This window comes from Streptomyces eurocidicus (assembly GCF_002891295.1).
In the GTDB taxonomy this organism is placed as follows: Bacteria; Actinomycetota; Actinomycetes; order Streptomycetales; family Streptomycetaceae; genus Streptomyces; species Streptomyces eurocidicus.
Map to the genome: position 1 here is coordinate 1 of NZ_LGUI01000001.1, position 115343 is coordinate 115343.

Genomic DNA, 115343 nt, shown 5'->3' on the forward strand with positions numbered 1-115343 from the left:
CCCGTCACCCCGCCGGCCCCCCTCCCCCGTCATGAAACGTCGCATGGTCGTCACAGGGCGAGACCCCCGAATCAGCTGCGTCAGCAAGGGCGTTGAGAAGCGAACAACGTCGCGTACGGCTCATGACACAAGACTTCCGTGCCCACCCCACCCACCGCTTCACCCGCAGTGGTGAATCACCTCTCGACCGCAGGACGTAACCACCCGTGCCCCGGTGTCGTCCGCAGGGCCCGGGCGGTGCCCGACCGCTCCTCCTCAGGCGGGCACCCTCCTACCGTCTCGGGGCGGACCCTGAGACGCCCGCGGCCCGCCGCCCCGCCGGCATGGACGGAATGATCGCGTCCGCAGATAGTGGGGAATGGACAGCCTCGCGCCCTCCCGCTTCGCCCGGAGACCGTTTACCTCAACACCGCGGCCACCGGCCTGCTGCCCGCCCCGGCCGTCGCCGCCTTGAGCGAGGCGGTCGGCGTCCTGGCCGCCGGGGCGCCGGGGAACGTGGACTTCTCGGCCACCGTGGACGCGGCCCGGTCCGCCTACGCCCGGCTGGTCGGCGTGCCCGCCGCCCGGGTCGCCGCCGGCGGCTCCGTCGCCGTGTACTGCGGGCTCATCGCCCAGTCCCTGCCGACCGGAGCCGAAGTGCTCGTCGCGGAGGGCGACTTCGCCTCGCTCGTCAACCCCTTCCACACCCGCCCCGGCCTCCGGGTGCGTACGGTCCCGCTGGAGCGGCTCGCCGAGGAGGTCCGGCCGGACACCGCCCTCGTCGCGGTGAGCGCCGTCCAGTCGGCCGACGGCCGGATCGCCGGCCTCGGCGCGATCGGCGCGGCCGCCCGCGCGTACGGCGCCCGTACGCTCGTCGACGTCAGCCAGGCGGCGGGCTGGTTCCCGCTGGACGCCGCCGCCCACGACTTCACCGTGGGCGTGGGCTACAAATGGCTGATGGGCCCGCGCGGCGTCGCCTTCCTCACCGTCCCCGAGGACCTGGGCGGCCTCACGCCCGTGTTCGCGGGCTGGGTCACGGGCGAGGACCCCTGGCTGACCTGCTACGGGAAGGTGGAGCCGCTCGCCGGGACGGCCCGCCGCTTCGACGAGAACGTGGCCGTCCTCTCGTACGTGGGCGCCCTGCCCGGGCTCGCCCTGATCGAGGAGCTGGGCGTCGAGCGCATCGGCGCGCACGACCGGGCGCTCGCCGACCGCTTCCGCGCCGGGGTGGTGGAGCTCGGCTTCACGCCCGTCCCGGCCGAGGGTTCCGCGATCGTCGCCGTCCCCGGGGTCCGGGGCGCCGCCGAGCGGTCGGCGGCGGCGGGGGTGCAGGTCAGCGCGCGGGCGGGCAAGCTTCGCGCCGCCTTCCACCTCTACAACTCCACCGCCGACGTCGATCGGCTGCTGGAGGTGCTCGCGCGGCGGTGAGTGGGTAGGACGGGAGGACCTCCGCCCACGGGTAGCCCCCGAAGCCCCGTGCGGAGCTCTGTCCTTCCTCCCCCCGCCTCCGAGGAGAGCACATGCGCCGTGCGCGCGACGAGCAGGACCAGTCCGCGGCCCTCGACCGGATCCTCCAGCTCGGGCTGGGCTTCGCCGTGTCGAAAGTCCTGTTCAGCGCGGTACGGCTCGGCCTCTTCACCGAGCTGGCCACCCGGCCGCTGCCGTACGAGGAGCTGCGCGACCGGCTCGGCCTGCACCCCCGCGCGGCCCGCGACTTCCTCGACACGCTGGTGGCGCTCGACCTGCTGGAGCGCGGCCCGGAGGGGTACGGCAACACCCCCGTCACCGCCCGTTACCTGGTCCGCGACCGCGCCACCTACCTGGGCGGCTTCCTGGAGATGACCGACCTCCGGCTCTACGGCTTCTGGGGCACCCTCCTCGACGGGCTGCGCACCGGGGAGCCGCAGAACGAGATCCGGCACGGCGGCGACTTCTTCGAGACCCTGTACCAGGACCCCGTCCGCCGCTCGGAGTTCCTCCGGGCGATGACGGGCCTGTCGATGCGCTCGGCACACGCCCTCGCCGACACCGTCGACTGGTCCGCGCACCGCGTCGTCGCCGACGTCGGCTGCGCCGAGGGCGGCACCCTCGGCCAGATCCTGCTGCGCCACCCGCACCTACGGGGCACCGGCTACGACCTGGAGTCCGTGCGCGACGACTTCGAACACCGCGCCGAGCGCTTCGGGCTCACGGACCGGCTCACGTTCACCGCGGGCGACTTCTTCACGGACCCGCTGCCCCGCGCCGACGCCCTGCTCCTCGGCCACATCCTGCACGACTGGGACCTGCCCACGAAGCGGATGCTGCTGCGCAAGGCGTACGAGGCACTGCCCCCGGGCGGCGTCGTCATCGTCTACGAGACCCTCATCGACGACGACCGCCGCACGAATCTGACCGGGCTGCTGATGAGCCTCAACATGCTGGTCGAGACGACGGGCGGCTTCGACTACACGGGGGCGGAGTGCCGGAGGTGGATGGCGGAGGCGGGCTTCACGTCGAGTGGGGTGCGGCATTTGGCGGGGCCGGAGTCGATGGTGGTGGGGCGTAAGTAGGACGGGTGCGGCCGGGGGCGCCCTGCGGGCGGCTTTTTTCCCTACCCCGCCCCTTCCCGAACCGGGGCTCCGCCCCGGACCCCGGTCCTCAAGCGCCGGACGGGCTGAAAATCAGCCCGTCCGGCGCTTGAGGCCACCGCGCGTCAGTGCGGAACCGGGGGCCCGGGGCCCTCCCCGGTTACGGGAAGGGCCGGGTCCCTCCCGGACGCTTCCCGGGTGATCGGCACCCCTGGGGTCACGCCCGTCCCGGCGCATACAGTGCCGTCATGAGCGACAGTGGTGTGCTGCACATCAAGGGGCGGGTGCTCGTCGGCGCGGACCCCGAGGGCGGGGTGCGCGACGAGCTGTGGGCCGTCGACGGCAGGATCACGTTCGAGCGGCCGGCCGGGGCGCGGGAGGTCACCACCATCGAGGGCTGGGCGCTGCCCGGTCTGGTGGACGCGCACTGCCACGTGGGCCTGGACGCGCACGGCCCCGTCGACGAATCGACCAGCGAGAAGCAGGCGTTGACCGACCGGGACGCGGGCACCCTGCTGATCCGCGACGCCGGCTCCCCCTCGGACACCCGGTGGATCGACGACCGCGAGGACCTGCCCCGGATCATCCGGGCGGGCCGTCACATCGCCCGTACCCGCCGCTACATCCGCAACTACGGGCACGAGATCGAGCCCGAGGACCTCGTCGCGTACGTGGCGCGCGAGGCGCGGCGCGGAGACGGCTGGGTCAAGCTCGTCGGCGACTGGATCGACCGGGAGACCGGCGACCTGTCGTCCTGCTGGCCGCGCGGCGAGGTCGAGGCCGCCATCGCCGAGGCGCACCGGCTGGGCGCGCGGGTCACCGCGCACTGCTTCGCCGAGGAGTCGCTGGCGCCGCTGGTGGAGGCGGGCATCGACTGCGTCGAGCACGCGACGGGGCTGACGGAGGAGACGATCCCGCTGTTCGCCGAGCGGGGCGTGGCGATCGTGCCGACGCTGGTCAACATCGCGACGTTCCCCCGGCTCGCGGAGGGCGGCGAGCGGAAGTTCCCCCGCTGGGCGGACCATATGCGCCGGCTGCACGCGCGGCGGTACGAGACGGTGCGCGCCGCCTACGACGCGGGGATCCCCGTCTTCGTCGGCACGGACGCGGGCGGCTCGCTGGCCCACGGCCTGGTCGCGCAGGAGGTCGCGGAGCTGGTGAAGGCGGGCATCCCGGCCACGGCCGCCCTGGCGGCGACGGCCTGGGACGCCCGCGCGTGGCTGGGCCGCCCCGGCCTGGAGGAGGGCGCCCCGGCGGACCTGGTCGTCTACGGGTCGGATCCCCGGGCGGACGTACGGGTGCTGGCGGCGCCGCGGCGGGTGATCCTGCGGGGGCGGGTGGTGCGGTAGGGGTGTGCCGCCGGGGCTGGGCGGGTGGGGGTGCCCTGCGGGCGGCTTTGTCCCCTACCCGCCCCTTCCCGTAACCGGGGGCTTCGCCCCCGGGCCCCCTTTTTCCGCGCTGACGCGCGGTGTCCTCAAACGCCGGACGGGCTGATTTCAGCCCGTCTGGGGGCACCTCCTGGGGGCACCCCCAGCGGTAGCTGGGGGAGGTAGCTGGGGGAGCTTGAGGACCGGGGCCCGGGGCGGAGCCCCCCGCGCGGCGGAGCCGCACATCGGATACTGCGGGAAGGGGCGGGGCCGGGGAAAAGCCCCGCGCAGCGGCCCGCGTCGTTGACCCGCGCACCATGCCTCCCTAACGTGTGCCCATGCCCGGACCCGGCACAGTCCTCCTCACCGGCGCCGCCGGCAACATCGGCACGATGATGCGCACACGGCTGCCCGGCTACGGCCACCGGCTGCGGCTCTTCGACGCCCGGCCGGTCGAGGGCGCGCCGGAGGCCGTCACCGCCGAGCTCGCCGACGGCCCGGCGCTGCGGGCGGCCCTGGAGGGCGTCGACGCGGTCGTGCACCTCGCGGGGATCTCCCTGGAGGCGCCCTTCGAAGACGTCCTGCGGGCCAACGTCGAGGGCACGTACCACCTCTACGAGGCCGTACGGGCTGCGGGCGTGCGGCGCGTCGTCCACGCCTCCAGCAACCACGCCGTCGGCTTCACCCCGCTGCCCGCCGCGGGCGAGCCGCTCCTGGCCGTCGGCACCCCGCACCGCCCTGACACCTTCTACGGGCTCTCCAAGTGCTTCGGCGAGGACCTGGCGTCCCTCTACCGGGACCGGTACGGCATCGAGACGGTCTCCCTTCGTATCGGCTCCTGCTTCCCCGAGCCCCGGTCCGTCCGCATGCTGTCCCTGTGGCTGAGCCCTGACGACTGCGCGCGGCTGCTGCACGCCGCGCTCACCGCCGAGGACGTCGGCCACACCGTCGCCTACGGCAGCTCCGCCAACACCAGGCTGGTGTGGGACCTGTCCACGGCCCGCGCGCTCGGTTACGCGCCGCAGGACGACTCCGAGGCGTACGCGCCCGCTCTCCTCGCGGCGGCGAGGGAGGCGGAGGCCGGTGCCCCGGACGGCGGGTCCCCGGGGCGCCGCCCGCCCGTGCACAGCCTCCTGGGCGGGGAGTTCTGCTCCGACGACCCGCCCCGCCTGCGCCCTCGGGACTGAGCCCGCGAAGGGCGGGAGACGACCACGGGACCGAGCCTTCGGCGGGCGGGAGACGTCCACGGGAAGGCCCGGAAACAGGCCGGAATCCGGTCTTCGGTAATGGAACCGCAAAGACCGGCCACTCGTTACCCGGGGCATGACCGCTATGACACCCGGCTCGAACATCCCTCTCTCCGTCGCGCGCGTGACGGTGGACGTCACCGCCCCGGTGCGGCTCGACGTGTCGGGCCTGCTGCTCACCGCCGACGGCAAGGTGCGCTCCGACGACGACTTCGTCTTCTACAACCAGCCGTCCGGCCCGGGCGTGACGCACCGTGCCGCGTCCGGCGGCACCCCCGACTCCATCACCGTGGACACCGCCGCCGTCCCGGCCGACATCGACAAGATCGTGGTGACCGCCAGCCCGGACGCCGCCGGCGCGACCTTCGCGGGCACCGAGCCCACGGCCACGGTGCGCGCCGCCGACGACGGCTCCGTCCTCGCCACGTTCACCCCGCCCCGGCTGGGCACGGAGACGGCCCTGGTCGTCGTGGAGGTCTACCGCCGCGCGGGCGCGTGGAAGGTGCGCGCGGTCGGCCAGGGCTACGCCGACGGCCTGGCGGGCATCGCCACCGACTTCGGCGTGAGCGTGGAGGAGCCCGCGGCGGCCCCGGCGCCCGCCGCCCCGTCCCGCCCGCGCAGCCCCGGCGGCCCGCCGCCCCGCGTTCGCCCCGGCGGCGCCGCCGCTCCCCGGCTCCCCGGCCCCGCAAGCCGCGGCCCCCGGCAGCGGGAAGGTCAACCTCGACAAGGGCCGGGTCAGCCTCCAGAAGAACCAGACGGTCTCCCTCGTCAAGGGCGGCAAGCCGTTCACGCGGTCCGTGAAGATGGGCCTGGGCTGGGAGCCGGCGTGGGGCAGCCGCGCCATCGACCTGGACGCCTCCGTCATCGCCTACGGCCCCGACCGCAACATGATCGACGCCTGCTACTTCGGCAAGCTCCAGATCCTGAACGGCGCCATCCAGCACTCCGGCGACAACCTCACCGGCGAGGGCTCGGGCGACGACGAGACCATCACCGTCCACATGGACGGCCTGCCGCCGGAGGTCACCGGCCTGGTCTTCACCGTCAGCTCCTTCAACGGCCAGAAGTTCAACCAGGTCGCCAAGTCCTACTGCCGCCTGCTCGACGCCCGCACCGACGAGGAGCTGGTGCGGTTCGACCTCACGGGCTCGGAGCCCAAGACCGGCGTGCTCATGGCGAAGTTCATCCGGCAGTACTCCGGCGAGTGGGAGATGACGGCCCTCGGCGAGTTCGTGAAGTCACGCACCGTGCGCGACCTGGTCAAGCCCGCCGCGCAGGCGCTCTGACCCACTCGCCCGGTCGGCCAGCCCGGCCAGCCGGGCCAGCCGGGCGTAGGAGTCCAGCAGCCCCGCCCGGTCGTACGAAGAGGTGGTGACCAGCACCTCGTCCGCGCCGCTGCGCTCGATCAGTCCTTCGAGCGCGGCGGCCACCTCGTCCTCCGTGCCGTGGACATGGCCGCGCAGCCCCTCCTCGTACAGGCTCCGCTCCCGCTCGGTCATCGCCAGGGACGCGATCTCCTCGGCGGGCGCCAGCGGCGGGAAGACGCCGTGCGTGCGGGAGTGCGCGAGCGACCACGCCTCCGGCATCAGCAGCCGGTGGGCGGCCTCGGTGGTCGCGGCGACGGCGACGTTCCCCGCGAGCACCACATAGGGCCGGTCCCACCACACCGAGGGCCGGAAGGCCGCCCGGTAGCGCGCGACGGCGGCGAGCGTCCGCTCCTCGCCGTGCAGCCCGCCGATGACCAGGGCCGCCCCGGCCGCGGCGGCGAGGTCCGCGCCCGCCTCGTTGGCGAGGACGAACGCGGGCACCCGCAGGCCCTCAGCCGGGCGGGCGTGGACCTGCGGATGGGCGCGGGGGCCGTCGGTGAAGTAGGCGGCCAGCTCGGCGAGCTGCCCGCCGAAGTCCTCCATCGCCCTCTTCTCCGTGCCCAGCGCCCGCCGGATGCCGTCGGTGAAGCCCACCGAGCGGCCCAGGCCCATGTCTATCCGGCCCGGGAACAGCGACTCCAGCACCCCGAACTGCTCGGCGACCACCAGCGTCCGGTGGTTGGGCAGCATCACCCCGCCCGTGCCGACCCGGATCCGGGACGTGGCGGCGGCCACGGCCGCCGCCAGCACCGTCGGGGCCGAGCCGGCCACGCCGGGGACGCTGTGGTGCTCCGAGACCCAGAAGCGGTGGTAGCCCAGCGCCTCGGCCCGCCGCGCGAACCGCACGGAGTCGCGCAGTGCCTCGCCGGGGTCCCGCCCCTGCCGGGTGCGGGAGCGGTCCAGGACCGAGAAACGGGTGGTGCGCAGGGCTGCGGTGGTCACCTTCCCTTCAACACCGCGGACCGCCCGTGATTCCCCCGGACGGCCCCGGCCCCCTGGTCAGCGCCCCTGGCGGCGCCACGGGCCGGTGATCGCGAGCATGATGCCGGGCTCCTGGATGTTGGCGAACAGCGTCCGGCCGTCCGGCGAGAACGTGACCCCGGTGAACTCGCTGTACTCCGGCTTCTGGGGCGTGCCGTTGTTCAGCTCGTTGCGCGCGAGGGGGTACGTACGGCCGTCGTCGAGCGCCCCGAAGAGGTGCTGGATCCCCTCGCCGTCCTCGGCGATGACCAGGCCGCCGTAGGGGGAGACGGTGATGTTGTCCGGGCCGTCGAAGGCGCCGTCCCGCTCGGGGTGCCTGTTGACGCCGAGGAGGACCTTCAGGGTGAGGGTGCGGCGCCTGGGGCTGTAGAACCACACCTGCCCGTCGTGCCGGACCGGGCTCTCCTCACGGGCGAAGGAGCACACGACGTACACCCCGCCGTCCCCCCACCACATGCCTTCCAGCTTGCGGGCGCGGGTGACCTCGCCGTCCTTGAACTGCTTGCGCACCGAGGTCGTCCGGGCGTCGCGGTCGGGCACGGTCACCCAGTCGACGCCGTAGACCGTGCCGGTGGCGGTGGCGCGCGAGAGGTCGTCGACGAAGCGGCCGCCGGAGTCGAAGCACTTGAACGCCTGGAGCGCGCCCGCTGTGTCGGACAGCGTGCGGAGCCTGCCGCGGCCGTGCCGGAAGCCGGCCGGCGGGGTCCAGCGGTAGAAGAGCCCGTTGGGGCCGGAGGCGTCCTCGGTCAGATAGAGCCGGCCGCGGTCCGGGTCGACGACGACGGCCTCGTGCGCGTACCGGCCGAGGGCCTTGAGCGGCCGGGGCGAGCGGTTGGCGCGGCGGTCCTGCGGGTCGACCTCGAACACATAGCCGTGGTCCTTGGCCATGCCGTTCTTGCCGGCCTTGTCCTCGGTCTCCTCGCACGTGAGCCAGGTGCCCCAGGGGGTACGGCCGCCCGCGCAGTTGGTGGACGTACCGGCGATCCCGACCCACTCCGTGACGTGGTCGCCGTGCTTGGACACCTCGACGACGGTGCAGCCGCCCGCGGCCGCCGGGTCGTAGACCAGCCCCTCGGCGAGCGGGACCGGGTGCGGCCACTTGGCGCGGGCGCCGCCCAGCTCGTGGTTGTTGACGAGCAGGGTCGCCCCGCGGCCGCCCTCGAAGGTGGCGGTGCCGTCGTGGTTGGACGGCGTGTACTCGCCCGACTCCAGCTTGGTGACACCCGTCCGGGTGATCACCCGGTAGGAGAAACCACGCGGCAGGGCGAGCAGCCCCTTCGGGTCCTTGACGAGCGGTCCGTACCCGAGCGCGGCCGCCCGCGCCGACGCCGCCTCGGCGCCGGCCGCTCCCTCCGCGGCGCCGGCGCCGTCCCCGGTGGCGAGCGCGCCGGGCGCGCTGGCCAGGACGCCGACACTGCCTGCCAGAACCACCCCGGCCCCGGTGGCGGCGGATCGCTTCGCGAAGTCTCTTCGGCTGAGGGTCATCTCGTCTCCAGGGTTCGCCGGAACGTCACGCGCCGCCGGGCGCTCGTGGAGCACACCGGGGACGGCGCTTAGGTTCCCGTTCCCCTCCGACTAACGGATGAACACCACCCGACGTCCGGGCGGCGGTACGGGACGCCTTGGCGGCGGGCGGGCGGGTACGGCGGCGGGCCGCACGCGGGGGGCTGCGCCCCCAGGGCCCTTTCCGCGCTGACGCGCGGTGTCCTCACGCTCCCCCAGCTACCGCTGGGAGGTGCCCCCAGACGGGCTGATTCTGCCTGGACCGGGTGGAAATTCAGCCCGGCCGGCGCTTGAGGCCACCGCGCGTCAGCGCGGAAAGGGGGCCCGGGGCGCCAGCCCCGGTTCCGGGAAGGGGCGGGTAGGGGAAAAAGCCCCCGCCGGACCGCCACGGACCGCGGCCGAAGCACCCACCCGCCCTACCCGACCCCCAAGCCAAAGCCCGCCAGGCCGCCCGTCAGGGCAAAGCCGCCCGTCAGGGCAAAACCCGTCAGCCCCGAGACCGCGCCTTGAACGCCGCCTTACGAGCTTCCTTGGCCACCTTCTTGTCCGGGTGCAGCCGCCCCATCGCCTCCAGCACCTCACCCGTCGCCGGGTGATCCACCCGCCACGCCGTGTCGAAGAAGCCGCCGTGCCGGCCGACCAGGTCCGCCACCAGCACCCGCAGCTCCTCCGAGTCGCCGTCGGCCGCGAGCTGCGCGGCGATCGTGTCGACGGTCAGCCAGAAGACCATGGCCTCGTCGGGCTCGGGGACGTCCGCCGCGCCGTGCTCGGCGAGCCAGACCCGGGCGAGACCGCCCAGCTCACGGTCGTCGATGACCTCGCGCAGGGCCGGCTCGGCCTCGCCGCCGACCAGGGACAGGGTCTGCTGGCAGAAGAGCCGGCGGCGCGGCGCGTCCTCGTCGGCGCCGCGCGCGGCGGCGAGCAGCTCACGGGCGGCGGCCGGCGGCTCGCGGCGAGCCAGCCACAGCGCGGTCTCGGCGCGGGCCGCCTGCTCCGGGTGGCCCGGGAGCGCGGCGAGCAGGACGTCGGCGCTCTCGTCGGCGAGGTCGCCGACGGCGGGGGCGTCGATCCCGGCGTCGAGCATCCGCGAGCGGACGGCGAAGAGCCCCAGCGGGGTGAGGGTGACCAGGCCGTAGCGGCTGACGTCCTCGTCCTCCGGGCCCTCCGCGGCGACCGCGTCGACGGACTCACGGATGTGGCCCTCGCCGTCGACCTCCTCGATGAGGGCCTCGTCCACCGGCTGGTACTCCACGACGCCGGTCGGGGCGAGCATCCGGAACTGGTCGTCCAGGCGCATCATCGCGTCGGAGACCTCTTCGAGGACGTCGTCCGTGGGCTCGTCCATGTCATCCGGGACGATCATGGAGGCGGCGAGGGCCGGCAGCGGCACGGGCCGGTCCGCGGCGCCCTCGTCGAGCACGGTCAGCAGATAGAGGTTACCGAGCACGCCGTCGAGGAAGTCGGCCTCCTCCTCGGGGTTCCAGTCCAGCGCGTCGAGGTCGACGTCGCCGCCCTCGGAGATCTGTTCGACGATGTCGCCGAGGTCGGGCGCGGCGGCGTCGGCCAGGACGTTCTCCAGGCCGCCGAGCCAGAGTTCGAGGATGTCGGCGGGGCTGCCGGAGGTGAGCGTGGTCAGCTCCTCGCCCGCCGTGGCGACCCCGGCCGGGGTGTCGTCGCCGGCGTCCACGGCCTCCGCGTCCTCGGCGTCCTCCGGGTTCTCGGTGAACTCGACCAGGCCGGTGTCCAGGGCGTGCTGCCACGCCTCCGCGGCGTACGCGGGCCCGTCCTCGTCGCCGGCGAGGCCCAGGAGCTCGGTGGCGGTGCCCAGCTGCCCGGCGAGCAGCTCGCCGCCCGCGCCGACCGGGGTGCCCTCGCCCGCCCAGCGGGCCAGCTTCGCGGCGCGGACGAACAGGGGCGCGGACAGCGCGTCCCGTGCGAGCTCCGCGTCGGAGGGGAGCCGCACCGGCGGCATGGTCGGGCGGTCTCCGGACATCAGGGGTGTCTCTCCTCGTCGTGACGGCCGCGCCGACTGCGCGGCCCGTGCGGGGCCCAAGCCTAGACGGATTTCGGAAGGCCCCGTCCGGTTCACCGACCCGTCGGCCGCCATATGCCCGTGGAGCCTTGACAACTGCCCTGACCACGCAAGACATTGACGCGCGTAGATCATGTGCAGTTCGCGCCACCTCCCACGAGCCCCCTTTGGAGGCAGTCATGCCCGCTCCCCGCAACCCCCGCGGCCCCCTGCGCAGACCCCCGGCCGTCGGCTCCGCCGTCGCCCTCGCGCTCGCGGCCGGGCTGCTCGCCGTGCCCCAGGCCGCGAGCGCGGCCGGTGCCGAGGAGGCCCCGGCCGGTACCAAGGCCCGGATCCACGACATCCAGGGCACCACGCGGCTCTCCCCGCTCGACGGAAAGCAGGTGACGCAGGTTCCGGGCGTCGTCACGGCCGTACGCTCGTTCGGCTCGGCGCGCGGCTTCTGGTTCCAGGACCCGAACCCCGACCGCGACCCCGCCACCAGCGAGGGGATCTTCGTCTTCACCGGTTCGGCCACGCCCTCGGTGGCGGTCGGCGACTCCGTCCTCGTCGCGGGCACGGTGAGCGAGTACTACCCGGGCGGCGAGAAGGCCGGGCTGCAGTCCGTCACCCAGCTGACCCGGGCCACGTGGGAGGTGCGCTCCCACGGCAACGCCCTGCCGGCCGCGTACCGGCTGCGCCCGTCGGCCCTCCCCGCGCGCTACGCGCCGGACGCGGCCGGCGGCTCCATCGAGAAGCTGCCGCTCCGGCCCGGCGCCTACGCCCTGGACCGCTACGAGTCCCTGGAGGGCATGCGGGTCTCCGTCCAGGACGCCCCCGTCGTCGGCGCGACCAGCGCGCACAAGGACCTGTGGGTGACCGCCGAGCCCCGCACCGACCGCACCGCGCGCGGCGGCTCGCTCTACGGCTCGTACCGCGAGCAGGGCTCCGGCCGGGTGAAGGTGGTCTCGCTGATCCCCTTCGCCCAGCGCCCCTTCCCCGTCGCGAACGTCGGCGACGAGCTGACCGGCACCACCGCCGGCCCGCTGGACTACGACAACTTCGGCGGCTACACCCTCCAGGCGACCGAGCTGGGCACGCTCAAGGACCGGGGGCTGAAGCGCGAGACGACGCGCAGGCAGAAGGACGGCGAGCTGGCCGTCGCCACATACAACGTCGAGAACCTGTCCCCGAAGACGCCGCAGGCGAAGTTCGACCGGCTGGCGGCGGCGCTGGTGACCAACCTCGCCTCGCCCGACATCGTCGCCCTCGAAGAGGTCCAGGACGACAACGGCACCACGGACGACGGCACCGTGGACGCGGGGCAGACGCTGCGGAAGCTGACGGACGCCATCGCGGCGGCGGGCGGCCCGGCGTACCAGTGGCGGCAGATCAACCCGGTCAACGACCAGGACGGCGGTCAGCCGGGCGGCAACATCCGCACCGCCTTCCTCTTCAACCCCGCGCGTGTCTCCTTCACCGATATCGCCGGTGGCGACTCCACCACGCCCGTGAAGGTCGTCCGCCAGGGCGGCAAGGCCGCGCTGTCCGCCTCGCCGGGCCGGATCGAGCCCGGCGACGCCGCGTGGGCCAACAGCCGCAAGCCGCTGGCCGGCCAGTTCACCTTCCGGGGCGAGCGGGTCTTCGTGGTCGCCAACCACTTCAACTCCAAGGGCGGCGACCAGGGCCTCGACAGCCGCTTCCAGGCCCCGGCCCGCCCGTCGGAGACCCAGCGGACGCAGCAGGCGAAGCTCGTCAACGCCTTCGTCAAGCAGCTGCTGGCCACGGACCGGCGCGCGAACGTCATCGTCGCGGGCGACCTCAACGACTTCCAGTTCTCCCCCGCGCTCAAGGCCCTCACCGCCGGCGGCGCCCTCACCGACCTGGTCGACAAGCTCCCGAGGAACGAGCGCTACGGCTACGTCTACCAGGGCAACTCCCAGGTGCTCGACCACATCCTGACCAGCCGTCGCATGCGGTCGGTGGACTACGACATCGTGCACGTCAACGCGGAGTTCGCGGACCAGGCGAGCGACCACGACCCGCAGGTGCTGCGCTGGAAGCCGTAGCATCGCTGAACGGTCCACATAAGATCATTTAACTGGACCTATACGGTCGGGCGGGCCCAGAATCCGGTGCGGAATCCTTTCCGCACCGTCCCTCTGGAGTGTGACCCGTGCTCACCAGCCCTCCCGCCGGCCCCTTCGGCCGTACCGTCTGCGCGATGGTGACCCCCTTCACCTCGGACGGAAGCCTCGACCTCGACGGCGCGCGGCGCCTCGCCGACCACCTGGTCGGCGAGGGCCGCTGCGACGGCCTGGTGCTGAACGGCACCACCGGGGAGTCGCCGACGACCACGGACGAGGAGAAGAGCGCGCTGGTCCGGGCCGTCGTCGAGGCCGTGGGCGACCGGGCGCGGATCACGGCGGGCGTCGGCTCGGCGGACACCCGCGGCACGGTCGCCCTGGCCCGCGCGGCGGAGGCCGCGGGCGCGCACGGCGTGCTGGTGGTGACGCCGTACTACAGCAGGCCGCCGCAGGAGGACGTCGCGGAGCACTTCCGGACGGTCGCGGACGCGGTCGGGGTGCCGGTGATGCTCTACGACATCCCCGGCCGCACGGGCACCCGGATCGAGCCGGACACCATGCTCCGGCTGGCGGAGCACCCCCGGATCGCCGGCGTCAAGGACTGCGCGTACGACCTGCTGGGCAGCGCCAAGGTGATCGCGGCGACCGGCCTGGCCTACTACTCCGGCTGCGAGGAGCTGAACCTCCCGCTGCGGGCGGTGGGGGCCGTCGGCTGCGTCAGCACGGTGGCCAACGTCGCGGGCCCGGCCGTCGCCGCCGCGCTGGACGCCTACGATCGCGGGGCGAACGCCGAGGCGACGCGCCTCCACCAGCGGACGCTGCCGCTGGTGGAGCTGATGATGGCCGCGGGCCTGCCCGGCACGGTCACGGCCAAGGCGCTGCTGAACGCGCTGGGCCTGCCGTCCGGCCCGGTCCGGGCGCCGCTGCGCGCGGCGTCCCCGGACCGGACGAAGGCCCTGCTGGAGGCGTACGAGAGCACACGTTCCAGCCCGTCCGGGGGCACCTCCTGGGGGCACCCCCAGCGATAGCTGGGGGAGGTAGCCGGGGGAGATCGAGGACCGGGGTCCGGGGCGGAGCCCCCCGCGCGGCGAAGCCGCACATCGGATACTGCGGGAAGGGGCGGGACCGGGGAAAATCCCGCCCCCACGCACATCAGTTGTGGCTGTGCAGCACCTCGTTGAGCCCGCCCCACGTGCTCTTGTACGGGCGGGCCTCCACGGCGCCGGTCGTGGAGTTGCGGCGGAAGAGGATGTTGTCCGCGCCGGACAGCTCCAGCGCCTTGACGACCTCGCCGTCCGGCAGCGTCACCCGGGTGCCCGCGGTGACGTACAGGCCGGCCTCGACGACGCACTCGTCGCCGAGCGCGATGCCGATGCCCGACTCGGCGCCGAGCAGGCAGCGCTCGCCGATGGAGATGATCTGCTTGCCGCCGCCGGAGAGCGTGCCCATCGTGGACGCGCCGCCGCCGATGTCGGTGCCGTCGCCGACGACGACGCCCGCGCTGATGCGGCCCTCGACCATGGACGTGCCGAGGGTGCCGGCGTTGAAGTTGACGAAGCCCTCGTGCATGACGGTGGTGCCGGAGCCGAGGTGCGCGCCCAGGCGCACACGGTCGGCGTCGGCGATGCGGACGCCGGACGGGGCCACGTAGTCCGTCATGCGCGGGAACTTGTCGATGCTGGTCACCGCCAGGTGCAGGCCCTCGGCCCGCGCGTTCAGGCGGACCTTCTCGACCTGGTCGACGGCGACGGGGCCGAGCGAGGTCCAGGCGACGTTGGCGAGCAGGCCGAAGATGCCGTCGAGGTTCTGGCCGTGCGGCTTGACCTGACGGCCGGAGAGCAGGTGCAGACGCAGGTAGGCGTCGTGCGCGTCGAGGGGCTTGTCCTCGAGCGAGGCGATGACCGTGCGGACGGCGACGACCTCGACACCACGGCGCGGGTCCGGGCCGACGGCCTTGAGGGCGCCCTCGCCCAGCAGCTCGGCGGCGCGCTCGGCGGTCAGCCGCTCGGTGCCGGCCGGGCCGGGGGCTTCGGCGAGCTCGGGGGCGGGGAACCAGGTGTCGAGGACGGTGCCGTCCTCGGTGATCGTGGCAAGGCCGGCGGCGACGGCGCCGGAGGTACGGGAAACAACAGCATCGGTCATGTCCGGAAACCTAACCGGACCTGCGGCCTCAAGGCGAACTCGGAAGGGCCCGGCCCGGCGGCCGCCCGAGGCCCCGGCCCGGCCCCGCACCGCCCCGGGGCCGGGGCCCGCTCCCCGGCCGCCAGGGCGCCCGTCCCGGCCCGCGGAGCGCGCGGCGGGGACGGCCCCGGGCTCAGCCGGTCAGGGAGGTCTTGGGGGCCAGGACGCAGAACTCGTTGCCCTCGGGATCCTCCAGGACCACCCAGGTCACGTCCGGGCTCTGCCCGACGTCCGCCCGCCGGGCGCCCAGCGCGAGGATCCTCTCCACCTCGGCGTCGCGGTCGTCCGGGTTGAGGTCGATGTGCAACCGGTTCTTGATCGCCTTGTCCTCCTTCACGGGCACGAAGGTCAGACCCGGCGTCGCCGATGTGTCGGCGCCGATGGTGATCTCCAGGTCGTCGGCGTAGAGGACCTGCCAGTCCAGGACCTCGCACCAGAAGCGGGCCTGCGAGCGCAGATCGTGGGCATCGATCACGATGCTGTAGAGCGAAGAAGCCATGAGAGCCAGTCTGGGGGAGCGACGGGCACCGTGACCAGCTTTTTCCCGCCGCCCGGGGCCGGGCCGCGCACCAGGACGCTCATGGGCCGGCCGCCCGGCGGACCGGTGCGGGGGCGGTACGCGCGGGCCCGCGCGGCCCCGTCGGACATCACCGGCGCCCACGGCCGCCGCCTCACACAGCAGCAGCCCGCCGCCTGACACCTGTCAGGAAGCGGGCTGCGCGAGATGCGGCGGACCTCAGACGTTGAAGCCCAGCGCCCGGAGCTGCTCACGGCCATCGTCCGTGATCTTGTCCGGGCCCCACGGCGGCATCCAGACCCAGTTGATCCGGAGCTCGTTGACGATGCCCTCGGTGGCCGACTTCGCCTGGTCCTCGATGACGTCGGTCAGCGGGCAGGCCGCGGACGTGAGCGTCATGTCGAGGGTGGCGATGTTGGCGTCGTCGACGTGGATGCCGTAGATCAGGCCGAGGTTGACGACGTCGATGCCCAGCTCGGGGTCGACCACGTCGTACAGCGCCTCGCGCACCTCCTCCTCGGAGGCCGGCTTCGTCGTCACGGCGGCCGCCTCGGCGGTCGTCGTCTCCAGTTCGTCGCTCATGCGGTCTTCCCTTCGGACAGCGCCTGCGCTGTCGCGTCCTTCCACGCCATCCAGCTGAGCAGCGCGCACTTCACCCGGGCGGGGTACTTGGAGACGCCGGCGAACGCCACCGCGTCCTCCAGCACCTCCTCCATCTCGTCGTCCGGCTCGACCTTGCCCTTGGACTGCATCAGCTCCAGGAAGGTCTCCTGGATCCGGCGCGCCTCGGCAAGCTCCTTGCCGACCAGCAGGTCATTGAGCACGGAGGCGCTGGCCTGGCTGATGGAGCAGCCCTGTCCCTCGTACGAGACGTCTTCGATCGTCTCGCCGGAGAGCCGCACGCGCAGCGTGATCTCGTCACCGCACGTCGGGTTGACGTGGTGCACCTCGGCGTCGCCGGTCCGCAAGCCCCGCCCGTGGGGGTGCTTGTAGTGGTCCAGGATGACGTCCTGGTACATCGAATCAAGCTTCACAGTCAGCCTCGTCCGTCAGCAGAGGGTCTGAATCAACCGAAAAAGTTCCGTACGTGCTCCAGGCCCTCGACGAGGGCGTCGACCTCGCCGGGAGTGGAGTACAGATAGAACGACGCTCGCGTGGTCGCGGGAATTCCGTACCGCAGGCAGACCGGCCGCGCGCAGTGGTGGCCGACCCGGACCGCGATGCCCTGCTCGTCGAGGACCTGGCCCACGTCGTGCGGGTGGATGTCACCGAGCGTGAAGGAGATGGTGGCGCCGCGGTCCTCGGCCGTGGTGGGGCCGATGATCCGCAGGTCCGGGACCTCCTGGAGCCTGCGCACCGCGTATTCGGTGATCGCGTGCTCGTGGCGGGCGATGTTCTCCATGCCGATCGCCGAGAGGTAGTCCACCGCGGCGCCGAGGCCGACGGCCTGGGCGATCGGGGGCGTACCCGCCTCGAACTTGTGCGGCGCCGGGGCGTAGGTGGAGGAGTGCATCGAGACGGTCTCGATCATCTCGCCGCCGCCGAGGAAGGGCGGCAGGTCCTCCAGGAGCTCCTGGCGGCCCCACAGGACGCCGATACCCGTCGGGCCGCACATCTTGTGGCCGGTGAAGGCCACGAAGTCGGCCTGGAGGGCCTGGACGTCCAGCACCATGTGCGGGGCGGCCTGGGAGGCGTCGATGACGACGAGCGCGCCGACCTCCTGGGCCCGGCGGACGATCGCCTCGACCGGGTTGATCGTGCCCATGATGTTGGATACCAGCACAAACGAGACGACCTTGGTCTTCTCGGTGATGATCTCCTCGATGTTGGACAGGTCGAGCCGGCCGTCGTCGGTGAGGCCGAACCACTTCAGCTTCGCGCCGGTGCGCTGCGAGAGCAGCTGCCACGGGACGATGTTGGAGTGGTGCTCCATCTCCGTGATGACGATCTCGGTGTCGTGGTCCACGCGGTAGGGCTCGTCGGCCCAGCCCAGCATGTTCGCGACGAGGTTCAGCGACTCCGAGGCGTTCTTGGTGAAGATCACCTCGTCGCGGCTGGGCGCGTTGACGAACGCGGCGACCTTGTCGCGCGCGCCCTCGTACAGCGCCGTGGCCTCCTCGGCGATGGTGTACACGCCGCGGTGGACGTTGGCGTTGTGGCGCTCGTAGTACGTGTTGAGCGCGTCGAGCACCTGGCGCGGCTTCTGCGAGGTGGCAGCGCTGTCCAGATACACGATCCGCTTGCCGTCGTGGACCGTGCGGTCCAGGATCGGGAAGTCCTTACGGATCGCCTCGGTGTCGAGGAGGCCCGGCAGTATCGTCACGCGGTTACGCCACCCTTCGTGCTGTACGCCTCGTAGCCCTCGTTCTCCAGCTTGTCGGCGAGCTCGGCGCCGCCGGACTCGACGATGCGGCCACCGGAGAAGACGTGGACGAAGTCGGGCTTGATGTAGCGCAGGATGCGCGTGTAGTGGGTGATCAGCAGGGTGCCGACCTCGCCCGTCTCACGGACGCGGTTGACGCCCTCGGAGACCTGGCGCAGGGCGTCGACGTCGAGGCCGGAGTCGGTCTCGTCGAGGATCGCGATCTTCGGCTTGAGGAGCTCCAGCTGGAGGATCTCGTGGCGCTTCTTCTCACCGCCGGAGAAGCCCTCGTTGACGTTGCGCTCGGCGAAGGCGGGGTCCATGTTGAGGCGCTCCATGGCCTCCTTGACCTCCTTCACCCAGGTGCGCAGCTTGGGGGCCTCGCCACGGATGGCGGTGGCGGAGGTGCGCAGGAAGTTGGAGACCGAGACGCCGGGCACCTCGACGGGGTACTGCATGGCGAGGAAGACGCCGGCGCGGGCACGCTCGTCGACGGACATCTCCAGGACGTCCTCGCCGTCGAGGGTGACGGTGCCGCCGGTGATCGTGTACTTGGGGTGACCGGCCAGGGAGTACGCCAGGGTCGACTTGCCGGAGCCGTTGGGGCCCATGATGGCGTGGGTCTCGCCCTGCTTCACGGTCAGGTCGACGCCGCGCAGGATCTCGCGGGGGCCGTTCTCGGCCTCGACGGAGACGTGCAGGTCGTGGATCTCAAGCGTTGCCATGGGGAACTCAGGACTCCTGGGTGACGGAGACGAGCACGTCGTCCCCTTCGATCTTGACGGGGTATACGGGGACGGGGCGCGTGGCGGGCAGGCCGGAGGGCTTGCCGGTGCGCAGGTCGAAGCTGGAGCCGTGCAGCCAGCACTCGATCGCGCAGTCCTCCACCTCGCCCTCGGACAGCGAGACGTTGGCGTGGGAGCAGATGTCGTTTATCGCGTACACCTCGCCCTCGGTGCGGACGAGCGCGACCGGCGTGCCGTCGAGCTCGACCCGCTTGGGGGTGTCGTCCTCGAGCTCGCTCAGGCCGCAGGCGCGTACGAAGGTCTCGCTCATGCCACCGCCGCTTCCAGCTCGGCCTCGATCTTGCCGATGAGGCGCTCCTCCAGCTCCGGGATCCCGATCTGCTGGACGAGCTCGGCGAAGAAGCCGCGGACGACCAGCCGGCGGGCCTCGTCGGCGGGGATGCCGCGAGCCATCAGGTAGAAGAGCTGCTCGTCGTCGAAGCGGCCGGTCGCGGAGGCGTGGCCGGCGCCGACGATCTCGCCGGTCTCGATCTCCAGGTTGGGCACGGAGTCGACGCGCGCGCCGTCGGTGAGGACGAGGTTGCGGTTGAGCTCGTAGGTGTCGGTGCCCTCGGCGGCGGCGCGGATGAGCACGTCGCCGATCCACACCGCGTGGGCGTCCTTGCCCTGCAGCGCGCCCTTGTAGGCGACGTTGCTGCGGCAGTGCGGGGTGTCGTGGTCGACGAAGAGGCGGTGCTCCTGGTGCTGGCCCTGGTCCGTGAAGTACAGGCCGTAGAGCTCGGCCTCGCCGCCGGGGGCGCCGTAGACGACCCGGGGGTGGAGGCGGACCAGGTCGCCGCCGAAGGTGACGATCACGGACTTGAAGGAGGCGTCGCGGCCGATCAGCGCGGTGTGCTGGGCGGCGTGCACCGCGGTGGGGTCCCAGTCCTGGACCGAGACCACAGTGAGCTTGGCGCCGTCGCCGATGAGGTACTCGACGTTGGCGGCGAGCGTGGCGTCGCCGGTGTGGTCGAGGACGACGACGGCCTCCGCGAAGGCGCCGAGCTCGACGACCTGGTGGCCGAAGGCGACGCCGCCCTCGCCGTGCACGGAGATCAGGACGGGCTCGGTGAGCACGGTGTCCTTGGGGATCGAGACGACCGACGCCTTCTCGAAGGAGCTGTACGCCTGGGCGGCGACGCGGTCGACCGGCTTGCCTGCGCGGCCGAGGCGGGCGTCGTCACGGCCGACGGTCTCGACGGTGACGCCTTCGGGGGCGGTCACCTCGACCTTGACGCCGCCGTCCGCGACCGCGGTGCCGTCGTGCAGGCCGCGGAGGCGCGCCAGCGGGGTGAACCGCCACTCCTCCTCGCGGCCGTGCGGCACGGGGAAGTCCGCGACGTCGTACGAGGCGGGGGCGCTGACGCGCGCGTCGATGGGCTGCTGGGGCCCGCCCACCTGGATGGCGCCGTCGGTCGTGCTGCCGGCGGGAGTGTTATCGGCCATGACTGTCGTCGTGCTCTCTTCCTGTCACAAAGGGGTCGCTGCGGTCCGGACGGCGGGTGTCAGCCGACCGCGCCTTCCATCTGCAGCTCGATCAGCCGGTTGAGTTCCAGGGCGTACTCCATGGGGAGCTCGCGGGCGATCGGCTCGACGAAGCCGCGCACGATCATCGCCATCGCCTCGAACTCGGTCAGACCGCGGCTCATCAGGTAGAAGAGCTGGTCGTCGCTGACCTTGGAGACGGTCGCCTCGTGGCCCATGGAGACGTCGTCCTCGCGGACGTCGACGTAGGGGTAGGTGTCCGACCGGGAGATGGTGTCCACCAGCAGGGCATCGCAGAGGACGTTCGACTTGGAGCCGTGAGCGCCCTCGCCGATCTCGATCAGGCCGCGGTAGGAGGTGCGGCCGCCGCCTCGGGCCACCGACTTGGAGACGATGTTGGAGGAGGTGTTGGGCGCCATGTGGACCATCTTGGCGCCGGCGTCCTGGTGCTGGCCCTCACCGGAGAAGGCGATGGAGAGGGTCTCGCCCTTGGCGTGCTCGCCCATCAGGTAGACGGCCGGGTACTTCATGGTCACCTTGGAGCCGATGTTGCCGTCGACCCACTCCATGGTCGCGCCCTCGTAGGCCACGGCGCGCTTGGTGACCAGGTTGTAGACGTTGTTCGACCAGTTCTGGATGGTCGTGTAGCGGCAGCGGCCGCCCTTCTTGACGATGATCTCCACGACGGCGCTGTGCAGCGAGTCGGAGGAGTAGATCGGGGCGGTGCAGCCCTCGACGTAGTGCACGTAGGCGTTCTCGTCGACGATGATCAGGGTGCGCTCGAACTGGCCCATGTTCTCCGTGTTGATACGGAAGTAAGCCTGGAGCGGGATGTCGACGTGGACGCCCGGCGGGACGTAGATGAAGGAGCCACCGGACCACACGGCGGTGTTCAGCGAGGCGAACTTGTTGTCACCGACGGGGATGACGGTGCCGAAGTACTCCTGGAAGATCTCCGGGTGCTCCTTGAGCGCCGTGTCGGTGTCCAGGAAGAGAACGCCCTGCTCCTCCAGGTCCTCGCGGATCTGGTGGTAGACGACCTCCGACTCGTACTGGGCGGCGACACCGGCGACGAGGCGCTGCTTCTCGGCCTCCGGGATGCCCAGCTTGTCGTAGGTGTTCTTGATGTCCTCGGGCAGGTCCTCCCAGGAAGCGGCCTGCTTCTCGGTGGAGCGCACGAAGTACTTGATGTTGTCGAAGTCGATGCCCGTGAGGTCGGAGCCCCAGGTCGGCATGGGCTTCTTCTCGAAGAGCTTCAGGCCCTTCAGACGCAGCTTGAGCATCCACTCCGGCTCGGACTTCTTCGCGGAGATGTCGCGGACGACCTCCTCGGAGAGGCCGCGCTTGGCCGCTGCACCGGCCACGTCGGAGTCGGCCCAGCCGTATTCGTACGTGCCCAGGCCCTCGAGCTCAGGGTGGGCAGTCTCCGTGGGGAGAGTCATGCGGGGTTCCTCCCGGCCGTGCTGGCGGATGCTGTGGTGGTCTTGGTGGTGCGCCGCGTTTCGCCGCGCGGGATGAACGTCGTGCACACACCGTCGCCGTGGGCGATGGTGGCGAGACGCTGCACATGGGTCCCGAGCAGGCGGGAGAAGACCTCGGTCTCCGCCTCGCACAGCTGCGGGAACTGCTCGGCGACATGGGCGACCGGGCAGTGGTGCTGGCAAAGCTGTTCGCCGACCGGTGCGCTACGCGCTGTAGCAGCGTACCCGTCCGCGGTCAATGCCCGGGCAAGGGCCTCCGTGCGGGATTCCGGGCCGACGGCCTGGAGGGCCTCGCGATAGCCCTCGGCCTGGGCGGCCATCCGGGCGCGCGCGAAGGCGGCGACCGCCGCCTCGCCCATCTCGCCGCCGCCGGCCGCCTGAGCGATCCAGCGCAGGGCGTCCTCGGCCAGCTTGTCGTACGCCTGGTCGAAGGCGTCGCGGCCGCAGTCGGTGAGCGCGAAGGCTTTGGCCGGGCGCCCGCGCGTACGAGCGCCGTAGACGCGCTTCTCGCGGGGCTCGACGATGCCTTCGGCGGCGAGGGTGTCGAGGTGGCGGCGGACGGCGGCCTGGGTCAGCTCCAGGCGCAGGGCCAGCTCGGCCGCGGTCGACGGACCGTGATCGAGGATGGACCTGACCACGCGGTTCCGGGTGCCGCGCTGCTCGTCGTGAGCGCGGTCCTCCTCGCGCACGGGCTCGGCGGCAGGCGCCGCCGCCCCGGCGGCCACCCGGGCCGCGGGGTCCTGCGAAGCCTCGCTCGCGTATTTCACAACACCATTGTTGCGTAATTACAGGGAAGGCGACAAGCCTCGTCCGGGCCGCCGGGCGGTGTCGTCGATCACTTAGGGTCACCTAACCGCCACGCCCAAGATCGTCACAAAACCGGCCGCCGGACCGGTGCGGGCCGGGCGGGCCGGGCCCTCCCGCCGGGCCTGTCCGTACTGTCTTACGAGCACCCCGGGGCGGTCCGGACGGCCCCGGGGTTCGTAGACTTCCCGCCATGCGCAGCAGCTTCCCGGGGGACGCCCCCCGGACCCCCGGCCGAGAGCCCGCGGTCGAGGTCCGCGGCCTGGTGAAGCGGTACGGGCCGAAGGCCGCGGTGGACGGGCTGGACCTGTCCGTCGCGCGCGGCTCGCTCACCGCCGTCCTGGGCCCCAACGGCGCCGGCAAGACCACCACCATCGAGACCTGCGAGGGCTACCGCCGCCCCGACACCGGCACCGTCCGCGTCCTGGGCCTCGACCCGGTCGCGGACTCCGCCGCCCTGCGCCCCCGGATAGGCGTGATGCTGCAGAGCGGCGGCGTCTACCCCGGGTCGCACGCGGAGGAGATGCTGCGCCACACGGCGACCCTGCACGCACACCCCGTCGACGTCGACACCCTGATCGAACGGCTCGGGCTCGGCGGCTGCGGGCGCACCGCCTACCGGCGGCTCTCCGGCGGCCAGCAGCAGCGGCTCGCCCTCGCCATGGCCGTCGTCGGCCGCCCCGAGCTGGTCTTCCTCGACGAGCCGACGGCCGGACTCGACCCGCAGGCCCGGCACGCCACCTGGGACCTGGTCCGGGAGCTGCGCGCCGACGGCGTCACGGTCGTCCTGACCACGCACTACATGGACGAGGCCGAGGCCCTGGCCGACGACGTCGCCATCGTCGACAGCGGCAGGGTCATCGCCCAGGGCAGCCCCGAGGAGCTGTGCCGCGGCGGCGCCGAGAACACGCTCCGCTTCGGCGGCCGCCCCGGCCTGGACCTCGTCTCCCTCCTCAAGGCGCTGCCCGCCGACTCCGCCGCCGTGGAGCTGACGCCGGGCACGTACCGGGTCACCGGCAAGATCGACCCGCAGCTGCTGGCCACGGTCACCACCTGGTGCGCCCAGCACGGGGTCATGCCGGACCGCATCGCGGTCGAGCGCCACACGCTGGAGGACGTCTTTCTGGAGCTGACGGGCAAGGAGCTGCGGGCATGAGGGCTGACACACGGACCGGCCGGGGGTCCGGGGGTCGCCCCCCGGAGGACACCAGCCTGGAGCTGACGGGCAAGGAGCTGCGGGCATGAGGGCTGACACACGGACCGGCCGGGGGTCCGGGGGTCGCCCCCCGGAGGACACCAGCCTGGAGCTGACGGGCAAGGAGCTGCGGGCATGAGGGCTGACACACGGACCGGCCGGGGGTCCGGGGGTCGCCCCCCGGAGGACACCAGCCTGGAGCTGACCGGCAGGGAGCTGCGCGCATGAGCACCGACACGACGACCGGGACGTTCACCCCGAGGCCCGGCGCCGCGCCGCTCCCCCGGATGATCCGGGCGCAGGCCGCACTGGAGACCCGGATGCTGCTGCGCAACGGTGAGCAGCTGCTGCTCACCGTCGTCATCCCGACCCTGCTGCTGGTCCTCTTCAGCTCCGTCGACATCGTCGACACGGGCGAGGGCGAGGCCGTGGACTTCCTGGCCCCGGGCGTACTGGCCCTCGCCGTGCTCTCCACCGCCTTCACCGGGCAGGCCATCGCGACGGGCTTCGAGCGCCGCTACGGCGTGCTGAAGCGGCTCGGCGCGTCGCCGCTGCCGCGCTGGGGGCTGATGGCCGCGAAGACCTGCTCGGTGCTGGTCACCGAGGTGCTCCAGATCCTGTTGCTGACGGTGATCGCCTTCGCGCTGGGCTGGTCGCCGCACGGCAACCCCTTCGCCGTCCTGCTGCTGCTCGTCCTCGGCACCGCCGCGTTCTCCGGGCTCGGCCTGCTGATGGCCGGCACGCTCAAGGCCGAGGTGACACTGGCCGCCGCCAACCTCGTCTTCCTGCTGCTGCTGGTCGGCGGCGGAGTGATCGTGCCGCTGGAGAAGTTCCCGGACGCCGCGCAGGCCGTGCTGGGCCTGCTGCCGATCTCGGCGCTCTCGGACGGACTGCGGGACGTCCTGCGGGACGGCGCGGCGATGCCCTGGGCCGACCTGGGCATCCTGACCGTCTGGTCCGTGCTCGGCCTCGGCGCGGCGGCCCGCTTCTTCCGCTGGGAGTGAGCGGGCAGGCGACCGTAAGGGTGACGGCCACCGGGGCACGGCCGTAAGGGTGACGGCGACCGAGGCGCGACCGTAAGGGCAGCAGCCACCGAGGTACGACCGTAAGGGTGACGGCGGCCGGACGAACCCCTCTGAACAGGGATGATTCCTCCCCGCCGCGCCCGGCCCACCCCCTCGTGAATCCATGCACAAGCGGGCCCTTACGATGACTCCGTGCCGAATTCGATGAACCCCCTCCAGATCGTCGCCGACCGGTGGCAGCCCTCCGCCCGCTTCGTGCGGCGGGCGGCGTTCGCCTGCGTGGTGATGGCCGTGGTCATCGTCGTGACGGGCGGCGCGGTGCGGCTCACCCAGTCGGGGCTCGGCTGCCCGACCTGGCCGACCTGCACCGACGACAGCCTGACCCCGACGCCCGAGATGGGCATCAACGGCGTCATCGAATTCACCAACCGCATGCTCACCTATGTGCTCTGCGCGGTCGTCGGCGTGGCGATCGTGGCGGCACGCGCGCGTGCCCCGCGCCGGCGCAGCCTCACCCGGCTGGGCTGGACGCAGTTCTGGCTCGTCGCGAGCAACGGCATCATCGGCGGCATCACGGTGCTCACGGGCCTCAACCCGTACATCGTCGGCTCGCACTTCCTGGCCGCGACGGCACTGCTGACGGTGGCCGTGGTGATGTGGCGCCGCGCCTGCGAGGGCGACGAGGAGCCGCGCGACCTGGTGGCCCGTCCGGTACGGCAGCTCGGCTGGGTGCTGGTCCTCTCGACCGCCCTGCTGATCGTGGTCGGCACGGTGGTGACGGGCTCGGGCCGGCACGCGGGCGACGCCAAGAAGGACGTCCACCGCATCCCGCTGGACGTCCGCGAGATCACCCAGCTGCACGTGGACCTCGTCTGCGTCGTGCTCGGCCTGACCGTGGCCCTGTGGTTCGTGCTGCGGGCCGTGCAGGCCCCCGCCGGACCGGCCCGGCGGGTGGTCGAGATGCTGGCCGTCCTGCTGCTCCAGGGCCTCATCGGCTTCGTGCAGTACTTCAACGACTCCCCCGAGCTCCTCGTCGGCGCCCACATGCTCGGCTCCTGCCTGGTGTGGATCGCCGTGCTCCGGGTGTTCCTGTCGCTGCGCGACCGCGGCGAGCTCGCCGCCCTGCCCTCGCCCGCCGGCGAGGCCGAGGCGCTCCGGCCCGCCGCTCAGGCCGCCTCCAGCCGGTAGACCCGACGGGCGGTGCCGGCCGCGACGAGCCCGGCGATCCGCCGCGCCTCCGCCCACCGGCACCACCCGTCGGCGACCCATTCGGCCATCAGCCGCCCCATGGCCTGGACGAACGACCGCGCCCCCACCACGTACAGCTCGGGCAGCGCCCGCGCCCCGGTGGAGAACAGCAGCTTGCCGAACGGCGCCTCGGGGAGGACCTCCTCCGGCCGGGCGCCCACGTCCGCGTAGACGTGCGGATGGGCCGCGGCCAGCCGGGCCGCCTGCAGATGGTGGCCGGGGCCGGGGAACAGCACGAGATCGGTGCCCAGCCCGGCCGTGGCCGCCAGCAGGCGGGCCAGCCGGCGCGGGTCCCGGCAGTGCAACTGCACCGGCAGACCGGTTCCCAGGGCGCTCCACAGCAGATGGCGGACGAGCGCCTGGTCGACGGGCGTAGGCCCCGTACGTCCGGTGCGGAGCCGTCGGGCGGCTGCCCTGCGGACCTCCGGCACGTCGGGTGCCCTCCCGTCGCAGGACCGTACGGCGCAGGCGAACGCGGTGGCACCGCGCGCGGCGGTGTGCAGCGCCTCGGCGGTACGGGAGAGGAAGGCGTCGACGCCCTCGCAGTCCGCGCCGATCCGGTCGGCGAGCGCCTCCAGGCGTACGACCTCGTGGGCCCGGCCCTCGGCGGCGTGCGCCAGCTCGGCGGCGGAGGTGAGGCCGCCGGGCGCGCCGGACTCCAGCAGGAAGGTGCCGATGCCCGCGCCGCGCAGCAGCAGCCGCCCGGCGCGGTAGGCGCCCAGCTCACGGCGGCGGGCGAGGTAGCGGACCGGTGCGCAGAAGGGCTCCAGGCCCAGCAGCGGCGGGCACCAGCGGAGCACCGCGAGCCCGGCCCGGCTGTCGAAGAAGGTGGTGCCGGGCGGCGCCGGGCCGGTGGATCCGGCGGCCGCGGCGAGGTGGGTCTCGAACCGGCCGAGCCCCAGTTCGCCGTGGACGGCTCCGTGGCTGTGCTGATCGACGATCGGCGGCATGCCGTCCATCCCCGCCCCCTTGTGCCCCGCCCCGCCCCTCGGCGGCACACGGCCGCCCCCGCGGGTCTAACGGCCGACGGGCCCGTCAGTTATTGGCGGGACCGCCCAGCTGGAGGCCCGCCATCCGGGTCCATTCGTACGGGCCGGTGCGGACCTTGGCCGCGAACTCGCCGTCGAAGTCGTCGTGCAGGGTGAGGCCCGCGACCTCCGCGGCCTTGCGCGCGGTCTCCATGGAGGGGGCGACGAGGACGCCCCACTCGCCGTTGGCCCCGACGAGGGCGATCCGGGTGCTGCCGCGGGCGATGTGCGCCAGCTGGCCCTCGGCGGTGCCGCCGTGGCTCTTGGCGAAGGCCGTGATCTGCCGGGCGAGCCGGAGGGCCTTGCGGTCGGCCGGGGCTGCGGCGGGTGCGGTCTCTTCGGCCTGCGTCGTGGTGTCTGCCATGACACCGGATGCTACCCGCCGGTAATTAATGGAGGAAGGGATCCACGGCGACGGCGGCGAAGAGCAGCGAGACGTAGGTGATGGACCAGTGGAAGAGGCGCATCTCCTTGAGCTTCGCTCCGGTGACGCCGGCCCGCGCCCGGATCTGCAGGGCGTGCGCCTCCTTCAGCCAGAACGCGCCGAGCGCCGCGGCCACCACGGTGTAGAACCAGCTGGTGTAGCCGAGCGGCTGGAGCGAGAGCGAGACCGCGACCATCACCCAGCTGTAGAGGACGATCTGCTTGGCGACCACCTTGTTGCCCGCGATGACGGGCAGCATCGGCACGCCCACCCGCTCGTAGTCGTCCTTGACCTTCATCGACAGCGGCCAGTAGTGCGGCGGCGTCCAGAAGAAGATGACCAGGAAGAGCACGAGGGCGGCCCAGGAGACCGAGTTCGTGACCGCGGACCAGCCGATGAAGACCGGCATGCAGCCCGCGATGCCGCCCCAGACGATGTTCTGCGCGGTACGCCGCTTGAGGATCATCGTGTAAACGACGACGTAGAAGACGTTGGCGGCGAGCGAGAGCATCGCCGACAGCGGGTTGACCAGGTACCAGAACCACAGGGTCGAACCCACGGTCAGCGCGGTGGCGAAGACCAGGCACTCGCGGGGCGAGACCATTCCGGTGACGAGCGGGCGCTGCGCGGTGCGGTCCATCAGCGCGTCGATGTCGCGGTCGATGTACATGTTGTAGGCGCCCGCGCCGCCGGCGGAGAGGTAACCGCCGATGCAGGTGGCCAGGACCAGCCACAGATCGGGGACGCCCTCCGCGGCGAGGAACATCACCGGCACGGTCGTCATCAGCAGCAGCTCGATGACCCGCGGCTTGGTCAACGCCACGAACGCCTTGGCACGGGCCCCGAACGGCCGGTGACCGGGGCTCTCCGCGAGCACCCCCACAGGACGGGATTCGACGGCCGTCACGCACACCCCTGACAGAGATAAGGCCAGCAAGCACGTCCGGGGTGGATGAAACCCCCGTAAAGGCTTGCGCTTACCACGCCACTCTAGACGTAGGGGATACCTCGGCCTCCGCCGGGGTGGGGTCGTGTTGAGGCCGTAGCGCGGCCGGTCGGCGCCGGACGCGCGGCCACCGCGCGTCGGATCGCGGGCCCGGGGAACATGACAGAACGGAAGCGTTCGGGAGGCGCGCGGCCCGCCGCCCCGGCAGGCTGTACCCATGACCGCCGCGCCCGCGGCGGAATGCTGCGGGAATCTTTCATATCCGGATCCGGTTGCCCCGGGCGTCGGACCGGCCGGTCGAAAAGGCGCCGGATGAGCGCCGGAGCGGCCGACTGAGCGTCGAAAACGCGCCCTCCCCTGCGGGGTAGGCTCGACAGCGCCGCGTCGTGGCGGAAGACCGCCCCCGGCGACAAGAACATGTGGAGAGGAGCCCTGACCGAGGGTGAGCAACAAGCCGACCACAACAGACCTCGAGTGGACCGAACTGGACCAGCGGGCCGTCGATACCGCCCGCGTCCTGGCCATGGACTCCGTGCAGAAGGTCGGCAACGGCCATCCGGGCACGGCCATGAGCCTGGCGCCGGCCGCTTATCTGCTGTTCCAGAAGATGATGCGGCACGACCCGAGTGACGCCGACTGGACCGGCCGGGACCGTTTCGTCCTCTCCCCCGGCCACACCAGCCTGACCCTCTACGTCCAGCTCTTCATGGCCGGCTACGGCCTGGAGCTCTCGGACCTGAAGTCGTTCCGCACCTGGGACAGCAAGACCCCGGGCCACCCGGAGCACGGTCACACCCGTGGCGTCGAGACCACCACCGGCCCGCTGGGCCAGGGCATCGCCAACGCGGTGGGCATGGCCATGGCCGCCCGTTACGAGCGCGGTCTGTTCGACCCGGAGGCGCCGCAGGGCACCTCCCCGTTCGACCACACCGTCTGGGCGATCGTCTCCGACGGCGACCTGGAGGAGGGCATCTCGGCCGAGGCGTCCTCGCTGGCGGGCCACCAGAAGCTCGGCAACATCGTCGCGCTCTACGACGACAACCACATCTCGATCGAGGGCGACACCGAGACGGCGTTCTCGGAGGACGTCCTGGGGCGCTACGAGGCGTACGGCTGGCACGTCCAGCGCATCGAGCAGGGCGCCAACGGCGACTTCGACATCCGGGCGCTGCACGCGGCCCTGAAGGCGGCGCAGGAGGAGACCGAGCGCCCGTCGATCATCGCGGCGCGCACGATCATCGCCTGGCCGGCCCCGAACGCCCAGAACACCGAGGCGTCGCACGGCTCGGCGCTGGGCGCCGACGAGGTCGCCGCGACCAAGCGCGTCATGGGCTTCGACCCGGAGCAGGACTTCCAGGTCGACGACGACGTCTTCAGCCACGTCCGCAAGGTCGTCGACCGCGGCCGCGAGGCCCACGCCACGTGGGACAAGCGGCTCCAGGAGTGGCGCCAGGCCAACCCGGAGCGCGCCGCGGAGTTCGACCGCATCACCGCGGGCGAGCTGCCCGACGGCTGGGAGAAGGCCGTCCCGGTCTTCCCGGCCGGCAAGGACGTCGCCACCCGTAAGGCGTCGGGTGAGGTCCTCAAGGCGCTGGGCGGCGTGATCCCCGAGCTGTGGGGCGGCTCCGCCGACCTCGCCGGTTCGAACAACACCACGATCGACGCGTCCTCGTCGTTCCTCCCGGAGGGCAACCCGCTCCCCGAGGCGAACCCGTACGGCCGCACGATCCACTTCGGCATCCGCGAGCACGCCATGGGTTCGACCATGAACGGCATCGCGCTGCACGGCAACACCCGCGTCTACGGCGGCACCTTCCTGGTGTTCTCCGACTACATGCGCCCGGCAGTCCGCCTGGCCGCCCTGATGAAGCTGCCGGTCACCTACGTGTGGACGCACGACTCCATCGGTCTCGGCGAGGACGGCCCGACCCACCAGCCGGTCGAGCACATGGCCGCCCTGCGCGCCATCCCGGGCCTGAACATGGTCCGCCCGGCCGACGCCAACGAGACGGCGATCGCCTGGCGCGAGATCACCAAGCGCCACACCACCCACCCGGCGCCGCACGGTCTGGCCCTCACCCGCCAGAACGTCCCGACGTACGAGGCCAACGAGGGCGCGGCCAAGGGCGGCTACGTCCTGTTCGAGGCCGAGGGCGGCCGTCCGCAGGTGATCCTGATCGGCACCGGCTCCGAGGTCCAGCTGGCCGTCGAGGCCCGCGAGGCGCTCCAGGCCGAGGGCATCCCGACCCGCGTGGTCTCGATGCCGTCCGTCGAGTGGTTCGAGGAGCAGGACCAGGCGTACCGCGACGGCGTGCTGCTGCCGGACGTCAAGGCCCGGGTCGCGGTCGAGGCGGGCATCGGCCTGACCTGGCACCGCTACGTCGGCGACGCCGGCCGGATCGTCTCGCTGGAGCACTTCGGCGCCTCGGCGGACTACAAGGTCCTCTACCGCGAGTTCGGCCTGACGACGGAGGCCGTGGTGGCCGCCGCCCGCGAGTCGATCGAGCACGCCGACGCCAACCGTCGCTGACGCCCTCATCTAGCAAGTAGGAGATGCAGAACCCATGACAGACGCACTCAAGCGCCTCTCCGACGAAGGCGTCGCGATCTGGCTGGACGACCTGTCCCGCAAGCGCATCACGTCGGGCAACCTGGCCGAGCTGATCGACCAGAGCCATGTCGTCGGCGTCACCACCAACCCGTCGATCTTCCAGAAGGCGATCTCCGGCGGCGACGGCTACGAGCAGCAGCTCGCCGACCTCGCGGCCCGCAAGGTCACCGTCGACGAGGCGATCCGCATGATCACCACGGCGGACGTCCGCGACGCCGCCGACATCCTGCGCCCGGTCTTCGACCGGACCGACGGCCAGGACGGCCGGGTCTCCATCGAGGTCGACCCCCGGCTGGCCCACAACACGACGGCCACCGTCGCCGAGGCCAAGCAGCTGGCCTGGCTGGTGGACCGCCCCAACACCCTGATCAAGATCCCGGCCACCAAGGCGGGCCTGCCGGCCATCGCCGAGGTGATCGGCAAGGGCATCAGCGTCAACGTCACGCTGATCTTCTCCCTCGAGCGCTACCGCGCGGTCATGGACGCCTACCTGACCGGTCTGGAGAAGGCGAAGGCCGCGGGCCTGGACCTGAACCTGATCCACTCGGTCGCGTCCTTCTTCGTGTCCCGCGTGGACACCGAGATCGACAAGCGTCTGGACGCGCTGGGCACCGAGGAGGCCGAGGCGCTGCGCGGCAAGGCCGCCCTGGCCAACGCCCGCCTGGCCTACCAGGCGTACGAGGAGGTCTTCTCCTCGGACCGCTGGGCCGCCCTGGAGAAGGCCGGCGCCAACAAGCAGCGCGCCCTGTGGGCCTCGACCGGCGTCAAGGACCCGGCCTACAAGGACACCCTGTACGTGGACGACCTGGTCGCCCCCAACACGGTGAACACCATGCCGGAGGCCACCCTGGAGGCCACGGCCGACCACGGGCAGATCGTCGGTGACACCGTCCGTGGCACCTACGAGCAGGCCAAGGCCGAGCTCGACGCCCTCGCCAAGGTCGGGATCTCGTACGACGAGGTCGTGCAGCTCCTGGAGGACGAGGGCGTCGAGAAGTTCGAGCAGTCCTGGAATGACCTTCTGAAGTCCACCGAGGCGGAGCTCAAGCGCCTCGCTCCGGAGGCGTGAATTGAGCACAAGCAGCAATCCGCTGCGTGACGCTCAGGACCGACGGCTCCCGCGTATCGCGGGGCCGTCGGGCCTGGTCATCTTTGGCGTCACGGGCGATTTGTCCCGGAAAAAGCTGATGCCGGCGGTCTATGACCTCGCCAACCGTGGGCTGCTGCCCCCGGGCTTCTCCCTCATCGGCTTCGCACGCCGTGACTGGGAGAACGAGGACTTCGCCCAGATCGTCCACGACGCCGTCAAGGAACACGCCCGTACGCCCTTCCGCGAGGAGGTCTGGCAGCAGCTGGTGCAGGGCTGCCGGTTCGTGCAGGGCGACTTCGACGACGACGTGGCCTTCGAGACGCTCAAGGACACCATCCAGGAGCTCGACAAGGCCCAGGGGACGGGCGGCAACTTCGCCTTCTACCTCTCCGTGCCGCCCAAGTTCTTCCCCAAGGTGGTCCAGCAGCTCAAGAAGCACGGCCTGGCCGACCAGAAGGAGGGCTCCTGGCGGCGTGCCGTCATCGAGAAGCCCTTCGGCCACGACCTGGCCAGCGCCCAAGAGCTCAACAAGGTCGTCCACGAGGTCTTCCCGACCGAAGAGGTCTTCCGGATCGACCACTACCTGGGCAAGGAGACCGTCCAGAACATCCTGGCGCTCCGGTTCGCCAACACCCTCTTCGAGCCGATCTGGAACCGGTCGTACGTCGACCATGTGCAGATCACCATGGCCGAGGACATCGGCATCGGCGGCCGCGCCGGCTACTACGACGGCATCGGCGCCGCCCGTGACGTCATCCAGAACCACCTGCTCCAGCTGCTGGCGCTGACCGCCATGGAGGAGCCCGCCTCCTTCGACGCGGACGCGCTCGTCGCGGAGAAGACCAAGGTGCTGGGCGCCGTCCGGCTGCCCAAGGACCTCGGCAAGGAGACCGTCCGCGGCCAGTACGCGCACGGCTGGCAGGGCGGCGAGGAGGTCGTCGGCTATCTGGAGGAGGACGGCATCGACCCCGCCTCCAAGACCGACACCTACGCCGCGATCAAGCTGGAGATCGACAACCGCCGCTGGGCGGGCGTCCCCTTCTACCTCCGCACGGGCAAGCGGCTCGGCCGCCGCGTCACCGAGATCGCGGTCGTCTTCCAGCGCGCCCCGCACTCGCCCTTCGACCACACCGCGACCGAGGAGCTGGGGCAGAACGCCCTGGTCATCCGGGTGCAGCCGGACGAGGGCGTCACCCTGCGGTTCGGTTCCAAGGTGCCGGGCACCTCGATGGAGGTCCGGGACGTCTCGATGGACTTCGCCTACGGCGAGTCGTTCACCGAGTCCAGCCCCGAGGCGTACGAGCGGCTCATCCTCGACGTCCTGCTCGGCGACGCCAACCTCTTCCCCCGCCTGAAGGAGGTCGAGCTGTCCTGGCAGATCCTCGACCCGATCGAGCGGTACTGGGACACCCACGGCAAGCCCGCGTCCTACCCCGCCGGCACCTGGGGCCCGGTCGAGGCGGACGAGATGCTCGCACGAGACGGACGGAGCTGGCGCCGGCCATGAAGATGGACCTCACGGACACCACGTCCAGCAAGATCAACAGTGCTCTGGTCCAGGGCCGCCGCGCCATCGGCACCCCGGCCATCGGCATGGTGCTCACCCTCGTCATCGTCACCGACGAGGAGCACGCCTACGACGCGCTCAAGGCGGCCAACGACGCCTCCCGCGAGCACCCCTCGCGCAAGCTGGTCGTCATCAAGCGCGTGAGCCGCTCCCCGCGCGACCGCGCCAAGGCCCGCCTCGACGCCGAGGTCCGGGTCGGCACCAGCGCCGGCACCGGCGAGACCGTGGTGCTGCGGCTCTACGGCGACGTCATCGACCACGCCCAGTCGGTCGTGCTGCCGCTGCTGCTGCCCGACGCCCCCGTGGTCGTCTGGTGGCCGGTCTCCTCCCCGATCAACCCCGAGAAGGACCCGCTGGGCGCCCTGGCCCAGCGCCGGGTCACCGACACCTACGCCGCCGAGGACCCCCTCGCGGAGGTGTCGGCCCGCGCCGCGCACTACACGCCCGGCGACACCGACCTGGCCTGGACCCGGATCACGCCATGGCGCTCTATGCTCGCCGCCGCCCTGGACCAGCAGCAGGTCGACGTCCTGTCGGCGGAGGTCGAGGGCGAGGGCTACAACCCGAGCGGCGAGCTGCTCGCGATGTGGCTGGCCGACCGCCTCGGCATCCCCGTGAAGCGGACCGTCTCCGAGGGGCCCGGCCTCACCGCCGTCCGTATGGAGACCAAGAACGGCCAGATCGTCCTGGACCGCCCCAACGGCACCCTGGCCACCCTGTGCATGCCGGGCCAGCCGGACCGCGCCGTCGCGCTCAACCGGCGCGACACCGCGGAGCTCCTCGCGGAGGAGCTGCGCCGCCTCGACCCGGACATCACCTACGAGTCCGCGCTGAAGTACGGCGTGGCGCGGCTGAACGACGGGTCCGCGCCGACGGCCGAGGCCCCGGCCCCCGCCAAGGACGCCAAGGCCAAGGACGCCGCGGACGCCCCGGAGGCCGAGCCGGCCGCCACGCCGGCGCCCGCCAAGAAGGCCACCGGCAAGAAGGCGGCCGGCAAGTGAGCACCCCCCAGATCGTCGTCCACCGGGACAAGGAGCTGATGGCGCAGGCCGCGGCGGCCCGGCTGATCACGAAGATCGTGGACGCCCAGGCCGCGCGCGGCTCGGCCTCCGTCGTCCTCACCGGCGGGCGCAACGGCAACGGGCTGCTCGCGGCCCTCGCCGACGCGCCCGCGCGGGACGCGGTGGACTGGTCGCGCCTGGACCTGTGGTGGGGCGACGAGCGGTTCCTGCCCGAGGGCGACCCCGAGCGCAACGCCACCCAGGCGCGCGAGGCGCTGCTGGACGCGGTGGGCCTGGACCCGGCCCGGGTGCACTACATGCCCGCGGCCGACGGCACCCACGACGACGCGGACGCGGCGGCCGCGGCCTACGCGGCCGAGCTCGCGGCGGCCGCGCGTCCCGAGGACCACGGTCCCGTGCCGTCCTTCGACGTCCTGCTGCTGGGCGTCGGCCCGGACACGCACGTGGCCTCGCTCTTCCCCGAGCTGCCGGGTGTCCGGGAGACCGAGCGCACGGTCGTCGGCGTGCACGGCGCGCCGAAGCCGCCGCCGACCCGGGTCTCGCTGACCCTGCCGGCGATCCGCGCGGCGCGGGAGGTCTGGTTGCTCGCGGCGGGCGAGGACAAGGCCGACGCGGTGACGATGGCGCTGTCCGGAGCGGGCGAGATCCAGGCACCGGCGGCGGGGGCGTACGGGCGCCGCCGGACGCTGTGGCTGCTGGACGCGGCGGCGGCGGCGAAGTTGCCGCGGGATCTGTACCCGCCGGCTTCACCCTGACGGGTGGTCTGTTCACGGCGATGGCCCGCCTCTCCTGATCCCAGGGAGGCGGGCCATCGCCGTGTCCGGGTGCGGGGTGCCGCTGCGCGGGGCTTTTTCCCCAGCCCCGCCCCTTCCCGTAACCGGGGCTCCGCCCCGGACCCCGGTCCTCAAACGCCGGACGGGCTGAAAATCAGCCCGTCCGGCGTTTGAGGACACCGCGCGTCAGCGCGGAAAGGGGGCCCGGGGGCGTCAGCCCCCGGTTACGGGAAGGGGCGGGGTGGGGAAAAAGCCCGCGGCTAGCGCCCCCGCAGCTCGCGGTAGCGAGCCACCAGCGCCGCCGTCGACCCGTCCAGCCCCGGCACCTCCGCGCCGGCCGTCAGCGCCGGCTCCACCCGCTTAGCGAGCACCTTGCCCAGCTCCACCCCCCACTGGTCGAAGGAGTCGATGTTCCAGATCGCGCCCTGGACGAACACCTTGTGCTCGTACAGAGCGATCAGCTGCCCCAGCACCGACGGGCTGAGTTCACCCGCGAGGATGGTCGTCGTCGGGTGGTTGCCGCGGAACGTCTTGTGCGGGACCAGCTCCGCGGGGACGCCCTCCGCCGCCACCTCCTCGGCGGTCTTGCCGAAGGCGAGCGCCTGGCCCTGGGCGAAGAGGTTGGCCATCAGCAGGTCGTGCTGGGCCACCAGCCCCGGCAGCAGGTCGTCGACCGGCTTGGCGAAGCCGATGAAGTCCGCGGGGATCAGCTTTGTGCCCTGGTGGATCAACTGGTAATACGCGTGCTGGCCGTTGGTGCCCGGGGTGCCCCACACCACCGGGCCCGTCTGCCAGTCGACGGGGCGCCCGTCGCGGTCGACCGACTTGCCGTTGGACTCCATGTCGAGCTGCTGGAGGTACGCGGCGAACTTGGACAGGTAGTGGCTGTAGGGCAGCACCGCGTGCGACTGCGCGCCGTGGAAGTTGCCGTACCAGACACCGAGCAGGCCGAGCAGCAGCGGGACGTTCTCCTCGGCCGGCGCGCAGCGGAAGTGCTCGTCGACGAGGTGGAAGCCGGCCAGCATCTCCCGGAAGTGGTCCGGGCCGATGGCGAGCATCAGGGAGAGCCCGATGGCCGAGTCGTACGAATAACGGCCGCCGACCCAGTCCCAGAACTCGAACATGTTAGCGGTGTCGATGCCGAACTCGGAGACCTTCTCCTCGTTCGTCGACAGCGCCACGAAGTGCTTGGCCACCGCCTCCTCGCCCGCGCCCAGGCCGGTCAGCAGCCAGTTGCGGGCGGAGGTGGCGTTGGTGACGGTCTCGATGGTGGTGAAGGTCTTCGAGGCGACGATGAAGAGCGTCTCGGCGGGGTCCAGGTCCCGCACGGCCTCGTGCAGATCCGCGCCGTCCACGTTCGACACGAAACGGAACGTCATATCGCGGGCGGTGAAGGCGCGCAGCGCCTCGTACGCCATCGCCGGACCGAGGTCGGAACCACCGATGCCGATGTTGACGACGTTCCTGATCCGGGAGCCCGTGTGGCCCTTCCAGTCACCCGAACGGACCCGGTCGGCGAAGACCTGCATCTTGCGCAGCACGGCGTGCACGGCCGGTACGACGTTCTCCCCGTCGACCTTGACGACGGCCGACTCGGGGGCCCGCAGCGCCGTGTGCAGCACGGCGCGGTCCTCGGTGTTGTTGATCTTCTCGCCGCGGAACATGGCGTCCCGGAGCTCCGCGACCCCGGTCGCTTCCGCGAGCGCGCGCAGCAGGCGCAGCGTCTCGTCGGTGACGAGGTGCTTGGAGTAGTCGAGGTGCAGATCGCCCACGGTGAGCGACAGGCGCTCGGCCCGTCGCGGGTCGTCCGCGAACAGCTTCCGCAGCTGCACCTCCCCGAGCTCTTCCCGGTGCTTGGCCAGCGCGTTCCACTCAGGCGTCTGGTCGAGCCTGCCGCGGCTCCCTGCGTTCATCTCGGACATCAGCCCACTTCTCTCGTAGCCACCCCGCCGGATTCCAACCTAATTGATCAGGACTCGGTATGAGACGACCCCCCGCATCGGAAACGGCCCGGCCGCGCCCCTGGTGACAGGTGCGCGGCCGGGCCGCTTCAGTGTGTCGCGCCGCTCAGATCTCTCCGCGGAGCTTGGCGAGCGCCTCGGCGAGGATCGCCTCGCCGTCCGCGTCGCTCCGCCGCTCACGTACATAGGCGAGGTGCGTCTTGTAGGGCTCCGTCCGCGGCGGGTCCGGCGGACTGTCCCGGTCCTGACCGGCCGGGAAGCCGCAGCGCGGGCAGTCCCAGGTGTCCGGTACCTGTGCGTCACTGGCGAAGCTCGGCTGCGTCTCGTGCCCGTTGGAACACCAGAAGGAGATGCGGAGGCGCGGCGCGGACTCGCCCCGCTCGGCCTCCCCCATCGGCCCCGCTCCGACCCGACTCCCTCGGATCGCGTTGCCACTTGCCACGGTCGTAACTCCCTGCGTGATGGTGCTGCACTGTGCCGGATAGCGGCTGCGCCACGGGGCCTTGCGGAACGGCTCCGCTGCGGGCGCCCCAGTCTACGTAAGGCCCAACGCGCGTCCAGTGGCTGGAGTTACAGCCCGGCCGCAAGGACGCGACCTCAATGATAGGCCGCGTCCACGACGGTACGTCAGCTATCGAGCTTCATCAGCAGGCCGAGTACGACAATGCACGCGAACCACAGCAGACCGACGACCACGGTGATGCGGTCGAGGTTGCGCTCGGCGACCGAGGAGCCGCCGACGGAGGACTGCATGCCGCCACCGAACATGTCGGACAGGCCGCCGCCCTTCCCCTTGTGCATGAGCACCAGCATCATCATCAGCAGGCTGAAGACGATGAGGGCGATCGAGAACCCCATGACCACGGCTGGACCAACTCTCTCGGACTGGAACGGTGAGGGGCCGGGCGGCGCAAAGCACCGGTCCCGGCCCCGACAGGGTACGACGGGCAGCACCCGTCGTCATAGCGCTGCTACTGGTCGCGGAAGCGGACGATCTTGACGAAGTCGTCCACGTCCAGCGCGGCGCCGCCGATCAGGGCACCGTCGACATCGGGCTGCGCCATGATCGCGGCGATGTTGCCGGACTTGACGGAGCCGCCGTACTGGATGCGGATCTTGTCGGCGACCTCACGGCCGTACAGCTCGGCGAGGCGGCCGCGGATGGCACCGCAGACCTCCTGCGCGTCCTCGGGGGTCGCGACCTCGCCGGTGCCGATGGCCCACACCGGCTCGTAGGCGATCACGATGGTCTCGGCCTGCTCGACCGGGATGTCCTTGAGACCGCCGTCGACCTGCGCGAGGGTGTGCGGGACCTGGGCGCCGGCCTTGCGGACGTCCAGGCCCTCGCCGACGCAGAGGATCGGGGTCAGGCCGTGCCGGTAGGCGGCCTTGACCTTGGCGTTGCAGACCTCGTCCGACTCGCCGTGGTACTGGCGGCGCTCCGAGTGGCCGACGGCCACGTAGGTGCACTTCAGCTTGGCCAGCATGGCGCCGGAGATCTCGCCGGTGTAGGCGCCGGAGTCGTACGCCGAGAGGTCCTGGGCGCCGTACTTGATCTTGAGCTTGTCGCCGTCGACCAGCGTCTGCACCGAGCGCAGGTCGGTGAAGGGGACCAGGACGGCCACCTCGGTGGCGTCGTAGTCCTTGTCGGCGAGCGCGAAGGAGAGCTTCTGGACGTGCGCGATGGCCTCAAGGTGGTTGAGGTTCATCTTCCAGTTGCCCGCCATCAGCGGGGTGCGGTCAGTCACGGTGGTTCAGTCCTCCAGTGCGGCGAGGCCGGGGAGCGTCTTGCCCTCGAGGTACTCGAGGCTGGCGCCGCCGCCGGTCGAAATGTGGCCGAAAGCATTCTCGTCGAAGCCCAGCAGGCGCACGGCCGCGGCCGAGTCGCCACCGCCGACGACGGTGAAGGCATCGCTGTCGAGCAGGCCCTGCGCCACGGCCTTGGTGCCATTGGCGTAGTCGGGGTGCTCGAAGACGCCCATCGGGCCGTTCCAGAAGACGGTGCCGGCGTCGGCGAGCTTCGAGGCGTAGAGCTCACGCGTCTTCGGGCCGATGTCCAGGCCCTCCTTGTCCGCCGGGATGGCGTCCGAGGCGACGAGCTCCGGGTTGGCCGGGGCCTTGGTCTTCAGGTCCGGGAAGTCGGCGGAGACCAGGACGTCGACGGGGAGGACGAACTCCACGCCGCGCTTCTCGGCCCGTGCCAGGTACTCCAGGCAGACCGGGATCTGGTCCTCCTGCAGCAGCGAGATGCCGACCTCGTGACCCTTGGCCTTGAGGAAGGTGTACGACATGCCGCCGCCGATGAGGATGCGGTCGGCCTTCTCCAGCAGGTTGTCGATGACACCCAGCTTGTCGGAGACCTTGGCACCGCCGAGCACCACCACGTAGGGGCGCGCGACGTCCTCGGTGAGCTTCTTCAGGACGCCGACCTCGGTGGCGATCAGATCGCCGGCGGCGTGCGGGAGGCGCGCCGGGAGGTCGAACACGGAGGCGTGCTTGCGGTGCACCGCACCGAAGCCGTCGCCGACGTAGATGTCGGCCAGGGCCGCCAGCTGATCGGCGAACGCGCCGCGCTCGGCGTCGTCCTTGCTGGTCTCGCCCGCGTTGAAACGGAGGTTCTCCAGCAGCGTGACCTCGCCGTTCGCCAGTGCGGCGACGGTGGCCTTCGCGCTGTCCCCGACCGTGTCGGTGGCGAACGTGACCGGCTTGCCCAGGATCTCGCCGAGCCGCGTGGCGGCCGGGGCGAGGGAGAACTGGGGGTCCGGGGCGCCCTTGGGACGGCCCAGGTGGGAGGCGACGATCACCTTGGCGCCGGCTTCGGCGAGCTTGGCGATCGTCGGGGCGACGGCGCGGATGCGGCCGTCGTCGGTGATGGTGGTGCCGTTGAGCGGCACGTTGAGGTCGGCGCGGACGAAGACCCGCTTGCCCTCGACGCCGTCCTGGAGGAGTTCGTCGATCGTCTTCATGCAGTGACTCCGGTGACTTCCGTGATGGGGCCCCGCCCGGCGAAAGCGGGGGGACAGTCATAGGACGGGGCCCGTACGACGCGCCATAGCGTCGCACGAGCCCCGTCCCCTACTACATCTCGGTGCCCTTGACAGTGCTGTCAGGGAACGATCAGAGCTGGCCGCCGACGAAGACGGTCAGGTCGACCAGGCGGTTGGAGTAGCCCCACTCGTTGTCGTACCAGCCGACGACCTTGACCTGGTTGCCCTGGACCATGGTCAGGGACGAGTCGAAGGTGCAGGAGGCCGGCCAGTTCACGATGTCGGAGGAGACGATCGCGTCCTCGGTGTACTCCAGGATGCCCTTGAGCTGACCCTCGGCGGCCTTCTGGAAGGCGGCGTTGATCTCTTCCTTGCTGGTCTCGCGGTCGAGCTCCAGGACCAGGTCGGTGACCGAGCCGGTGGGGACCGGGACGCGCATGGCGATGCCGTCCAGCTTGCCCTTCAGCTGCGGGAGGACCAGCGCGGTGGCCTTGGCGGCACCGGTGGAGGTCGGGATGATGTTCTCCGCGGCGGCGCGGGCGCGACGCAGGTCGGAGTGCGGGAAGTCCAGGATCCGCTGGTCGTTGGTGTACGCGTGGACCGTGGTCATCATGCCCTTGACGATGCCGAAGTTCTCGTCGAGAACCTTGGCCATCGGCGCCACGCAGTTGGTGGTGCAGGAGGCGTTGGAGATGACGTGGTGGTTGGCCGCGTCGTACTTGTCCTGGTTGACGCCCATGACGATGGTGATGTCCTCGTCCTTGGCGGGCGCGGAGATCAGGACCTTCTTGGCGCCGGCGGCGATGTGCTTCGCGGCGTCGGCCTTCTTGGTGAAGATGCCGGTGGACTCGATGACGATGTCGGCGCCCAGCTCGGCCCACGGCAGGTTCGCCGGGTCGCGCTCGGCCATCGTCTTGAAGGTCATGTCACCGACGGTGATCGAGTCGTCGGTGTGGCTGACCTCCTGCTTCAGACGACCCAGGATGGTGTCGTACTTCAGCAGGTGGACCAGGGTGGCGTTGTCGGTCAGGTCGTTGACACCGACGATCTGGATGTCCGCACCCTGCTCCAGCAGCGCGCGGAAGTAGTTACGACCGATACGGCCAAAGCCGTTGATGCCTACGCGGATCGTCACGAACCGATCTCCTCGTTGGTTTGCCGGTCTGTCCGCCGGCGGCTGTATGGGAAGTCCCCGACCACCAACGACCCTACCTCTAAGTAGAGGGGTATGTGACATTGAAGGGTCTTGCACAAGTGGGCGGCCTCAGGCACAATTGCGCGGCCTCGGGACGGGGTGCCCCGGGCCGCGCTGCGACGGGTGTCAGCCGCCGATGGCACGCAGGGCCGCGCCGAGGAGCGTGGCGCGTTCCCGGGCGTCCGGGATGTGCTCCAGACCGAAGCCCAGCAGCACCGTGTCACGGGTGGTGACGGCCGCGGAGAAGCGGGCGAGCGCCTGCGAGCGCGCCCAGTCCCCGGTCTTCGCCGGGCTGCCGGCGGGCGGTCCCGTCGCGGCCCAGGGACCGAGGGAGGTCTCGAAGCCCTCGGTGTCCCGGACGGTGCCGCCTACCGTGAGGGTGGCGCTGTCGGCGAGGACACCACGGCCCCCGTCACCCGCGTCGGTGATGTACGAGAGGGCCAGCTCGGCCTTCTTCCCCGCGTAGGGGCTGAGGTCGAAGGTGACCTGCCGCCATCCGGTGGTGGGTCCCGTGAAGCTGTGCCAGGCGCCCGTGGTGCCCTGGGGCGCACAGCCGTCGTCGCGCACGGTCAGGTAGTGGGCGAGGGCGGGGTGCAGCCGGAGGGCGGCGGCGCAGTCGGTGGGCGGCGTCCGGCCGGTGCCCCCGCCGGCGTCGGGGAGCGTGGTCCAGTCGTCCTGGCCGGCGGTGCGGGCCTCCAGCACGGCGTGGTCGTACCCCTGCTCGGTGTCGGTGCTGAGCCGGACGCCCAGGTTCGGCTTGTCCGCGGCGCTCGCCCCGGTCAGGTCGACGGTGCGCGACAGCCGCATCCAGGCGTTGTCCTGGTGCCGGGCGGCGGCCATCCAGTCGCCTTCGTACGGCTGGAAGGGTGACCGCGCGCCGCCGGCGTACTCACCGGCGGGCTCGCTGCGGAACTGCGGGAAGGTCGCGGGCGGCAGTTCGTCCGAGACGGGGCTGTAGGCGCCGGCCGTGGCGAGCGGGCTGCCCGCGGTGGTGCCGGCGAGGCCCGCGGTGGCTCCGGCGAGCTTGCCCGCACCGGTGAAGCGCGGTGGCGCCGGATGGCCGATCCGCCCGCCCGCGCCGAGGTAGTACTGGCTGAAGTCGTCGGACTCCGCGGCGCCGATCCGGGCCCGGCCGCCCGCCTCGGTGCCCGCCGCGACGAGCTTGCCGCCCTCGTTGAGGAAGGCGCGCACGGCGAGCAGGGTGTCGCCGCCGGGTTTGTTCGTACCGGAGTACCAGACGACGGTCGTGAAGTTGCCGAGCACGCCGAGCGGGTGCGGCTCACCGTCCTTGGCGACGTCCCAGACCGCGGCCCCGCGCCCGTCGTCGGCGAGGGCCTTGGTGTAGGCGGCGAGGTGCGCGGACGGGGCTGAGCCGCCCTCGTCGGCGAGGACCAGGGTGTCGGCGCGCGGGCGGTCGGCCACCTTGTAGGTGAAGGGCTCGCTGGCCGTGTTCCTGCCCTCGCGGGTGCGGCCGGTGAACCAGACCTGGACGCTGGAACCGACCTCGGCGCCCTCGACGGAGGCGCGGTACTGGTCGTACTGGAGGTTGTCCTCGCCTCCGTACCGGTCGCCGCCCTCCCAGGGCGTCAGCTCCTCGATGTGCGTACGGCCGCCGTCCACGCGGTAGTTGAGGAGCTTGTCGCCGAGGCTCTTGCGGGCGGTGACGGCCACCCGCTGCTCCTCGCCCCGCGCGTAGGAGGTCGTGAAGGCGTCGGGGACGAAGTCGGGGGCGGTGAGGCCGACGGTGGAGGCCGGGGTGTCGGGGTGGGCGGCGCTCTCGGCGACGGACAGCGCGAAGGGGATGTTCTTGGCGAACTCCTGCTGGATCAGCTTCTCGTCGTCCGGGAAGGTGAACGAGGAGCGGCAGTCGGCCGGGTTCCAGGCGTCGTTCGGGTCGACGCGGGAGGCGGTCTGGCAGGTCGACATCTCCGGGGTGAACATCATCGTGCCGTTGACGTTGGCCGCGTGCCCGTCCGCCTCGCCGTTGGTCACGTACAGCTCGGAGGAGAGCTGGGGGCGGTAGCCGGGGATGGCGGACTTCTCCGGGGTGCCCGCCAGCGCGCGGTAGACGTTGTCGTCCGGGGTGGGCGTGGCGACCTGCCAGCCGACCCCGTAGAGCAGCAGTTCGGCGGCCGAGTGGTAGTTGACGGCGGTGCGGAAGTGGATGCGCTTCTGGAAGGCGTCGAGGGCCCGGGTCTCCGGCTCGGAGGCGGCGGCCGGGCCCCGGTAGGTCTCGGAGGCCGGCCGGGGGGACGAGCCCTCGTTGTCGTAGCCCCACTTGTAGGGGAAGTTGCGGTTGAGGTCGACGCCGTCGCCGGGGGCGATCTTGCCGTCGCCGTCGTTGTCCCGGAGGTTCTTGCGCCACAGCCGGGTGCCCGGGCTCTGGAAGGTGTAGTCGTAGCCGTCCGGGTTGGCGGAGAGCAGGAACCACAGCTCGGTGCGGTCCACCAGCCGGGTGATCCGCTCGTCCTTGCCGTAGTTGTCGAGGTAGTGGTGGAGCAGCCGCCTCGTCATCTCCGGCGTGATCCACTCACGGGCGTGCTGGTTGGACATGTAGAGCACCGCGGGCCGGTCGCCGTCGCCGGTGCGGCGGGCGTCCTTGGTGACCTTCACGGCGAGGATGTCCTGGCCGCGTACGGACTTGCCGATGCTGACGACCTTGGTCAGGCCGGGGTGGGCGCGGACGGTGTCGTTGATCTCCCGCTGGAGGCCGTGCTCCCCGCTGTACGGGCGGAAGACCCCGTCGCCCGCCGCCTTGAGCCGTTCCTGGGTCTTCGCGGAGATCTTCTTCTCGGTGAGGTCCACGCCCTGCCGGCGGAGCGTCCCGGCCTGGGCGGCGGTGAGGTACAGCTCGACCGGCGCGGTGCGGCCGGCGGTGATCCGTTCGCCGAGTTCGTGCCCGTCGGCGCCCGCCTTGAGGAGCAGCGGGATCTGGGCGGCGCCGACCTCGGCGGTCCATACGGAGAGCGGTCCGGTGTCCTTCGCCGTGCTCTCGGCCGTGGCCGCCGTGGTGCCGGGTCGCGCCTGTGCGATGGGTGCCATGGCCAGTCCGCCGAGTAACAGCGAAGCGGCCGCGACGAGCGATCTCGCCCTGCGTCTCATGAGCCCCCCTTGCCGTTGTCTGTCCCGTCCCTGCACGGACGCCAGGCTTGCGAGCCCACATGATCATGTCAATACCGCCTCAGGAGGGGCGGCCCCGGTCCGCTGACGCGCGACCGCCCCCGGCGCGCGGGGCGCCGGGGGCGGTGACACCGGCCGGCGCCGCAGGGGCGGCGGCGGCCGGGTGAAGGCGGGCGAGGACGGGGGCGCCCCCGCGGGCGGGTCAGCCCGCCATGCCCTCGGCCATCTCCTCGGAGAGGTCCGAGAGGTCCGAGAGGTTGGACTCGGTGCCGGGGATGCCCAGGTCCTGGGCGCGCTTGTCGGCCATGGCCAGCAGGCGCCGGATGCGGCCGGCGACGGCGTCCTTGGTCAGCGGCGGGTCGGCGAGGGCGCCCAGCTCCTCCAGGGACGCCTGCTTGTGCTCCATGCGCAGCCGGCCGGCGGCGGCGAGGTGCTCCGGCACCTCCTCGCCGAGGATCTCCAGCGCGCGCTGGACCCGGGCTCCGGCGGCGACGGCGGCACGGGCCGAACGGCGCAGATTGGCGTCGTCGAAATTGGCGAGGCGGTTGGCCGTGGCCCGCACCTCGCGGCGCATCCGCCGCTCCTCCCACGCGAGCACCGACTCATGTGCACCCAGTCGCGTCAACAGCGCGCCGATCGCGTCACCGTCCCGGACGACCACCCGGTCCACTCCGCGCACCTCGCGCGCCTTGGCCGCGATCTGGAGCCGGCGGGCGGCGCCGACCAGCGCGAGCGCGGCCTCCGGGCCGGGGCAGGTGACCTCCAGGGAGGACGAGCGGCCGGGCTCGGTGAGCGAGCCATGGGCCAGGAAGGCACCGCGCCAGGCGGCCTCCGCGTCGCAGGTGGCACCGGAGACGACCTGGGGCGGCAGGCCACGGATCGGCCGGCCGCGGCCGTCGACCAGGCCGGTCTGGCGCGCGAGCTGATCACCGCCCGCCACCACCCGCACCACGTACCGGCTGCCGCGGCGCAGCCCGCCGGGGGCCATCACCACCAGGTCGGAGGCGTGTCCGAAGATCTCCAGGATGTCCTTGCGGAGCCGCCGGGCGGCGATCCCGGTGTCCAGCTCCGCCTCGATCACGATGCGCCCGCTCACCAGGTGCAGACCGCCCGCGAACCGCAGGATCGCCGAGACCTCCGCTTTCCGGCAGCAGGTCCGGGTGACGGGGAGCCGGGAGATTTCATCCTTCACCGCTGCCGTCATCGCCATGGGCCGATCCTTCCATGCATCCGAAAAATACGGTCGTACGCGGCGGCCAACAGCTCCGGGTCATGGGTCGGGGAGCCGTCGGGCGCGGCGACCGGCGCCAGCTCGACCGCGGCCCCCAGCCGCTTGGCGGCATCGGTGAGGCTCTCTCGGTCGGGCACGGCGGCCTCGTCGGCCAGCACCACGTCCAGGGCGAGTTTAGGGGCGTGTCGGGCCAAAACCTCCAAATGACGCTGCGGGGAGAAGCCATCGGTTTCACCGGGCTGGGGCGCGAGGTTCAGCGAGAGGACCCGCCGGGCCTTGGTCTCCTGGAGCGCTTCGAGCAGCTCGGGCACCAGAAGGTGCGGGATGACGGACGAGAACCAGGAGCCCGGACCGAGCACCACCCAGTCGGCGTCCAGGACCGCGGCGACGGCCTCGGGGACCGCCGGCGGGTCCTCCGGCACCACGTGCACGGACTGCACCTCGCCGGGGGTGAGCGCCACCGTGGCCTGGCCGCGGACGGTGCTGACGGCCTCGGGCTCGGCGGGGTCATGGCCCCGGACGAGCGCCTGGAGCTCCAGCGGGACCGCGGACATGGGGAGCACCCGGCCGTGCGCGCCGAGGAGCTTGCCGACCAGGTCCAGGGCCTGGACGTGGTCGCCGAGCTGCTCCCAGAGGGCGACGATCAGCAGATTGCCCACGGCGTGGCCGTGCAGGTCGCCCTCGCTGGCGAAGCGGTGCTTGATCACCCGGGCCCAGGTCTGGCCCCAGTCGTCGTCGCCGCACAGGGCGGCGAGCGCCTTGCGCAGGTCGCCCGGGGGCAGCACGCCCAGCTCGTCGCGGAGCCGGCCGCTGGAGCCGCCGTCGTCGGCGACGGTGACGACGGCCGTCAGATCGCCGGTGATCCGGCGCAGCGCGGTCAGCGACGCGGACAGGCCGTGGCCGCCGCCGAGGGCGACGACCTTGGGCTGTGCGCCGCGGCCGACGCGGCCGCCCCGCCCGGTGGCACGGGCGGGGACCAGGCGACGGCCCCGGCGCAGCCGGAACGTGCGGCCGGTCACTCGCGCCCCATGTCCCTGTGCACGACGACGGTCTCGACGCCCTCGGAGACCAGGCGGTGGGCGAGCTTCTCGGACATCGCGACGGAGCGGTGCTTGCCACCGGTGCAGCCGACCGCGATAGTCACATAGCGCTTGCCCTCGCGGCGGTAGCCGGCGGCGATGAGCTGGAGCAGCTCGGTGTAGCGGTCGAGGAACTCCTTGGCGCCGGGCTGGTTGAAGACATAGCCCGAGACCTCCTCGTTGAGCCCGGTGAAGGGGCGCAGCTCCGGGACCCAGTGCGGGTTGGGCAGGAAGCGGCAGTCCACCACGAGGTCGGCGTCGACGGGGAGGCCGTACTTGTAGCCGAAGGACATGACGGTGGCGCGGAGCTCCGGCTCCTCCTCGCCCGCGAACTGGGCGTCCATCTTGGCGCGCAGCTCGTGGACGTTGAGGCTGGAGGTGTCGATCACCAGATCGGCGTCGCCGCGCAGCTCGCGCAGCAGGTCGCGCTCGGCCGCGATGCCGTCGACGATGCGGCCGGAGCCCTGGAGCGGGTGCGGGCGGCGCACCGACTCGAAGCGGCGCACCAGGGCGTCGTCGGACGCCTCCAGGAAGATCACTCGCCGCTTGACCTTCTTGGCGGCCAGGTCGGCGAGGGACTCCCGGAGGTTGTCGAAGAAGCGCCGGCCGCGGACGTCCACGACCACGGCGATCCGGGCCACGTTGCCCTGCGAGCGGGCGCCGAGGTCCACCATGGTGGGGATCAGGGCGGGCGGCAGGTTGTCCACGACGAACCAGCCGAGGTCCTCCAGGCACTTGGCGGCGGTGCTGCGGCCCGCCCCCGACATGCCGGAGATGATCACCAGTTCGGGGATGCCCGTCGTCTCGCCGGCCGCGTCCGCCGTCGTGCCCGTACTCACCTGTGCTCCGTCTCGATCGGTCCCGGTCATGCTGCTACCCCCGTTCTGCCGACGGCGCCGCGGTCGCGACCCCGTCCTCCATACTGCGGTCTTCTGATGTCCGGGGGCCGAACACCGGCTGCCGGCCGCCCGTACGCCGCCGGCGGCCGACAGCCGCCCGCGTCCCCTTCCATCATTCCTCCGCATCGTCCATGATCTCGCCAGTCGCGGTGTTCACCGCGGGGGCGGGCGGGGCCGTGGCGGCGAGCGCCGCCGCGACGGTCTCCGCCGTCTTCCGGCCGATGCCGGGCGTCTCGCAGATCTGCTCGACCGTCGCGGCGCGCAGCCGCTTGACCGAGCCGAAGTGTTTGAGCAGGGCCTTCTTGCGCGTGTCGCCGAGGCCGGGCACGGTGTCGAGGGGGCCGGCCTTCAGCACCCCGGCGCGCTTGCCGCGCTGGTAGGCGATGGCGAAGCGGTGCGCCTCGTCCCGCACGCGCTGGAGGAGGTAGAGGCCCTCGCTGCTGCGCGGCAGGACGACGGGGTCGTCCTCGCCCGGCAGCCAGACCTCTTCCAGGCGCTTGGCGAGGCCGCAGACGGCGACGTCGCTGATGCCCAGCTCGTCCAGCGCCCGGCGGGCGGCGGCCACCTGCGGCCCGGCGCCGTCGACCACGACGAGCTGCGGCGGGTAGGCGAAGCGCTTGGGGCGGCCGTCGTCCTCGCGGGCCTCGCCCGGGGCGACGCCTCCCACGGTGTCCTCCGGCCCGTCCGCCTCCTCCGCGCCTTCCTGCCACTCCCCCGTCTTCACCTTCTCCACGAGATAGCGGCGGAAGCGGCGGGAGACGACCTCGTGCATGGACCGGACGTCGTCCTGGCCGGCGAAGGACTTGATCTGGAAGCGGCGGTACTCGCTCTTGCGGGCGAGGCCGTCCTCGAAGACGACCATGGACGCGACGACGTCCTGACCCTGGAGGTGGGAGATGTCGAAGCACTCGATGCGCAGCGGCGCGGAGTCCAGCCCGAGGGCTTCCGCGATCTCCTCCAGGGCACGGGAGCGGGTGGTCAGGTCGGAGGCGCGCTTCGTCTTGTGCAGGACGAGGGCCTGCTGGGCGTTGCGCTGGACCGTGGCCATCAGGTCCTTCTTGTCGCCGCGCTGCGGGATGCGCAGGTCGACCCGGGCGCCGCGGCGGTCGGTGAGCCACTGGGTGACGGGCCCGGCGGGGTCCGGCAGGGCCGGGACGAGGACCTCCTTGGGGACCGCGTCGCCCTTCTCCTCGCCGTAGAGCTGCTGGAGGGCGTGCTCCACCAGGCCCGCGGTGTCGACGGCTTCCACCTTGTCCGTCACCCAGCCGCGCTGGCCGCGCACCCGGCCGCCGCGCACGTGGAAGATCTGGACGGCGGCCTCCAGTTCGTCCTCCGCGACGGCGATCAGGTCGGCGTCGGTGGCGTCGGCGAGGACGACGGCGTTCTTCTCCATGGCGCGGCGGAGGGCCTCCATGTCGTCGCGCAGCCGGGCCGCCTTCTCGTACTCCATCTCCTCGGCGGCCTCGTGCATCGCCTGCTCCAGGCGGCGGAGGTAGGTGCCGGTGCGGCCGGCCATGAAGTCGCAGAAGTCCTCGGCCAGTTCGCGGTGCTCCTGTGCGTCGACCCGGCCGACGCAGGGGGCGGAGCACTTGCCGATGTAGCCGAGCAGACAGGGGCGGCCGATCTGGGCGGAGCGCTTGAACACCCCGGCCGAGCAGGTCCGGACGGGGAAGACGCGGAGCATCAGGTCGACGGTCTCGCGGATCGCCCAGGCGTGGGCGTACGGGCCGAAGTAGCGCACGCCCTTCTTCTTGGGGCCGCGCATGACCTGGACGCGGGGGAACTCCTCGCCCATGGTGACGGCGAGGGAGGGGTAGCTCTTATCGTCCCGGTACTTCACGTTGAAGCGCGGGTCGAACTCCTTGATCCAGGAGTATTCGAGCTGGAGCGCCTCGACCTCGGTGGAGACCACGGTCCACTCGACGGCGGCGGCCGTGGTGACCATGGTGCGGGTGCGGGGGTGCAGGCCGGCGAGGTCCTGGAAGTACGAGGAGAGCCGCTGGCGCAGGCTCTTCGCCTTCCCGACGTAGATCACGCGGCCGTGCTCGTCACGGAATTTGTAGACCCCCGGCGAGTCGGGGATCTGTCCCGGCTTGGGTCGGTAGCTGCTGGGGTCGGCCATGTCACACAGCCTACTTGCGGGCAGTGACAACTCCCCCGCCGAGCCGGTCGGCCGGCACCTCCGCGCCCGCCGTCCCGGCGCCCGGCGGCGCCTTCCGGCCCCCGGGCGGTGGGCACCGGGGGCCGGGGCGGGTGCGGCCCTGATCAGGAGCCGCTCCCTCGGTGGCGGCCCCGGTCAGGGGCCGCCGTGCTCAGCCGCGCCGCCTCCGCCGGAGCACCAGGGCGGTGGCGCCGAGGGCCAGGGCTCCCCCGGCCGCCGCGGTGGCGGTGGCCGGGTTCAGCGGGCCGTCGCCGTCCGTGCGCGCGGCGGCCGCGCCCGCCGTGTCCGCGGCGGGGGCGCGGTCCGCCCCGTAGCCGCCGGCCAGGCCCTTCTTCTCGTAGGCGGAGCCGGGCAGCTTGTCGCCGTACTCCTTGTGCACGCGCGCCTGGTAGCGGGCGAGGGTGGTGCCCCCGGCCCCGATGGCGCGGGTGGCGTCCTCGTCGAGCGGCAGCACCCGGTCGCCGCGCTGGACGTACCAGGCGTCGATCTGCGGCTCGCGGAAGACGGTGCCTCCGTCGAGCCTGCGGGCGCCCTCGGCGGCGTAGCGGGTCTCGTCGTCGCCGGTGGCGATGTTGACGACCTTCCATTCGTCGCCGGCCCGCGCCGTCCACACGGACGCCTTCTGCCCGTCGGCCGAGACCGCCTTGCTGGCGAGGAAGTCGAGCGTGGCGACGGGGACGCCCGTGCGGCCGGCCACGAACTCCGGGGCGAGGGTGTAGACGGGCACGGTCGCGCCGTCGATCGCCGGCCGCGCCTTCGCCCGGGCGATCGCACCGTCGCGGGCGAAGAAGCGGGAGAGGGTGTCGAGGGTCGTGGGGGCCGCCGCCGCCTCGTGGGCCCGGGCGACTCCGGCGCTCGAAGGTGCCGCCGGGGCGGGCGGTACGGGCTGTGCCGCGTGGGCCAGGGGCGCGAGCCCGAGGAAGGCGGCGGTGAGGGCTCCGGCGGCGGCCGCGCGGGCGGCGTTCCTCCGGCAGTACCCGGCGGACACGGGTGCGGCGGTGTTCTCGGGGTCACCGGTGTGCGTCATGACCTCACGCTCCGATCCGGTAGAGCGAGTGGGTCCAGGTGAACTCCGAGTTGCCGCTGTTGCGGCCGCCCACGTACCAGGCGTGCGAGGCCCAGTTGTAGCGGTCGTTGGAGGGCCATGGGTCGCCCCAGTAGACCCAGCTGTTGGAGTCGTCGTAGCCGTAGACGGTGTGCATGTGGCCGCCGCCGGACGCCCACTGGATGCGGGTCTCGATCGGCCGGTTCGCGCTGATCTCGCTCTGCACGGTGGGGTAGCGCAGCCAGCCGGTGACGTACGAGCCGGAGTTGATGCCCGCCCAGTCCAGGGCGTTCTGCACATTGCCCAGGGTGGCCTGGTTGTTGGGGCACTCGGTGCCCTGCTGCCGGTTGAAGGCGGCGTTGCAGAACTGGTTCTGGCTGTAGTTCCGCCCGAACCAGGTGGCGATGGTGTTGCCGGCGCCGGCCCAGCACCAGTTGGTCTTCTGCTGGGCCTGCATGGTGATGTTCAGCTTCTTCGACGCGAGCAGGCTCGGCCGGTCGGCGGTGGCGGCGCTCGCCGTGGTGGGGACGGCGAGCAGCGCGGTGGCGGCCAGGGTCGCGGAGAGGGTGACGGCGAGCCGTCTGCCGCGTATCCGGGCCTTTCCGGTGCTGTTCAGTTGTGCCGATGCACGGGACATGGACGTTCCTCCCGAGGCGGGGGGTGCTGGTGGAGGCGCGTCCGGACGCTGGTCAGGAGCATCGCGGTGTTGTCAGTGACCGGTCAACAGGCTTCAATGCTGGGTGAGCCGCCGGTGTGAACAAGGCGTACCGGATGTGAACGACCGGTGCCCGCCGAAAAGGATCACAGCGGTCCGGCAGGCCACGCCGCATTCACCGCTTGTGAATATTCACAGAGGGGCGATCCGGATGGGACGGACCGGCACACAGGCCGCCGAGGCCGAGGCCGAGCTGACACGAGCCCTGCGCACGGGCCCCTTCCACCTGGCCCTGCGGACCGCGCTCACCGCGCGCGGCCTCGCCCTGCACCGGGTGCAGCACAGGCTCGCGCAGCGCGGCGTACGGGTCGGGGTGACCAGCCTGAGCTACTGGCAGCAGGGCGCGCGAAGACCCCAGCGGCCGGAGTCGCTGCGGGCCGTACGGATGCTGGAGGACGTGCTCGACCTGCCCGCGCAGGCCCTGACCCGGCTGCTGGAGCCGGGCGGTACGGCGCCGGAGACCGAGCGCCCGGCCGCCCGCTCGTACCGCCTCCTCGTCGAGGAGTCCCGCGCCCTGGAGCGGCTGCTGACGGAGCTGGAGTCACCGGCCGACGGCGGGCTGCACACGGTCTGCCACCTGGAACGGGTCTTCATCGGGCCGGACCGCGCGCTCAGCGGCCGCGACTCCCAGCACGTCGTGCGCGCGCACCGGGACGGCGTGGACCGCTATGTGGCCATCCACCACGGCGACTCCGGGTGCGACCCCGGGCAGGTGACCGTGCGGGCCACCGAGAACTGCCGGGTGGGGCGGGTGCGGTGGCACTCGGGGTCGGGCGTCCTCGTCGCCGAATTGCTCTTCGACGCCCGGCTGCGGGCCGGCGAGACCTATGTCTTCGGCTACGGCTTCGAGGACGGCACCGGCGGCCCGAGCGGCGAGTACATCCGGGGCTTCAGCTTCGCGGGCGGGCAGTACGTCCTCCAGGTGCGCTTCGACAACGCGGCCCTGCCGGTGCGCTGCCGCCGCTTCGCCCGGGCCTCCGCCACGGCGCCGCGCACCGCGCAGCAGGAGCTGACCCTGGCGGGCCGGCACCGGGGGGTCCACCTGGTGGAACCGGCGGTGCGCCCGGGGATCCTGGGGATCTCCTGGGACTGGACGTGACGGCGGGCCGGGCGGCGCGCCCCGCCGGGTGTGCGGGCTCCCCGGACGTGAAGACCCTCCGGACGTGGCGGCCCGCCCCCCGGGCCCTCCGGTACGCCTCAGGCGTCCGGGCCCGCGATCAGCTTGCCGCCGGCGACCTTGACCGGGACGCCGGGCAGCGGCGCGCCCGCCGGGCCCCTGAGGACCTTGCCGGTGTTCACGTCGAACTTGCTGCCGTGGCAGGGGCAACTGGCCTCGCCGTCCTGGACCTTGGCCATGACGCAGCCCGCGTGCGTGCACACCGCGCTGAACGCCTTGAACTCGCCCTGGGCCGGCCGCGAGACCAGCAGGCGTTCCTCGCGGTAGAGCCGCGCACCGCCGACCGGCACCTCGTCCGGCGCGCCCAGGTCCACGGGGGCCGTCGGCGTCGCGGGCGCCCTGGGCGTCTCCTTGCCGCCCGTGCAGGCCGCGGCCCCGATCCCGGCGGCACCGGCCAGCGCCGCTCCGCGCAGCACGGTCCGGCGGGAGGAGAAGGGACCCGAAGGGCTGGTCATGGAGGGCTCCAACGGTGAGCCGCTGATGCGGGACGCTGACACGGACCCGTCGACCCTACCGGTACCCTGCATTCCGCTCAGCGCCCCGGGCCGGAGAGAGGATTGCCCTCGTGATCGTCGTAGCCGGAGAAGCCCTGATCGACCTGGTGCCGGACGGGCACCGGGAGCCCCGGCCGGCCGCCGGCCCCGGTGGTGCGCTGCCCGCGCTGCTGCCCCGGCGCGGCGGCGGCCCGTACAACACCGCGGTGGCCCTGGGCCGGCTGGGGGCGGCCGCCGCCTTCGTCTCCCGGGTGTCGTCCGACGGGTTCGGCGAGGCGCTGCTGGACGGTCTGCGGTCGGCGGGGGTCGGCGTCTCGCTGGTGCAGCGGGGGCCCGAGCCCACCACGCTGGCGGTGGCCGACATCGGCGCGGACGGCTCGGCGGGGTACGGCTTCTACGCGCAGGGCACCGCGGACCGGCTCTTCGCGCTGCCGGGGCCGCTGCCGGACGCGGCGACGGCGCTGTGCCTGGGGACGGTCTCACTGGTGCTGGAGCCGGGCGCGAGCGCGTACGAGGCGCTGCTGCGGCGGGAGGCGGGGCGGGGGCTGTTCACCCTGCTCGATCCCAACATCCGCGCGGGTCTGATCCCGGACGCGGACGCCTACCGGGCGCGGTTCCGGGCGTGGCTGCCGTATGTGACGCTGCTGAAGCTGTCGGCGGAGGACGCCCGCTGGCTGGGCGGTTCGCCGCGGGAGTGGCTGGCCGGGGGCCCGGCGGCGGTGGTGGTCACCCACGGCGGGGACGGGCTGACCGTCCACACCGGCGGCGGGGCGCACGACGTGCCCGCGGAGCGGGTGCGGGTGGTGGACACGATCGGGGCCGGGGACACCGTGAACGCGGCGCTGCTGCACCGGCTGGCGGCCCTCGGCGCGCTGTCGCCCGGCGGGCCGGCGGGCCTGGACGGGGCGGCCTGGCGGGACACCCTGGCCTTCGCGGCCCGGGCCGCGGCGGTCACCTGCTCACGGGCGGGCGCGGAACCGCCGTACGCGGCGGAACTGGACCCGTCCATGAGCGGCTGACCGCCGGACGGGCTCGGGACCGAGCCCGTCCGGCGGTGCCGGGCGCCAGGCGCTCCGCTGGAACTCCGGCGAGTCATCCGCGGGTGCGTCGTGGCTGGTCGCGCGGTTCCCCGCGCCCCTTCGGGGCGCTGCCGAACCGCACCGGACTTCGCCAAGCCGGCTTAGGCGCTCTTGGCCCGGGAGGCCGTCTTCTTCGCGACCGCCTTCTTGGCCGGCGCCTTCTTCGCGGCGGCGGTCTTGGCGGCGGTCTTGACGGCAGCGGCCTTCGCGGCGGCCGGCTTCGAAGCCGCGGCCTTCGTGGCCGGGGACTTCGCCGGGGCCGCCTTCGATGCCGTCGCCTTCGATGCCTTCGGCTTGGAGGCGACCGCCTTCGTCGTGACGGTCTTCGTCGCCTTGGCCGCCTTCGAGACCGTCTTCCGCGCCGTCTTCGGAGCCGCCTCGTGCACGGGCCCCGCGTCGCTGACCCGGTCCCCCAGCAGCTCCCGGAGGAACTTCCCGGTGTGGCTGTCCGGGACCGCCGCGACCTCCTCGGGCGTGCCCTCGGCGACGACCAGGCCACCGCCGTTGCCGCCCTCGGGGCCCATGTCGACGACCCAGTCGGCGGTCTTGATCACGTCGAGGTTGTGCTCGATGACGATGACGGTGTTGCCCTTGTCGACCAGGCCGGACAGCACGGAGATCAGCTTGCTGATGTCCTCGAAGTGCAGACCCGTGGTGGGCTCGTCCAGCACATAGACCGTGCGGCCCGTCGAGCGCTTCTGGAGCTCGCTGGCGAGCTTCACACGCTGCGCCTCGCCGCCGGAGAGCGTCGGCGCGGACTGCCCGAGGCGGACGTACCCGAGGCCGACCTCGTGCAGGGTGCGCAGGTGGCGGGCGATGGTGGGCACGGCCTCGAAGAAGTCGAGCGCCTCCTCGATGGGCATGTCCAGCACCTCGGCGATGGACTTGCCCTTGTAGTGCACCTCCAGGGTCTCCCGGTTGTAGCGGGCGCCGTGGCAGACCTCGCACGGGACGTACACGTCCGGCAGGAAGTTCATCTCGATCTTGATGGTGCCGTCGCCCGAGCAGTTCTCGCAGCGGCCGCCCTTGACGTTGAAGGAGAAGCGGCCGGGCAGATAGCCCCGGACCTTCGCCTCCATGGTCTCCGCGAAGAGCTTGCGGACGTGGTCGAAGACCCCGGTGTACGTCGCGGGGTTGGAGCGCGGCGTACGGCCGATGGGCGACTGGTCGACGTGGACGACCTTGTCGACGAGGTCGTCGCCGTCGACCCGGGTGTGGCGGCCGGGGACGGTGCGGGCGCCGTTCAGCTCGCGGGCCAGGTGGGTGTAGAGGATGTCGTTGACCAGCGTCGACTTGCCGGAGCCCGAGACGCCCGTGACGGCCGTGAGCACGCCGAGCGGGAAGGAGACGTCGATGTCCTGGAGGTTGTTCTCCCGGGCGCCGCGGACCGTGATCCGGCGGTTCCCGTTCACCGGGCGGCGGAGGTCCGGCGTGGCGATGGCCTTGCGGCCGGAGAGGTAGTGCCCGGTCATCGACTCCTCGTTGCCCAGCAGTTCCGCGAGGGGACCGCTGTGCACCACCTTGCCGCCGTGCTCGCCCGCGCCGGGGCCGATGTCCACGACCCAGTCGGCGACCTTGATGGTGTCCTCGTCGTGCTCGACGACGATCAGGGTGTTGCCCATGTCCCGCAGGCGGACGAGGGTCTCGATGAGACGGTGGTTGTCGCGCTGGTGGAGGCCGATGGACGGCTCGTCCAGGACGTAGAGCACGCCGACGAGACCGGAGCCGATCTGGGTGGCGAGGCGGATGCGCTGGGCCTCGCCGCCGGAGAGGGTGCCCGCCGCGCGGTTGAGCGAGAGATAGTCCAGGCCGACGTCGACCAGGAACTTCAGGCGTTCGTTGACCTCCTTGAGGACCCGCTCGGCGATCTTCTTCTCGCGGCCGGTGAGCTTCATGTCCCGCAGGAAGTCGGCGCATTCGCTGATCGACATCGCGGCGACCTCGGCGATGGACCGGCCCTGCACGGTGACCGCGAGGACGATCGGCTTGAGCCGGGTGCCCTCACAGGTCGGGCAGGGCACCTCGCGCATATAGCCCTCGAAGCGCTCCCGGCTGGAGTCGCTCTCCGCCTCCGAGTGCCGCCGCTTGACGAACGGCACCGCGCCCTCGAAGGCCGTGGTGTAGGCGCGCTCGCGGCCGTAGCGGTTGCGGTAGCGGACCTCGATCTGGGTCTTGTGGCCGTTCAGCAGGGCCTTGCGGGCGCGCTGCGGCAGGCCGGCCCAGGGGATGTCCGTGCGGAAGCCGAGCTCTTCGGCGAGGGCGCCGACCAGACGGCTGAAGTAGTCCTTGGTGTGGCCGTGCGACCAGGGGTTGATCGCGCCCTCGTCCAGGGACTTCTCCTCGTCCGGGACGATGAGTTCCGGGTCGACCTCCATGCGGGTGCCGATGCCGGTGCAGTCCGGGCAGGCGCCGAAGGGGGAGTTGAAGGAGAAGGAGCGCGGCTCCAGCTCCTCGAAGGAGAGGTCGTCGTAGGGGCAGTAGAGGTGCTCGGAGTACATCCGCTCACGCTCGGGGTCGTCCTCCGGGAGGTCGACGAAGTCGAGGATCACCATGCCGCCGGAGAGGCCCAGGGCGGTCTCGACCGAGTCGGTCAGCCGGCGCTTGGCGCTGTCCTTGACGGTGAGGCGGTCGATGACCACCTCGATGGTGTGCTTCTCCTGCTTCTTGAGCTTGGGCGGGTCGGTGAGCTGCACCGTCTCGCCGTCGACCCGGGCCCGGCTGTAGCCCTTGGTCTGGAGGTCGGAGAAGAGGTCGACGAACTCGCCCTTGCGCTCGCGCACCAGCGGCGAGAGCACCTGGAAGCGGCTGCCCTCCGGCAGCTCCAGCACCCTGTCGACGATCGCCTGGGGCGACTGCCGGGAGATGGGCCGGGCGCACTCGGGGCAGTGCGGCTTGCCGATCCGGGCGAAGAGCAGGCGGAGGTAGTCGTAGACCTCGGTGATGGTGCCGACCGTGGAACGGGGGTTGCGCGAGGTCGACTTCTGGTCGATGGAGACGGCCGGGGACAGGCCCTCGATGAAGTCCACATCGGGCTTGTCCATCTGCCCCAGGAACTGCCGTGCGTAGGAGGAGAGCGACTCGACGTAGCGACGCTGCCCCTCGGCGAAGATCGTGTCGAACGCGAGGGACGACTTGCCCGAGCCGGAGAGCCCCGTGAAGACGATGAGCGAGTCACGGGGGAGGTCGAGCGAGACGTTCTTGAGGTTGTGCTCGCGAGCGCCACGGACGATGAGACGGTCAGCCACGCCGGTCGGCACCTTTCTTGAGAGATCGGCTCCGGAGAGCTTCCGAGGGGCCACGGGAAGGGCTGTCGCCCTCGAATGCCCCCTCGATCCAGAGTACGGGCGGCCACTGACAACCGGGGGCCGGGCGGAGGGCCGGACCCCGGAACGGTGCCACACGGCGGGGCCCCGCGGCGTCGTCAGCGACACCTTCGACCATATAGCACGTATATTCGATTTAGGGGCGGGAGGCGACACCTTCACCCGAAGGTGTGACCCGGCTATCGTCGGCCGCATGACTGATCATGTGCACGACCTGGCGCTTGTACGTGAGGCGACCGAGCGGCTCCTCTCCGCGGCCGGGAAACTGGACAACGCCGCCGTCGCCGAGGCGTCACGCCTGCCGGACTGGACCCGCGGCCATGTGCTCGCCCACCTCGCCCGTAACGCCGACGCCCTGGTCAACGTCCTCGCCGGACGGCCCATGTACGCCAGTGCGGAGGTCCGCGACGCGGACATCGCGCGCGACGCCGGCCGGCCCCTGGACGCCCACCTCGCGGACCTGCGCGCCGGCGCGGCCCGGTTCACGGAGGCCGCGGAGGCCCCCGGCGACCCGTCCCGGACCGTCGAGCTGCGCAACGGCGTGACCGACTCCGCCGCCCGCATCCCCTTCCGGCGCCTGGTCGAGGTCGAGCTGCACCACGTCGACCTCGGCATCGGGTACGAGCTCGCGGACCTGCCCGCGGAGTTCACCGCCCGCGCGACCGGCTACCTCGCGGCCCGCTACTCCGGCCACCCGGGCGTCCCCGCCGTCACCCTCACCGCGGCGGACGGCGCGCGGTGGCGCACCGGTGCCACCGAGGGCGCCCCGGTCGCCGTGACCGGCACCGCGCCCGCCCTCCTCGGCTGGCTCTCCGGCCGGGGGGCGCGGGGCGCGGACCTCACGGCCGCCGGCGCCCCCCTCCCGGCCCTGCCCCCGCTATAGGCTGAGGCCATGACCTACAGCGGAGCGGTGAAGGTCGGCGGACCGGCCGACGTGCACGAGCTGACCGACCTGATGATCTCGAAGGTCGCGGTCGGCCCCATGGACAACAACGCTTATCTGCTGCGCTGCCGCGCGACGGACGAGCAGTTGCTCATCGACGCCGCCGCGGAGCCGCACACCCTGCTGAGCCTGATCGGGGACAGCGGCATCGCCTCGGTCGTCACGACGCACCGGCACGGCGACCACTGGGGCGCCCTGCGCGAGGTCGTGGACGCCACCGGCGCCCGCACCTACGCGGGCCGCTACGACGCGGAGGGCATCCCGGTGCCCACGGACGTACCGGTGGAGGACGGCGACACGATCCGCGTCGGCCGGGTCGAGCTCACGGCCCGGCACCTGACCGGCCACACGCCGGGCAGTATCGCCCTCGTCTACGACGACCCGCACGGCCACCCGCACCTGTTCACCGGCGACTGCCTGTTCCCCGGCGGCATCGGGAACACCCACGGCGACCCGGAGGCGTTCGCCGGCCTGCTGAACGACGTGGAGACCAAGCTCTTCGGGCGGCTTCCGGACGAGACCTGGGTCTACCCCGGCCACGGCGCCGACACCACGCTGGGCGCCGAGCGCCCCCATCTCGCGGAGTGGCGCGAGCGCGGCTGGTGAGACCGGGTCCCGGTCACCCGCGGCGCGGTCCGGGCATGCAGTGAGGCCGTCCCACTCGATCCTCTGGGTGTGGCGGCCTCACCAACCAAGCTACTCCTGCCCCACGGCTTCCGCCAGCCTCACGGGCGCCCTTTTTCATACCTTTCCGCCCGGCCTCCCGGTCCCGCCCGAGGAGGGTGGCGCGCGCCTGTCACGGCGGGCCCGCGGCGGCCTCCCATGCGCCCCCGGGCGCACTCCCGCCCGCCCGTTTCCCTCCCTGCCCACCGGATGTTGGACGGTACATGGAACCCGACCCCGCCCTGGCCGGCCCCTCGCCGGCCGAGGGCCCCACGGCCGGCCCTCACAAGCCCCCGGCCATGCTCCGCCTGGCGGCCGCGTCCCTGGCGGGCACGGCCATCGAGTTCTACGACTTCTTCGCCTACGGCACCGCGGCCGCGCTCGTCCTCGGCCCGCTGTACTTCCCGACCGTCTCCCCGTTGCTCGGCTCCCTGGCGGCCTTCGGGACCTTCGGGGTGGGCTTCCTCGCCCGCCCGGTCGGCTCGGTGCTCTTCGGCCACCTCGGCGACCGGCGCGGCCGGCGGCCCGTCCTGATCCTGTCGCTGCTGCTGACCGGGGTCGCGACCGTCGCCGTCGGCCTGGTGCCCACCTACGACCGCATCGGCGTCGCCGCCCCGTGCCTGCTGCTGCTCCTGCGCTTCGCCCAGGGACTGGGGCTCGGCGGCGAGTGGGGCGGCGCGGTGCTGCTGACCGCGGAGCACGCGCCCGCCCGGCGCCGCGCCCTGTGGTCGAGCTTCCCCCAGCTGGGCCCACCGCTGGGCTTCCTGCTAGCCAACGGCCTCACACTGGCCCTGTCGGCCACGCTCACCGACGCGCAGTTCCTCTCCTGGGGCTGGCGGGTGCCGTTCTGGTTCGCGGGCGTGCTGGCCGTGGGCGGACTGCTGCTGCGCCGCGGGCTCGCCGAGACCCCGCAGTTCGAGGAGTTGTCCGCCCGGGACGACCGCGCGACCCTGCCGTTCGCCGAGCTCCTCCGCGACCACTGGCGGCTGGTCCTGCTCACCGCGGGCGGGCTCTCCGTCGCCTACGCCGTCTACTACACGATCACCACCTGGTCCCTGGCCTACGCGACCGAGCGGCTCGGCGTGGACCGTACGACCATGCTCGGCTGCATCATGGTGGCGATCTTCGTCTCGGGCCTGGTCACACCGCCCTTCGCGATCCTGGCCGACCGCTGGGGACGGCGCACGCTGTGCCTGGCCGGCTGTGCGGGAATGGCGCTCTGGTCGGTGCCGATGGTGGCCCTGCTGCACACGGGACGCCCGGAGTGGATCGTGCCGGGCTTCGCGGTCGGGGCCGTGTGCTTCACGGGCGTCATCGCCGTCATCGCGGCCTATCTGCCCGAGCTGTACGAGCCCCGGGTGCGCTGCACCGGCGCGACCTTCGGCTACAACCTGGCCGGGGTGCTGGGCGGCGCGCTCACCCCGCTGGTCGGGACCGCGGCGGCCCGGGGCGAGGGCCCGCCCTGGGGCCTCGCCTGCTATCTGACGGGCTTCGCCCTGGTGAGCCTGGGGTGCTTCGCGCTGCTGCCCGAGACCCGGCCGGCGGAGGCCACGGCGGGACCTGTCGCGGAGGGCGCGCCCGCCTGACCGGGTGGGCGGGCCGCCACGGCGGCCCGCCCGTACCCGCCCGGGCTCAGACCCGGGCGTCGCCGGGCGTGGCGGCCTCGGCGGCCTCGGCCTCGGCCTGCTTCTTCGAGGCGCGCAGGCTGGTGAAGGTGGTGACGACCAGCACCGCGCAGATGACGCCGAGCGAGACCGGGATGCTGATCTCCGGGACCGCGACGCCGTTCTCGTGCAGGGCGTGCAGCACCAGCTTGACGCCGATGAAGCCGAGGATCACCGACAGGCCGTACGAGAGGTGGACCAGCTTCCTGAGCAGGCCGCCGATCAGGAAGTACAGCTGCCGCAGGCCCATGAGGGCGAAGGCGTTGGCGGTGAAGACGATGTACGGGTCCTGGGTGAGGCCGAAGATCGCGGGGATGGAGTCCAGCGCGAAGAGGACGTCGGTGGTGCCGATCGCCAGCATGACGATCAGCATCGGCGTCATCAGCCGCTTGCCGTTCTCGACGACGAACAGCTTGGTGCCGTGATAGCGGTCGGTGGAGGGGAAGCGCTTCTCGACCAGCTTGAGGAAACGATTCTCTTCGAACTCCTCTTCCTCCTCGTCGCCCCGCGCCTCCTGGATGAGCTTCCAAGCGGTCCAGATGAGGAAGGCGCCGAAGATGTAGAAGACCCAGGAGAAGTTGGCGATGATCGCCGCGCCCGCGCCGATGAAGACGGCCCGCAGGACGAGGGCGATGAGCACGCCGACCATGAGGACGCGCTGCTGGTAGATGGGCGGAACCGCGAACTTCGCCATGATCAGGACGAAGACGAAGAGGTTGTCGACGCTCAGCGACTTCTCGGTGATGAAGCCCGCGAAGAACTCCCCGGCCGGCTGACCGCCGCCGAAGACCAGCAGCCCCAGCCCGAAGAGCCCGGCCAGGGCCACCCAGACGCCGGTCCAGATGCCGGCCTCCTTGAGGGAGACCTCATGGGGTTTGCGGCCACCGATGAAGAAGTCGGCGGCGACGAGGGCGCACAGACCAAGAATGGTCAGCACCCACAGGGTCAGGGAGACATCCACGGTTCCTCCGGCACGTCATACGGCAACTTCCAGCGTCGTCGCTGCCGGAGGCCCGGGCTACGCGAGTACGCCTCGGTCGCCTCCGCACCAAAAACAGTACAGGAAGACCCAAGGAAAGGTAAAGAAATACCCAAAAGAGCAGGTCAGGGGCTTTTACTGAGCCTTGGGCAGGGTCGCCTGGGCGGTCCGGTCGGGCACCGTCCGCCCGGCGCCCGTCAGATGCCGTACGCCCGGCGCGCCTGCCCCACCTGGTGGAGCACCTGCCGCAGTACGCCGCTGCCCGCCGGGGCCAGCGAGGGCTCGTACGTCCACGCGTGCCCGACCCAGGGGTCGGCGAGGTGGTCGTCCGGCAGCGGGGTGATCCGCAGCAGGGCGCGCCAGAGCGGGTCCAGCACCGGCCCGTAGGCGCGGGCGTCCTCGCGGTCGGCGACCATCATCAGATGCACGCCCACGGCCGGCCCCTCGTCCGCGAGGTAGCGCAGCTGGGTGACGGCCCGGTCGTCGAAGCCGTGCGGGAAGTCGTTGACGACGAGCAGCTGCTCGGCGGTGTCCAGGTCAGGCGGCAGCGAGTCGGCGGCTCCGCTGCGGACGGCCATCTGCACCAGGTCCACCCGTCGCGTCAGCCGCTGGAGGGTCTCGGAGACGCCCCGCGCCCCCGCCGCCGGGGCGTCCCGGAGCGCCCCCGAGCCCAGCAGCGGCGCCAGCGCACCACCCGCCGCCCCCGCCGGGTCGATGACGTGCAGCGAGAAGTCGCCCACCGGGTAGACGGCCAGCAGCCGGGCGGCCGTGGCGACGGCGGTGTCCATGGCGCGACGGCGCAGCTCGGCGGAGTCCACCGGGCCCGCCTCCCGGCCGGACGGGCGCCCGCTGTCGATCCACAGCCCGCGCTCCAGCGGCAGCCGGATCAGCATGGGGATCCGCAGGTCGGGACGCTCCGGCAGATGGAGGTCGCCCAGGCGCAGCGCCATCGGCGTCTCCAGGGACGTCTGGAACCCCTGCCAGACGGGGTTGTCCCAGCGGGCGAAGGCCGGGGGCAGGGCGTGCTCGACGACCTCGGACTCGGCGACGAGCTGGGCCAGGTCGCGGTCGAGGACGGCGCGGGCCTGGCCGACGAGGTCCGCGCGCTTGGCACGGGCCTCCTCCCGGGCGGCGTCGGCGGCGGGGCCCACCCGGGTGCGCGGGTCGGAGAGCGCCTTGTCCAGCTCCCGCTCCAGGCGGGACTCGGCGAAGTCGACGGCGCTGCGGTAGGCGGCCGTGGACCGGGCGAGGTCCTCGAACATGCCCCACACCTGGTTGTAGAGCCGCTCGTTCATCGTCCAGCCCGTGGCGTCGCCCGCGACGGGCGGGGCGGGCCGGCCGGGCTCGGCGGGCGGGGCGGCGGGGCCGGGCGGGCGGCGCGGTGGTCTGCCGGCCGGGGTGCCGGTAGCTGACGGGGCCCGTGGCGGGCGGTACGGGGGCGGCGGCGCTCCCCGCACCGCCGGAGGCGGCGGGGTCCGGGTCCGCGTGGCCGGGGTCGTGGGTCGCCCCGGCAGCACGGGAGTCGCCGGGGCCCGGGCCTCCGGAGCCGGCGGCCCGGGCCGTACGGCGCTCCCCCGCGTCTCCCCCGGCCGCGGGAACGGGCGGCGCGGCGACGGAGCGGGCCATGCCCCGGGTCACGGCGTCGTTGACGGCCGCGGCCGTCTCGGCGGCGGAGTCGAGGCCCTGGTCGAGCAGCATGGCCGTGAGGCCGCCCGCGTAGCCCTGCCCGACGGCCCGCACCTTCCAGGCGCCCTGCCTGCGGTAGAGCTCCAGGGCGACGACGGCCGACTCGGTGTCCAGGTCGGTGAGGGTGTAGCTGGCGAGCTCGGCGCCGCCCCGTCCGGTGACGGCGACGAAGGGCGCGGCCATGGCGCCGAAGCGGGCCGGGCCGCCCGTCCCTTCCGGCAGGGCGAGCAGCACATGGAGGCGGTGCGCGGGCTCGGGGAGGGCGTCCAGGTCGACGGCCAGCCGGTGCTCGGCGGCGGCCTGCCGGGACACCTCCAGACCGGGGAGCCGGTGCGCGGCGGGGTGCGCGACCCATTCGGCGCCCGGCACCCTGCCATCGGCACCGCTGAGGGTGGCACCCGCGACGACCGGGCCGCCCGCGGAGATCCGGATCTCCAGGCGGGTCTCCGACAGCGGGTGGTTCTGCCCCCGCACCAGCTCGGCCGTCATTCCTGTGCCCCCTTGTCGTGGTGGTTCCCGGCCGTGCGTGTCACGCAGCGCGCTCGGTGGTGTGCTCGCCGCCCACCGTGGCGGGCGTGCCGTTCGGGCCCCGGGTGCCCGCGGGCCCGGTGGAGGCAGTCTCCACCGGGCCCGGTCGTTCATCCGTACGCACGGGGCGACCGTGGCGTACGTACCGCTCGTAGCGCTGTCGTGCCCTACAGGCTCGGCAGGATCGCCGGCATGAGGTCCTGGAAGGTCCGGCCGTTGGCCGGGGTGCCGATGGCGGTCATCGCCCAGCCGGCGCCCGAGCGGTGCACCTTCGCCATGATCTGCGCGGTGTACGCGCCGCCGCCGTCGAGGGTGTAGCGGGCCAGCTCCTGGCCGTTCGTCTCGTCGACGAGGCGGCAGAAGGCGTTCTGCACCTCGGCGAACGTCTGGCCGGTGAAGGAGTTCACCGTGAAGACGATCTGGTCGATGTGGACGGGGACGCGCTGGAGGTCGACGAGGATCGCCTCGTCGTCGCCGCCCTTGCCGGCACCGCCGACCAGGTTGTCACCGGTGTGGCGCACGGAGCCGTCGTCGCTGACCAGGTGGCGGAAGAAGACCACGTCCACCGGCTGGTCACCGGCGAAGAGCACCGCCGAGGCGTCGAGGTCGATCTCCTTCGTGCGCGACCCGAACAGTCCGCGGCGGGGAGCCGACTGCCAGCCGAGCCCCATCCGCACCGCGGTCAGGGTGCCCCCGTCGGCCTTCTGCAGGCTGATGCCCTGACCCTTGGACAAGTTGACCGTCACGCGCAGTCCCTTTCTCGTTTACCGCTTCCCCGTGGGCCGCGCGTGCACGCGGCCTCCTCGAACGACCCTATGCACTGCCGCGGGCCGGTCGCGCATCCGGGCGGGGTTTGTGGCGGCATTGCAACATGCCGCCGGGGCGGCGGCGGAAGGGGTGGCGGCCCGTCAGGCGAGACCGGCCTCCCGCATCTGCCGCAGCTCCTTCTTCAGCTCGCCCACCTCGTCCCGCAGCCGCGCGGCCACCTCGAACTGGAGCTCCGCCGCGGCGGCCCGCATACGGTCGGTCATGTCCTCGATGAGCTGGGCCAGTTCGGCGGCGGGGCGGTCCGTGGCCACCACGGCCTTCTTGCCCTTGCCCTTGGCGCCGGCCTTGCCCTGCTGTCCGCCGCCCGCCGCCGTGGGCACGGGCGCCTTGCCCTTGCCCTTGTCCTCGCGATAGCCCGTGCCCAGCAGCTCCTGGGTGTCGATCTCCTCCCGGGCCAGGGAGGCGACGATGTCGCCGATCTTCTTCCGCAGCGGCTGCGGGTCGATGCCCCGCTCCTTGTTGTACGCGATCTGCTTCTCCCGGCGGCGGTTGGTCTCCTCGATCGCCTTCTCCATCGCGGGGGTGACCTTGTCGGCGTACATATGGACCTGGCCGGAGACATTGCGCGCCGCGCGGCCGATGGTCTGGATCAGGGAGGTGCCCGAGCGGAGGAAGCCCTCCTTGTCGGCGTCCAGGATCGCGACCAGGGACACCTCCGGCAGGTCCAGGCCCTCCCGGAGGAGGTTGATGCCGACCAGGACGTCGTACTCGCCGGCGCGCAGCTCGCGCAGCAGCTCGATGCGGCGCAGCGTGTCGACGTCGCTGTGCAGATAGCGCACCTGGATGCCGAGCTCCAGGAAGTAGTCCGTGAGGTCCTCGGCCATCTTCTTGGTGAGGGTGGTGACCAGGACGCGCTCGTCCTTCTCGGTGCGCGTGCGGATCTCGTGGACGAGGTCGTCGATCTGGCCCTCCGTCGGCTTGACGACGACCTCGGGGTCGACGAGGCCGGTGGGGCGGATGATCTGCTCCACGAAGCCGTCGCCGCGGGACAGCTCGTACTTCCCCGGGGTCGCGGAGAGATAGACCGTCTGGCCGATGCGCTCGGTGAACTCCTCCCACTTCAGCGGGCGGTTGTCCATGGCCGAGGGCAGCCGGAAGCCGTGCTCGACGAGCGTGCGCTTGCGGGAGGCGTCGCCCTCGTACATCGCGCCGATCTGGGGGACGGTGACGTGCGACTCGTCGATGACGAGGAGGAAGTCCTCGGGGAAGTAGTCGAGCAGGGTGTTGGGCGGGGAGCCGGGCTCGCGGTCGTCCATGTGCAGCGAGTAGTTCTCGATGCCGGAGCAGGAGCCGATCTGACGCATCATCTCGATGTCGTACGTGGTGCGCATGCGGAGCCGCTGGGCCTCCAGGAGCTTGCCCTGCTTCTCCATCCGGGCCAGGGTCTCCGCCAGCTCGGCCTCGATGCCGGCGATGGCCTTCTCCATGCGCTCGGCGCCCGCGATGTAGTGGCTGGCGGGGAAGACGTAGAGCTCCCGGTCCTCGGAGATGACCTCGCCGGTGAGGGGGTGCAGGGTGGAGAGCGCCTCGATCTCGTCGCCGAACATCTCGATCCGGACGGCGAGCTCCTCGTAGACCGGGAAGATCTCGATGGTGTCGCCGCGCACCCGGAAGGTGCCCCGGGTGAACGCCAGGTCGTTCCGGGTGTACTGGATCTCCACGAAGCGGCGCAGCAGCTGGTCGCGGTCGATCTCCTGGCCGACCTCGAGCGGCACCATCCGGTCGACGTACTCCTGCGGGGTGCCGAGGCCGTAGATGCAGGACACCGAAGCGACCACCACGACATCACGCCGCGTGAGCAGGGAGTTCGTCGCGGAGTGGCGCAGGCGCTCGACCTCCTCGTTGATCGAGGAATCCTTCTCGATGTACGTGTCCGACTGGGGGACGTACGCCTCGGGCTGATAGTAGTCGTAATACGACACAAAATATTCGACTGCGTTGTTCGGCAGGAGCTCACGGAACTCATTGGCGAGCTGCGCCGCGAGGGTCTTGTTGGGCGCCATCACGAGCGTCGGCCGCTGGAGCTTCTCGATCATCCACGCGGTGGTCGCGGACTTGCCGGTGCCGGTCGCACCGAGCAGGACGACGTCCTTCTCACCTGCGCGGATGCGTCGTTCCAGCTCGGCGATGGCGGTGGGCTGATCACCGCTGGGCTGGAAGGGGCTGACGACCTCGAAAGGTGCCACCTTGCGTTCGATCTTCGATACGGGCCGCATGGAACCACCGTACGGCTCCCCACTGACAACGGCCGGGCACCGGGCGTTCCGCGGTCGTTTCCCGGACGAACGCGCGGCGAAGATCGGGCAAAAGGTCTCCCGGCCGGAGTGCCCCGGCCCCCGAGATCGCGTACTTGTCTGATGTACGCCCCATCCCGTACACCAAGGGGCCGGGACGCCGCCGCGCGCCCCGGTTCCGCCGTGTCCAGACGCCGCGAGGAGCCCGTATGCGCATCCGCCCCGTCTCCACCGTGACCTGCGCGTTGCTCGGTATGACCACGCTCTTCCTCGCCACCCCCGCGCACGCCGCCGCCCCGGCCGCCGCGCGGACGCGGACGCCCGTCGCCATCGGCCACCGGGGCGTCCCGGTCCAGGCCCCGGAGAACACCCTCGCCTCGATCGACCGGGCGGCCCGCCTCGGCGTCCGCTGGGTGGAGAACGACGTCCAGCGCACCAAGGACGGCGCCCTGATCGTCATGCACGACACCACGCTGAAGCGGACGACCGACGTCGAGAAGCGCTTCCCCGGCCGGGCGCCCTGGCGGATCGCCGACTTCACCCTCGCGGAGATCCAGAAGCTCGACGCGGGCAGCTGGTACGACCGCGGCTTCGCCGGGGAGCGCGTGCCCACGCTCAAGCGCTACCTCCAGCGCGTCGACCGGAACCACCAGCGGCTGCTGCTGGAGGTCAAGGCGCCGGAGCTCTACCCCGGCATCGAGCGGCAGCTGGTCACCGAGCTCCGCCGGGCCGGCTGGCTCGACCAGGACCATGTCAAGCGCGACCTGGTCGTCCAGAGCTTCAGCGCGGCCTCGCTGAAGACCTTCCACGGACTGCGCAAGGACGTGAAGACGGGCTTCCTGGGCGCCCCCAAGGTCTCCGAGCTCGGCGCGTACGCGAAGTTCGCGGACCAGATCAACCCGAGCCACCGGAGCGTCACCGCCGCGTGGGTCCGGGCCGTGCACACGGTGAAGGGCGCGCACGGCAGGAGGCTGGAGGTCTCGGCGTGGACCGTCGACGACGGCGACCGGGCCGTGGAACTGGCCCGCATGGGCGTCGACTACATCATCAGCAACGCCCCGCACAGGGTGGCGGAGGCGCTCGCGGAGGACGAGGACGACTACGCGCCGGACTACTCGGCGTTCTCGTTCCTCGACGAGCTGTGACGCACGGGGAGGCGCGGGGAGGCGACGGCCTCCGGCGTACGCTGACAGGGTGACGGACACGGATCAAACCCCTCCGGCGGGGCCCCTGGTGTGGGCGTGGACGACGGCCCGCACCTCCATCGGCCCCGTCGGACTGGCGGCGACGCCCACGGGGCTGCTGGAGGTCGCCTTCGCCGCGGACGGCCCGACGTCGGCGCGCGCCGTCGCCCGCCTCACCCGCCGCCTGGGCACCGCCCCCGGAGCCGCCCCCACCACCGCCCACGAGATCCTCGCCGAGGCCACGGCGGAACTCACGGCCTACTTCGCCGGCCGCCGCGAGACCTTCTCCGTCCCCCTGGACTGGTCCCTGACCTCGGGCTTCAACCGCCGGGTACTGCGCGAGCTCGCCGCCCACGTCCCGTACGGCACCGTGGTCAGCTACCAGGACCTGGCCGACCGCGTGGGCGAACCCGGCGCCGCCCGCGCCGTCGGCACCGCCATGGGCGGCAACCCGCTGCCGATCGTGGTGCCCTGCCACCGCGTCGTCGAGAGCGGCGGCGGCCTGGGCGGCTTCGGCGGCGGCCTGGAGACCAAACGAGCCCTCCTGACCCTCGAAGGCGTCCTCCCCGAACCGCTGTTCTGAGCGGGGCCGGACCCTCCCGAACCGCTCCGGCCGTTCCCCGCCCTTTCTCCCGACCGGGTGGATGCTGGTAGTGGGAGATGGTCGCCATGCGTACGGGCAGTGAGCCGGCGACCGCGCGCAGCGCCCTGCGGCTGCGGTGCGGGCTGGCCGTGTGGGGGCTGGTGTGGGCCGTGGTGGGTACGGGGCTCTTCGTGTGGACGGGGCATCCGGGGTGGGCCATTGCCTGTGGGGTGCTCATCGTGGTCACCGCCGTCGATCTCGCGCTGGTCGTCCGGCACATCCGGCAGGGGCCGCACTACCAGCCGGGGCGGGACATACCCCCGTACGAGCCGGTGCGGGAGGAACGGCGGAAGCCCTAGCCCCGGGTGCCGGGCGGGTCGGGACCTCCGGCCCACCCGGTGTGCGGGGCCCCGCGTGACGGGCCGCCCCTGAGGGCGCGGGTCAGCGGAGGCCGGGGCCGTCCGGCTCCGGCGGGGTCGCGAGGAGGCGGCGGGCCTCGGCCTCATGGTGCTCGCGCTCGGCCGCCGGCATCCGCTCCCACTCGGCGTGGGCGGCGGTGGCCGCACGGCCGAGCGCTTCGGCGTAGGCGTTCGTCCGCAGGCACTCCCGCAGGCCCATCCGGCCGCCGAGCACCTCTTCGGCCATCTCCTGGAGCACCGGACCCGCCCCGCCCCGGGCGAGCGCCCGCAACGAGGTGTGGAGCATGCGCGCGCGTGCCGCGTCGCGCCCCGGGGTCACGAACTCCTCCGGCCCCACCTGATGTTCGGTCACTTCGCGTCCTCCCGCCGGGGAACGGGGCCGTCGGTCATACGGCCGGGTGGTGGTAGGCGTGCTGGGGCAGCGGGAAACCGTCGAGCCGCGTGGCGACCTCCCCGGCGAGGCGGCCGAGGACACCGCAGCTCGCGTTCATGACGAGCTGCGCGTGGTTGATCGTCTTCGTGATCCGCGCCCACTCCGCCAGAATGACCTCCGCCTCCACCGCGCCCAGCGCGTATCCGGTCGCCGCGCCCCAGCCGGTCCACGACAGCGCCGACGCGGCGGACTCCGCGATGTACCAGCAGACGGCGGCGTCGACCAGCGCGCCCAGAGCCTCCCCGACGGTGTCCGCGGCGGCCGACACGGTCCGGGCGACGGCCAGGTACTCCACGCCCATCCGCGTCAGCGAGCCCTGGATCGCGTGCAGGTCCTTGCCCAGGGCGGCGAAATACCCGCCGGCGGCCTCGGCGGCGCTGCCGTCCCAGACCCGGTCGAGGTCGCGGTTCCCGTCCTCCAGGTTCCGCGCGAGGTCACCGCACGCCTTCCCCAGGTCGTCCCACACCCCGGCACAGGCCGCGTACGTCCTCCACTTCCCCGCGAAGACCTGCTGGACCTCCTCCATGGAACCGTCGGGAAGCATCAGTTCGGCCAGCTTGAGCAACCACGACCCCGGGCTGAGGAACGCGCACACGTCGTTGAGCGCTTCGAGGGGATCCACGAAGCCCTCGGGCGCTTCGGGAGGCCCGAGGCGATCGACGGGCCGGGCGGTGTCCGTGAAGCTCATACGGGGCCGGCACCCCGCCCCGCCACTGTGTCGTACGCCGCCGCCTCCCGCACCGTCCCCGCGTGCGACCCGGCCGCGTCCATCCTCGCCGCGAGGGAGAGGTCGGTGCGCCGGTAGTAGGCCACGGACTCCTCGATCCCGCCCGCCGAGCCCTTCAGCACGTCGGCGAGGTGCCCCAGCGCCCCGAGAACGGTCTCCCGCAACTCCTCGTGGTGCCCGACCACGAACCCGAACGCGCCCTCCTCCAGCAGCTCGATCTTGGTGTGCCGCTCGGCGTGGGCGAGCATGTCGTACGCGTCGTCGGCGGCCCGGCGCAGCTGCCCGGCGAACCTCTCCAGCTCCCCGGGCTGTACCCGCAGTGTCATGCCGCTCCCTCCCGTCCATCCGTCCGTCCGCCTGCCGGTCGGGGGGATCTTATGGGGGTGGGGAGGGGTGGTTCGGGGCGTTGGGGTCCGGGGCGGGAGTGGGCGGGGGTGGGATCCCTTGCGGTGCGGGTGGGGGCGGGGTTCAGGTGCCGGGTGTTACATCACCCGATATGACGAACTGGGTGGGGGTGATGACGGGTGGTGCCGCCGCTGCGCGGGGCCTTATCCCCACCCCGCCCCTTCCCGAACCGGGGCTCCGCCCCGGACCCCGTTCCGCGCTTCGCGCGGTGGCCTCAATCGCCGGCCGGGCTGAATCGTTGCCCGGACCGGGCAGAAACTTCAGCTCCGGACAGGGGGCGAAATCCAGCCCGTCCGGCGTTTGAGGACACCGCGCGTCAGCGCGGAAGGGGGCCCGGGGGCTTGCCCCGGTTACGGGAAGGGGCGGGGCTGGGGAAAGCCCCCGCAGGGGCTACACCCGTCACCCCGCCCGCCCCGCCCCACCAACTCCCCCAAACCTCCCGCACCCGCCCCTCCAACTCCCCCACCGACCCATCGTTCTCGATCACGAGATCCGCGATCGCCAGCCGCGCCTCCCGCGTCGCCTGCGCAGCCATCCGCGCCCGCGCCTCGTCCCGCGTCATGCCGCGCAGTCCCACGAGCCGGTCGAGGCGCGTCTCGGTGGAGGCGTCGATGACGACGACGAGGTCGTACAGCGGGGCGAGGCCGTTCTCGGCCAGGAGGGGGACATCGTGGACGATCACCGCGTCGGGGCCGGCCGCCGCTTCCAGTTGGGCGGAGCGTTCCCGGACGAGCGGGTGGACGATGGCGTTGAGGGCGGCGAGGCGCTCCGGGTCCGCGAAGACGATCGCGCCGAGCGCCGGGCGGTCGAGGCTGCCCTCGGGGGTGAGGACGCCGGGGCCGAACTCGGCGACGACGGCCGCGAGTCCGGGCGTGCCCGGCTCCACCACCTCGCGGGCGATCTTGTCGGAGTCCACCACCACGGCGCCGTACGACGCCAGGAGCCGGGAGACCTCGCTCTTGCCCGCGCCGATTCCACCGGTCAGACCAACGGACAACATGACCACGCCTCCGCCTCGCACTGCCCCGCGGGAAGCGGGGAGGAACACAGGCCGGCACCGGAGCACCGGGACGCGGGACGGGCGCGGCCTGTCGCGCAGCCTATCCGATCAGCCCGTCTCGCCTTCCCGGTCGGCAAGGAAGCGCTCGAACTCCGCGCCCAGTTCGTCGGCGGAGGGCAGTTCCACCGGCTCGGCCACGAGGTTGCCCCGGGTCTCGGAGCCGGCCACCGCGTCGTACTGGTGCTCAAGTCCCCGGACGAGGGAGACGAGTTCCTCGTCGCCGTCGGAGATCTGACGCTCGATCTCCTCCTGGGTACGCAGCGCCTCCGTGCGCAGCGAGTGCGCAGCGTTCGGCAGCACGAGGCCCGTGGCGGCGGTGATCGCCTCCAGGGCGGTCAGGGCCGCGTCGGGGTAGGGCGAGCGGGCGACGTAGTGCGGGACGTGCGCGGCGACGCCGAGCACATCGTGGCCGGCCTCCGCCAGGCGGTACTCGACGAGCGACTCGGCGCTGCCGGGCACCTGCGCCTCGTCGAAGAAGCTGCGGTGACCGGGCATCAGGTCCGTGCGGTTGCCGTGCGGCGTGATGCCCACGGGACGGGTGTGGGGGACGCCCATGGGGATGCCGTGGAAGTTGACCGAGAGCCGCACACCGAGCCGCTCCACGAGCTGGCGGACGGCCGCCGCGAAGCGCTCCCACTCCACGTCCGGCTCGGGGCCGGTGAGGAGGAGGAAGGGCGCGCCGGTGGCGTCCTGTGCCAGCCGCAGTTCGATCTTCGGGGTCTCATAGGCGCTCCAGCGGTCGCGCTGGAAGGTCAGCAAGGGGCGCCGGGCCCGGTAGTCGATGAGCCGGTCGTGGTCGAAGCGGGCGACGACCTGGTGCGGCAGGCTGTCCAGCAGCCGTCCGACGATCAGTTCACCCGTCGCTCCGGCGTCGATGTAGCCGTCGAAGTGGTAGAGCATGACCAGGCCGGCCATGTCCTGGGCCAAGGCCAGGTCGGCCACGGCGAGCCCCTTGGGCTCCCATTCGTACAAACCCTGCGGATCCAACACAGTGACCGTTCCTCCTCATGTTCCGTACGGGGGAACGCGCGGGGAGGGTCCGGCAATTCCCGCGGCCGTGGGGCGCAACACGGCGGACACACTTCCCGGCCGGGGGTCGCGAGGCGGACGCGGGCAAGCGATAAGGCCCGCCCCCCGAAGGGGACGGGCCTTATCTCAGTCAGCTGTCAGCTGCTGCCGGTCAGAGCCTCAGCTCTGGCCGCCGGCGAGCTTCTCGCGGAGCGCGGCGAGCGCCTCGTCCGACGCCAGGGCGCCGGAGTTGTCGGCCGACTCCGAGGAGTACGAGCCGCCGGAGACGTTGCCACCGGTGGAGGCGGCGGCCGGAGCGGCAGCGCCCTCGGCAGCGGCCTGCTCGTCGGCCTCGCGGGACTTGATGACCTGCGCCTGGTGCTGCTCGAAGCGCTGCTGCGCCTCGGCGTACTGGCGCTCCCACTCCTCGCGCTGCTTCTCGTAACCCTCGAGCCAGTCGTTGGCCTCGGGGTCGAAGCCCTCGGGGTAGATGTAGTTGCCCTGGTCGTCGTAGGACGCGGCCATGCCGTACAGGGTCGGGTCGAACTCGACCACGGACGGGTCGGCACCGAAGGACTCGTTGGCCTGCTTCAGCGAGAGGCTGATGCGACGACGCTCGAGGTCGATGTCGATGACCTTGACGAAGATCTCGTCGTTGACCTGGACGACCTGCTCCGGGATCTCCACGTGGCGCTCGGCCAGCTCGGAGATGTGCACCAGGCCCTCGATGCCCTCGTCGACGCGGACGAACGCACCGAACGGAACGAGCTTGGTGACCTTACCCGGGACGACCTGACCGATCTGGTGGGTCCGGGCGAACTGCTGCCACGGGTCTTCCTGCGTCGCCTTGAGCGACAGGGAGACGCGCTCGCGGTCCATGTCGACGTCGAGAACCTCGACGGTGACTTCCTGACCGACCTCGACGACCTCGGACGGGTGGTCGATGTGCTTCCAGGAGAGCTCGGAGACGTGGACGAGACCGTCGACGCCGCCGAGGTCCACGAACGCACCGAAGTTGACGATCGAGGAGACGACGCCGGAGCGGACCTGGCCCTTCTGCAGGGTCGTGAGGAAGGTCTGGCGGACCTCGCTCTGGGTCTGCTCCAGCCAGGCACGGCGGGACAGGACCACGTTGTTGCGGTTCTTGTCCAGCTCGATGATCTTGGCCTCGAGCTCCTTGCCCACGTAGGGCTGGAGGTCGCGGACGCGGCGCATCTCGACCAGGGAGGCCGGGAGGAAGCCACGGAGGCCGATGTCGAGGATGAGACCACCCTTGACGACCTCGATGACGGTACCGGTGACGATCCCGTCCTCTTCCTTGATCTTCTCGATCGTGCCCCAGGCACGCTCGTACTGAGCGCGCTTCTTGGACAGGATGAGACGACCCTCCTTGTCCTCCTTCTGGAGAACCAGGGCCTCGATCTCGTCGCCGACCTTGACGACCTCGTTCGGGTCGACGTCGTGCTTGATCGAAAGCTCGCGGGAAGGGATGACGCCTTCGGTCTTGTAACCGATGTCGAGCAGGACCTCGTCCCGGTCGACCTTCACGATGACGCCGTCGACGATGTCGCCGTCGTTGAAGTACTTGATCGTCTCGTCGATCGCGGCGAGGAAGGCTTCCTCGTTACCGATGTCGTTGACCGCAACCTGCGGGGTGGTGGCGGTGGTCTCGGTGCTGCTCGTCATGTGGGAAAAGGCTCCGGTACGGACAGTGAGTCGTAGGTACTGCTACGCCGAGAGCCCGTATCGCACCGCCGAAGCCGGACAGCCTTAGAGGCGCACTACCCGGGGACCCAGGGAAATCCGAGGACTTCCCGAAGGCTCCCGAAGAAGATCGAAAGCGCCTCGACAACCGAGGGGACATACAACAAGTGCGAGCGTGACCTGCTCTGTCTGAGGCGCGCAGGCCCGCAGCGCAACTTGTAGCATACGGGGGCAGCCGGGCACGGTCAATGCGCGAAGGCGCACACCCGGGACGAAACCCGCCATAACGGGCACAACTTATGTTTTGCGAGGCCACGCGGGCCCCGCCGCACCCCGGAGCTTCACGCTCGGGTGTCCCAGAAGATACGACATAGTCCGATGAACCACTACTGCCGAGGGCACGACGGTCGAAATGATCCAAGAGTACGAACCGGAAGCGACCCGACGGGCCAGCGGCGAGGCCGAGAGCAGCCGGGCCAGCCGGGGCTGGTGGGACCGTAACGCCGACGAGTACCAGACCGAGCACGGCGCCTTCCTCGGCGACGACCGCTTCGTCTGGGGCCCGGAGGGTCTCGACGAGGCCGACGCCCGCCTCCTCGGCCCGGCGGAGGAGCTGAAGGGCCTCGACGTCCTGGAGATCGGCGCGGGCGCCGCCCAGTGCTCCCGCTGGCTGGCCGCGCAGGGCGCCCGGCCCGTGGCCCTCGACCTCTCCCACCGCCAGCTCCAGCACGCCCTGCGGATCGGCGGCGACGTCCCGCTGGTGGAGGCGGACGCGGGGGCGCTGCCCTTCGCCGACGGCTCCTTCGACCTCGCCTGCTCCGCCTACGGGGCGGTCCCCTTCGTCGCCGACCCGGTGCGGGTGATGCGGGAGGTGCGCCGGGTGCTGCGGCCGGGCGGGCGCTGGGTCTTCTCCGTGACCCACCCCATCCGCTGGGCGTTCCCGGACGAGCCCGGCCCCGAGGGCCTTTCCGTGGCGGCGTCCTACTTCGACCGCACGCCCTACGTCGAGCAGGACGAGCACGGGCGGGCCGTCTACGTGGAGCACCACCGCACGGTCGGCGACCGGGTGCGCGACGTGGTCGCGGGCGGTTTCCGGCTGGTGGACCTGGTGGAGCCGGAGTGGCCCGCCTGGAACACGCAGGAGTGGGGCGGCTGGTCCCCGCTGCGCGGGAACCTGATCCCGGGCACCGCGATTTTCGTCTGCGCGCGCGACTAGCGCGAGACTGGGCGGGTGATCCGCACCGACGCCCTCGAACAGCTGCCCGTACGTTCCGCCCTGCCCGCCCTGACCCGGGCGCTCGACGAGCGGGGCGTGGCGGTGCTGTGCGCCCCGCCCGGCACGGGAAAGACGACGCTGGTGCCGCTCGCCCTCGCCGGCCTGACCGGGCAGGAGGGGCCGGAGGGTGCTTCGGCCGGGCGGCCCCGGCGGGTGCTGGTCGCGGAGCCCCGCCGGATCGCGGCGCGGGCCGCCGCCCGGCGCATGGCCTGGCTGCTGGGCGAGCCGGTGGGCGAGCGGGTGGGCTTCACCGTGCGCGGCGAGCGGCGGGCCGGGCCCCGCACGGTGGTGGAAGTGGTCACCACCGGTGTGCTGCTCCAGCGCCTCCAGCGCGACCCGGAGCTGGCCGGCGTCGGCACCGTGATCCTCGACGAGTGCCATGAGCGCCATCTGGACGCGGACACCGCCGCCGCCTTCCTGCTGGACGTAAGGGCCGCGCTCCGGCCCGAGCTGCGGCTGGTCGCGGCGTCCGCGACGACGGACGCGGAGGGCTGGGCCCGGCTGCTGGGCGACGCCCCGGTGGTGACGGCGCGGGGGACGTCCCACCCGGTGGACGTGGTGTGGGCCGCGCCGGACCGGCCGGTACGGCCGCCGCACGGGATGCGGGTGGACCCGGCGCTCCTGGAGCACGTCGCGGGTGTGGTGCGGCGGGCCCTGCGGGAGCGGGAGGGCGACGTGCTGTGCTTCCTGCCGGGCGTCGGCGAGATCTCCCGGGTGGCCGGCCGACTGGGCGGGCCCGGGGCGCTGGGCGCCGAGGTCCTCCAGGTGCACGGGCGGGCCCCGGCTGAGGTGCAGGACGCGGTGCTGGCGGGCGGCTCGGGCGTCCGCCGGGTGGTGCTGGCGACCTCGGTGGCGGAGTCCAGTCTGACCGTGCCCGGGGTGCGCGTGGTGGTGGACTCCGGTCTGGCGCGCGAGCCGCGCACGGACCACGCGCGCGGCCTGAGCGCGCTGACGACCGTACGGGCGTCCCACGCCGCCGCCCGGCAGCGGGCGGGCCGTGCGGGGCGCGAGGCGCCGGGCGTGGTGTACCGCTGCTGGACCGAGGCCGACGACGGCCGGCTGCCCCGCTTCCCCGCCGCCGAGATCACCGTCGCGGACCTGACGGCGTTCGCGCTCCAGGCCGCGTGCTGGGGCGACCCCGACGCGACGGGTCTCGCCCTGCTGGACCCGCCGCCGTCCGGGGCGATGGCCGCGGCCCGGGAGGTGCTGACCGCCACGGGTGCGGTCGGTCCGGACGGCCGCCCCACCGACCGGGGCCGCCGGATGGCCCGGCTGGGCGTCCATCCGCGACTGGCGCGCGCCCTGCTCGACGGCGCGCGCGAGGTCGGGGCGCGCCGGGCGGCCGAGGTGGTCGCCCTGCTGAGCGAGGAACCGCCCCGGGACTACGGGGACGACCTGGCGGCGGCGTGGCGCGCGGCCCGGCGCGGGAACGACGCGTACGGCGCCCGGTGGCGCGCGGAGGCGAGACGGCTGGAGGGGGCGCTCAAGGGGGGCGCGGGGCCCTACTCAGGCGGCCGGGACGGGGGCTCGGGGGACGGCGGTCGCGGAGTTTCCTCGGACGACGCCGTCGCCGGGCTCGTGACCGCGCTCGCCTTCCCCGAGCGCGTGGCCCGGCTGCGCGGCGAGGGCGCGTACCTCATGGCCTCGGGCACCGGGGCCGCGCTGGGCGACGGGTCTCGGCTGCGCAGCGCGCCGTGGCTCGCGGTGGCCGTCGCCGACCGGCCCGTCACGGCGGCCTCGGCGCGGGTCCTGCTCGGCGCGGTGATCGACGAGGACACGGCCCGGAGCGCGGCCCGCGCCCTGTACGCGGAGGGCGAGGAGGTCCACTGGTCCGAGGAGCGGCGCGACGTCGTGGCCCGGCGCGTCGAGCGGCTGGGCGCGGTGGAGCTGGCCGAGCGCCCCCTGACGGCCCCGGACCCCGCGCTCGTACGGGCCGCCCTGCTCGACGGCCTGCGGAGCGAGGGCCTCGGCCTGCTGCGCTGGCCGGACGGAGCGGCGGGGCTGCGCCAGCGGCTGGCCTTCCTCCACCGCGAGCTCGGGGAGCCCTGGCCGGACGTGTCCGACGAGGCCCTGCTGGCGGGCGCGGAGGACTGGCTCGGCTGGGAGCTGGGGCGGGCGCGGAGGCGGGCCGATCTGGAGCGGCTGGACGCGGGCAAGGCGCTGGAGCGGCTGCTGCCGTGGGCGAGCGGGGCGGCCGGGCGCCTGGACGAGCTGGCGCCCGAGCGACTGGAGGTGCCGAGCGGCTCCCGGATCCGGGTGGACTACGGCGCGTCGCAGCCCGTGCTGGCCGTCAAGCTCCAGGAGCTGTTCGGCCTCCAGGAGACCCCTCGCCTCGCGGGCGGCCGGGTCCCCGTGCTCGTACACCTGCTGTCCCCGGCGGGGCGTCCGGCGGCGGTGACGGCGGACCTGGCGTCGTTCTGGCGGGAGGGGTACCGGGCGGTACGCGCGGAGCTGCGGGGCCGGTACCCGCGGCATCCCTGGCCGGAGGACCCTTCGGCGGCGGTGGCGACGCGGCGGACGAACGCGCGGCGGTGACGCGGCTTCGCCCTGGCCCCTCGTCCTCAATCGCCGGACGGGCTGATTTCAGCCCGTCCGGCGATTGAGGACATTCGGGAAGGGGCGGGTAGGGGAAAAAGCCCCGCGCAGCGGCACCACACCCCCACCCCGCTCACCTCACGGCAGATACCGCTCCACCGCCGCCGCCCCCTTCTCCTCGATCAGTCGCTTCGCCGCCTCGACCCGCTCCGGCGTGACGTCCCGGCCGGACGCCATGACCAGGTCCTCCGGGTCGAACGGCCGCTCGCCGCCCGTGTACAGGCGGCCCGGCCGGGACGTGGTGGACGTGTCCTCGGGGCTCTCCTTCACGGTGGCCCTCCTCTGTTCAGCGGCCCCCACCGGGGGTCGGCTGTTCGAATGTCCCTCCATCCTGGGACATACCCACCCCGATCGCACGCCGATCTCCCGGCGGATCCGGGGCACCGGCCCGCGCGCGGCGGGAGCGGGCCTCCAGGACGAGCGCCAGGGTCAGCAGGGCGGTGCCGAGGCCCGCGAATCCCCAGGGGAGGTAGGTGGTGAGGAGGAGGACGAGCCGCCGCTGCGAGGTGACGAGGTCGACCGTCGCGTCGAGGTAGTCGGGGCGCATCTTCACATGGCCGGCGAAGGCGGTGATGGGCTCCTTCTCGGGGTGGCCGGTCCAGCGCATCTCCTCGCGGTGGACCTCCTCGCCGTTGACGGGCGCGCCGGTGACCGGGTCGACCCAGAACATGCGCTTGGTGGTGTACCAGCGCTCCAGGCCGAGCTGCCGGACGGCGTCGGGGGTGATGCCGAGCGGCAGGGTCTTCGGCAGGGGCACCTCGGTCCAGGGGATCGTCTGCTCGAAGTAGTAGACGTCCAGGCCGCGGAAGGCGCGGGTGCCCCGGTAGTGGATGGGGGCGGACGTGCGGGTCTGCATGTCGAAGTAGCGGTAGTCGCGCTTCTCCACGAGGAAGGGCCATTTGTAGGCGATGCCGTCGCGGCGTACGGGGGTGCCGTCGACGTGCTCGCCGCCCGCGTGCACGGGCTGCTGGCTGTGGGCGTCGAAGACGTAGCGCTCGGGGATCCGCGAGACCATCGCGCCGTCGGGTCCCGCGGCGAAGGTGAGGGTGTCCCAGACGACGACGTCACGGCCGGTGGCCGCGCGGACCTTCGCCGCCTCCTCCGTGTTGCCCTTGAGGGTCTGGATCATGGTGACCTTGGGGACGGTCTTCGGCTTCAGCGTGGCGTAGTCGATGAGGGTGGCGTCCTTCGCCTCCATGACGACCGCCTGGTACCGGCATGCGGGGACCTTGGCGAGCCGGGGGAAGGCGTACCAGCGCAGGAGCGGTGCGAGGGCGGCGAGGAAGACGGCGAGGGCGAGGAGGACCAGGCTCGCTCGGCGGCGCACGGCGCGCTCTCCCCGCGCCTAGGGGTGCGCGGGGGCGGAGGTGAGCAAGGGCTCGGGCGAGGTGTGCCCGCGTGGCGGCCCGACGCCGGTGACGATGAGGACGAGGGCGACGGCGGCGACGAGTCCGACGGCCGCGGCGGCCAGTGCGCGCATGCTCGGCCTCCAGAACTGACGGGGCATCAGGGCTGGGGCACGGTATCAACACGGGACGAAGATGAGAACACGTAACGCCCCCGCCTGAAGGCTAGGGGGCGTTACGGGCCACCGTTACGGGCCACCGTTACGGGCCACCGCCACGGACCACCGCCACGGACCACCGCCACGGACCACCGCCACGGACCACCGCCACGGACCACCGCCACGGACCACCGCCACGGACCACCGCCACGAGCCACCGCCACGGACCACCGCCACGGACCACCGCCACGGACCACCGCCACGGACCACCACCACGAGCCACCACCACGAAACCGCGCCGACGTGCGGCAAGCGGCAGGAGCGGGAGCCGCACGACCCGGCCGCCCGTCGGCCTGCGGCGGCAGGGCCGCCCGGGCCGACCCGGGCCTGCCCAGTGGCACCCGGTGGCACCCGGCGGCGGGCACACCACCACCCCGGGACCACCCGCCCCGCACCCCCGCACCCCGCCCGGGTCCGGACCCGAACCGGACCCGGACCCCCAGACGATCAGTGCGCCGCCGACTCCCAGTCCGCCCCGACGCCCACCGAGACGTCCAGCGGCGCGCGCAGCGACACCGCACCGGCCATCTCCCGGCGGACGAGCTCCTCCACCCGCTCCCGCTCGCCCGGCGCGATCTCCAGCACGATTTCGTCGTGCACCTGGAGCAGCATCCGCGAGGTCAGGCCCGCCGCCTCCAGCGCCTGGCCGACCCGCAGCATCGCGACCTTCACGATGTCGGCGGCCGTGCCCTGGATCGGGGCGTTCAGCGCCATCCGCTCGGCCATCTCGCGGCGCTGGCGGTTGTCGCTGTTGAGGTCCGGGAGGTAGCGGCGGCGGCCCAGCATCGTCTCCGTGTAGCCCGTGACACGGGCCTCCACGACGACCCGCTGGAGATAGTCCCGCACCCCGCCGAACCGCTCGAAGAAGGTGTCCATCAGCTTGCCCGCCTCGGCGGGCGCGATGTTGAGCTGCTGCGAGAGGCCGAACGCCGACAGACCGTAGGCCAGCCCGTACGACATGGCCTTGATCTTCCGGCGCATCTCCGGGTCGACCTCGCTCTTGGCGACGCCGAAGACCTGGGAGGCCACCGTCGTGTGCAGGTCCTCGCCGGAGGCGAACGCCTCGATCAGGCCCTCGTCCTCGGAGAGGTGGGCCATGACGCGCAGCTCGATCTGGCTGTAGTCGGCGGTCATCAGGGACTCGAAGCCGGACCCGACGACGAAGCCGCGGCGGATGGCCCGGCCCTCGTCCGTGCGCACCGGGATGTTCTGCAGGTTCGGGTCCGTGGACGACAGCCGGCCGGTGGCCGCCACCGTCTGGTTGAACGTGGTGTGGATCCGGCCGTCGGGGGCGATCGCCTTGATCAGGCCCTCGACCGTGGACCGCAGCTTGGCCTGCTCCCGGTGCCGGAGCATGATCACCGGGAGTTCGTTCTCCGTCTGGGCGGCGAGCCAGGCCAGGGCGTCGGCGTCCGTGGTGTACCCGGTCTTGGTCTTCTTCGTCTTCGGCAGGCCCAGCTCGCCGAAGAGGACCTCCTGGAGCTGCTTGGGCGAGCCCAGGTTGAACTCGCGGCCCGCGGCGGCGTGCGCCTCCACGACGGCCTGCTGCACGGCGGCCGCGAACTGCTGCTCCATCCGCTCCAGCCAGCCCCGGTCCGCGGCGATGCCCGCCCGCTCCAGGCGGGCCAGCAGCGCGCTGGTCGGCAGCTCGACGTCGGTGAGCAGCTCGGCCGCGCCCACCTCCTCGATCCGGCCCGTGAACGCCGCGCCGAGGTCGAGCACCGTGCGGGCCCGGCCCATCAGGGCGTCCGCCTCGGCCTGCTCGTCGGCGCCGAAGGCCAGCTGGCCGTCGCCGGCGGCGGCCGTGGCCAGCTCACGGCCCAGGTACTCCACCGACAGGGCGTCCAGCTCGAAGGAGCGGCGGCCCGGCTTCACCAGATAGGCGGCCAGCGCCGTGTCCATCGTGACGCCCTCGACCGACCAGCCGTGCTCGGCGAAGACCCGCATGGCCGACTTGGCGTCGTGCATCACCTTGGCCCGGCCGGCGTCCGCACTCCACGCGGCGAACGCCCGCTCGTCGGCCTCGTCCAACTCGGCGGGGTCGAACCAGGCGGCCGGGCCCTCGCCCGTCGCCAGCGCGATCTCGGCGACCCGGCCGCTGCCCTGCGACCAGGAGTCGACCACGGCCACGCCCAGCGGGCCCGCGGCGTGCCCGGCCAGCCACGGAGCAAGCTCCCCGGTGGCCAGCACGACGCCGTCCACCTCGGCCCCGGCGGCCGGCGGCGCCTCCTCGGCGGCGGCCTCCCCGCCCGGGTCGGCGGCCAGCAGGCGGTCCCGCAGACCCTGGTTGCGGATCTCCAGGCCCTCCAGGAACGCGGTCAGCGCCGTGCGGTCGTACGCCGCGCGGGCCAGGCCCTCCGGGCCGACCGGCAGCGCCACGTCCCGCACCATCTCGGTGAGGCGGCGGTTGAGCTTGACGGCCTCCAGGTGGTCCCGGAGGTTCTGCCCGGCCTTGCCCTTGACCTCCTCGACCCGCTCCACCAGCTCCGCGAACGAACCGAACTGGTTGATCCACTTCGCGGCGGTCTTCTCGCCGACGCCCGGGATGCCCGGGAGGTTGTCCGACGGGTCGCCGCGCAGCGCGGCGAAGTCCGGGTACTGCGAGGGGCTCAGGCCGTACTTCTCCTGGACCTTCTCGGGGGTGAAGCGCGTCAGCTCCGAGACGCCCTTCGTCGGGTAGAGCACCGTGACGTCGTCGGAGACCAGCTGGAAGGAGTCGCGGTCACCCGTGACGATCGAGACGTGGAAGCCCGCCGCCTCGGCCTGTGTGGTCAGCGTGGCGATCACGTCGTCGGCCTCGAAGCCGTCGACCGCGAAGCGGGGCACCTTCATCGCGTCGAGCAGCTCGCCGATCAGCTCGACCTGACCCTTGAACTCGTCGGGCGTCTTGGACCGCGTCGCCTTGTACTCCGGGAACTCCTCCGAGCGCCACGTCTTGCGGGAGACGTCGAACGCCACCGCGAAGTGCGAAGGCTTCTCGTCACGCAGCGTGTTCGCCAGCATGGACGCGAAGCCGTACACCGCATTGGTCGGCTGGCCCGCCACCGTCGTGAAGTTCTCCGCCGGCAGCGCGAAGAACGCCCGGTACGCCATGGAGTGCCCGTCCATCAGGAGCAGGCGGGGGCGGTCCCCCTCCACTGCCTCGGTGCCGGTCGCTGCGCTCATCTTCGTTCCCTTCGCTGCCACGCCCCCGATCCTGCCACGGCCCACTGACAATCCGGGCCGCGCCGCCCTCGCCGGCCACCCTCCCGGGGTGCCCGCGGGAGCCCCCGTGACAGGATCGAACCGAAATCGACCTCGCACGAACCGACCGCTCAAAGGGGAGCGAGATGGCAGCCAAGCCGCCCACAGGCGATCCGGTCCAGGACGCACCCGACGTCTCCGCCCCGCAGCACGCCGCGGCCGGCCTGCCGGCGATCGGGCACACGCTGCGCATCGCACAGCAGCAGATGGGCGTCCGGCGCACGGCCCTCACCCTCCTCAAGGTCAACCAGAAGGACGGCTTCGACTGCCCCGGCTGCGCCTGGCCCGAGCCGGACAAGCGGCACGCCGCGGAGTTCTGCGAGAACGGCGCCAAGGCCGTCGCCGAGGAAGCCACGCTCCGCCGTGTCACCCCCGACTTCTTCGCCGCGCACCCGGTCTCCGGCCTCGCCGACCGCAGCGGCTACTGGCTCGGCCAGCAGGGCCGGCTCACCCACCCGATGTACCTGGCCGAGGGCTCCGACACCTACGAGCCGGTGACCTGGGAGCGGGCCTTCGACATCATCGGCGACGAGCTCGCCGCCCTCTCCTCGCCCGACGAGGCGGTCTTCTACACCTCGGGCCGCACAAGCAACGAGGCCGCGTTCCTCTACCAGCTCTTCGCCCGCGAGTTCGGCACCAACAACCTGCCGGACTGCTCCAACATGTGCCACGAGTCCTCCGGCTCCGCCCTCACCGAGACCATCGGCGTGGGCAAGGGCAGCGTCCTCCTGGAGGACCTCTACAAGGCCGACCTGATCATCGTCGCCGGGCAGAACCCCGGCACCAACCACCCCCGGATGCTCAGCGCCCTGGAGAAGGCCAAGGCCGGCGGCACGAAGATCATCACGGTCAACCCGCTCCCCGAAGCGGGCCTGGAACGCTTCAAGAACCCCCAGAACGCCCGGGGCCTCGCCGCCGGCGGCACCCCGCTCACCGACCTCTTCCTCCAGGTCCGCCTCGGCGGCGACCAGGCCCTCTTCCGCGTCCTCAACAAGCTCGTCCTGGAGACCGAGGGCGCCGTCGACACCGCGTTCATCGAGGAACACACCCACGGCTTCGAGGACTTCGCGCGCGCCGCCCGCGCCACCGAATGGGACGAGACCCTCCGCGCCACCGGCCTGACCCGCGAGGAGATCGAAGCCGCGCTGGCCATGGTCCTCGCCTCCCGCCGCACCATCGTCTGCTGGGCCATGGGCCTCACCCAGCACAAGCACGCCGTCCCCACCATCAGGGAGGTCGTCAACCTCCTCCTGCTGCGCGGCGACATCGGCCGCCCGGGCGCCGGCGTCTGCCCCGTCCGCGGCCACAGCAACGTCCAGGGCGACCGCACCATGGGCATCTTCGAACGCCCCGCCCCCGCCTTCCTCGACGCCCTGGAGAAGGAGTTCGGCTTCGCCCCGCCCCGCGAACACGGCCTGGACGTCGTCCGCGCCATCCGTGCCCTCCGCGACGGCGAGGCGAAGGTCTTCTTCGCCATGGGCGGCAACTTTGTGTCCGCCACACCCGACACCGACGTCACCGAGGCCGCCGTCCGCCGCGCCCGCCTCACCGTCCACGTCTCCACCAAGCTCAACCGCTCGCACGTGGTCACCGGCGCCCGCGCCCTGATCCTCCCCACCCTCGGCCGCACCGAACGCGACCGGCAGGCCGGTGGCGACCAGTTCGTCACCGTCGAGGACTCCATGGGCATGGTCCACGCCTCACGCGGCCGGCTGCGCCCCGCGAGCCCCGAGCTCCTCTCCGAGCCCGCCATCGTCTGCCGCCTCGCCCGCCGCGTCCTCGGCACCGCCGGCACCACCCCGTGGGAAGAGTTCGAGAAGGACTACGGCACCATCCGCGACCGCATCGCCCGCGTGATCCCCGGCTTCGAGGACTTCAACACCCGCGTCGCCCGCCCCGGCGGCTTCACCCTCCCCCACGCCCCCCGCGACGAGCGCCGGTTCCCCACCGCCACCGGCAAGGCCAACTTCACCGCGGCCCCCGTCGAGTACCCGCACGCCCCGGAGGGCCGGCTCCTCCTCCAGACCCTCCGCTCGCACGACCAGTACAACACCACGATCTACGGCCTCGACGACCGCTACCGCGGCATCAAGAACGGCCGCCGCGTGGTCCTGGTCAACCCGGACGACGCCCGCGAACTCGACCTCGCCGACGGCTCGTACGCCGACCTCGTCAGCGAATGGACGGACGGCACCGAACGCCGCGCCGCCGGCTTCCGCGTCGTCCACTACCCCACCGCCCGCGGCTGCGCCGCCGCCTACTACCCCGAGACCAACGTCCTCGTCCCGCTGGACCACACCGCCGACACCAGCAACACCCCCGCCAGCAAGTCCCTGGTAATCAGGGTGGAGCCGAACCCGCCCGGGTCCGCCTGACGCCCGGCCCGGCCGGGGCCGCCCTCGCGCGCACCACCCCGACCGGCCGGCGGACCCGCCCGCCTGATAAGACGTTCACAAGCGTTCACACATTCATTCAGTACGCGATGGCAAGGACGATCGGAGCACGTCATGGGTGAGCAGAGCCGGACCACGTTCCCGCAGGAGGTCCTGGACCAGTGGGCGGGGAGCGGGGTCGACCTGCCCGCCCTCTTCTCCGCCGGCCACCTCGGCGAGCGCATGAGCGTCCAGGTGCTGGAAGCCTCGCCCGACCGCGTGGTCGGCACCATGCCCGTCGAGGGCAACACCCAGCCGTACGGGCTGCTGCACGGCGGCGCCTCCGCCGTGCTCGCCGAGACCCTCGGGTCCGTCGGCGCGATGCTGCACGGCGGCCCCGGCCGGATCGCCGTGGGCGTGGACCTCAACTGCACCCACCACCGCGGCGTCCGCTCCGGGCTGGTCACCGGCGTGGCGACCCCCGTGCACCGCGGCCGCTCCACCGCCACGTACGAGATCGTCATCACCGATGAGCAGGGCAAGCGCGTGTGCAGCGCCCGCCTCACCTGCCTCGTCCGCGACGCCGGCGAGGGCCGCCCCACCACCTGAGGCCCACCCACCACGCAGATCACTCTGCGTAACGACCACGCGAAGGCGGTGGCCGGGAATCCGTTTCCCCGGCCACCGCCTTTCGCGATCTTTCCGGCCATGCGGCGACCGAAGGACGATCAAGCCGTCCGGACCATGCCCCGCAACACCCCCGACGCATTAGCGGAACTACACCTTCCCAAGGAAGGTGCGCCGGGAATCTCAGGAAAAGCCTGGACTGTCCGATCACCTCCACTACACAGAAGTCACTGGAGTGACCTACGCCATAACAAGACAGTCACATCATGGCCAGCACCTCTGCCCCGCACCGCCGCACACCCTTAGAGTCACGGCCAGTCACGACCCGCCGGGCGGCCCGCACGCCACCACACCGCCCCAGCACCGCCCGGCTCGCGCCACGGCACCTCAGCAGAGGGGGCCTCGCCAGGGAAGGGAATCACCGTGCGACACCGTTCCTTGCTCATCCTCACCACCGCGCTCACCACCGGGGCCCTCACCCTCAGCGCATGCGGATCGCGCGACGATAAAAGCGACGACGGAAAAGGCGAGGGCAAGAAGACCACCGTGGTGATCGGCCTGGACGCCCCGCTCACCGGCGACCTCTCCGCCCTCGGCCAAGGCATCAAGAACTCCGCCGAACTCGCCCTGAACAACGCCAACAAGACCAAGGAGGTCCCCGGCGTCACCTTCGAACTCCGCGCCCTCGACGACCAGGCCCAGCCCACCTCCGGCCAGCAGAACGCCACCAAACTCGCCGGCGACAAACAGGTCCTCGGCATCGTCGGCCCGCTCAACTCCAGCGTCGCCCAGTCCATGCAACAGGTCGCTCAGTCCAACAACGTCGCACTCATATCCCCGGCCAACACCACCCCCGACCTCAGCCAGGGCAAGGACTGGAAGCAGGACAAGCGCAAACGCCAGTTCAGCACCTACTTCCGCACCTCCACCACCGACGAGGTCCAGGGCTCCTTCGGTGGCCAGTACGCCTATGAGAACGTGAAGGCGAAGACCGTCTACGTCATCGACGACCAGAAGACCTACGGCGTCGGCCTCGCCGCCGCCTTCACCACCAAATTCACCGCCCTCGGCGGCAAGGTCGTCGGCACCGAACACGTCAACCCCGAGGACCGCGACTTCAAGGCCATCGTCTCCAAGGCCAAGTCCGCCAATCCCGACCTCGTCTTCTACGGCGGCGAATACCCCGCCTCCGCACCCCTGAGCCAGCAGCTCAAGGACGGCGGCATCAAAGCCCCCCTCATGGGCGGCGACGGCATGTACAGCGGCGACTACATCACCCTCAACAAGAAATCCGCCGGCGACTACGCCACCTCCGTGGGCAAACCCGTCGAACAGCTCGACTCCGCCAAGAAGTTCATCGCCGACTACAAGGCCGCCGGATACAAGGACCGCTACGAGGCGTACGGGGGCTCCACCTACGACGCCGCCTGGTCCCTCGTCCAGGCCGTCAAGACCGTCACCGCCGCCAACGACGGCAAACTGCCCTCCGACGCCCGCGGCAAGATCGTCGAAGCCCTCAACAAGGTCACGTTCGACGGAGTGACCGGCACCGTCTCCTTCGACAAATACGGCGACACCACCAACACCCTGATCACCGCCTACCAGGTCGACGGCGGCCAGTGGAAAGCCCGCCACAGCGCCGCGTACAAGGGCTGACCCCACCGCGAAGGGCCCACCCGCCCCACCGCACCCATCGACGGCCGAGCCGCGCGGGCGACTCCACAGACGACCCCGCGCGGCCCCCGGGACCGGTCCCGCACCCCTTCCACACCCACGGAGGCCCAGCGGTGCACGAACTGCCGCAACAGCTGGCCAACGGACTCATCCTCGGCGCGATGTACGGACTCATCGCGATCGGCTACACGATGGTCTACGGCATCGTCCAGCTCATCAACTTCGCCCACGGTGAGATCTTCATGGTCGGCGGCTTCGGCGCCCTGACCGCCTACCTCGCCCTCCCCGACGGCACCGCCCTCGCCCTCGCCCTCCCCCTCATGGTCCTCGGCGGCGTCCTCGCCTCCGTCGCCGTCGGCGTCGCCGCCGAACGCTTCGCCTACCGCCCCCTGCGCGGCGCCCCCCGCCTCGCCCCGCTCATCACCGCCATCGGCCTCTCCATCGCCCTCCAGCAAGCCATCTGGAAGTGGTACCCCGACGCCAAGAAGGCCCGCGTCTTCCCCCAGTTCAAAGGCGAGTCCTTCGACATCCTCGGCGTCACCGTCCAGCGCGGCGAGGTCTTCCTCCTCCTCGCCGCACCCCTCTGCATGCTCGCCCTCGGCCTCTTCGTGTCCCGCACCCGCACCGGCCGCGGCATGCAGGCCACCGCCCAGGACCCCGACACCGCCAAGCTCATGGGCATCAACACCGACCGCATCATCGTCATCGCCTTCGCCATCGGCGCCGCCTTCGCCGCGATCGCCGCCGTCGCCCACGGCCTCAAATACGGCCAGGTCGACTTCCGCATGGGCTTCATCACCGGCCTCAAGGCATTCACCGCCGCCGTCCTCGGCGGCATCGGCAACATCTACGGCGCCATGCTCGGCGGCGTCGTCCTCGGCGTCGCCGAAGCCCTCGCCACCGGCTACATCGAGGAGATCCCCGGCATGACCCAGTTCGGCGGCGGCTCCTGGAAGGACGTCTGGGCCTTCGTCCTCCTCATCCTCGTCCTGCTGCTCAGGCCCCAGGGCCTGCTCGGCGAACGCGTCGCGGACAGGGCGTGACCACCATGCCCGAACCGCTCCTGCGCCTCCCCGCCGCCCGCGCCCTCACCCTCGCCGGCGCCGCCCTCACCATCCTCTCCACCTTCCTCGCCTGGACCTGGACCACCGCCTTCCCCGGCAACCTCACCGTCAACGGCTACCCCGGCGGCCTCCAGACCATCACCCTCACCGGCGGCATCCTCACCCTCCTCCACGCCCTCGCCGGCCACCGCGTCAAGGGCCTCCGCTGGCTCGCCCCCGCCGGCACCACCGCCCCCACCGTCCTGCTGGCCCTCGGCACCCTCGCCACCACCTGGTACACCCTCGGCGCCATCACCACCGACCTCGGCGGCCTCGCCCACCTCGAACCCGGCGCCTACGTCGCCGCGGCCGCCACCCTCCTCACCCTCACCGGCGCCCTCGCCCTCCCCACGAACCACCAGACCGGCGAAGCCGGTGGGGCCGGCGGATCCGGTGGGGCCGGTGGGGCCGGTGGGGCCGGTGGGATCAGTCGAGCCGGTGGGGCCGGTGAAGACACCGGCGCCCCGGGCGCCCGCCCCCACGCCTGGCACCGCTTCCGCCACACCCTCACCACCGGCCACGCACCCCGGCCCACCCCGCTCCCCGCCTGGGCCGAAATCCTCGTCATCGCCGCCGCCTTCGCCCTCGGCCTCGCCGCCTTCACCTACGGCATCGACACCGAATACGGCGAACTCTTCGTCGGCTACCTCCTCCTCGCCGTCTTCGCCCTCACCGCCCTCGGCCGCTCCGGACTCACCGCCCGCCTCAGCGCCCTCACCGCCAAACACCGCAACATCACTCTCACCGCCGCGTTCGCCGCCGCCGTCTGCTTCCCCTTCCTCCAGACCAACGACGCCTACGCCAACCTCGCCACCAGCATCCTGATCTTCGCCACCGTCGCCCTCGGCCTCAACGTCGTCGTCGGCCTCGCCGGCCTCCTCGACCTCGGCTACGTCGCCTTCCTCGGCGTCGGCGCCTACACCGCCGCCCTCGTCTCCGGCTCCCCCGAATCCGCCGTCGGCGTCCACTTCCCCTTCTGGGCCGCCGTCCTCACCGGCATCGGCGCCTCCCTCGTCTTCGGCGTCCTCATCGGAGCCCCCACCCTCCGCCTCCGCGGCGACTACCTCGCCATCGTCACCCTCGGCTTCGGCGAGATCTTCCGCATCACCATGCTCAACCTCAACGGCAAAACCGGACCCGACATCACCAACGGCTCCATGGGCATCCCCAACATCCCCGAACTCGACATCCTCGGCTTCAACTTCGGGAAAACCCACAACATCCTCGGCGCCCCCATCGGCCGCTTCGGCAACTACTACCTCCTGATGCTCCTCGCCACCCTCCTCGTCATCCTGGTCTTCCGCCGCGCCGCCGAATCCCGCATCGGCCGCGCCTGGGTCGCCATCCGCGAGGACGAGACCGCCGCCACCGCGATGGGCATCAACGCCTTCCGCCTCAAACTCCTCGCCTTCGCCCTCGGCGCCGCCCTCGCCGGACTCGCCGGCACCGTCCACGCCCACGTCATCACCACCGCCACCCCCGACCAGTACCAGTTCGCCGGCACCGTCCCGCCCAACTCCGCCTTCCTCCTCGCCGCCGTCATCCTCGGCGGCATGGGCACCATCAGCGGACCCGTCATCGGCGCCGCCCTGCTCTACCTCATCCCGAACAAGATGGACTTCATGCAGGACTACCAGCTGCTCCTCTTCGGCCTCGCCCTCATCCTGCTGATGCGCTTCCGCCCCGAAGGCATCGTCGCCGACCGCAGGAAACAGCTCGAATTCCGCGAGACCGGACAACTCGACGTACCCGAACAGGGCCTCCCCGACGGGGCGGTCGGCGTCACCAAAGCGGAGGCGTGACCGCCATGACCACCACCGCGACCACACCCGCACCGGCCACGGCCGACGGCACCCCAGTCCTCACCGCCACCGGCGTCACCATGCGCTTCGGCGGACTCACCGCCGTACGCGACGTCGACCTCACCGTCTCCGCCCAAGAAATCGTCGGCCTCATCGGACCCAACGGCGCCGGAAAAACCACCTTCTTCAACTGCCTCACCGGCCTCTACATCCCCACCGAAGGCACCGTCACCTACCGCGACGCCGTCCTCCCGCCCAAACCCCACCTCGTCACCAAAGCCGGCGTCGCCCGCACCTTCCAGAACATCCGCCTCTTCGCCAATATGACCGTCCTCGAAAACGTCCTCGTCGGCCGCCACACCCGCACCCACGAGGGCCTCTTCTCCGCCCTCCTGCGCACCCCCCGCTTCCACCGCGCCGAAGCCGCCTCCACCCGGCGCGCCATGGAACTCCTCGACTTCACCGGCCTCGCCGCCAAGGCCGACCACCTCGCCCGCAACCTCCCCTACGGCGAACAACGCAAGCTGGAGATCGCCCGCGCCCTCGCCAGCGACCCCGGCCTGCTCCTCCTCGACGAACCCACCGCCGGTATGAACCCCCAGGAGACCCGCGCCACCGAGGCCCTCGTCCGCGCCATCCGCGCCCAGGGCACCGCCGTCCTCGTCATCGAGCACGACATGCGCTTCATCTTCAACCTCTGCGACCGCGTCGCGGTCCTCGTCCAGGGCGAGAAACTCGTCGAAGGCACCTCCGACGTCGTCCAGGCCGACGAACGCGTCGTCGCCGCCTACCTCGGCACCCCCTTCGAGGGCGCGCCGGGCCAGGAGGAACTGGCCGAGGTCGAAGCGGCGGAGGCGGGAGCGGGTACGGGTGCCGGTACGAGCACGGGCACGGGCACGGGTACCGGTACGTCCGCAGCCCCGGGCACGGCCACCGATCCGGGCGCCCGGACGGAGGAGGACCGATGACCGCCCTCCTGGAGGTGGAGAACCTCCGCGTCGCCTACGGCAAGATCGAAGCCGTCAAGGGCATCTCGTTCACCGTCGAGGCCGGCCGGATCGTCACCCTCATCGGCACCAACGGCGCCGGCAAGACCACGACCCTCCGCACCCTCTCCGGTCTCCTCAAACCCCTCGCGGGCACCGTCCGCTTCGACGGCCGACCGCTGTCGGGCGTCCCCGCCCACAAGATCGTCGCCCTGGGCCTCGCCCACTCCCCCGAGGGCCGGCATATCTTCCCCCGGCTCACCATCGCCGAGAACCTCCAGCTCGGAGCGTTCCTGCGCAAGGACGGCCCGGCGATCGACCGCGACATCCAGCACGTCTACGAGCTCTTCCCGATCCTCGGCGAACGGGCGAAGCAGGCGTCCGGCACCCTCTCCGGCGGCGAGCAGCAGATGCTCGCCATGGGCAGGGCCCTGATGTCCCGCCCCAAGCTCCTCATGCTCGACGAGCCGTCCATGGGCCTCTCCCCGATCATGATGCAGAAGATCATGGACACCATCGCCGAACTCAAGGCCGCCGGCACCACGATCCTGCTCGTCGAGCAGAACGCCCAGGCCGCGCTGTCCCTGGCCGACCACGGCCACGTCATGGAGACCGGTCGCATCGTCCTGTCCGGAACGGGCGCGGACCTGCTCCACGACGAGTCGGTGCGCAAGGCGTACCTGGGCGAGGACTGACCGCGAACAGAAGGGAGGGGCCCGCGTCCGTTCACCGGACGCGGGCCTCTCCTTCGCTACGTGCTCGGGGGCGCTACCCCTTCGCCTTCTTCTCCGCGGCGTCCTCGATGACCGCCTCGGCGACCTGCTGCATCGACATGCGACGGTCCATCGACGTCTTCTGGATCCAGCGGAACGCGGCCGGCTCCGTCAGCCCGTACTGGGTCTGGAGCACGCTCTTCGCCCGGTCCACGAGCTTGCGCGTCTCCAGCCGCTGCGAGAGGTCGGCGACCTCCTGCTCCAGGGCCTTCAGCTGAGTGAACCGCGAGACGGCCATCTCGATGGCCGGCACGACGTCGCTCTTGCTGAACGGCTTCACCAGATACGCCATGGCCCCGGCGTCCCGGGCCCGCTCCACGAGGTCGCGCTGCGAGAAGGCGGTGAGCATCAGCACGGGCGCGATGGAGTCCGCCGCGATCTGCTCGGCGGCGGAGATCCCGTCGAGCACGGGCATCTTCACATCGAGGATCACGAGGTCGGGCTTGTGCTCCCGGGCGAGCGCCACGGCCGTCTCACCGTCGCCGGCCTCACCCACGACGGAGTAGCCCTCCTCCTCCAGCATCTCTTTGAGATCGAGCCGGATGAGGGCCTCGTCCTCGGCGATCACGACACGGGTGGTGTGAGGCGGGGCGTGCTGCGGCTCGTCGTCGACGGGCGGGGTGGGCTCGGCGGCGGTCACGGGTCTCCTCATCCAGGGCAGGTGGTGCCCCTTGAGCCTACCCGCGCGACTTCGCCGAGCCCCAGAGGGTAAGCTGTCCCGCGCCACGCCTAGCCGGGTTGGTGGAACGGTATACACGGAGGTCTCAAACACCTCTGCCTGAAAGGGCTTGCGGGTTCGAATCCCGCACCCGGCACCTATGTCCACTAAGCGGACGGTCACCTTCTCGTGAAGCCTGACCATTTCACCCCGCGAGGCCGATTCATCACGCACGGTTGTTCCATGCAGATGCACGGCAGCGAATTGCGCCAGAAGGCCCTCACTCTCCTTCGCAACGGATCCAAGAATGCGGATGTCGCCCGCGCGCTGGACGTGCCCCTCGGCACGGTCAGCTACTGGAGACACGTGGACCGCGCGAAACGCGGGGAATGTCCAGGAGCCCACAGAGCCCCGTGTCCCCGGTGTGACGGTCGCGAGCTGGACGAGGCCGCGTACTCCTACCTCTTAGCCCTCTACCTGGGCGACGGCCACATCATCCAGTACTCCGGACACCGGGTGCCGAGCCTGATGATCGCCTGCGGCGACGACTGGCCGGGGCTGATGGACGCATGCGAAGCGGCGATGCGGGCCGTCTTCCCCGACAACTCCACGTGCCGGGTCCGCCGGACCGGCTGCCACAACGTGAAGGTCTACTCCAAGCACCTATGGTGCATGTTCCCGCAGCACGGCCCCGGCAAGAAGCACGAGCGGTCGATCACACTGGAGCCTTGGCAGCAGCAGATCGTGGACACCCACCCCTGGGAGTTCATCCGTGGACTCATCCATTCCGACGGCTGCCGCATCACCAACTGGACCGTCCGCCTCGTGGGTGGCGAACGGAAGCGCTACGAGTACACGCGGTACTTCTTCACGAACAAGTCCGATGACATCCGCGACCTCTACTGCGAGGTGCTCGACAAGGTCGGCGTCGAGTGGAAGATGACCCGGCGGGGTCCGGATCCCTTCAACATTTCCGTGGCCCGCAAGGCATCCGTCGCGCTCATGGACGCCCACGTCGGCCCCAAGTACTGAGCGGCTGTCAGGGCGGGCGCGCGTCCAGCGGATTTTCCCCTACCCGCCCCTTCCCGTAACTGGGGGCTCCGCCCCCAGACCCCCTTCCGCGCTCCGCGCGGTGGCCTCAAACGCCGGCCGGGCTGGATTTTCGCCCGGTCCGAGCTCGGCTTTCCGCCCGGTTCCGGGCAACAACTCAGCCCGTCCGGGGGCACCTCCTGGGGGCACCCCCAGCGGTAGCTGGGGGAGGTAGCCGGGGGAGATTGAGGACCGGGGTCCGGGGCGGAGCCCCGCACGCGGCGGAGCCGCACATCGGATACAGCGGGAAGGGGCGGGGTGGGGAACAAGCCCGCCGCAGGCGCACCCACGTCGCCCCTACTCCTCCCCGATGTGATGCACCCGCACAAGATTCGTCGTCCCGGCGACCCCCGGCGGCGACCCCGCCGTGATGATCACCATGTCCCCCTTCCGGCAGCGCCCGATCCGCAGCAGGTATTCGTCCACCTGATCCACCATCTCGTCCGTCGTCTGCACCATCGGCCCCAGGAACGTCTCGACGCCCCACGTCAGATTGAGCTGCGAGCGCGTCGCCGGCTCGGGAGTGAAGGCCAGCAGGGGGATCGGTGAGCGGTACCGGGACAGGCGGCGCACCGTGTCACCGGATTGGGTGAAGGCGACCAGGTACTTGGCGCCCAGGAAGTCGCCCATCTCGGCGGCGGCGCGGGCGACGGAGCCGCCCTGGGTGCGGGGCTTGCTGCGTTCGGTCAGCGGGGGCAGGCCCTTGGCGAGGACGTCCTCCTCGGCGGCGGCCACGATGCGGCCCATGGTCTTGACCGTTTCGACCGGGTACTTCCCGACGCTGGTCTCACCGCTGAGCATCACCGCGTCCGTGCCGTCGATGACGGCGTTGGCGACGTCGGAGGCTTCCGCGCGGGTGGGGCGGGAGGCGTCGATCATGGAGTCGAGCATCTGGGTGGCGACGATGACCGGCTTGGCATTGCGCCTGGCGAGTTTGATGGCGCGCTTCTGGACGATCGGGACCGTTTCCAGGGGCATTTCGACGCCGAGGTCGCCGCGGGCGACCATGATGCCGTCGAAGGCGTCGACGATGCCGTCGAGATTCTGGACGGCCTGAGGCTTCTCGATCTTGGCGATGACGGGGAGGCGGCGGCCCTCCTGGTCCATGACGCGGTGGACGTCGTGGATGTCGGCCGCGTTGCGGACGAAGGAGAGGGCGATGATGTCGGCACCGGTCCGGATCGCCCAGCGAAGGTCTTCGACGTCCTTGTGGGAGAGGGCGGGGACGGAGACGGCGACGCCGGGGAGGTTGAGGCCCTTGTGGTCGGAGACCATGCCGCCTTCGATGACGATCGTACGGACGCGGGGCCCGTCGACCTCGGTGACCTCCAGGGTGACGCGGCCGTCGTCGACGAGGATGCGCTCGCCCTTGGTGACGTCGGCGGCGAGGCCGTCGTAGGTGGTGCCGCAGGAGTGGCGGTCGCCTTGGGCGCCCTCTTCGACCGTGATGGTGAATGCGTCGCCGCGTTCAAGGAGTACAGGACCTTCGCGGAACCTGCCGAGGCGGATCTTCGGGCCTTGAAGGTCGGCGAGGATGCCGATATTGCGGCCGGTTTCTTCGGCCGCCTTGCGTACGCGCTGGTACCGCGCCTCGTGCTCGACATACGTGCCGTGGCTGAGGTTGAAGCGGGCGACGTCCATGCCGGCTTCGACGAGTGCCTTGATCTGCTCGTACGAATCGGTGGCGGGTCCCAGGGTGCAGACGATTTTCGCTCGGCGCATGGCACGACCTTATGACCTACCGGCGGGTAGAGAATTGGCCGCCGCCAACTACCCAACGTCCGTTTGGCAAAAGCTTGTTGACACCTACTGAAACGTGCGCGGGGGTGCTCCGATGAGCACTTTCAGAGGGCCGGCGGGGTCATCGTCAACCGGGCATTGACCTGTGCGTAGACGGTCTGGCGCTGGGGTTCGAGATCGAGCGCGGGGGCGGGCTCCGGAGCTCCGCCGAAACCGGACGCGCGCGCCATTCCGGCGACCATGGGCGCACCGCCGTAGGGGGCGTTCTCCGCGCCTTCGTCGGCGAGTTCCAGGAGGGCGACCAGCCGGGCGCCGAGGGCGTCGGCGTATTCGCGGGCGCGCTGCACGGCGTCCTGTACGGCCTGCCGGCGGGCCTCGCGGTGGGCGGGCGAGTCGGGGCGCAGGGCCCACCAGGGGCCGTCGACGCGGGTGAGTTCGAGGTCGGCGAGGCGGGTGGCGAGTTCGCCGAGGATGGTGAAGTCGCTCAGGGTGGCGGTGTGGTGGACGGTGCCGTGGTAGGAGCGGGTGCGTTCGCCGCGGCCCTTCGTGGAGAGCTGGGGGGTGAGGGTGAAGGTGCCCGTTTCGATGCGTTCGACGGCGTCGCCGGTGGTCTTGAGGAGGTCGAGGACCTGGTTATTGCGGCGGGTGAGGTCGGTGAGAGTGGTGTTGCGGTCGGTGGACCGGGCGGTGACGGTGATGCCGAGGTGGGCGATCTCGGGGTCGACCTCCAGGTGGGCCTCGCCACGTACGGCGATGCGGGGGTGTTCGGGGGTGCCGTAGGGCAGCGGCTGGGGCGTGGGGCCGGGTGTGGGCTCGGGCGTGGTCATGGGGTCATGGTGGCAGCCGGGCGGGTCACCGGGGAGTCACCGGATCGCAACCTCGCGGGGGTGTTGTGGGCGGGGGTGCCGCGGTCAGAATCTACGCGCGTTGTCAGTGACTGAATGGGGAGATGAAGTGCCGCTGAACCGGAGAAACTTTCTGGGGCGTACCGCTGCGACGGGTGCGGGGGTCGCGCTCGTGGGCTCGGTGGGGGTGGCGGGTGCCGGTCCGGCCGGGGCGCGGGAGCCGGGGCGCGGTGCGCGGCGCTACGCGTTCACGGTGATGGGCACGACGGATCTGCACGGGAACGTCTTCAACTGGGACTACTTCACCGATGCGGAGTTCGACGACAAGGCGCACAACGATGTGGGGCTGGCGAAGATCTCGACGCTGGTGGATCAGGTGCGGGCGGCGAAGGGGCGGCGGAACACGCTGCTCATCGACGCGGGTGACACGATTCAGGGTACGCAGCTGTCGTATTACTACGCCAAGGTGGATCCGATCACGCGGAAGCACGGTCCGGTGCATCCGATGGCGCAGGCGATGAACGCGATCGGCTATGACGCGGCGGCGCTGGGGAACCATGAGTTCAATTACGGCATTCCGGTGCTGCGGAAGTTCGAGGAGCAGTGTGATTTCCCGCTGCTGGGGGCGAACGCGCTGGATGCGAGGACGCAGCGGCCGGCGTTTGCTCCGTATGTGATGAAGCGGGTGCGGACGCCGTTCGGCCGTGATGTGAAGGTGGCGGTGCTGGGGCTGACCAATCCGGGGATCGCGATCTGGGACAAGGCGAACGTCCAGGGGAAGATGACGTTCCCGGGGCTGGAGGAGCAGGCGGCGAAGTGGGTGCCGCGGCTTCGGTCGATGGGCGCGGACGTGGTGATCGTGTCGGCGCATTCGGGTTCGAGCGGTACGTCGTCCTACGGTGATCAGTTGCCGTATGTGGAGAACGCGGCGGCGCTGGTGGCGAAGCAGGTGCCGGGGATCGACGCGATTCTGGTGGGGCACGCGCACACGGAGATTCCCGAGTACCGGGTGGCGAACAAGAAGACGGGTAAGGAGGTCGTGCTCTCGGAGCCGTTGAAGTGGGGGCAGCGGCTGACGCTGTTCGACTTCGGTCTGGTGTGGGAGCGCGGTTGCTGGCGGGTGGAGTCGGTGTCGGCGAAGGTGCTGAACTCGAATTCGGTGCCGGAGGACAAGAAGATCACCGGGTTGCTGCGTGATGAGCACGAGAAGGTCGTGGCGTATGTGAACCAGGTGATCGGTACGTCGACGGCGGCGATGAGCGCGGCGGAGGCTCCGTACAAGGACACGCCGATCATCGACTTCATCAATCATGTGCAGGCGGAGACGGTGCGGGGGGCGCTGGCGGGGACGGCGTACGCGTCGCTGCCGGTGCTGTCGCAGGCGTCGTGCTTCTCGCGTACGGCGGCGGTGCCGGCGGGCAAGGTGACGATCCGTGAGGTGGCGGGGCTGTATCCGTTCGAGAACACCCTGGAGGCACGGGTGCTGACGGGTGCGCAGCTGCGGGAGTATCTGGAGTTCTCGGCGCGGTACTACGTGCGGACGGCTGCGGGTGGTGCGGTGGATCCGGCGAAGCTGACGAATGCGGAGAGCATTCCGGATTACAACTATGACGCGGTCAGCGGCCTCTCCTACGAGATCGACATCGCGAAGGCGCCGGGGTCGCGGATCGCGAAGCTGTCGTTCGACGGGAGGCCACTGGATGACGCGGCGCAGTTCGTACTGGCGGTGAACAACTACCGGGCGAGTGGTGGGGGGAATTTCCCGCACGTCGCGCGGGCGAAGCAGGTGTGGGCGAATTCGGAGGAGATCCGTAACACGATCATCTCGTGGGTGAAGGCGCAGGGGTCGATCGACGTGAGCCGGTTCGCGTCAGTGGACTGGAAGCTGACGCGGGATGGTGCGCCGGTCTTCTGAGGTGGTGCGCTGGGGCCGTGGCTGTGGTCGCGGCTCCAGCCCGAAGGTGGTGAAGGCGGTCCGCTCCGGGAGGGGGTAGACCGTCTTCTTCGTGAGGGCGTTGAGGATGACGGCGCTGCGCCAGGCGGCGAGGCCGAGGTCGGGGGTGCCGACGCCGTGGGTGTGCTGTTCGGCGTTCTGGACGTGGACGGCGCCGGTGACGAGTGGGTCGAGGACGAGGCGGTGGTGCTCGTCGATGCGGGGGCGGTCGCTGTGGTCGCGGCGGACGTAGGGGTCGAGGGCGGCGAGGAGGGTCTCGGTGCGGCGTTCGCGGTAGCCGGTGGCGAGGACGACGGCGTCGGTGGTGATGCGGGAGCGGGCGCCTTGCTGGGCGTGTTCGAGGTGGAGTTCGACGCGGGTGGTGCCGACGCGGCCGGCGGTGCGGACGAAGACTCCTGGGGTGAGGACGGTGTCGGGCCAGCCGCCGTGGAGGCTGCGGCGGTAGAGCTCTTCGTGGATGTCGGAGAGGGTGCCGGCGGCGATGCCCCGGTGCAGCTGCCATTGCTGGGGCAGGAGCTGGTTGCGGACGGCTTCGGGGAGGGCATGGAAGTAGCGCGTGTAGTCGGGGGTGAACTGTTCGAGGCCGAGCTTGCTGTATTCCATGGGGGCGAAGGCGGGGGTGCGGGCGAGCCAGTGGAGCTTCTCGCGGCCCGCCGGGCGGTTGCGGAGAAGGTCGAGGAAGACCTCGGCGCCGGACTGGCCCGAGCCGATGACGGTGATGTGGTCGGCGGCGAGGATGCGCTCGCGGTGGTCGAGGTAGTCGGCGGAGTGGATGACGGGGACGGTGGGGGCCTCGGCGAGGGGGCGGAGGGGTTCGGGGATGTGGGGTGTGGTACCGACGCCGAGGACGAGGTTGCGGGCGTAGGCGCGGCCGAGGGCCTCGGCTTCGCCGTCGGCGTCGAGCTGGGTGTAGTCGATCTCGAAGAGGTTGCGTTCGGGGTTCCAGCGGAGGGCGTCGATCTGGTGGCCGAAGTGGAGATCGGGGAGGGACTGGCTGACCCAGCGGCAGTAGGCGTCGTATTCGGCGCGCTGGATGTGGGAGCGCTCGGCGAAGTAGAAGGGGTAGAGGCGTTCCCGGGTCTTGAGGTAGTTGAGGAAGCTCCAGGGGCTGGTGGGGTCGGCGAGGGTGACGAGGTCGGCGAGGTAGGGGACCTGGAGGCTGGTGCCGTCGATGAGGAGGCCGGGGTGCCAGCGGAAGGTGGGGGTCTGGTCGTAGAAGGCGGTGCGGAGTCCGGGGACGCCGTGGGCGAGGGCGGCGAGGGAGAGGTTGAAGGGCCCGATCCCGATGCCGGCGAGGTCGAGGGGCTGGTCGGGGGTGGTGCGGGGGCCGTTGCCGTGGGTGGTGTCGGGGCGGGCGGTGGATCCGTTGGGCGGGGTGGCGGGGTGCCGGGCCCGGGGGTGTTCTTCGCTGGTTTGGCTGCGCTCATCGAGGTGTCTGGCCTTCCATGAGGGTGGTGGGGGTGGTGGGGGCGGTGAGAGCGGTGAGGACGTTGAAGGAGTTGAAGGAGCGGGGGCCGGCGGGTCGGCCGTGAGGGGCGCCGGGGGCGGCCGGGGTGCGGCGGGCTCGTACGGGGGCGCCGGGGGCTTCGAGGGGGGTGCGGTCGGTCCGGGGGCCGGAGGAGGCCGGTACGGGCACGCCGGAGACCGGTGCGGGCACGCCGGAAGCCGGTGCGGGCGTACCGAGGGCCGGTGCAGGTACGCCGGAAGCCGGTGCAGGCGCGCCGAGGGCCGGTACGGGCATGCCGGGAGCTTCGAGGGTGCCGCCGGCCCGGAGCCCGGAGGAGGCCGGTGCGGGTGCACCGGAGGCCGGTGCAGGCGTACCGAGGGCCGGTGCAGGCACGCCGGAGGCTTGGGGGCGGCTGCGGGCGCGGTGTCGGCCGTAGGTGTCGGCGGTCACGGCCGGACCGTGGAGGCACCCGGGGAGTGGCGTGCCGTCGCCGGAGGCGGCACAGGTGGCACAGGTGGCACCGGGGACGTCAACGGGGATGTCACCGTCGGTGGGGGCGGCGGTGTCGGGCCTGGACAAGGAGATGCCCCTTTTGGGTTGACTCGCGAGGTGCGCTGGGCGGATGCGGCACGGTCCACGTGGGCTCTGGTGAGCGCCAATTGCACCAAGTTACCGGCGCCGCACGTTCGGTGACCTGGGCCGGGAAGGGTTTCGCTCGATGGGGGGACCGCCCTGCGGCGGCCGTGCAGCGGGTCTGCTAAAGGGGTGCGGGGCGACTCAGCGCGCCGCGTCGACTAATCTGCACCCATGGCCATGAACTTTCTCGCTCTCGACGTAGGGCCGCTCAAGCCCGAGCCGGCGCCGCTCGTCCTCGCCGCCGTCCTCTTCTTCCTGCTCTTCGCCGTGATGGCGAAGGTCCTGCTGCCCCGGATCAACAAGGTCCTCGTCGAGCGCGAGAACGCCACGGAGGGGCGCTTCGACGAGGCGGAGGCGACGCGTGCCGAGGCGGCCCGCGTCCACGCCGAGTACCAGGAGCTGCTGGCGGAGGCCCGCCACGAGGCCGCGCGCCTGCGCCAGGAGTCGGTCGAGCAGGGCACGGCGATCATCGCCGAGCTGCGCGCCGAGGGTCAGCGCCAGCGCGAGGAGATCATCGCCGCGGGCCACGCCGTGATCGACGCCGAGCGCGCGGTGGCGGAGGCCGAGCTGCGTGAGCAGGTCGGCGTGCTCGCCACGGAGCTGGCCGGTCGCGTCGTCGGCGAGCCGGTCACGGACTTCGCGCGGGACAACGGTGTGGTCGACCGTTTCCTGGAGGAGCTGCGGACGGCCGAGCCGTCCGATGTGACGGGTGAGAAGCGGGCCTGACGCCTGCTGCTGTTCGTTCGTACGGCGAGGCCCCCGGAACCTTGAGGTGACGCTGTTGGCGAATCCAGGGGCCTACTACTTCGCCCCGTCGAGCTTTGGCTCGGCGGGGCGAAGTGCTGCGAAGTGGCTGGTGCGGGTGCGGGCTCGGGGTGTGCCGGTGAGGTGGGCGTCGATGCGGGCGAGGTTGATCGCGGCGCCGGTGAGTTGGTGTTGCAGGGCGGTCTTTGCGAGGCCGAGGTAGCGGGATCTGCGCAGGCCGCAGCGTTGGACGGCCTGGGAGATGGTGCCCTCGACGCCGGCGCGGGTCTTGTAGCGCTCCTTCCATGTGTCGGTGTCCTGGTCGGCGCGGGCCTGGCGGAGGGCTTCGTGTTCCTCGCGGGGCCGCAGGGTCAGGCGTCGGCCGGCGCTGGAGGTGGTGCACTGCTCGCGGACCAGGCAGGGCTGGCAGTCGCTCTTGTTGAAGCGGACCCGGATCACGGGTGTGCCCTCGGGTGAGCGGTCGGGGTTCCAGCGGGTCGTGGTCCTGCCTCCGGGGCAGGTGACCTGCTCGTCCTTCCAGTCGATGGTGAAATCGGCGCCGGTGAATCCGCCGCCCGCGGCGGTCTGGGGGCTGACGGCCAGGGCGGCTGGGCCAGTGAGCGTGATGCTGTACTCGCGGCGGGCGTGGACAAGCGCATGCGCGTCGACGTATCCGGCGTCGACCAGGTGCTCGCCGGGCAGACGGCCCGCTTCGGCAAGCCGGGCGTGCACGGGCTCGGTCATCGACACGTCGGGCACCGTTGCGTCGGTGGTGGCCACGTTGGTGATCAGGTTCGGGGCGTCCTCTTCGCAGGTCTCGGTGAGGTGGACCTTGTATCCGGCCCAGGTGGTGTCCCGCTTGACGCTGTTGCGTGCCTCAATGTCGTAAGGGTTGACCAGGCAGGTTGCGCCTGGCGGCCGGTCTTTTGGGTCCCGCCGCCTCACCTCGCCTTCGACCTGGTGGAAGTTCTGCACCCACATCTGCCGCAGGTGCTCCACCTGGGGCAGCGTCCGCAGTTCTTGCGGTGCCTGCGTGGACCAGACGGCCTGGAGCAGCCGCATCCCGTCCCGGCCGACCAGTAGCCCCATCTCCTCCCGTGCGGTGCGGGCCTTGGGGAGCCGGGAATCCTCGGCCCTGGTGGCGTAGTGCTTGAACCAGTCGGGCTCGGCCACCTGCACCAGCCAGTCCGGGGCGGCCTGTGCCAGGGCGTTCAACGCCGACCGCAAGGTCTCCGCGACCCGTTCCAGCCAGTTGACATCCCGGGCCGCCGTCCACACGTGGGTGGAGTCGGTCCTCGCCCGGCCGGCTGTCTTAAGCAGCCCTTTCTCCCCGGCCGCAGCGAGGATGCCGTCCAGGACGCGCCGTCCGGCGTCCGCCTCCACCAGTCGGTCCCGGAACTCCGACAGCACCGAGAAGTCGAATCCGGGATCACCCAGTTCCAGCCCGAGCGCGTATTTGAAGTCGATCCTCGCCCGCACCGCCTCCGCCGCCTGCCGGTCGGTGAGTCCTTCCACGAACTGCAACACCAGCACCAGCGCTAACCGCCCCGGTGACCAGGCCGGCTTCCCCCGCACCGGGAACAGGTCCGCGAACTCCTCGTCGTGGAACAACGGCCCCAACTCGTCCCGGACCCGGATCGCCAGGCTGCCTCTGGGGAACGCGGCCCGCGCCACCCGCACCGTCTCCGCCGGAACCTCGCTCGGCCCGCTCGGCTGCATCGACACCCGCACCCACCCCACACGACAACGTCGGCCTTCAAGACCACAACCGGGTCTTGAAGGCCGACGTCACGCGAGCCCCTGAATTAACCAACAGCGTCCCTTGAGGGTTCCGGGGGCCTCGCCGTTTCGTGTGTACGGATGGGGCGGCGGGGTGGTGCGGAGTGCCGCCGCGCGGGGGCTTGTCCCCTGCCCCGCCCCTTCCCGCCGCATCCGGTGTGCGGCTCCGCCGCGCGGGGGCTTCGCGCCCCCGGGCCCCCTTTTCCGCGCTGACGAGCGGTGTCCCCGATCGCCGGACGGGCTGGTTTCCCGCTACCCCTGGGCCGCCCTGATCTTCAGCGCGCGGTCGAGGTCGTCCAGCTGGTCGGCCAGCTTGCGGCGGAGGGCGGGCGTGGGCCCGTCCGTGCGGAGGCACTCCTCGCCCAGTTCGCGCGTGCGCTCCTCGACGAGGGCGTACGGGAAGCCGTGGCGGCCGGCGAGGTCGGCGAGGGCCGGGCCGCGGCGGGTGGCGAGGGCGACCGCGTCGGTGTAGTAGCGGTCGCGGTAGGGACGTACGAGATCGAGCTGCTCGGGCTGCCAGAAGCCCTGGGCGGTGGCGGTGAAGAGGTAGTTCGAGAGGTCGTCGCGGCCGTACATGGCCTCCCAGGCGGCTTCCTTGGCCGCCGTGCCGGGCAGGGCGGCGTGGCAGCGGGCGGCGCCTTCCCGGCCGGTGGCGCTGGGGTCGCGGACGAGCTCGGCGTCGATGGCGGCGGGGGTGGTGGCCCCGAGGACGGCGAGGCGGGTGAGGACGCGCCAGCGCAGCTCGGGGTCGAGGGCGGGCCCGCCGGGGACGGTGCCGTCGCGCAGCCAGGCGTGGAGGGTGTCGGGGTCGGTGCCGCTGTCGACGAGGGTGCGGACGGCGGTCAGACGGATGCCCCGGCGGTCGCCTCCGGTCCCGCCGCCTTCCGTACGGGCGAGCACGTCGTGGCAGAGGTCGGCGAGGAGGGCGAGGGCGGCGGGCCGGGCGGCCGGGGAGACGTAGCGGTCGGCGATCTGGTGGCGGGCGAAGGCGAGGACTCCCCCGGTGATCGCGGTGTCCGTCTCGTGCGGGAGGTGGGCGCGGGCGGCGTCGAGGTAGGCGGCGGGGGCGAGCTCGCCGTCCCGGACCATGTCGCGGGCGGCGTTCCAGAGCACGGCGCGGCCGAGGGCGTCCGGGAGGCCGGAGAGGGCGCGCAGGGCGGTGTCCCAGGAGGCGGTGTCGAGCCGGACCTTGGCGTAGGTGAGGTCGCCGTCGTTGAGGAGGAGCAGGTCGGGCCGCCGCCCGGGGAGGTCGAGGGTGTGGGTGCCGCCGCCGGCGGGGAGGTCGGTGGCGACGCGGTCGCGGAGGACGAGCGCGTGGTCGTCGCCGGGGGCTGCGTCGTAGAGGCCGAGGAGCAGGTGGTGGGGCCGGGTGCCGTCGTGGCGGAGGTCGAGGCGCCAGGTGGTGGGGGCGGGGTCCGGGGTGGGTGTCGCGGTCGCGGGGTCCGGGGTCCCGGCGGGGTCCAGGGGCCCGGCGGACTCCAGGCTCCCGGCGGACTCCAGGGCTCCGGCGGGGTCCGAGGCCCCAGCGGGCTCCAGAACCCCAGCGAGGTTCGGGGTCCCAGCAGCGTCTGCGGCCCCAGCAGGTTGCCGGATCCCGGCGGCCTCCGTCGCGGCCGGTACGGGCTCTGCGGCAGCCCTGCCCGGTGCGGTGCCCATGGCGCCCGGCGCGCCGCCCGTGGCGGTACCGGGGCCCGCTTCCGGGGCTCCCTCCGGAGTGACACCGGACTCGGGCTCGGACCCCGGCGCGCCGGCCGTGGCGGCCTCAGGGGCTGTGGTCGGCGTCCCGTCCCGCGCGTCGACGCGCGGGACGACCGTGTCGACGCCGCTCGTGCGCAGCCAGGTGTCGGCCCAGGTGTGGACGTCGCGGGTGGAGGCGCGGCCGAGGGAGTCGAGGAAGTCGGCGAGGGTGGCGTTGCCGAAGCGGTGGCGGGTGAAGTGCTCGTTGATGCCGGCGAGGAAGTCCTTCTCGCCGAGCCAGGCGACGAGCTGACGGAGGGCGGAGGCCCCCTTCGCGTAGGAGATGCCGTCGAAGTTGAGGAGTGCGGAGGCGGTGTCGTGGACGGCGCCGGGCGCGGGGGCGACGGGGTGGGTGGAGGGGCGCTGGTCGGCGTCGTAGCCCCAGCCCTTGCGGGCGACGGCGAAGTCGGTCCAGGTGCCGGAGAAGCGGGTGGCCTCGGAGAGGACCTGGTAGCCCATGTACTCGGCGAAGGACTCGTTGAGCCAGATGTCGTCCCACCAGCGGAGGGTGACCAGGTCGCCGAACCACATGTGGGCCATCTCGTGGGCGATCACGACGCCGCGCGTCTGGCGTTCGGTGTCGGTGACGGCGGAGTGGAAGACGAACTCGTCGCGGAAGGTGACGAGGCCGGGGTTCTCCATGGCGCCGGCGTTGAACTCGGGGACGAACGCCTGGTCGTAGGAGTCGAAGGGGTACGGCTCGTCGAAGATCTCGTGGTAGCGGTCGAAGCAGCGGCGGGTGATGTCGAGGATCTCCTCGGCGTCCGCGTCGAGATGGGCGGCGAGGGAGCGGCGGCAGTGCAGGGCGAAGGGCAGGCCCGCGTGCTCGGTGCGGACGGAGTGCCAGGGGCCCGCGGCGAAGGCGACGAAGTAGGTGCTGAGCGGCTTGGTGGTGGCGAGCCGCCAGCGGCCTTCGGCGGGGTCGCCCACGCGCTCGGCGACGGCGTTGCCGAGGACGGTCCAGGCCGGAGGCGCCGTGACGGTGGCGTCGAAGACGGCCTTGAGGTCGGGCTGGTCGAAGGCGGCGAAGACGCGCTGGACGTCTTCGAGGAACGCCTGGGTGTAGAGGTAGGTCTCGCCGTCGGCGGGGTCGGTGAAGCGGTGCATGCCCTCGCCGGTGCGGGAGTAGCGCATGTCGGCCTCGACGCGCAGTTCGTGCGGGCCGGGGGTGAGGCCGGGCAGGGGCAGGCGGTTGTCGTCGAGGGTGCCGGGGTCGAGGGGCCGGCCGTCGAGGGTGGCGCGGCGCAGGGTGGCCGGCCTGAGTTCGGCGAAGGTGTCGCCCGCCTGGCGTGCGGTGAAGCGGATGACGGTGGTGGAGCCGAAGAGCTCGTCGCCGCGGGTGAGGTCGAGGTCGACCGTGTAGCGGTGGACGTCGAGGAGCAGGGCTCGGGTCTGTGCTTCTTCGCGTGTCAGTACGGGCATGGGGCCATGCTGCCGTATCGCTGGGCGCCGGCCCATGGGGTTTCGGGGGCGGGGGTGGGTGCCGCCCGCTGGGGGGCCGGGGGGTGCCGGGGGGCCGCTGCGCGGGGCTTTCCCCTACCCGCCCCTTCCCGAATCGGGGCTCCGCCCCGGACCCCGGTCCTCAATCGCCGGACGGGCTGATTTTCAGCCCGTCCGGCGATTGAGAGCACCGCGCGGTAGCGCGACCCCCGCCACCCCCTACGCCCGCGCGATCGTCTCGTGGTGGCGGATGACCTCCGCGATGATGAAGTTCAGGAACTTCTCCGCGAACGCCGGGTCCAGCTTGGCGTTCTCCGCGAGTTCGCGCAGCCGTGCGATCTGGCGGGACTCTCGGGCGGGGTCGGCGGGGGGCAGTTTGTGCGCGGCCTTGAGGTGGCCGACCTGCTGGGTGCATTTGAAGCGTTCGGCGAGCATGTGGATCACTGCGGCGTCGATGTTGTCGATGCTGTCGCGCAGTCGGGTCAGCTCGGCCGTCACGGACTCGTCGTTGGCACTGTTGCTCATGGTCACCGAGCCTATGCGGAAGTGCGAGGTCCGATGACCGGTGGGTGGTCCGGATCGGGGATCCGGTGGCTCCAGCCGCCGGGCACGGCGGTGCCCTGGCGGGCGCGGAAGCGGACGGGCGCGGTGCCGACGCGGCGGGTGAAGAGGCGGCTGAAGTAGGCGGGGTCGTCGTAGCCGACGCGGCGGGCGACGGCGGCGACGGGCAGCTCGGTGGCGGCGAGGAGTTCCTTGGCGCGGCCCAGGCGGATGCCGAGGAGGTAGTCCTTGGGGCTGCATCCGGCGCCCCGGCGCACGGCGGCGCGCAGTTCGGCCGGGGTCATGCCGTGGCGTGCGGCGTGCTGGGCGACGGAGAGCGGCAGGAAGGCGTCGCGGGCGAGGGCCTGGAGCACGGGGTCGGCGGGCGGGCCGGGGGTGCCGGGGCCGGTACGGGCGTGGCGCAGGGCGACGAGGAGCTCGTGCACGGCCGCGGAGCTCTCGATCTCCAGGAGGGGGTTGCCGTGCCGGGCGGCGCGGGCGATGCGGTGGACGGCGGCGCGGGCTCCGGTGGTGTCCGTGAGGGGGACGAGGGGTCGGTGGGGTTCTATGCAGCCGAGTTCGGTGTACGCGGCGACGGCGGGCCCGGTGAAGTCGACGAAGCTCTCGTCCCAGCCCCGGCCGGGTCCGGCGCCGTAGTGGTGGGGGACGCCGGGGGTGAGCCAGAGGAGCGCGGGGGCGGTGACGGTGTGGGTACGCCCGTCCGGGGTGCGCAGCCAGCCGCCGCCGGCGCTGATGACGACGGCGACGTGGTGGCCGAGGGTACGGGGGCCGACGGCGGGGAGGGCGCCGTGCTGGAGCCCGACACCGAGGCAGACGAGGCCGAGGCCGTGGTGGACGGGGGCGGGAGTGAAGTAGCGCATCCAGGTGCGGTACACGTCCGATGCTCTCGCACGGACGTGTCCTGGCGCCAGGTGGCCTCGTGGCCTGCGCCCGGCGTCGATGGCGCGGCCACCCGATCGGGGCTCCGCCCCGGACCCCGGTCCTCAATCTCCCCCAGCTACCGCTGGGAGGTGCCCCCAGACAGGCTGAAATTCAGCCCGTCCGGCGTTTGAGGACACCGCGCGTCAGCGCGGAACGGGGGCCCGGGGGCTTGCCCCCGCCGCGCGGCGGAGCCGCGCATCGGATGCAGCGGGAAGGGGCGGGGCTGGGGAAACGCCCCCGCAGGGGCCCCCTTACACCCCCGCCTCCCACACCGTGAACCCGTCCAGCACGAACTCCGCCGTCCCCCCACCCCCCACCTTCCGCAACCCCACCCACGCCTCCCCGTCCCCCGGCGCCGTGAACTCGTACGCGTACGTGGCCGGTTCATGCGCCTCCGGCAGCTCCGTGCGGGCGAGTTCGCGAGGCTCGGGGGCATCGGTCCCGGTCACCCAGGCGTACTGCCCGGCGGTCTCGTTCTCGTAGCGGAAGGAGACCCGGTAGCGGCGGCCGGGGAGGAAGCGGACGGTGTGCGGGACCGTGCGGTAGACGAGGCCCTCGTTCTCGCCGCGTGACTTGAGGGACTGGCTGCCGTCGATGACGTCGTCGACGACCTTGCCGTTCCAGCCGCGCTGGGTGTAGGGCGCGTGCCGTTGCGCGATGTGGGTGCGCGGGTCCGTGGTGCCGCCCGCGTCGCCCTTGACGAAGGGGCCCCAGCCCTGGGGTACGTGTTCGAAGTCCTCGTGGAGGAGGGCTCCGGCGAGCGCGGACCGCCGGCCGGGGACGACGCGCAGGGCATCGAAGCGTACGCGGGCCCGCCCGGCCGCCGCGGTGAGCGTCAGGGTGGCGGGGCCGCCGCCTTCGGGCACGGTGAACCAGGTGAACATGCGCTGGAAGCGGGTGCCGTGTTTGCGGTCCGCGGCCATGTGGTTGACGGCGGTGGAGGTGTCCGTCCAGTTGGCGGCGGTGACGCCGTCGGCGGTGCGGACCTCCAGGCCGGCCCGGCGCCGCTCCCCCGCGGTGGCGCCGACCTCGACCTGGACGGACGCGGCGTAGGTGCCGGGTCCGAGGCGGGCGAGCCGCCGGCTCACGGTGGCCGCCGCGCCGGAGCCGATGACGAGTTCGCTGTCGCCGAGGGGGCTGAGGGCGACGGCGGCGGGGCCGGTGACCTGCCAGCCGTCGAGGGTGCCGGAGTGGAAGCCGGGGTCGTGCAGCGGGGTGCCCTCGCCCCAGGCGGGGTCGGCGAGGCGGCGGGTGGTGTCGCGGGTGAGGACGTAGGGCTGTCCGGCCGTGGCGTCCAGGGTGACCCGGCCGGCGCGCACGGGCAGTTCGCGGGTGTCGGCGCGGCCCTGGTCGGTGAGGCGGTGGAGGGTGACGGTGCGCCGTCCCGACCAGCCGCGGGGCAGGGTCCAGGTGGTGCGGCCGCCGTCGGGGTTGTAGTGGTAGAGCTTGGCCGGGTCGGTGGCGGAGCGGGGCTCCCAGGGCAGGAGGTAGCGCCCGGCCTCGTAGACGACGCGGCCGTCCGTGGTGATGCGGCGGGTGCCGTCGGCGTCGGAGACGGCGGTGCGGGTGGGGCCGTCGAAGGTGACGGTGTGCTCGGTCCAGGTGGTGATGGGGAACGCCTGGAGGTATTTGGCGGGGAGGTTGTCGGTCCACAGCAGGCGGTGGAAGGCGTGCCAGTCGGTCTTCCCCTGCCAGCCCGAGAAGGTGCCGAGTCTCGCGTGGCCGAGCAGGGGCCATTTGTCGGCGAAGACGTCCTTCTGGTGGTGGCGGATGAAGCGGATGAGGCGGGAGTTGATGCCGCGTGAGGTGTCGGGTCCGTAGTCGGTCTCATTGGCCCAGTGGGCCCACAGGCTCGATCTCTCCAGGCCGTGGCCCCATTCGGTGGTGATCCGCCAGCCTTGTTCGCGCAGGACGCGCTGGAGCCGGTCGGAGTTCCAGCCGGATTCGCGGAAGACGTCGATGTAGAGGGTGTCGAGAGCGGGGTCGGTCTCCTCGCGCAGCCGCCGGAAGCGGCGGGCGATGTCGCCGGAGACCAGGTCACGGCGGGCGTCGATGCGGTACGACTGGTCGAGCCAGTCCCACTGCCGGTCGTTCTCGTCCACCAGGGTCTCGGAGAAGGCGTGCGCGACCGGGTACGACTCGGTGGTGTTGACGTGCACGGCGAAGTCGCTGTTCCAGCGCTTGCCGGCGCGGAGCAGGGTGTTGAGGTCGGTGAGGCCGCCGGCGCGGGTGTTGTGGTTGCCGCCGTAGTCGGGGTGGGCGGAGTCGTGGCCTTCGGACTGGTAGCCCTTGAGGAGGGTGAACTGGCGGAGTCCGTCGGTGGCGAGGGCGATGCGCTTGATGTCGTCGAGGGTGGCGAGGAAGGGGTTGGTGGCCTGGCTCGCGAAGTTGAAGGGGATGTGGGGGACGACTCTGAGGTGTTGTTCGTCGGCGCCGAGGGGGTCGGTCATGATGTCGCGGAAGGCGATGGCGGCGTCCTGCCAGTCGGCCCGGCCGTCGCCGTTGCGGTCGCGGGTGACGATGACGGTCGCGTGGGGCAGGGGCTCGGTGTCGTGGAGCGGGGCGGTGGCGGCCCGGTGGGTCCAGGGGCCGCAGGTGAGCTGGATCTTGGTGTAGCCGGTGCGGGCGAGGGTCTGCCGGCCGAGGCGGCCGTTCTCCCAGGCGCTGCTCGCGTCGGGCCGGTCGTGGACGCTGTTGGTCTCGACTGCGGCGGCGAGTTCTCCGGTGGCGACGACGGCGTAGGCGCAGCCGACGGGTGCCGGGTCGGGGGGTGTGCCGGGGGCGGGGCGCAGATGGGTGTCGCCGCTCTTGGCCTTGTCGAGCTGGAGGCGGGCGGCGAGGAGCTCGGCGCCGGGCTGGGTGCTGCGGACGCTGAGCAGGGCGAGGCCGGGGAAGGCGAGGGTGCCGACGCGTAGGGCGGGGGTGTCGGCGATGCGGGTGATCTGCCAGTGGACGCGTGGGCCGGTGACGCGGATCTCGACGTCGAGGCGGGTGCCTCCGTCGAAGGCGAGGGTGTACGCGGCCCGGTCGCCGGTGCCGTCGGGGACGGTGGAGGTGACCCGGGGGGTGTACTCGGTGTCGCCGATGAGCACCGAGGTCACAGGGTCTTCCTGGGCGTGGAGTACGGCGCCGGTGGTGCGGTCGGTGTAGGAGATGACGCGGGGGAAGGCGGTGTCGACGCGTACGTCGAGTTCGGTGGAGCGGAGTACGGCCTCCGCCGGCGCGGTGGCGTGGGCGGTGGTGCCCATGAGGCCAGCGTTGAGGGCGGCGCCGAGGCCGGCGAGGGCGGCGCCGGCGACAAGGGCGCGGCGGCCGGGTCCGGCGGCGGCCGGGTCTTCCGGAATGGGCTCGGGGTCAGGCTCGGGACAGGGGTCGGCTCGGTCCACGGTCACGCTGTTTCCGCCTCCTCGCACCCAGGGGTCACAGCGTCACCATGGGACGGAGGGGGCCGGGAGCCCATGGACAAAGGGCGTGCGGGTCTTGGACTAATGGACGCGCCGCGTGGGGCCTGGGGGTGTGGGGGGGTGCCGGGGGATGCGGCGCGGGTACGAGGCCGGGCCCGGGGTCGTACCCGCGCGGGGACGGGTCCGTACGGAGCGAGCACGGGCCTCGTACGGGCCCGCACGAGGCCCGTCCCGCCACGGCCCCCAAGGCCCTCACAGCCCCCAAAAAAGCCCCAAGGCCCCAAGGCTCACCCGGCCCGGAAGCACCGTTCCGTCGGGAACAGCGCGGTCACCTCCCAGCCGCCCTCGGGCGCCGGGCCCGCCCGGAGGATGCCGCCCATGGCGTTGACCCGCTCCCGGAGGCCGACGAGGCCGAAGCCGCCGCCGCGCGCCTTCTCGGGCAGCGCCGCCGCGTTCCCGCCGTCGTCGGCGATGCGGAGTTCCACTCCGGCGGGCACGCCGCGCAGGCCGATGCGTACGGCGGTGGCGTCGGCGGCGTGCTTGCGGATGTTGGTGAGGGCCTCGCGGACGACGCGGTGGACGCCGGCGGCCACATCGGCGGGGATCCAGTGCTCCATGCCCTGTTCGATGTAGAGGACGACCGGCGGGCCGGTGCGGGCGAACGCCTCGGTCAGCGCGCGTACCTCGGGGAGACCGGCGACCGGCTCGGTCTCGGCGTCCCCCTCGCGCAGTACGCCGACCAGGCGGCGCATGGCGCTGAGGGACTCCCCCGCCGAGCTCTCGATGCGTTCGAAGGCGGCCGCGGCGGCGGGCCCGTCCAGGGCGGTGAAGCGGGCGGCCTGGGCCTGGACGACGATGCCCGTGACGTGGTGCGCGACGAGGTCGTGGAGTTCACGGGCGAGTTCCAGGCGCTCGGCGGTGCGTACGGCCGCCATGTCGCGCATCCGCTGGCCGGACTGGCCGCGCAGCAGCAGCGAGTACGCGGTGACGACGACGGTGAGGGTACCGAAGACGGCGGTGAAGCGGCCGGGGTCGAGGTCGCGCATGGGTGCGGCGAGGCAGGCGATGCCGAGGAGCGGGCCGAGGGTGGCGGCGGCGCGGGACGGGGAGCGCTGGAGGACGGCGGTGAGCAGGACGAGGAGGGCGATGTCCTCGCCCATGCCCCAGACGGCGGCGGGGTGCGGGCCGGTCATGAGGACGGCGGAGGTGGTCAGGGAGACGGCGGCGGCGACGGCGGCCCGGACGTGCAGCGGGATCCAGCCGTAGGGGACGGCGCAGAGGCAGACGACGACGCCGGCGGCGAGGACCATCGCGTGCGGCTGGCTGGGCTGGCGGGCGAGGGCGCGGCCCTCGAAGGCGACCAGGCACAGCAGGACGACCCCGAGGGCGGCCTTCGCGACGACGGCCAGCCGGGGGTGCCGGGCGGCCCACCCGGCGGCTCTGTTCATGTGCCGCCCGTGGCCAGCCCGCTCTCCCAGGCCCAGGCGGCGATCTCCACGCGGTTCCGGGCGTCGAGCTTCGTCTGCACGTTGGCCAGGTGGGTCTTGACCGTGGAGAGGGAGACGAACAGCTCGGCGGCGATCTCGGCGTTGGTGGCGCCGCGTGCCAGGCAGCGTACGACGTCGGCCTCCCGGTCGGTGAGGGGTTCGGCCGGGGTGCGGCCGGCGGTGGTGCCGGAGGCGGGTGCCATGTCGCGGAGCAGCCGGACGGTGATGGCGGGCGAGATGAGGGAGTCGCCCACGGCGGCGGCGTGCACGGCCTCGACGAGCATGGCGGGGCTGGCGTCCTTCAGGAGGAAGCCGGAGGCGCCGTTGCGGAGGGCGGTGTGCACGTATTCGTCGAGGTCGAAGGTGGTGACGATGACGATCCTGGGGCGCCCGGCGCGGGCGGGGTCGGCGGCGGCGAGCCCGGAGAGGCGGCGGGTGACCTCCAGGCCGTCCAGCTTGGGCATGCGGATGTCGAGGAGCAGTACGTCCGGGTGGTGTGCCTCGACGGCGGCGAGGGCGGCCTCGCCGTCCACGACGTCGGCGACGACCTCGATGTCGGGCTGGCTCTCCAGGATCATCCGGAAGCCGGTGCGGACCATCTCCTGGTCGTCCGCGATGACCACGGTGATCGCCATGCTGTTCCTCGCCTGTCCTTGCCGCTGCTGACCGGTTCTCGCCCTTTCGGGGCGGGCCGGTGCCGCGCCGCCTTACGGAGGGTGTGCCCGTCCGTCCGGGTCGTACGCGGGTGTGCGGGGCGCGCCGGGGCGCGCGGTGGTCGGTTTTCTCTCATGTCACCGGGGGTGACGGGGTGCCGCAACCGCAGGGGTCAGGCGTCGGCGCGCCCCCGGCGGCGCAGTGCGACGCGTACGCCGTAGGCGCCGGCGCCCGCGAGGGCCAGGGCCGTGGCGCCGGCGACGGCGGGGGTGCCGACATCGTGCCGGCCCTTGATGGCCTCGCCGGCCTCGACGGCGCGCTTGACGGGGTTGCTGGAGGCTATCCGCGTGGTGTCGCGGCGGCGCTCGCCCTGCTGGTCCCGGTGGTCGATGTCCTCGGCCGGGGTGGGGGCGGCCGCGCCGTCCGTGCGGTGCGCGGCCTGGAGCGCGGTGCCGGAGGCGGCCCGGGGGGCGGTGCCGGTGGGGAACGCGTAGTCGTGGGTGCGCGCGCTGCCGTCGAGGGTGGCGCGCAGGGTGGGCCGGGAGGTGTCGCCGCCGAGGAGCCTCAGGTGGAGGTGGTCGAGGTCGGCGGCGGGGTGGGCGCCGTCGAGGACGCGCCGGCCGCTGTCCCGGGTGGTGACGGTGGCGCTCGTCCGGCCGTCGTGGGAGGTGAGGCGGGCCTCGCTGCCGTCGGGGAGGCGGACCTGCCGCGCGGTGCTCGTGGCGGGGCCGCCGGGGCGGCCGTCCCGGTGGGCGGCGTCCGCGGCGACCGCGCCGGCCGTCGGCCAGATCACCGCGCCGGCGGCGGCGGTGAGGACGGTGGCGACGACGATGCGGTGCTTGGCGGACACGGGGTCCCTTTCCGTACGTACGGCTCGGACTGCGGCCGTCGGCCGCCGGGGCGGCGGGTCGATCGGGCCGTGCCTCTCACGTTACGGACCTTTATGGGCTCCACACCTCGACTGTCCGACCATTCTCGTCTCGGCCGAAAGGATGACGGAGGCCCGCCCACGTCATACCGGAGTCGTGCGGGCGGGCCGGGAGGGTCGTACGGGCCGGGTGG

The 115343-nt window shown here is 72.1% G+C and carries 90 protein-coding genes, 1 tRNA gene and 3 pseudogenes; 37 read left to right on the plus strand and 57 right to left on the minus strand.

The features are described from left to right. Positions 1-351 precede the first annotated feature (351 nt). The 5 genes and pseudogenes from AF335_RS00005 (at position 352) to AF335_RS00025 (ending at position 6449) form a co-directional block, all read left to right on the plus strand. Complete coding sequence (locus AF335_RS00005) at positions 352-1407, plus strand: aminotransferase class V-fold PLP-dependent enzyme (RefSeq protein WP_244926872.1); 1056 nt, start codon at positions 352-354, stop codon at positions 1405-1407. A gap of 92 nt (positions 1408-1499) precedes the next feature. Continuing rightward, positions 1500-2531, plus strand: a complete 1032-nt coding sequence (locus AF335_RS00010) for a methyltransferase (RefSeq protein ID WP_102916187.1) — start codon at positions 1500-1502, stop codon at positions 2529-2531. A gap of 266 nt (positions 2532-2797) precedes the next feature. Then, complete coding sequence (locus tag AF335_RS00015; protein WP_102916188.1) at positions 2798-3898, plus strand: amidohydrolase family protein; 1101 nt, start codon at positions 2798-2800, stop codon at positions 3896-3898. A 356-nt stretch (positions 3899-4254) separates the two neighbouring features. After that, complete coding sequence (locus tag AF335_RS00020; RefSeq protein WP_102916189.1) at positions 4255-5103, plus strand: NAD-dependent epimerase/dehydratase family protein; 849 nt, start codon at positions 4255-4257, stop codon at positions 5101-5103. A 145-nt stretch (positions 5104-5248) separates the two neighbouring features. Beyond that, positions 5249-6449 (plus strand): annotated as a pseudogene (locus AF335_RS00025) (TerD family protein). On the opposite strand, the gene AF335_RS00030 reads toward AF335_RS00025, so the two are convergent. From AF335_RS00030 to AF335_RS00040, 3 genes are all read right to left on the minus strand, one after another. Next, positions 6402-7472: an MsnO8 family LLM class oxidoreductase gene (locus AF335_RS00030; protein ID WP_184743160.1), complete on the minus strand. Its 1071-nt coding sequence runs from the start codon at positions 7470-7472 to the stop codon at positions 6402-6404. The pseudogene AF335_RS00025 and the gene AF335_RS00030 sit on opposite strands and share 48 nt — an antisense overlap. A gap of 57 nt (positions 7473-7529) precedes the next feature. Beyond that, complete coding sequence (locus AF335_RS00035) at positions 7530-8996, minus strand: alkaline phosphatase PhoX (RefSeq protein ID WP_102916190.1); 1467 nt, start codon at positions 8994-8996, stop codon at positions 7530-7532. 505 nt (positions 8997-9501) lie between these two features. Continuing rightward, on the minus strand, positions 9502-11007 hold the full coding sequence (locus AF335_RS00040) for a hypothetical protein (RefSeq protein WP_102916191.1): 1506 nt from the start codon (positions 11005-11007) through the stop codon (positions 9502-9504). A gap of 218 nt (positions 11008-11225) precedes the next feature. Between AF335_RS00040 and AF335_RS00045 the strand changes: the two genes are divergently transcribed. Further along, positions 11226-13094, plus strand: a complete 1869-nt coding sequence (locus AF335_RS00045; RefSeq protein WP_102916192.1) for an endonuclease/exonuclease/phosphatase family protein — start codon at positions 11226-11228, stop codon at positions 13092-13094. A 107-nt stretch (positions 13095-13201) separates the two neighbouring features. Continuing rightward, positions 13202-14140: a 4-hydroxy-tetrahydrodipicolinate synthase gene (gene dapA, locus AF335_RS00050; RefSeq protein ID WP_102916193.1), complete on the plus strand. Its 939-nt coding sequence runs from the start codon at positions 13202-13204 to the stop codon at positions 14138-14140. Positions 14141-14264: 124 nt separating this feature from the next. Here the strand turns inward: dapA and dapD are convergent, their stop codons facing one another. Beyond that, a complete protein-coding gene (dapD, locus tag AF335_RS00055) occupies positions 14265-15254 on the minus strand; it encodes a 2,3,4,5-tetrahydropyridine-2,6-dicarboxylate N-succinyltransferase (RefSeq protein WP_102916194.1) in 990 nt (329 codons plus the stop codon). Positions 15255-15426: 172 nt separating this feature from the next. Beyond that, the gene (locus AF335_RS00060; protein ID WP_102916195.1) at positions 15427-15792 is read right to left on the minus strand and encodes a VOC family protein; all 366 of its coding nucleotides are present in this window, start codon (positions 15790-15792) and stop codon (positions 15427-15429) included. A 30-nt stretch (positions 15793-15822) separates the two neighbouring features. Between AF335_RS00060 and AF335_RS34305 the strand changes: the two genes are divergently transcribed. Next, entirely contained in the window at positions 15823-15990 is a 168-nt protein-coding gene (locus AF335_RS34305) for a hypothetical protein (protein ID WP_170127550.1), read from the plus strand. 39 nt (positions 15991-16029) lie between these two features. On the opposite strand, the gene AF335_RS00065 is transcribed toward AF335_RS34305, so the two are convergent. Genes AF335_RS00065 through AF335_RS00100 form a run of 8 tightly spaced genes read right to left on the minus strand, consistent with a single transcriptional unit; the run spans position 16030 to position 22690 of the window. Continuing rightward, positions 16030-16392 carry a metal-sulfur cluster assembly factor gene (locus AF335_RS00065; protein ID WP_087928622.1) on the minus strand — a complete coding sequence of 121 codons (363 nt, stop codon included), beginning with the start codon at positions 16390-16392 and terminating at the stop codon, positions 16030-16032. Further along, positions 16389-16844, minus strand: a complete 456-nt coding sequence (sufU, locus tag AF335_RS00070) for a Fe-S cluster assembly sulfur transfer protein SufU (protein WP_102916196.1) — start codon at positions 16842-16844, stop codon at positions 16389-16391. The genes AF335_RS00065 and sufU overlap by 4 nt, the downstream gene beginning before the upstream one ends. Before the next feature lie 32 nt (positions 16845-16876). Then, positions 16877-18133 carry a cysteine desulfurase gene (locus AF335_RS00075; protein ID WP_102916197.1) on the minus strand — a complete coding sequence of 419 codons (1257 nt, stop codon included), beginning with the start codon at positions 18131-18133 and terminating at the stop codon, positions 16877-16879. Next, positions 18130-18897 carry a Fe-S cluster assembly ATPase SufC gene (gene sufC / locus AF335_RS00080; RefSeq protein WP_102916198.1) on the minus strand — a complete coding sequence of 256 codons (768 nt, stop codon included), beginning with the start codon at positions 18895-18897 and terminating at the stop codon, positions 18130-18132. The genes AF335_RS00075 and sufC overlap by 4 nt, the downstream gene beginning before the upstream one ends. 7 nt (positions 18898-18904) lie before the next feature. Continuing rightward, positions 18905-19228: a bifunctional 3-phenylpropionate/cinnamic acid dioxygenase ferredoxin subunit gene (locus AF335_RS00085; RefSeq protein WP_102916199.1), complete on the minus strand. Its 324-nt coding sequence runs from the start codon at positions 19226-19228 to the stop codon at positions 18905-18907. Then, the gene (sufD, locus tag AF335_RS00090) at positions 19225-20403 is read right to left on the minus strand and encodes a Fe-S cluster assembly protein SufD (protein ID WP_102916200.1); all 1179 of its coding nucleotides are present in this window, start codon (positions 20401-20403) and stop codon (positions 19225-19227) included. Before sufD ends, AF335_RS00085 begins: the two co-directional genes overlap by 4 nt. Before the next feature lie 59 nt (positions 20404-20462). After that, positions 20463-21884 carry a Fe-S cluster assembly protein SufB gene (gene sufB / locus AF335_RS00095; protein ID WP_087928616.1) on the minus strand — a complete coding sequence of 474 codons (1422 nt, stop codon included), beginning with the start codon at positions 21882-21884 and terminating at the stop codon, positions 20463-20465. Then, complete coding sequence (locus AF335_RS00100; RefSeq protein WP_102916201.1) at positions 21881-22690, minus strand: helix-turn-helix transcriptional regulator; 810 nt, start codon at positions 22688-22690, stop codon at positions 21881-21883. The genes sufB and AF335_RS00100 overlap by 4 nt, the downstream gene beginning before the upstream one ends. A 230-nt stretch (positions 22691-22920) precedes the next feature. Between AF335_RS00100 and AF335_RS00105 the strand changes: the two genes are divergently transcribed. The 3 genes from AF335_RS00105 to AF335_RS00115 all read left to right on the plus strand — a co-directional run bounded on the left by AF335_RS00105 (position 22921) and on the right by AF335_RS00115 (position 26135). After that, positions 22921-23883 carry an ABC transporter ATP-binding protein gene (locus tag AF335_RS00105; protein ID WP_102916202.1) on the plus strand — a complete coding sequence of 321 codons (963 nt, stop codon included), beginning with the start codon at positions 22921-22923 and terminating at the stop codon, positions 23881-23883. A gap of 263 nt (positions 23884-24146) precedes the next feature. Continuing rightward, the gene (locus AF335_RS00110) at positions 24147-24926 is read left to right on the plus strand and encodes an ABC transporter permease (RefSeq protein WP_102916203.1); all 780 of its coding nucleotides are present in this window, start codon (positions 24147-24149) and stop codon (positions 24924-24926) included. Between the two features lie 213 nt (positions 24927-25139). Then, complete coding sequence (locus tag AF335_RS00115; RefSeq protein WP_102916204.1) at positions 25140-26135, plus strand: COX15/CtaA family protein; 996 nt, start codon at positions 25140-25142, stop codon at positions 26133-26135. On the opposite strand, the gene AF335_RS00120 is transcribed toward AF335_RS00115, so the two are convergent. The 3 genes from AF335_RS00120 to AF335_RS00130 form a co-directional block, all read right to left on the minus strand. Beyond that, positions 26114-27154, minus strand: a complete 1041-nt coding sequence (locus AF335_RS00120) for an amidohydrolase (RefSeq protein WP_102916205.1) — start codon at positions 27152-27154, stop codon at positions 26114-26116. The genes AF335_RS00115 and AF335_RS00120 overlap by 22 nt on opposite strands. Before the next feature lie 76 nt (positions 27155-27230). Next, entirely contained in the window at positions 27231-27587 is a 357-nt protein-coding gene (locus AF335_RS00125; RefSeq protein WP_102916206.1) for a hypothetical protein, read from the minus strand. Positions 27588-27612: 25 nt separating this feature from the next. Continuing rightward, complete coding sequence (locus tag AF335_RS00130) at positions 27613-28554, minus strand: heme o synthase (protein WP_102916207.1); 942 nt, start codon at positions 28552-28554, stop codon at positions 27613-27615. Positions 28555-29035: 481 nt separating this feature from the next. Here AF335_RS00130 and tkt point away from each other — a divergent pair, with 481 nt between their 5' ends. The 5 genes from tkt to pgl are packed head-to-tail and all read left to right on the plus strand — an operon-like array spanning position 29036 to position 35638. Beyond that, entirely contained in the window at positions 29036-31123 is a 2088-nt protein-coding gene (gene tkt, locus AF335_RS00135; RefSeq protein ID WP_102916208.1) for a transketolase, read from the plus strand. A 34-nt stretch (positions 31124-31157) separates the two neighbouring features. Further along, positions 31158-32273 carry a transaldolase gene (gene tal / locus AF335_RS00140; RefSeq protein ID WP_102916209.1) on the plus strand — a complete coding sequence of 372 codons (1116 nt, stop codon included), beginning with the start codon at positions 31158-31160 and terminating at the stop codon, positions 32271-32273. 1 nt (position 32274) lies between these two features. After that, entirely contained in the window at positions 32275-33801 is a 1527-nt protein-coding gene (gene zwf, locus AF335_RS00145; protein WP_102916210.1) for a glucose-6-phosphate dehydrogenase, read from the plus strand. Continuing rightward, entirely contained in the window at positions 33798-34862 is a 1065-nt protein-coding gene (gene opcA / locus AF335_RS00150) for a glucose-6-phosphate dehydrogenase assembly protein OpcA (RefSeq protein WP_102916211.1), read from the plus strand. The genes zwf and opcA overlap by 4 nt, the downstream gene beginning before the upstream one ends. Next, positions 34859-35638, plus strand: coding sequence for a 6-phosphogluconolactonase (gene pgl / locus AF335_RS00155; RefSeq protein ID WP_102916212.1), 780 nt, complete (start codon positions 34859-34861; stop codon positions 35636-35638). The genes opcA and pgl overlap by 4 nt, the downstream gene beginning before the upstream one ends. A 278-nt stretch (positions 35639-35916) precedes the next feature. Here the strand turns inward: pgl and pgi are convergent, their stop codons facing one another. The 13 genes from pgi to AF335_RS00220 form a co-directional block, all read right to left on the minus strand. Beyond that, a complete protein-coding gene (gene pgi / locus AF335_RS00160; protein ID WP_102916952.1) occupies positions 35917-37569 on the minus strand; it encodes a glucose-6-phosphate isomerase in 1653 nt (550 codons plus the stop codon). 154 nt (positions 37570-37723) lie between these two features. Then, positions 37724-38011 (minus strand): RNA polymerase-binding protein RbpA, encoded by a 288-nt coding sequence (locus AF335_RS00165; RefSeq protein WP_058044931.1) that lies wholly within the window; start codon positions 38009-38011, stop codon positions 37724-37726. 233 nt (positions 38012-38244) lie between these two features. Then, positions 38245-38475, minus strand: a complete 231-nt coding sequence (gene secG / locus AF335_RS00170; RefSeq protein ID WP_183147250.1) for a preprotein translocase subunit SecG — start codon at positions 38473-38475, stop codon at positions 38245-38247. Positions 38476-38588: 113 nt separating this feature from the next. Next, positions 38589-39365, minus strand: coding sequence for a triose-phosphate isomerase (gene tpiA, locus AF335_RS00175; RefSeq protein ID WP_102916213.1), 777 nt, complete (start codon positions 39363-39365; stop codon positions 38589-38591). Positions 39366-39371: 6 nt separating this feature from the next. Further along, positions 39372-40583, minus strand: a complete 1212-nt coding sequence (locus AF335_RS00180; protein ID WP_102916214.1) for a phosphoglycerate kinase — start codon at positions 40581-40583, stop codon at positions 39372-39374. Positions 40584-40734: 151 nt separating this feature from the next. Continuing rightward, positions 40735-41739 carry a type I glyceraldehyde-3-phosphate dehydrogenase gene (gene gap, locus AF335_RS00185; protein WP_102916215.1) on the minus strand — a complete coding sequence of 335 codons (1005 nt, stop codon included), beginning with the start codon at positions 41737-41739 and terminating at the stop codon, positions 40735-40737. A 186-nt stretch (positions 41740-41925) separates the two neighbouring features. Next, a complete protein-coding gene (locus AF335_RS00190; protein WP_102916216.1) occupies positions 41926-44901 on the minus strand; it encodes a M14 family metallopeptidase in 2976 nt (991 codons plus the stop codon). Between the two features lie 220 nt (positions 44902-45121). After that, complete coding sequence (gene whiA, locus AF335_RS00195) at positions 45122-46129, minus strand: DNA-binding protein WhiA (protein ID WP_030366605.1); 1008 nt, start codon at positions 46127-46129, stop codon at positions 45122-45124. Then, the gene (locus AF335_RS00200) at positions 46120-47169 is read right to left on the minus strand and encodes a gluconeogenesis factor YvcK family protein (protein WP_102916217.1); all 1050 of its coding nucleotides are present in this window, start codon (positions 47167-47169) and stop codon (positions 46120-46122) included. Before AF335_RS00200 ends, whiA begins: the two co-directional genes overlap by 10 nt. Continuing rightward, positions 47166-48098, minus strand: coding sequence for an RNase adapter RapZ (gene rapZ / locus AF335_RS00205; protein WP_184743166.1), 933 nt, complete (start codon positions 48096-48098; stop codon positions 47166-47168). The genes AF335_RS00200 and rapZ overlap by 4 nt, the downstream gene beginning before the upstream one ends. A gap of 142 nt (positions 48099-48240) precedes the next feature. Next, positions 48241-50250, minus strand: a complete 2010-nt coding sequence (uvrC, locus tag AF335_RS00210) for an excinuclease ABC subunit UvrC (protein ID WP_102916219.1) — start codon at positions 50248-50250, stop codon at positions 48241-48243. Positions 50251-50440: 190 nt separating this feature from the next. Continuing rightward, complete coding sequence (locus AF335_RS00215) at positions 50441-51316, minus strand: hypothetical protein (RefSeq protein WP_221505089.1); 876 nt, start codon at positions 51314-51316, stop codon at positions 50441-50443. Positions 51317-51320: 4 nt separating this feature from the next. Further along, complete coding sequence (locus AF335_RS00220; RefSeq protein WP_102916220.1) at positions 51321-51971, minus strand: papain-like cysteine protease family protein; 651 nt, start codon at positions 51969-51971, stop codon at positions 51321-51323. 229 nt (positions 51972-52200) lie between these two features. Here AF335_RS00220 and AF335_RS00225 point away from each other — a divergent pair, with 229 nt between their 5' ends. Next, a complete protein-coding gene (locus AF335_RS00225; protein WP_102916221.1) occupies positions 52201-53148 on the plus strand; it encodes a hypothetical protein in 948 nt (315 codons plus the stop codon). Between the two features lie 98 nt (positions 53149-53246). On the opposite strand, the gene AF335_RS00230 is transcribed toward AF335_RS00225, so the two are convergent. Continuing rightward, complete coding sequence (locus tag AF335_RS00230; protein ID WP_102916222.1) at positions 53247-53681, minus strand: Rieske (2Fe-2S) protein; 435 nt, start codon at positions 53679-53681, stop codon at positions 53247-53249. 110 nt (positions 53682-53791) lie between these two features. On the opposite strand from AF335_RS00230, the gene AF335_RS00235 reads away from it, so the two are divergent. Beyond that, positions 53792-54739, plus strand: a complete 948-nt coding sequence (locus AF335_RS00235) for a carbohydrate kinase family protein (RefSeq protein ID WP_102916223.1) — start codon at positions 53792-53794, stop codon at positions 54737-54739. Between the two features lie 353 nt (positions 54740-55092). On the opposite strand, the pseudogene uvrA reads toward AF335_RS00235, so the two are convergent. Further along, a pseudogene (gene uvrA / locus AF335_RS00240) lies at positions 55093-58044 on the minus strand (excinuclease ABC subunit UvrA); the annotation flags it as partial. Positions 58045-58315: 271 nt separating this feature from the next. On the opposite strand from uvrA, the gene AF335_RS00245 reads away from it, so the two are divergent. The 3 genes from AF335_RS00245 (at position 58316) to AF335_RS00255 (ending at position 61314) form a co-directional block, all read left to right on the plus strand. Then, entirely contained in the window at positions 58316-59005 is a 690-nt protein-coding gene (locus AF335_RS00245; protein ID WP_102916224.1) for a maleylpyruvate isomerase family mycothiol-dependent enzyme, read from the plus strand. 9 nt (positions 59006-59014) lie between these two features. After that, positions 59015-59671: an MBL fold metallo-hydrolase gene (locus tag AF335_RS00250; protein ID WP_102916225.1), complete on the plus strand. Its 657-nt coding sequence runs from the start codon at positions 59015-59017 to the stop codon at positions 59669-59671. 356 nt (positions 59672-60027) lie between these two features. After that, a complete protein-coding gene (locus AF335_RS00255; RefSeq protein WP_102916955.1) occupies positions 60028-61314 on the plus strand; it encodes an MFS transporter in 1287 nt (428 codons plus the stop codon). A 46-nt stretch (positions 61315-61360) separates the two neighbouring features. Here the strand turns inward: AF335_RS00255 and AF335_RS00260 are convergent, their stop codons facing one another. The 4 genes and pseudogenes from AF335_RS00260 to uvrB all read right to left on the minus strand — a co-directional run bounded on the left by AF335_RS00260 (position 61361) and on the right by uvrB (position 67629). Beyond that, a complete protein-coding gene (locus AF335_RS00260; RefSeq protein ID WP_102916226.1) occupies positions 61361-62353 on the minus strand; it encodes a TerC family protein in 993 nt (330 codons plus the stop codon). 215 nt (positions 62354-62568) lie between these two features. Further along, positions 62569-64546, minus strand: a pseudogene (locus AF335_RS00265) (TerD family protein). A gap of 206 nt (positions 64547-64752) precedes the next feature. Further along, positions 64753-65331, minus strand: coding sequence for a TerD family protein (locus tag AF335_RS00270; protein WP_102916227.1), 579 nt, complete (start codon positions 65329-65331; stop codon positions 64753-64755). A 162-nt stretch (positions 65332-65493) separates the two neighbouring features. Beyond that, a complete protein-coding gene (gene uvrB, locus AF335_RS00275; protein ID WP_102916228.1) occupies positions 65494-67629 on the minus strand; it encodes an excinuclease ABC subunit UvrB in 2136 nt (711 codons plus the stop codon). A gap of 227 nt (positions 67630-67856) precedes the next feature. Between uvrB and AF335_RS00280 the strand changes: the two genes are divergently transcribed. The 3 genes from AF335_RS00280 (at position 67857) to AF335_RS00290 (ending at position 69773) form a co-directional block, all read left to right on the plus strand. After that, entirely contained in the window at positions 67857-68792 is a 936-nt protein-coding gene (locus tag AF335_RS00280; RefSeq protein WP_102916229.1) for a glycerophosphodiester phosphodiesterase, read from the plus strand. A gap of 85 nt (positions 68793-68877) precedes the next feature. After that, on the plus strand, positions 68878-69414 hold the full coding sequence (locus AF335_RS00285) for a methylated-DNA--[protein]-cysteine S-methyltransferase (RefSeq protein WP_170127578.1): 537 nt from the start codon (positions 68878-68880) through the stop codon (positions 69412-69414). An 86-nt stretch (positions 69415-69500) separates the two neighbouring features. Continuing rightward, complete coding sequence (locus tag AF335_RS00290; protein ID WP_102916956.1) at positions 69501-69773, plus strand: DUF6343 family protein; 273 nt, start codon at positions 69501-69503, stop codon at positions 69771-69773. An 82-nt stretch (positions 69774-69855) separates the two neighbouring features. Here AF335_RS00290 and AF335_RS00295 read toward each other — a convergent pair whose 3' ends face one another. From AF335_RS00295 to rpsA, 6 genes are all read right to left on the minus strand, one after another. After that, complete coding sequence (locus tag AF335_RS00295; protein WP_102916231.1) at positions 69856-70185, minus strand: HMG-box domain-containing protein; 330 nt, start codon at positions 70183-70185, stop codon at positions 69856-69858. Between the two features lie 34 nt (positions 70186-70219). Continuing rightward, positions 70220-70954, minus strand: coding sequence for a hypothetical protein (locus tag AF335_RS00300; protein ID WP_102916232.1), 735 nt, complete (start codon positions 70952-70954; stop codon positions 70220-70222). After that, the gene (locus tag AF335_RS00305; protein ID WP_102916233.1) at positions 70951-71319 is read right to left on the minus strand and encodes a hypothetical protein; all 369 of its coding nucleotides are present in this window, start codon (positions 71317-71319) and stop codon (positions 70951-70953) included. The genes AF335_RS00300 and AF335_RS00305 overlap by 4 nt, the downstream gene beginning before the upstream one ends. Positions 71320-71714: 395 nt before the next feature. Continuing rightward, a complete protein-coding gene (gene coaE, locus AF335_RS00310) occupies positions 71715-72398 on the minus strand; it encodes a dephospho-CoA kinase (protein WP_102916234.1) in 684 nt (227 codons plus the stop codon). A gap of 108 nt (positions 72399-72506) precedes the next feature. Beyond that, positions 72507-73448 (minus strand): PAC2 family protein, encoded by a 942-nt coding sequence (locus AF335_RS00315; protein ID WP_102916235.1) that lies wholly within the window; start codon positions 73446-73448, stop codon positions 72507-72509. A 198-nt stretch (positions 73449-73646) separates the two neighbouring features. Then, positions 73647-75152 (minus strand): 30S ribosomal protein S1, encoded by a 1506-nt coding sequence (gene rpsA, locus AF335_RS00320; RefSeq protein ID WP_087928573.1) that lies wholly within the window; start codon positions 75150-75152, stop codon positions 73647-73649. Between the two features lie 430 nt (positions 75153-75582). Between rpsA and AF335_RS00325 the strand changes: the two genes are divergently transcribed. Together AF335_RS00325 and hrpB are read left to right on the plus strand one after the other, a co-directional pair. Next, on the plus strand, positions 75583-76386 hold the full coding sequence (locus AF335_RS00325; protein WP_102916236.1) for a class I SAM-dependent methyltransferase: 804 nt from the start codon (positions 75583-75585) through the stop codon (positions 76384-76386). 15 nt (positions 76387-76401) lie between these two features. After that, a complete protein-coding gene (gene hrpB, locus AF335_RS00330; RefSeq protein WP_102916237.1) occupies positions 76402-78981 on the plus strand; it encodes an ATP-dependent helicase HrpB in 2580 nt (859 codons plus the stop codon). Between the two features lie 138 nt (positions 78982-79119). Here the strand turns inward: hrpB and AF335_RS00335 are convergent, their stop codons facing one another. The 4 genes from AF335_RS00335 to polA form a co-directional block, all read right to left on the minus strand. Then, the gene (locus tag AF335_RS00335; RefSeq protein ID WP_102916238.1) at positions 79120-79311 is read right to left on the minus strand and encodes a hypothetical protein; all 192 of its coding nucleotides are present in this window, start codon (positions 79309-79311) and stop codon (positions 79120-79122) included. Positions 79312-79327: 16 nt separating this feature from the next. Beyond that, positions 79328-80368, minus strand: coding sequence for a cell envelope lipid trafficking protein PgfA (gene pgfA, locus AF335_RS00340; RefSeq protein WP_102916239.1), 1041 nt, complete (start codon positions 80366-80368; stop codon positions 79328-79330). A gap of 18 nt (positions 80369-80386) precedes the next feature. Next, a complete protein-coding gene (locus tag AF335_RS33760; RefSeq protein WP_107503469.1) occupies positions 80387-80521 on the minus strand; it encodes an SPW_0924 family protein in 135 nt (44 codons plus the stop codon). Positions 80522-81052: 531 nt separating this feature from the next. Continuing rightward, entirely contained in the window at positions 81053-83770 is a 2718-nt protein-coding gene (gene polA, locus AF335_RS00345; RefSeq protein WP_184743175.1) for a DNA polymerase I, read from the minus strand. 164 nt (positions 83771-83934) lie between these two features. On the opposite strand from polA, the gene AF335_RS00350 reads away from it, so the two are divergent. The 7 genes from AF335_RS00350 (at position 83935) to AF335_RS00380 (ending at position 93107) form a co-directional block, all read left to right on the plus strand. Then, the gene (locus AF335_RS00350) at positions 83935-86223 is read left to right on the plus strand and encodes an FdhF/YdeP family oxidoreductase (protein WP_102916241.1); all 2289 of its coding nucleotides are present in this window, start codon (positions 83935-83937) and stop codon (positions 86221-86223) included. 132 nt (positions 86224-86355) lie between these two features. After that, positions 86356-86829, plus strand: coding sequence for a PaaI family thioesterase (locus AF335_RS00355; protein WP_102916242.1), 474 nt, complete (start codon positions 86356-86358; stop codon positions 86827-86829). A 456-nt stretch (positions 86830-87285) separates the two neighbouring features. Beyond that, a complete protein-coding gene (locus AF335_RS00360; protein WP_102916243.1) occupies positions 87286-88503 on the plus strand; it encodes a branched-chain amino acid ABC transporter substrate-binding protein in 1218 nt (405 codons plus the stop codon). A gap of 131 nt (positions 88504-88634) precedes the next feature. Next, positions 88635-89564 carry a branched-chain amino acid ABC transporter permease gene (locus AF335_RS00365; protein ID WP_102916244.1) on the plus strand — a complete coding sequence of 310 codons (930 nt, stop codon included), beginning with the start codon at positions 88635-88637 and terminating at the stop codon, positions 89562-89564. A 5-nt stretch (positions 89565-89569) separates the two neighbouring features. Further along, complete coding sequence (locus AF335_RS00370; protein ID WP_102916957.1) at positions 89570-91426, plus strand: branched-chain amino acid ABC transporter permease; 1857 nt, start codon at positions 89570-89572, stop codon at positions 91424-91426. Between the two features lie 5 nt (positions 91427-91431). Beyond that, positions 91432-92394, plus strand: coding sequence for an ABC transporter ATP-binding protein (locus AF335_RS00375; RefSeq protein WP_102916958.1), 963 nt, complete (start codon positions 91432-91434; stop codon positions 92392-92394). Further along, on the plus strand, positions 92391-93107 hold the full coding sequence (locus AF335_RS00380; RefSeq protein WP_102916245.1) for an ABC transporter ATP-binding protein: 717 nt from the start codon (positions 92391-92393) through the stop codon (positions 93105-93107). The genes AF335_RS00375 and AF335_RS00380 overlap by 4 nt, the downstream gene beginning before the upstream one ends. A gap of 73 nt (positions 93108-93180) precedes the next feature. Here AF335_RS00380 and AF335_RS00385 read toward each other — a convergent pair whose 3' ends face one another. Continuing rightward, complete coding sequence (locus tag AF335_RS00385; protein ID WP_221505090.1) at positions 93181-93837, minus strand: ANTAR domain-containing response regulator; 657 nt, start codon at positions 93835-93837, stop codon at positions 93181-93183. Between the two features lie 80 nt (positions 93838-93917). Here AF335_RS00385 and AF335_RS00390 point away from each other — a divergent pair. Then, positions 93918-94000, plus strand: a tRNA-Leu gene (locus AF335_RS00390). 86 nt (positions 94001-94086) lie between these two features. Continuing rightward, positions 94087-94875, plus strand: coding sequence for a helix-turn-helix domain-containing protein (locus AF335_RS00395; protein ID WP_102916247.1), 789 nt, complete (start codon positions 94087-94089; stop codon positions 94873-94875). Between the two features lie 354 nt (positions 94876-95229). Here AF335_RS00395 and pyk read toward each other — a convergent pair whose 3' ends face one another. Continuing rightward, positions 95230-96654 carry a pyruvate kinase gene (pyk, locus tag AF335_RS00400; RefSeq protein WP_102916248.1) on the minus strand — a complete coding sequence of 475 codons (1425 nt, stop codon included), beginning with the start codon at positions 96652-96654 and terminating at the stop codon, positions 95230-95232. A gap of 122 nt (positions 96655-96776) precedes the next feature. Further along, positions 96777-97499, minus strand: a complete 723-nt coding sequence (locus tag AF335_RS00405) for an SIMPL domain-containing protein (protein WP_102916249.1) — start codon at positions 97497-97499, stop codon at positions 96777-96779. A 127-nt stretch (positions 97500-97626) separates the two neighbouring features. On the opposite strand from AF335_RS00405, the gene AF335_RS00410 reads away from it, so the two are divergent. Further along, the gene (locus tag AF335_RS00410; protein ID WP_102916250.1) at positions 97627-99432 is read left to right on the plus strand and encodes a bifunctional metallophosphatase/5'-nucleotidase; all 1806 of its coding nucleotides are present in this window, start codon (positions 97627-97629) and stop codon (positions 99430-99432) included. On the opposite strand, the gene AF335_RS00415 is transcribed toward AF335_RS00410, so the two are convergent. Next, positions 99388-100758 (minus strand): lysine N(6)-hydroxylase/L-ornithine N(5)-oxygenase family protein, encoded by a 1371-nt coding sequence (locus tag AF335_RS00415; RefSeq protein ID WP_244926911.1) that lies wholly within the window; start codon positions 100756-100758, stop codon positions 99388-99390. The two genes, AF335_RS00410 and AF335_RS00415, sit on opposite strands and share 45 nt — an antisense overlap. A gap of 967 nt (positions 100759-101725) precedes the next feature. Between AF335_RS00415 and atpF the strand changes: the two genes are divergently transcribed. Continuing rightward, positions 101726-102280 carry a F0F1 ATP synthase subunit B gene (gene atpF / locus AF335_RS00420; protein WP_102916251.1) on the plus strand — a complete coding sequence of 185 codons (555 nt, stop codon included), beginning with the start codon at positions 101726-101728 and terminating at the stop codon, positions 102278-102280. Positions 102281-102355: 75 nt separating this feature from the next. Here the strand turns inward: atpF and AF335_RS00425 are convergent, their stop codons facing one another. The 8 genes from AF335_RS00425 to AF335_RS34310 all read right to left on the minus strand — a co-directional run bounded on the left by AF335_RS00425 (position 102356) and on the right by AF335_RS34310 (position 115131). Next, a complete protein-coding gene (locus AF335_RS00425) occupies positions 102356-104023 on the minus strand; it encodes an IS1182 family transposase (protein ID WP_102916252.1) in 1668 nt (555 codons plus the stop codon). A gap of 306 nt (positions 104024-104329) precedes the next feature. Beyond that, positions 104330-107236, minus strand: a complete 2907-nt coding sequence (gene pepN / locus AF335_RS35275; protein WP_102916253.1) for an aminopeptidase N — start codon at positions 107234-107236, stop codon at positions 104330-104332. A gap of 237 nt (positions 107237-107473) precedes the next feature. Further along, positions 107474-107779, minus strand: coding sequence for a chorismate mutase (locus AF335_RS00435; protein ID WP_087928554.1), 306 nt, complete (start codon positions 107777-107779; stop codon positions 107474-107476). 11 nt (positions 107780-107790) lie between these two features. Then, entirely contained in the window at positions 107791-108690 is a 900-nt protein-coding gene (locus AF335_RS00440) for an AraC family transcriptional regulator (RefSeq protein WP_102916254.1), read from the minus strand. 297 nt (positions 108691-108987) lie between these two features. Next, complete coding sequence (locus AF335_RS00445; protein WP_376697800.1) at positions 108988-112080, minus strand: endo-alpha-N-acetylgalactosaminidase family protein; 3093 nt, start codon at positions 112078-112080, stop codon at positions 108988-108990. 347 nt (positions 112081-112427) lie between these two features. Beyond that, entirely contained in the window at positions 112428-113588 is a 1161-nt protein-coding gene (locus tag AF335_RS00450; protein ID WP_102916255.1) for a sensor histidine kinase, read from the minus strand. After that, entirely contained in the window at positions 113585-114262 is a 678-nt protein-coding gene (locus tag AF335_RS00455) for a response regulator (protein WP_102916256.1), read from the minus strand. The genes AF335_RS00450 and AF335_RS00455 overlap by 4 nt, the downstream gene beginning before the upstream one ends. A gap of 191 nt (positions 114263-114453) precedes the next feature. Then, positions 114454-115131, minus strand: a complete 678-nt coding sequence (locus AF335_RS34310; RefSeq protein ID WP_102916257.1) for a hypothetical protein — start codon at positions 115129-115131, stop codon at positions 114454-114456. Positions 115132-115343: the final 212 nt, after the last annotated feature.

Bases quoted from the DNA above. Each gene is read 5' to 3' on its own strand.
- polA (WP_184743175.1), bottom strand. From the start codon at position 83,770: ATGAGCGCAGCGACCGGCACCGAGGCAGTGGAGGGGGACCGCCCCCGC.
- sufC (WP_102916198.1), bottom strand. From the start codon at position 18,897: ATGGCAACGCTTGAGATCCACGACCTGCACGTCTCCGTCGAGGCCGAG.
- AF335_RS00435 (WP_087928554.1), bottom strand. From the start codon at position 107,779: ATGAGCAACAGTGCCAACGACGAGTCCGTGACGGCCGAGCTGACCCGA.
- AF335_RS00290 (WP_102916956.1), top strand. From the start codon at position 69,501: ATGCGTACGGGCAGTGAGCCGGCGACCGCGCGCAGCGCCCTGCGGCTG.
- AF335_RS00230 (WP_102916222.1), bottom strand. From the start codon at position 53,681: ATGACCAGCCCTTCGGGTCCCTTCTCCTCCCGCCGGACCGTGCTGCGC.
- AF335_RS00305 (WP_102916233.1), bottom strand. From the start codon at position 71,319: ATGACACTGCGGGTACAGCCCGGGGAGCTGGAGAGGTTCGCCGGGCAG.
- AF335_RS33760 (WP_107503469.1), bottom strand. From the start codon at position 80,521: ATGCGCGCACTGGCCGCCGCGGCCGTCGGACTCGTCGCCGCCGTCGCC.
- AF335_RS00085 (WP_102916199.1), bottom strand. From the start codon at position 19,228: ATGAGCGAGACCTTCGTACGCGCCTGCGGCCTGAGCGAGCTCGAGGAC.
- AF335_RS00355 (WP_102916242.1), top strand. From the start codon at position 86,356: ATGGGTGAGCAGAGCCGGACCACGTTCCCGCAGGAGGTCCTGGACCAG.
- AF335_RS00280 (WP_102916229.1), top strand. From the start codon at position 67,857: ATGCGCATCCGCCCCGTCTCCACCGTGACCTGCGCGTTGCTCGGTATG.
- AF335_RS00125 (WP_102916206.1), bottom strand. From the start codon at position 27,587: ATGGCAGACACCACGACGCAGGCCGAAGAGACCGCACCCGCCGCAGCC.
- AF335_RS00190 (WP_102916216.1), bottom strand. From the start codon at position 44,901: ATGAGACGCAGGGCGAGATCGCTCGTCGCGGCCGCTTCGCTGTTACTC.
- opcA (WP_102916211.1), top strand. From the start codon at position 33,798: ATGAAGATGGACCTCACGGACACCACGTCCAGCAAGATCAACAGTGCT.
- atpF (WP_102916251.1), top strand. From the start codon at position 101,726: ATGGCCATGAACTTTCTCGCTCTCGACGTAGGGCCGCTCAAGCCCGAG.
- pepN (WP_102916253.1), bottom strand. From the start codon at position 107,236: ATGCCCGTACTGACACGCGAAGAAGCACAGACCCGAGCCCTGCTCCTC.
- whiA (WP_030366605.1), bottom strand. From the start codon at position 46,129: ATGGCGATGACGGCAGCGGTGAAGGATGAAATCTCCCGGCTCCCCGTC.
- rapZ (WP_184743166.1), bottom strand. From the start codon at position 48,098: ATGACCGGGACCGATCGAGACGGAGCACAGGTGAGTACGGGCACGACG.
- AF335_RS00395 (WP_102916247.1), top strand. From the start codon at position 94,087: ATGCAGATGCACGGCAGCGAATTGCGCCAGAAGGCCCTCACTCTCCTT.
- AF335_RS00110 (WP_102916203.1), top strand. From the start codon at position 24,147: ATGAGCACCGACACGACGACCGGGACGTTCACCCCGAGGCCCGGCGCC.
- AF335_RS00035 (WP_102916190.1), bottom strand. From the start codon at position 8,996: ATGACCCTCAGCCGAAGAGACTTCGCGAAGCGATCCGCCGCCACCGGG.
- AF335_RS00045 (WP_102916192.1), top strand. From the start codon at position 11,226: ATGCCCGCTCCCCGCAACCCCCGCGGCCCCCTGCGCAGACCCCCGGCC.
- uvrC (WP_102916219.1), bottom strand. From the start codon at position 50,250: ATGGCCGACCCCAGCAGCTACCGACCCAAGCCGGGACAGATCCCCGAC.
- AF335_RS00375 (WP_102916958.1), top strand. From the start codon at position 91,432: ATGACCACCACCGCGACCACACCCGCACCGGCCACGGCCGACGGCACC.
- dapD (WP_102916194.1), bottom strand. From the start codon at position 15,254: ATGACCGATGCTGTTGTTTCCCGTACCTCCGGCGCCGTCGCCGCCGGC.
- AF335_RS00060 (WP_102916195.1), bottom strand. From the start codon at position 15,792: ATGGCTTCTTCGCTCTACAGCATCGTGATCGATGCCCACGATCTGCGC.
- AF335_RS00180 (WP_102916214.1), bottom strand. From the start codon at position 40,583: ATGAAGACGATCGACGAACTCCTCCAGGACGGCGTCGAGGGCAAGCGG.
- AF335_RS00250 (WP_102916225.1), top strand. From the start codon at position 59,015: ATGACCTACAGCGGAGCGGTGAAGGTCGGCGGACCGGCCGACGTGCAC.
- AF335_RS00370 (WP_102916957.1), top strand. From the start codon at position 89,570: ATGCCCGAACCGCTCCTGCGCCTCCCCGCCGCCCGCGCCCTCACCCTC.
- tal (WP_102916209.1), top strand. From the start codon at position 31,158: ATGACAGACGCACTCAAGCGCCTCTCCGACGAAGGCGTCGCGATCTGG.
- AF335_RS00385 (WP_221505090.1), bottom strand. From the start codon at position 93,837: ATGAGGAGACCCGTGACCGCCGCCGAGCCCACCCCGCCCGTCGACGAC.
- AF335_RS00325 (WP_102916236.1), top strand. From the start codon at position 75,583: ATGATCCAAGAGTACGAACCGGAAGCGACCCGACGGGCCAGCGGCGAG.
- AF335_RS00165 (WP_058044931.1), bottom strand. From the start codon at position 38,011: ATGGGGGAGGCCGAGCGGGGCGAGTCCGCGCCGCGCCTCCGCATCTCC.
- sufB (WP_087928616.1), bottom strand. From the start codon at position 21,884: ATGACTCTCCCCACGGAGACTGCCCACCCTGAGCTCGAGGGCCTGGGC.
- AF335_RS00120 (WP_102916205.1), bottom strand. From the start codon at position 27,154: ATGGACGGCATGCCGCCGATCGTCGATCAGCACAGCCACGGAGCCGTC.
- secG (WP_183147250.1), bottom strand. From the start codon at position 38,475: ATGGGGTTCTCGATCGCCCTCATCGTCTTCAGCCTGCTGATGATGATG.
- AF335_RS00300 (WP_102916232.1), bottom strand. From the start codon at position 70,954: ATGAGCTTCACGGACACCGCCCGGCCCGTCGATCGCCTCGGGCCTCCC.
- AF335_RS00040 (WP_102916191.1), bottom strand. From the start codon at position 11,007: ATGTCCGGAGACCGCCCGACCATGCCGCCGGTGCGGCTCCCCTCCGAC.
- uvrB (WP_102916228.1), bottom strand. From the start codon at position 67,629: ATGCGGCCCGTATCGAAGATCGAACGCAAGGTGGCACCTTTCGAGGTC.
- coaE (WP_102916234.1), bottom strand. From the start codon at position 72,398: ATGTTGTCCGTTGGTCTGACCGGTGGAATCGGCGCGGGCAAGAGCGAG.
- AF335_RS00255 (WP_102916955.1), top strand. From the start codon at position 60,028: ATGCTCCGCCTGGCGGCCGCGTCCCTGGCGGGCACGGCCATCGAGTTC.
- pyk (WP_102916248.1), bottom strand. From the start codon at position 96,654: ATGCGCCGAGCGAAAATCGTCTGCACCCTGGGACCCGCCACCGATTCG.
- pgi (WP_102916952.1), bottom strand. From the start codon at position 37,569: ATGAACGCAGGGAGCCGCGGCAGGCTCGACCAGACGCCTGAGTGGAAC.
- AF335_RS00455 (WP_102916256.1), bottom strand. From the start codon at position 114,262: ATGGCGATCACCGTGGTCATCGCGGACGACCAGGAGATGGTCCGCACC.
- AF335_RS00015 (WP_102916188.1), top strand. From the start codon at position 2,798: ATGAGCGACAGTGGTGTGCTGCACATCAAGGGGCGGGTGCTCGTCGGC.
- AF335_RS00225 (WP_102916221.1), top strand. From the start codon at position 52,201: ATGGGACGGACCGGCACACAGGCCGCCGAGGCCGAGGCCGAGCTGACA.
- AF335_RS00215 (WP_221505089.1), bottom strand. From the start codon at position 51,316: ATGACGCACACCGGTGACCCCGAGAACACCGCCGCACCCGTGTCCGCC.
- rpsA (WP_087928573.1), bottom strand. From the start codon at position 75,152: ATGACGAGCAGCACCGAGACCACCGCCACCACCCCGCAGGTTGCGGTC.
- AF335_RS00010 (WP_102916187.1), top strand. From the start codon at position 1,500: ATGCGCCGTGCGCGCGACGAGCAGGACCAGTCCGCGGCCCTCGACCGG.
- AF335_RS00220 (WP_102916220.1), bottom strand. From the start codon at position 51,971: ATGTCCCGTGCATCGGCACAACTGAACAGCACCGGAAAGGCCCGGATA.
- sufD (WP_102916200.1), bottom strand. From the start codon at position 20,403: ATGGCCGATAACACTCCCGCCGGCAGCACGACCGACGGCGCCATCCAG.
- AF335_RS00450 (WP_102916255.1), bottom strand. From the start codon at position 113,588: ATGAACAGAGCCGCCGGGTGGGCCGCCCGGCACCCCCGGCTGGCCGTC.
- AF335_RS00105 (WP_102916202.1), top strand. From the start codon at position 22,921: ATGCGCAGCAGCTTCCCGGGGGACGCCCCCCGGACCCCCGGCCGAGAG.
- AF335_RS00020 (WP_102916189.1), top strand. From the start codon at position 4,255: ATGCCCGGACCCGGCACAGTCCTCCTCACCGGCGCCGCCGGCAACATC.
- AF335_RS00380 (WP_102916245.1), top strand. From the start codon at position 92,391: ATGACCGCCCTCCTGGAGGTGGAGAACCTCCGCGTCGCCTACGGCAAG.
- AF335_RS00405 (WP_102916249.1), bottom strand. From the start codon at position 97,499: ATGACCACGCCCGAGCCCACACCCGGCCCCACGCCCCAGCCGCTGCCC.
- AF335_RS00350 (WP_102916241.1), top strand. From the start codon at position 83,935: ATGGCAGCCAAGCCGCCCACAGGCGATCCGGTCCAGGACGCACCCGAC.
- AF335_RS00245 (WP_102916224.1), top strand. From the start codon at position 58,316: ATGACTGATCATGTGCACGACCTGGCGCTTGTACGTGAGGCGACCGAG.
- AF335_RS00065 (WP_087928622.1), bottom strand. From the start codon at position 16,392: ATGAGCGACGAACTGGAGACGACGACCGCCGAGGCGGCCGCCGTGACG.